The 115,343-nt window shown below is 47.4% G+C and carries 93 protein-coding genes and 6 tRNA genes (2 of these 99 running past the window's edge); 41 read left to right on the top strand and 58 right to left on the bottom strand.

Annotation, left to right across the window (positions count from 1 at the left end; genetic code table 11):
- From gltB to OI18_RS05310, 4 genes are all read left to right on the top strand, one after another.
- Positions 1–958, top strand: the end of a protein-coding gene (gltB, locus tag OI18_RS05325; protein ID WP_039137794.1) for a glutamate synthase large subunit. It extends 3,560 nt beyond the left edge of the window; the window shows 958 of its 4,518 coding nt (coding positions 3,561–4,518); the start codon falls outside the window, past its left edge; the stop codon is at positions 956–958.
- Between the two features lie 63 nt (positions 959–1,021).
- Complete coding sequence (locus OI18_RS05320; RefSeq protein WP_039137793.1) at positions 1,022–2,524, top strand: glutamate synthase subunit beta; 1,503 nt, start codon at positions 1,022–1,024, stop codon at positions 2,522–2,524.
- 379 nt (positions 2,525–2,903) lie between these two features.
- Entirely contained in the window at positions 2,904–4,295 is a 1,392-nt protein-coding gene (locus tag OI18_RS05315) for an ammonium transporter (RefSeq protein WP_039137934.1), read from the top strand.
- Positions 4,296–4,403: 108 nt separating this feature from the next.
- Positions 4,404–5,522: an outer membrane beta-barrel protein gene (locus OI18_RS05310; RefSeq protein WP_052272886.1), complete on the top strand. Its 1,119-nt coding sequence runs from the start codon at positions 4,404–4,406 to the stop codon at positions 5,520–5,522.
- A gap of 66 nt (positions 5,523–5,588) precedes the next feature.
- Here OI18_RS05310 and OI18_RS05305 read toward each other — a convergent pair whose 3' ends face one another.
- Positions 5,589–8,186, bottom strand: a complete 2,598-nt coding sequence (locus OI18_RS05305) for a phosphoenolpyruvate carboxylase (RefSeq protein ID WP_052272909.1) — start codon at positions 8,184–8,186, stop codon at positions 5,589–5,591.
- A 326-nt stretch (positions 8,187–8,512) separates the two neighbouring features.
- Between OI18_RS05305 and thrA the strand changes: the two genes are divergently transcribed.
- The 3 genes from thrA to thrC are packed head-to-tail and all read left to right on the top strand — an operon-like array spanning position 8,513 to position 13,274.
- Positions 8,513–10,957, top strand: a complete 2,445-nt coding sequence (gene thrA / locus OI18_RS05300) for a bifunctional aspartate kinase/homoserine dehydrogenase I (RefSeq protein ID WP_039137792.1) — start codon at positions 8,513–8,515, stop codon at positions 10,955–10,957.
- An 18-nt stretch (positions 10,958–10,975) separates the two neighbouring features.
- Positions 10,976–11,935 (top strand): homoserine kinase, encoded by a 960-nt coding sequence (locus tag OI18_RS05295; RefSeq protein ID WP_052272885.1) that lies wholly within the window; start codon positions 10,976–10,978, stop codon positions 11,933–11,935.
- Between the two features lie 40 nt (positions 11,936–11,975).
- Positions 11,976–13,274 (top strand): threonine synthase, encoded by a 1,299-nt coding sequence (thrC, locus tag OI18_RS05290; RefSeq protein WP_039137791.1) that lies wholly within the window; start codon positions 11,976–11,978, stop codon positions 13,272–13,274.
- Between the two features lie 15 nt (positions 13,275–13,289).
- Here thrC and OI18_RS05285 read toward each other — a convergent pair whose 3' ends face one another.
- Positions 13,290–14,489, bottom strand: coding sequence for an alpha/beta hydrolase (locus tag OI18_RS05285; protein ID WP_152616734.1), 1,200 nt, complete (start codon positions 14,487–14,489; stop codon positions 13,290–13,292).
- A 183-nt stretch (positions 14,490–14,672) separates the two neighbouring features.
- Here OI18_RS05285 and OI18_RS05280 point away from each other — a divergent pair, with 183 nt between their 5' ends.
- Positions 14,673–15,035 carry a response regulator gene (locus OI18_RS05280; protein WP_039137789.1) on the top strand — a complete coding sequence of 121 codons (363 nt, stop codon included), beginning with the start codon at positions 14,673–14,675 and terminating at the stop codon, positions 15,033–15,035.
- A gap of 6 nt (positions 15,036–15,041) precedes the next feature.
- On the opposite strand, the gene OI18_RS05275 is transcribed toward OI18_RS05280, so the two are convergent.
- From OI18_RS05275 to OI18_RS05200, 16 genes are all read right to left on the bottom strand, one after another.
- Positions 15,042–15,449, bottom strand: coding sequence for a response regulator (locus tag OI18_RS05275; RefSeq protein WP_160290196.1), 408 nt, complete (start codon positions 15,447–15,449; stop codon positions 15,042–15,044).
- 405 nt (positions 15,450–15,854) lie between these two features.
- Complete coding sequence (locus OI18_RS05270; RefSeq protein WP_039137787.1) at positions 15,855–17,840, bottom strand: alpha/beta hydrolase family protein; 1,986 nt, start codon at positions 17,838–17,840, stop codon at positions 15,855–15,857.
- 175 nt (positions 17,841–18,015) lie between these two features.
- Complete coding sequence (rpoB, locus tag OI18_RS05265) at positions 18,016–21,819, bottom strand: DNA-directed RNA polymerase subunit beta (RefSeq protein WP_039137786.1); 3,804 nt, start codon at positions 21,817–21,819, stop codon at positions 18,016–18,018.
- Between the two features lie 269 nt (positions 21,820–22,088).
- Positions 22,089–23,432: a vanadium-dependent haloperoxidase gene (locus tag OI18_RS05260; RefSeq protein ID WP_205409985.1), complete on the bottom strand. Its 1,344-nt coding sequence runs from the start codon at positions 23,430–23,432 to the stop codon at positions 22,089–22,091.
- 10 nt (positions 23,433–23,442) lie between these two features.
- Positions 23,443–26,820 carry a VCBS repeat-containing protein gene (locus tag OI18_RS05255; RefSeq protein ID WP_052272883.1) on the bottom strand — a complete coding sequence of 1,126 codons (3,378 nt, stop codon included), beginning with the start codon at positions 26,818–26,820 and terminating at the stop codon, positions 23,443–23,445.
- A gap of 14 nt (positions 26,821–26,834) precedes the next feature.
- Positions 26,835–28,157: a monooxygenase gene (locus OI18_RS05250; protein WP_039137785.1), complete on the bottom strand. Its 1,323-nt coding sequence runs from the start codon at positions 28,155–28,157 to the stop codon at positions 26,835–26,837.
- Between the two features lie 2 nt (positions 28,158–28,159).
- Entirely contained in the window at positions 28,160–28,741 is a 582-nt protein-coding gene (locus OI18_RS05245; RefSeq protein ID WP_039137784.1) for a redoxin domain-containing protein, read from the bottom strand.
- Positions 28,742–28,835: 94 nt separating this feature from the next.
- The gene (locus tag OI18_RS05240; RefSeq protein WP_039137782.1) at positions 28,836–30,434 is read right to left on the bottom strand and encodes a SusD/RagB family nutrient-binding outer membrane lipoprotein; all 1,599 of its coding nucleotides are present in this window, start codon (positions 30,432–30,434) and stop codon (positions 28,836–28,838) included.
- A gap of 28 nt (positions 30,435–30,462) precedes the next feature.
- A complete protein-coding gene (locus OI18_RS05235) occupies positions 30,463–33,843 on the bottom strand; it encodes a SusC/RagA family TonB-linked outer membrane protein (protein ID WP_205409984.1) in 3,381 nt (1,126 codons plus the stop codon).
- A 47-nt stretch (positions 33,844–33,890) separates the two neighbouring features.
- Complete coding sequence (locus tag OI18_RS05230; protein WP_240312725.1) at positions 33,891–34,991, bottom strand: ROK family protein; 1,101 nt, start codon at positions 34,989–34,991, stop codon at positions 33,891–33,893.
- Between the two features lie 234 nt (positions 34,992–35,225).
- A complete protein-coding gene (locus tag OI18_RS05225; RefSeq protein ID WP_039137779.1) occupies positions 35,226–36,524 on the bottom strand; it encodes an ABC transporter permease in 1,299 nt (432 codons plus the stop codon).
- Position 36,525: 1 nt separating this feature from the next.
- Positions 36,526–37,260, bottom strand: a complete 735-nt coding sequence (locus OI18_RS05220) for an ABC transporter ATP-binding protein (protein WP_039137778.1) — start codon at positions 37,258–37,260, stop codon at positions 36,526–36,528.
- A gap of 20 nt (positions 37,261–37,280) precedes the next feature.
- The gene (darH, locus tag OI18_RS05215) at positions 37,281–38,282 is read right to left on the bottom strand and encodes a BtrH-related acyltransferase DarH (protein ID WP_039137924.1); all 1,002 of its coding nucleotides are present in this window, start codon (positions 38,280–38,282) and stop codon (positions 37,281–37,283) included.
- A gap of 23 nt (positions 38,283–38,305) precedes the next feature.
- Positions 38,306–38,713, bottom strand: a complete 408-nt coding sequence (gene DarG / locus OI18_RS05210) for a flexirubin biosynthesis protein DarG (protein ID WP_039137776.1) — start codon at positions 38,711–38,713, stop codon at positions 38,306–38,308.
- Between the two features lie 4 nt (positions 38,714–38,717).
- Positions 38,718–39,854: a dialkylresorcinol biosynthesis protein DarB gene (gene darB / locus OI18_RS05205; RefSeq protein WP_039137774.1), complete on the bottom strand. Its 1,137-nt coding sequence runs from the start codon at positions 39,852–39,854 to the stop codon at positions 38,718–38,720.
- 46 nt (positions 39,855–39,900) lie between these two features.
- Positions 39,901–40,821, bottom strand: a complete 921-nt coding sequence (locus tag OI18_RS05200) for a hypothetical protein (RefSeq protein WP_039137923.1) — start codon at positions 40,819–40,821, stop codon at positions 39,901–39,903.
- 117 nt (positions 40,822–40,938) lie between these two features.
- Here OI18_RS05200 and OI18_RS05195 point away from each other — a divergent pair, with 117 nt between their 5' ends.
- From OI18_RS05195 to OI18_RS05185, 3 genes are read left to right on the top strand one after another with little or no spacing between them, the layout of a single operon-like run.
- Entirely contained in the window at positions 40,939–41,196 is a 258-nt protein-coding gene (locus OI18_RS05195; RefSeq protein ID WP_039137772.1) for a phosphopantetheine-binding protein, read from the top strand.
- A gap of 3 nt (positions 41,197–41,199) precedes the next feature.
- A complete protein-coding gene (locus OI18_RS05190) occupies positions 41,200–42,408 on the top strand; it encodes a beta-ketoacyl-[acyl-carrier-protein] synthase family protein (protein ID WP_039137770.1) in 1,209 nt (402 codons plus the stop codon).
- Positions 42,401–43,468, top strand: a complete 1,068-nt coding sequence (locus OI18_RS05185) for a beta-ketoacyl synthase chain length factor (RefSeq protein ID WP_039137769.1) — start codon at positions 42,401–42,403, stop codon at positions 43,466–43,468. The genes OI18_RS05190 and OI18_RS05185 overlap by 8 nt, the downstream gene beginning before the upstream one ends.
- A 48-nt stretch (positions 43,469–43,516) precedes the next feature.
- Here OI18_RS05185 and rplL read toward each other — a convergent pair whose 3' ends face one another.
- From rplL to rpsU, 15 genes are all read right to left on the bottom strand, one after another.
- Positions 43,517–43,888, bottom strand: a complete 372-nt coding sequence (gene rplL, locus OI18_RS05180) for a 50S ribosomal protein L7/L12 (protein WP_039137767.1) — start codon at positions 43,886–43,888, stop codon at positions 43,517–43,519.
- A 111-nt stretch (positions 43,889–43,999) separates the two neighbouring features.
- Positions 44,000–44,536 carry a 50S ribosomal protein L10 gene (rplJ, locus tag OI18_RS05175; protein WP_052272881.1) on the bottom strand — a complete coding sequence of 179 codons (537 nt, stop codon included), beginning with the start codon at positions 44,534–44,536 and terminating at the stop codon, positions 44,000–44,002.
- Between the two features lie 44 nt (positions 44,537–44,580).
- Positions 44,581–45,273 carry a 50S ribosomal protein L1 gene (rplA, locus tag OI18_RS05170; RefSeq protein ID WP_039137765.1) on the bottom strand — a complete coding sequence of 231 codons (693 nt, stop codon included), beginning with the start codon at positions 45,271–45,273 and terminating at the stop codon, positions 44,581–44,583.
- A 26-nt stretch (positions 45,274–45,299) separates the two neighbouring features.
- On the bottom strand, positions 45,300–45,743 hold the full coding sequence (rplK, locus tag OI18_RS05165; RefSeq protein ID WP_039137764.1) for a 50S ribosomal protein L11: 444 nt from the start codon (positions 45,741–45,743) through the stop codon (positions 45,300–45,302).
- 477 nt (positions 45,744–46,220) lie between these two features.
- Positions 46,221–46,787 (bottom strand): transcription termination/antitermination protein NusG, encoded by a 567-nt coding sequence (gene nusG / locus OI18_RS05160; RefSeq protein ID WP_039137763.1) that lies wholly within the window; start codon positions 46,785–46,787, stop codon positions 46,221–46,223.
- Positions 46,787–46,981, bottom strand: a complete 195-nt coding sequence (gene secE / locus OI18_RS05155) for a preprotein translocase subunit SecE (RefSeq protein ID WP_039137762.1) — start codon at positions 46,979–46,981, stop codon at positions 46,787–46,789. Before secE ends, nusG begins: the two co-directional genes overlap by 1 nt.
- A gap of 10 nt (positions 46,982–46,991) precedes the next feature.
- Positions 46,992–47,065: transfer RNA gene (locus OI18_RS05150), tRNA-Trp, on the bottom strand.
- Between the two features lie 97 nt (positions 47,066–47,162).
- Complete coding sequence (gene tuf, locus OI18_RS05145) at positions 47,163–48,350, bottom strand: elongation factor Tu (protein ID WP_039137760.1); 1,188 nt, start codon at positions 48,348–48,350, stop codon at positions 47,163–47,165.
- A gap of 183 nt (positions 48,351–48,533) precedes the next feature.
- Positions 48,534–48,605, bottom strand: a tRNA-Thr gene (locus tag OI18_RS05140).
- A gap of 52 nt (positions 48,606–48,657) precedes the next feature.
- Positions 48,658–48,730 (bottom strand) — tRNA-Gly (locus OI18_RS05135).
- A 41-nt stretch (positions 48,731–48,771) separates the two neighbouring features.
- Positions 48,772–48,854 (bottom strand) — tRNA-Tyr (locus OI18_RS05130).
- A gap of 52 nt (positions 48,855–48,906) precedes the next feature.
- Positions 48,907–48,979, bottom strand: a tRNA-Thr gene (locus tag OI18_RS05125).
- Between the two features lie 316 nt (positions 48,980–49,295).
- Positions 49,296–49,598 (bottom strand): HPF/RaiA family ribosome-associated protein, encoded by a 303-nt coding sequence (locus tag OI18_RS05120; RefSeq protein ID WP_039137758.1) that lies wholly within the window; start codon positions 49,596–49,598, stop codon positions 49,296–49,298.
- A 187-nt stretch (positions 49,599–49,785) separates the two neighbouring features.
- Entirely contained in the window at positions 49,786–50,694 is a 909-nt protein-coding gene (locus OI18_RS05115; RefSeq protein ID WP_039137756.1) for a tyrosine-type recombinase/integrase, read from the bottom strand.
- Between the two features lie 71 nt (positions 50,695–50,765).
- Complete coding sequence (gene rpsU, locus OI18_RS05110) at positions 50,766–50,963, bottom strand: 30S ribosomal protein S21 (RefSeq protein ID WP_039137754.1); 198 nt, start codon at positions 50,961–50,963, stop codon at positions 50,766–50,768.
- 105 nt (positions 50,964–51,068) lie between these two features.
- On the opposite strand from rpsU, the gene OI18_RS05105 reads away from it, so the two are divergent.
- Both OI18_RS05105 and OI18_RS05100 read left to right on the top strand, forming a co-directional pair.
- Positions 51,069–51,671 carry a riboflavin synthase gene (locus tag OI18_RS05105; protein ID WP_039137753.1) on the top strand — a complete coding sequence of 201 codons (603 nt, stop codon included), beginning with the start codon at positions 51,069–51,071 and terminating at the stop codon, positions 51,669–51,671.
- Positions 51,671–53,731, top strand: coding sequence for a glycosyltransferase family protein (locus tag OI18_RS05100; RefSeq protein ID WP_039137752.1), 2,061 nt, complete (start codon positions 51,671–51,673; stop codon positions 53,729–53,731). The genes OI18_RS05105 and OI18_RS05100 overlap by 1 nt, the downstream gene beginning before the upstream one ends.
- Here OI18_RS05100 and hscA read toward each other — a convergent pair.
- Genes hscA through OI18_RS05085 form a run of 3 tightly spaced genes read right to left on the bottom strand, consistent with a single transcriptional unit; the run spans position 53,697 to position 61,871 of the window.
- Positions 53,697–55,553, bottom strand: a complete 1,857-nt coding sequence (gene hscA / locus OI18_RS05095) for a Fe-S protein assembly chaperone HscA (RefSeq protein WP_039137751.1) — start codon at positions 55,551–55,553, stop codon at positions 53,697–53,699. The two genes, OI18_RS05100 and hscA, sit on opposite strands and share 35 nt — an antisense overlap.
- 57 nt (positions 55,554–55,610) lie before the next feature.
- Positions 55,611–60,746, bottom strand: a complete 5,136-nt coding sequence (gene porU2 / locus OI18_RS05090; protein WP_082037859.1) for a putative type IX secretion system sortase PorU2 — start codon at positions 60,744–60,746, stop codon at positions 55,611–55,613.
- Positions 60,747–60,758: 12 nt separating this feature from the next.
- Positions 60,759–61,871 carry a putative type IX sorting system protein PorV2 gene (locus OI18_RS05085; protein ID WP_039137749.1) on the bottom strand — a complete coding sequence of 371 codons (1,113 nt, stop codon included), beginning with the start codon at positions 61,869–61,871 and terminating at the stop codon, positions 60,759–60,761.
- Positions 61,872–61,991: 120 nt separating this feature from the next.
- Between OI18_RS05085 and tyrS the strand changes: the two genes are divergently transcribed.
- Genes tyrS through OI18_RS05070 form a run of 3 tightly spaced genes read left to right on the top strand, consistent with a single transcriptional unit; the run spans position 61,992 to position 65,554 of the window.
- A complete protein-coding gene (tyrS, locus tag OI18_RS05080; protein WP_039137747.1) occupies positions 61,992–63,275 on the top strand; it encodes a tyrosine--tRNA ligase in 1,284 nt (427 codons plus the stop codon).
- Between the two features lie 42 nt (positions 63,276–63,317).
- A complete protein-coding gene (locus OI18_RS05075; RefSeq protein WP_039137745.1) occupies positions 63,318–64,505 on the top strand; it encodes a parallel beta-helix domain-containing protein in 1,188 nt (395 codons plus the stop codon).
- Positions 64,506–64,510: 5 nt separating this feature from the next.
- Positions 64,511–65,554, top strand: a complete 1,044-nt coding sequence (locus OI18_RS05070; protein ID WP_039137920.1) for an SO2930 family diheme c-type cytochrome — start codon at positions 64,511–64,513, stop codon at positions 65,552–65,554.
- A 9-nt stretch (positions 65,555–65,563) separates the two neighbouring features.
- Here the strand turns inward: OI18_RS05070 and OI18_RS05065 are convergent, their stop codons facing one another.
- A complete protein-coding gene (locus OI18_RS05065; RefSeq protein WP_039137743.1) occupies positions 65,564–66,868 on the bottom strand; it encodes an aminotransferase class V-fold PLP-dependent enzyme in 1,305 nt (434 codons plus the stop codon).
- A 101-nt stretch (positions 66,869–66,969) separates the two neighbouring features.
- Between OI18_RS05065 and OI18_RS05060 the strand changes: the two genes are divergently transcribed.
- Positions 66,970–67,040 (top strand) — tRNA-Gln (locus OI18_RS05060).
- A gap of 68 nt (positions 67,041–67,108) precedes the next feature.
- Here the strand turns inward: OI18_RS05060 and OI18_RS05055 are convergent.
- The 9 genes from OI18_RS05055 to OI18_RS05015 all read right to left on the bottom strand — a co-directional run bounded on the left by OI18_RS05055 (position 67,109) and on the right by OI18_RS05015 (position 76,448).
- Entirely contained in the window at positions 67,109–68,428 is a 1,320-nt protein-coding gene (locus OI18_RS05055; RefSeq protein ID WP_082037858.1) for a serine hydrolase, read from the bottom strand.
- Between the two features lie 35 nt (positions 68,429–68,463).
- Positions 68,464–69,090: a hypothetical protein gene (locus OI18_RS05050; RefSeq protein WP_205409983.1), complete on the bottom strand. Its 627-nt coding sequence runs from the start codon at positions 69,088–69,090 to the stop codon at positions 68,464–68,466.
- 96 nt (positions 69,091–69,186) lie between these two features.
- Entirely contained in the window at positions 69,187–70,071 is an 885-nt protein-coding gene (rfbD, locus tag OI18_RS05045; protein WP_039137739.1) for a dTDP-4-dehydrorhamnose reductase, read from the bottom strand.
- Between the two features lie 2 nt (positions 70,072–70,073).
- Positions 70,074–70,628 carry a dTDP-4-dehydrorhamnose 3,5-epimerase gene (gene rfbC / locus OI18_RS05040; protein WP_039137737.1) on the bottom strand — a complete coding sequence of 185 codons (555 nt, stop codon included), beginning with the start codon at positions 70,626–70,628 and terminating at the stop codon, positions 70,074–70,076.
- Positions 70,629–70,630: 2 nt separating this feature from the next.
- Positions 70,631–71,695, bottom strand: a complete 1,065-nt coding sequence (gene rfbB / locus OI18_RS05035) for a dTDP-glucose 4,6-dehydratase (RefSeq protein ID WP_039137735.1) — start codon at positions 71,693–71,695, stop codon at positions 70,631–70,633.
- Positions 71,696–72,982, bottom strand: a complete 1,287-nt coding sequence (locus OI18_RS05030) for a nucleotide sugar dehydrogenase (protein WP_205409982.1) — start codon at positions 72,980–72,982, stop codon at positions 71,696–71,698.
- Complete coding sequence (locus OI18_RS05025) at positions 72,979–73,965, bottom strand: UDP-glucuronic acid decarboxylase family protein (protein ID WP_039137734.1); 987 nt, start codon at positions 73,963–73,965, stop codon at positions 72,979–72,981. The genes OI18_RS05030 and OI18_RS05025 overlap by 4 nt, the downstream gene beginning before the upstream one ends.
- The gene (locus OI18_RS05020) at positions 73,965–75,296 is read right to left on the bottom strand and encodes a UDP-glucose dehydrogenase family protein (RefSeq protein ID WP_039137733.1); all 1,332 of its coding nucleotides are present in this window, start codon (positions 75,294–75,296) and stop codon (positions 73,965–73,967) included. The genes OI18_RS05025 and OI18_RS05020 overlap by 1 nt, the downstream gene beginning before the upstream one ends.
- Positions 75,297–75,317: 21 nt before the next feature.
- A complete protein-coding gene (locus OI18_RS05015; RefSeq protein ID WP_039137732.1) occupies positions 75,318–76,448 on the bottom strand; it encodes a DegT/DnrJ/EryC1/StrS family aminotransferase in 1,131 nt (376 codons plus the stop codon).
- A 101-nt stretch (positions 76,449–76,549) separates the two neighbouring features.
- Between OI18_RS05015 and OI18_RS05010 the strand changes: the two genes are divergently transcribed.
- A complete protein-coding gene (locus OI18_RS05010; RefSeq protein WP_039137730.1) occupies positions 76,550–77,818 on the top strand; it encodes a 3-deoxy-D-manno-octulosonic acid transferase in 1,269 nt (422 codons plus the stop codon).
- On the opposite strand, the gene OI18_RS05005 is transcribed toward OI18_RS05010, so the two are convergent.
- Positions 77,785–78,489: a hypothetical protein gene (locus tag OI18_RS05005; RefSeq protein ID WP_152616733.1), complete on the bottom strand. Its 705-nt coding sequence runs from the start codon at positions 78,487–78,489 to the stop codon at positions 77,785–77,787. The genes OI18_RS05010 and OI18_RS05005 overlap by 34 nt on opposite strands.
- A gap of 99 nt (positions 78,490–78,588) precedes the next feature.
- On the opposite strand from OI18_RS05005, the gene OI18_RS05000 reads away from it, so the two are divergent.
- From OI18_RS05000 to OI18_RS04980, 5 genes are read left to right on the top strand one after another with little or no spacing between them, the layout of a single operon-like run.
- On the top strand, positions 78,589–79,158 hold the full coding sequence (locus OI18_RS05000; RefSeq protein WP_039137728.1) for a thymidine kinase: 570 nt from the start codon (positions 78,589–78,591) through the stop codon (positions 79,156–79,158).
- A gap of 12 nt (positions 79,159–79,170) precedes the next feature.
- Positions 79,171–79,821: a heme exporter protein CcmB gene (locus tag OI18_RS04995; protein ID WP_039137727.1), complete on the top strand. Its 651-nt coding sequence runs from the start codon at positions 79,171–79,173 to the stop codon at positions 79,819–79,821.
- 54 nt (positions 79,822–79,875) lie between these two features.
- Positions 79,876–80,544: a cytochrome c biogenesis protein CcsA gene (gene ccsA / locus OI18_RS04990; protein ID WP_039137725.1), complete on the top strand. Its 669-nt coding sequence runs from the start codon at positions 79,876–79,878 to the stop codon at positions 80,542–80,544.
- On the top strand, positions 80,537–80,767 hold the full coding sequence (locus tag OI18_RS04985) for a CcmD family protein (protein WP_039137723.1): 231 nt from the start codon (positions 80,537–80,539) through the stop codon (positions 80,765–80,767). The genes ccsA and OI18_RS04985 overlap by 8 nt, the downstream gene beginning before the upstream one ends.
- A gap of 51 nt (positions 80,768–80,818) precedes the next feature.
- Positions 80,819–82,237, top strand: a complete 1,419-nt coding sequence (locus tag OI18_RS04980) for a Glu/Leu/Phe/Val family dehydrogenase (protein WP_039137721.1) — start codon at positions 80,819–80,821, stop codon at positions 82,235–82,237.
- 85 nt (positions 82,238–82,322) lie between these two features.
- Here OI18_RS04980 and OI18_RS04975 read toward each other — a convergent pair whose 3' ends face one another.
- On the bottom strand, positions 82,323–82,757 hold the full coding sequence (locus OI18_RS04975; protein ID WP_039137719.1) for a type I restriction enzyme HsdR N-terminal domain-containing protein: 435 nt from the start codon (positions 82,755–82,757) through the stop codon (positions 82,323–82,325).
- 72 nt (positions 82,758–82,829) lie between these two features.
- On the opposite strand from OI18_RS04975, the gene OI18_RS04970 reads away from it, so the two are divergent.
- The 6 genes from OI18_RS04970 (at position 82,830) to OI18_RS04945 (ending at position 88,756) form a co-directional block, all read left to right on the top strand.
- Positions 82,830–83,600 carry an AMP nucleosidase gene (locus tag OI18_RS04970; protein WP_039137717.1) on the top strand — a complete coding sequence of 257 codons (771 nt, stop codon included), beginning with the start codon at positions 82,830–82,832 and terminating at the stop codon, positions 83,598–83,600.
- A gap of 13 nt (positions 83,601–83,613) precedes the next feature.
- Positions 83,614–84,228, top strand: coding sequence for an HD domain-containing protein (locus tag OI18_RS04965; protein WP_039137715.1), 615 nt, complete (start codon positions 83,614–83,616; stop codon positions 84,226–84,228).
- Between the two features lie 109 nt (positions 84,229–84,337).
- Complete coding sequence (locus OI18_RS04960) at positions 84,338–84,727, top strand: hypothetical protein (RefSeq protein WP_039137713.1); 390 nt, start codon at positions 84,338–84,340, stop codon at positions 84,725–84,727.
- A 10-nt stretch (positions 84,728–84,737) separates the two neighbouring features.
- On the top strand, positions 84,738–86,540 hold the full coding sequence (locus tag OI18_RS04955) for an ABC transporter ATP-binding protein (protein ID WP_039137711.1): 1,803 nt from the start codon (positions 84,738–84,740) through the stop codon (positions 86,538–86,540).
- A gap of 167 nt (positions 86,541–86,707) precedes the next feature.
- Positions 86,708–87,757, top strand: coding sequence for a tRNA preQ1(34) S-adenosylmethionine ribosyltransferase-isomerase QueA (gene queA, locus OI18_RS04950; RefSeq protein ID WP_039137710.1), 1,050 nt, complete (start codon positions 86,708–86,710; stop codon positions 87,755–87,757).
- Positions 87,758–87,832: 75 nt separating this feature from the next.
- Complete coding sequence (locus tag OI18_RS04945) at positions 87,833–88,756, top strand: alpha/beta hydrolase (RefSeq protein WP_039137709.1); 924 nt, start codon at positions 87,833–87,835, stop codon at positions 88,754–88,756.
- Between the two features lie 121 nt (positions 88,757–88,877).
- Here the strand turns inward: OI18_RS04945 and OI18_RS04940 are convergent, their stop codons facing one another.
- The 3 genes from OI18_RS04940 to OI18_RS04930 all read right to left on the bottom strand — a co-directional run bounded on the left by OI18_RS04940 (position 88,878) and on the right by OI18_RS04930 (position 91,806).
- Entirely contained in the window at positions 88,878–90,200 is a 1,323-nt protein-coding gene (locus tag OI18_RS04940; RefSeq protein ID WP_039137707.1) for an aspartate kinase, read from the bottom strand.
- 74 nt (positions 90,201–90,274) lie between these two features.
- A complete protein-coding gene (locus tag OI18_RS04935) occupies positions 90,275–91,354 on the bottom strand; it encodes an Ldh family oxidoreductase (protein ID WP_039137705.1) in 1,080 nt (359 codons plus the stop codon).
- Positions 91,354–91,806 (bottom strand): single-stranded DNA-binding protein, encoded by a 453-nt coding sequence (locus OI18_RS04930; RefSeq protein WP_039137704.1) that lies wholly within the window; start codon positions 91,804–91,806, stop codon positions 91,354–91,356. The genes OI18_RS04935 and OI18_RS04930 overlap by 1 nt, the downstream gene beginning before the upstream one ends.
- Before the next feature lie 226 nt (positions 91,807–92,032).
- On the opposite strand from OI18_RS04930, the gene mnmA reads away from it, so the two are divergent.
- A complete protein-coding gene (gene mnmA, locus OI18_RS04925; RefSeq protein WP_039137702.1) occupies positions 92,033–93,130 on the top strand; it encodes a tRNA 2-thiouridine(34) synthase MnmA in 1,098 nt (365 codons plus the stop codon).
- Positions 93,131–93,152: 22 nt separating this feature from the next.
- A complete protein-coding gene (locus tag OI18_RS04920; protein WP_039137699.1) occupies positions 93,153–93,941 on the top strand; it encodes a hypothetical protein in 789 nt (262 codons plus the stop codon).
- A 144-nt stretch (positions 93,942–94,085) separates the two neighbouring features.
- Here OI18_RS04920 and OI18_RS04915 read toward each other — a convergent pair whose 3' ends face one another.
- The 6 genes from OI18_RS04915 to OI18_RS04890 all read right to left on the bottom strand — a co-directional run bounded on the left by OI18_RS04915 (position 94,086) and on the right by OI18_RS04890 (position 102,487).
- Positions 94,086–94,784, bottom strand: a complete 699-nt coding sequence (locus OI18_RS04915) for a LytR/AlgR family response regulator transcription factor (protein ID WP_039137697.1) — start codon at positions 94,782–94,784, stop codon at positions 94,086–94,088.
- Between the two features lie 10 nt (positions 94,785–94,794).
- Positions 94,795–95,865, bottom strand: a complete 1,071-nt coding sequence (locus tag OI18_RS24375; protein ID WP_052272880.1) for a sensor histidine kinase — start codon at positions 95,863–95,865, stop codon at positions 94,795–94,797.
- Positions 95,852–96,802, bottom strand: a complete 951-nt coding sequence (locus OI18_RS04905) for a histidine kinase (protein WP_152616732.1) — start codon at positions 96,800–96,802, stop codon at positions 95,852–95,854. The genes OI18_RS24375 and OI18_RS04905 overlap by 14 nt, the downstream gene beginning before the upstream one ends.
- A 127-nt stretch (positions 96,803–96,929) precedes the next feature.
- On the bottom strand, positions 96,930–98,096 hold the full coding sequence (locus OI18_RS04900; protein WP_039137693.1) for an RsmB/NOP family class I SAM-dependent RNA methyltransferase: 1,167 nt from the start codon (positions 98,094–98,096) through the stop codon (positions 96,930–96,932).
- Between the two features lie 6 nt (positions 98,097–98,102).
- Positions 98,103–99,677 carry a 2-oxoglutarate dehydrogenase complex dihydrolipoyllysine-residue succinyltransferase gene (gene odhB / locus OI18_RS04895; protein WP_039137691.1) on the bottom strand — a complete coding sequence of 525 codons (1,575 nt, stop codon included), beginning with the start codon at positions 99,675–99,677 and terminating at the stop codon, positions 98,103–98,105.
- Positions 99,678–99,727: 50 nt separating this feature from the next.
- A complete protein-coding gene (locus tag OI18_RS04890) occupies positions 99,728–102,487 on the bottom strand; it encodes a 2-oxoglutarate dehydrogenase E1 component (RefSeq protein ID WP_039137690.1) in 2,760 nt (919 codons plus the stop codon).
- Positions 102,488–102,761: 274 nt separating this feature from the next.
- On the opposite strand from OI18_RS04890, the gene rpsT reads away from it, so the two are divergent.
- From rpsT to OI18_RS04870, 4 genes are all read left to right on the top strand, one after another.
- Positions 102,762–103,025 carry a 30S ribosomal protein S20 gene (rpsT, locus tag OI18_RS04885; protein ID WP_039137687.1) on the top strand — a complete coding sequence of 88 codons (264 nt, stop codon included), beginning with the start codon at positions 102,762–102,764 and terminating at the stop codon, positions 103,023–103,025.
- Positions 103,026–103,166: 141 nt separating this feature from the next.
- Complete coding sequence (locus OI18_RS04880) at positions 103,167–104,969, top strand: M14 family metallopeptidase (protein ID WP_052272879.1); 1,803 nt, start codon at positions 103,167–103,169, stop codon at positions 104,967–104,969.
- A gap of 23 nt (positions 104,970–104,992) precedes the next feature.
- Positions 104,993–105,718 (top strand): toxin-antitoxin system YwqK family antitoxin, encoded by a 726-nt coding sequence (locus OI18_RS23625; RefSeq protein WP_052272878.1) that lies wholly within the window; start codon positions 104,993–104,995, stop codon positions 105,716–105,718.
- A 26-nt stretch (positions 105,719–105,744) separates the two neighbouring features.
- On the top strand, positions 105,745–106,839 hold the full coding sequence (locus OI18_RS04870; RefSeq protein ID WP_039137685.1) for a toxin-antitoxin system YwqK family antitoxin: 1,095 nt from the start codon (positions 105,745–105,747) through the stop codon (positions 106,837–106,839).
- Here OI18_RS04870 and OI18_RS04865 read toward each other — a convergent pair whose 3' ends face one another.
- The gene (locus OI18_RS04865; RefSeq protein ID WP_160290195.1) at positions 106,840–107,565 is read right to left on the bottom strand and encodes a head GIN domain-containing protein; all 726 of its coding nucleotides are present in this window, start codon (positions 107,563–107,565) and stop codon (positions 106,840–106,842) included.
- Positions 107,566–107,615: 50 nt separating this feature from the next.
- On the opposite strand from OI18_RS04865, the gene guaA reads away from it, so the two are divergent.
- The 6 genes from guaA to OI18_RS04835 form a co-directional block, all read left to right on the top strand.
- Complete coding sequence (gene guaA / locus OI18_RS04860; protein WP_039137681.1) at positions 107,616–109,151, top strand: glutamine-hydrolyzing GMP synthase; 1,536 nt, start codon at positions 107,616–107,618, stop codon at positions 109,149–109,151.
- 22 nt (positions 109,152–109,173) lie between these two features.
- Entirely contained in the window at positions 109,174–110,370 is a 1,197-nt protein-coding gene (locus OI18_RS04855; protein WP_039137679.1) for a hypothetical protein, read from the top strand.
- A gap of 7 nt (positions 110,371–110,377) precedes the next feature.
- Positions 110,378–111,397 (top strand): ligase-associated DNA damage response exonuclease, encoded by a 1,020-nt coding sequence (locus OI18_RS04850; protein ID WP_052272877.1) that lies wholly within the window; start codon positions 110,378–110,380, stop codon positions 111,395–111,397.
- Positions 111,378–113,015 (top strand): ATP-dependent DNA ligase, encoded by a 1,638-nt coding sequence (locus OI18_RS04845; RefSeq protein WP_240312724.1) that lies wholly within the window; start codon positions 111,378–111,380, stop codon positions 113,013–113,015. The genes OI18_RS04850 and OI18_RS04845 overlap by 20 nt, the downstream gene beginning before the upstream one ends.
- Positions 113,016–113,031: 16 nt before the next feature.
- Positions 113,032–114,429 carry a c-type cytochrome gene (locus tag OI18_RS04840; RefSeq protein WP_052272876.1) on the top strand — a complete coding sequence of 466 codons (1,398 nt, stop codon included), beginning with the start codon at positions 113,032–113,034 and terminating at the stop codon, positions 114,427–114,429.
- Between the two features lie 62 nt (positions 114,430–114,491).
- Positions 114,492–115,343: the 5' portion of a ligase-associated DNA damage response DEXH box helicase gene (locus OI18_RS04835; RefSeq protein ID WP_039137677.1), read on the top strand. The gene runs 1,599 nt beyond the window's last position; the window shows 852 of its 2,451 coding nt (coding positions 1–852); the start codon lies at positions 114,492–114,494; its stop codon lies beyond the right edge, outside the window.

Raw genomic sequence — 115,343 nt, 5'->3', positions numbered from 1 at the left:
AATGGTTGGCCAGGTAGACTGCCTTGAGGCACGCACTGATGTGAATCACTGGAAATATAAAAATCTTGACCTCTCCCCGATTCTGTATAAAGAGCCGGCATCATTGTATACCGGGCTGTATAATAGGGAAGCGCAGGATCATGGCATGACGGAACTGCTCGACTGGAAACTGCTGGAAGCAGCAAAGCCTGCGCTGGAACAGGAACAAAAAGTATTTGCAACTTTCGCTGTCAAGAATACCGATCGTACGATTGGTACCATCCTCTCGAACGAGATCTCAAAAAAATATGGTTCACTCGGGTTGCGTGAAGACAGCATCCACTTCAAGTTCACAGGTACGGCAGGACAAAGCTTTGGTGCTTTCAATACCAATGGAGTGACACTTGAACTGGAAGGAGATGCAAATGACTATTTCGGGAAAGGATTGAGCGGTGCAAAACTCATCGTTTACCCATCATTGTTAGCAGGCTTTGTTCCGGAAGATAATATCATCATAGGTAACGTTGCCTTTTATGGTGCCACTTCAGGAACGGCATTCATCCGCGGTAAAGCCGGCGAACGTTTCGCAGTTAGAAACTCAGGTGCAACTGCAGTGGTGGAAGGCACCGGTGACCACGGTTGTGAATATATGACCGGCGGTAAAGTAGTGATATTGGGTGACACCGGCCGGAACTTTGCAGCGGGCATGAGTGGTGGCATTGCATATATCTACGATGTCAACAACCGCTTCTCTACCAACTGTAATACTGAAATGGTTGACCTCGATCCGCTTGACCAGGAAGATGCGGCTGATCTGCGCGAAATGATCCGGCAGCATTATGACTATACCGGCAGTACTGTTGCGCAGTTTATCCTCGAGGATTTTGACAACCAGCTGAAAAATTTCATCAAGGTCTTCCCGCGTGATTACAAGAAAGTGATCAGGGAAAAGAAAGCCGTTGTCAAAGGAAACAGCTGACAAAACCCTTAAGAACGCAACTAAATTTTGACTTTTAAATTCTTGATTTTTTAATTTTTGAATATGGGTAAACCAACTGGATTTATGGAGTTTGGGCGGGAATTGCCCGGTAAGCGCCCTGCAGCAGAACGGATAAAAGACTATAATGAATTTGTTGAACGCTATTCAGATGAACAGCTCAATAAACAATCGGCCCGCTGTATGAATTGTGGCATTCCTTTCTGCCACAATGGTTGCCCTCTTGGTAACGTCATTCCCGAATTTAATGATGCGGTATACCGCAAAAACTGGGAAGAAGCATACGAGATACTTAGCTCAACAAATAACTTCCCGGAGTTCACCGGCAGGATCTGCCCTGCGCCATGCGAAACGGCTTGTGTGCTTGGCATCAATCAACCGGCAGTAGCTATCGAAGAGATAGAAAAGCATATTATTGAAATAGGATTTGAAAAAGGATTTGTAAAGGCAAAAAAACCAAACCTGCGCACCGGGAAAAAAGTAGCTGTGATCGGATCAGGTCCAGCCGGACTCGCAGCAGCAGCGCAGCTGAATTATGCAGGCCACCAGGTGACCGTTTACGAACGTGATGAAAAGCCGGGTGGACTTCTTCGTTATGGCATCCCTGACTTTAAGCTTGAAAAATGGGTGATTGACCGCCGGATCGCGCTTCTTGAAGAAGAGGGTGTGGTATTCAGGTGTCATGCAAATGTTGGCGTAAATGTCCGCATTGATGATCTGCTCAGGGAATACCAGGCAGTAGTGCTGGCCGGAGGATCTACTGTTCCACGCAACCTCGACGTTCCTGGCAGGGAACTTAATGGTGTTCATTTTGCCATGGAGTTCCTGAAACAGCAGAATAAAAGGAATGACGGCTCCGATCCGCTTGCAGGCGCCGAAATTGAGAGCAATGTGATCGGGCAGGATGTTTTTGCAACCGGTAAAAATGTGGTGGTGATAGGTGGTGGTGATACAGGCAGCGACTGTGTGGGTACCTCAAACAGGCATGGTGCAGTATCTGTAACCCAGTTCGAACTATTGCCAAAGCCACCGGACGACAGGACAGCTTTTATGCCATGGCCGACTTATCCAATGGTCCTGAAAACATCGTCATCGCATGAAGAAGGTTGTGAACGTCACTGGGCGGTAGCGACGAAAGAGTTTGTTGGTGATGGAAACGGAAACCTCAAGGCACTTAAGATCGTTACTCTGGAATGGACCAGCAGTTCTGATGGCAGACCAGCTCAATTCAAAGAAAAAGCGGGTAGCGAAAAAGAAATCCCCTGCGAACTGGCATTACTGGCCATGGGATTTGTCCATCCCCAGAAAGAAGGAATGCTCAACGAACTGGGAATCGAGCTCGATGAAAGAGGCAATGTCCGCGCAACTGAACGCTCCTACCAGACAAATATTCCCAAGGTCTTCGCTGCCGGCGATATCCGTCGGGGCCAGAGCCTCGTAGTCTGGGCAATCAGTGAAGGCCGCGAGTGCGCCCGAAAGGTCGATGAATTCCTGATGGGGCAATCTCTCCTGGAAAGCAGGGATGAAGTGCTTTCGGTAGCCATTTAATAGCTCCCACAACATATTATATTTTTATTCATATAAATCAAAAAGCGGCTTCGGCCGCTTTTTTTATTCCGTATACCTGGATCTTGTTAATATTTCATTTTATATGACCATGCCACGTTCCTAAAATCCCATTCTTTCAGAACCGCCTGGGGCAAGTTCTCATTTTGGCTACTAACATATTGACATTCAATATCTTTACCGCCTCGCCGCTCCGCACTTCAGACTATTTAAATGTTTATCTATCACCCAGTAAAGCCAAATCACATTATTTTTAATTATATGTGTATATTTGTGACGGTTTAATGTAGTTTTAATAACTATTTTAGTGAAAGAATATAAAATTAGTTTTTTTGTAATGTCTTCACTTAAACCAACTGAAATGAGTAAACTGACAACCAAACAGGTTGCCCCCTTCCTGGTTCTGGCAGCTGTAGCGATCGCGTCACTATTTGTTCCTGCTCTGCCGAATTTTGATGACGGTGGCAAACTGTACAATGCTGCTGATACCGGCTGGATTATTGTTGCCACAGCGCTGGTATTTTTAATGACACCCGGACTTGCGTTTTTTTATGGAGGCATGGTACACCGCAAAAATGTGATCTCAACGATGATCAAAAGCGTAGTTGCTGCCGGTGTAGTGAGTATTATTTGGGTAGTAGTAGGATTTAGTCTCTGCTTTGGAGATTCTATCGGAGGCTTTATTGGTAATCCCGGCACCTTTGCCTTTTTCAAAGGTGTTTCCTCAGGTGCCCCATGGAGCCTGGCACCCACTATTCCGCTGGCACTTTTTGCCCTCTTCCAGCTGATGTTCGCGATTATTACACCCGGACTTGTAGTTGGTGCAGTAGCCGAAAGGATACGTTTCACATCATACATTGTGTTTATTGCACTCTTCAGCCTTTTGGTTTATGCCCCCATAGCACACTGGACATGGCATCCTGAAGGCTTCCTCTTTAAAATGGGAGTGCTTGACTTCGCCGGTGGTACAGTAGTGCACATCTCAGCCGGTTGTGCGGCCCTTGCCGGAGCATTGGTTCTCAAGCGCAGGCAGTCGCACCTTGAGCACAAAGAAATTCCCCCCGCAAATATTCCATATGTTCTTATTGGTACAGGGCTCCTTTGGTTCGGCTGGTTCGGATTCAATGCAGGTTCTGCCCTTGGTGCAAACGCCCTTGCTGTTTCAGCATTCGCCACCACCAATACCGCGGCAGCTGCTGCTGGCCTGAGCTGGATGTTCTTTGATGTTGCCCGTGGCAAAAAACCTTCCGTGCTTGGTTTCTGTATCGGGGCTGTTGTAGGACTCGTAGCCATTACACCTGCAGCCGGATTCGTAACCATTCACCAAAGCATCTTTGTAGGAGCAGTAACAGCAATTGTTTCGAATCTTGCGGTTTATTACAAACAAAAGTCAACACTCGATGACACCCTGGATGTGTTCCCCTGTCACGGTATTGGCGGTATGGTGGGTATGCTGATGACCGGAATTTTCGCAACAAAAGCGGTAAATGGCGCCGGCGCAGACGGACTTTTTTATGGAAATGCTGCCTTTTTCCTCACCCAGCTCAAGGCACTCGCAATAGTTGTTGCCTACAGCTTCGTGGTATCTTACGGCATTTTCAAATTCATCAATTTCATTCTCCCATTGCGTGTGAGCTCAGAAGAAGAAGAACTGGGACTGGATGCTACCCAGCACAACGAAAAATACCTGCAGGGCACACTGCTTGTGCAGAATAATGGAAAAATCCATGAAGAACAACTGTCAGAGATCTGAGCTGACACCGCAGATCACTGATCAATAGAAAAAGGTACAGCGTAATGATGAACTTCTGACACAAGCTCATCGCCGTACCCTTTCCCTTAACACTTAAAATGTTACGCAATGTTACAAAAAATATTTGCAACAGGCATCGCCATTGCATGTACACTAACTGCTTATACCCAGACCAACGAAACGGCCTCTGCAACCACAACCACAACAACTGACCCCGGCGCGCCTGCCCCGGAAGAAAAGAAGCCGCTGATTACATTTTCCGGATCCGCCGATGTGTATTACCGGTACGATTTCAGCAAACAGGCTTCAAACAACAAGACGAGCTTTACAAATAGTCACAATGCTTTCGCCCTTGGTATGGCAAGTATCAAAGCCGAACATAAGGGGGAAAAAGTCGGAGTTGTGATAGATCTCGGCTTTGGTCCACGCGCAAAGGAATTTGCTTATGCAGACGAAGGAATCACGCAGGCCATAAAACAATTGTACATAAGTTACTCACCAACCGACTGGTTAAAGTTTTCTGCGGGAACCTGGGCTACCCACGTCGGTTATGAGCTCGTTGATCCTCAACTCAACCGCAACTACAGCATGTCTTACATGTTTACAAATGGTCCGTTCACACATACCGGTTTGAAAGCAGAACTGACTAAAGGCAAAAGTGGACTGATGGTTGGTGTTTCCAATGCAACTGATTACCGGATTCCACCATCAGATATGATCAACCGGAAATTCCTGATCGCACAATACAGTTTCGCCGCATCGGACAACCTGAAGTTTTACCTGAACTATGTGGGTGGTAAAAATCCCGACACCAGCAAGGTGAATCAATTCGATCTAGTGATCACCGGCAAAGTAAGCGATGTTTTCAGTCTCGGTTACAATGGAACCGTAAACTCATCAAAGGCCTGGGATGGCGAGAAGAATGTTGATTCAAAATCCTGGTGGGGTTCCGCAGTCTATCTTAATGTTGATCCAAAGCCATGGTTTGGCCTTACGCTCCGGGGCGAATATTTCAGCGACAAGAATCAACTTAAATATCCTACTGGTGTAAATGATGGTGCAAACATCTTTGCCACCACACTTTCAGCCAATTTCAAAACAGGCGGGCTGACATTTATTCCAGAGTTCCGTTTCGATAATGCCAGCGAGAACATCTTTACAAATGAAGATGGAACTGGCAAAAAATCTGCCGGCAGTTTTGTGCTGGCAGCAGTATACAGTTTCTGATATCTGTTTCACATATGGCAAGCAATCGTTGAAGGCCACCTGTTTCTACAGGTGGCCTCTATTTTTTTATGCAGAGTTTCTTCCTGCGTTGATGATCCCAAATGATGAACGCATTACCAGCTTCTCGTAGGTGGCACGAATCGCTGCAGCAGGTCCCTGTCCGTTCGCACCTTCCATTTCGCGCACTTTTGAAATAGCATATTGTTGTATGGTTGTAAGTGGCAGAACAATGCGCTCACGCATCTGAACAGACAGTTGCTCCACCGGGTAATCTGCCATCAATTCAGTTTTGCCGGAAAGTTGAAACAGGTATTTACGGGTCAGTTCATATTCGCTGTAGATCATGTGCCAGATCTCTCCAAACGCAGGATGATCTGCCAGGTGGCTGGTGAGCGGGAAATGACATTTGAGCATGGCCATTTCACAATTATCGATAAGCGTCCGGAAAAACAACGAATGCTGATACAGGTCCTTCACCTGCTTCCATTGTCCACGTTGCTCCGCAAGCTGCAATGCAGTGCCCACCCCATAATAACCCGTTACATTTTGTTTCAACTGGCTCCATGCACCCACAAATGGGATGGCGCGAAGATCTTTCAGACTCAGTCTTGTTGCTGAGCCTCTTTTTGCAGGACGCGAACCGATATTTGTCTCGGCATAAAAACGCAGGGGACTGGCATTTGCCAGGTAGTTGACAAATTCCGGATGTTCTTTCAAAGACACATAAGACTTAAATCCATCAGCTGCAAGCCTGGACAGCAATTCCTGTTCTTCGGGCTCCATGGTAGGTTCATCTTTTTCGCGCAGGTAACTGCTGAGGCCCGCATTCAGCAATTGCTCCATATTGAATTGCGCGGCATCGATCGTACCAAAGTTGGAACTGATGGTCTGGCCCTGGATTGTCAATTGAATCTCCTTGCCGGAAACATCATTTCCCATAGAGGCATAAAACTTTTGCGTCTTTCCACCCCCTCTTGCCGGGGGACCGCCACGACCATCAAAAAACAGCACATCGATACCATATTTCTCAGACAGGCTGGTGAGTGATTGTTTGGCTTTCAGGATCGAATAGTTTGCCATGAGATAACCACCATCCTTGGTTCCGTCAGAAAAACCAAGCATGATCGTCTGCCGGTTTTTCCTGCGTTGAAGGTGTTCGCGATATACAGGAAGCCGGTATAATTTTTCCATGATCTCACCCGCGCTTTTCAGGTCATCAATTGTTTCGAACAAAGGAACAATATCAATGGACATCGACTCAGGCTTCCATCCTCCGAGGAGGAAGAGTCCATAAACTTCCATCACACTGGAAGCGGAGTTACACTGGCTGATGATATAGCGGTGGCAACCCCTCTCACCATTCTGTTGTTGAATGGTTGCAATAGCTTTCACGCTGTTCAGTGCATCTTCATGTAAAGGCTCCTGCAATTTCGCTTCAGCAGGAAGCGGTGAAAGTCGGGAGAGAAGTTCAAGCCGCTGGCCCTCTTCAAGCTGGTCATAATCTGCAGGAAACAATTTAAAATACTGTTGCAACGACCTGAACAATGATACATGCACGCTGCTGTCCTGCCTTACATCAAGCGATGCATAATAAAGTCCGAATGCATGCATCTTCTGGATGAGGTTGTCGACCAGGTTGGCAAAGAGACCATTATGCTGGTACACCAGGGTGTCGCGAATCTGCTTGAGTTGCTGAATCATGCCATCCGCCGTTAATTCGAGCTGGGCTCCTTCCGAAAACACCTCATTATATAATTGCTTTTCCAGTTGCGCTATCAGCTGATCTGTTTCCTTGAATGTAAGCCTTCGTTTCAGTCTTCTTACATCCATATAATATGACTTCACTATGCTGCTCCGCAGCGTAGCGGCTACCTGCAAGGTTGTGTCAACGGTAACAAACGGGTTACCATCACGGTCTCCGCCAGGCCAGAACCCCAGCTGCAGCATCGGCTGATCCGCATTGATCCAAGGCTGCAGTTCGTTAGCTGCATATGTCAGGATCCTGCCTACAGCCGGATAAAAGACATTGTCAAGGTACCAGATAAGGCTCATTGCCTCATCGAATGGTGTAGGCTTTTGTTTCTTGAAAAATGGTGTTTTCCCTAATTGCTGCAGGTATGTATTTACGAGGGTCGTGTTGTTCTCCTGCAACGCTTTAGAAAGATCGTTGATGATTCCCAATACTGAACCGGGATAAAACTGTGTCGGGTGAGCGGTAAGCACCAACTTAACACTGAACTGGTCGGCATGTTTTGTATGGTCGTGACCATCTGCTATCGCATCTGTCCTTTCGAGTATGCCCTTCAGTTGCTTAAGGGAACCTGGTCCTGAAAGATCATTGACCTTACTGAATGCCGCATCTTCAAGGGCATCGAACAGCACAACCTGTCTTTCCACATATTGAACAAAGCGAAACAAAAGATCGGTCTGCTCCTGCTCATTCCTGTAAGTGGTGTGCATGGAAAAGAACTCATCCATGATCTGTACAGGGCTCTTCTTCTTTTTATAACCTTCTTCACAAACATTCAACAGCATGGATAGCAGTATTCCGGTCTTTTCAATACGATGAAACGGCAGGGATGTGAACAGGCTGTTATACAATTGAAATTTCAGGGCGACCTCACTCTTGAATTGTTGCAGGGCTGCCGGGTCCATACTTGGCATGATACGTTGATTTTTTGAAACAGTTATGGCAGCAATCGGGCTATGAATATAAGAAATCAGCAAAACATGAAAAAAATCTAAAAACTAACGATTGTTATATGTTGGGTGCTTTGTATTTTCATTCCTCCAAAATTTCAGTGGTACAATTCATTACATACAAGACTTCCATTGGGGTTGCCGCAACAACCTCAACTACCACTATTACCATTATCACAACCCGTTAAGGGTTGTATTTTTCCATATTACCGTTTGGGCCCCCGGCTGTTTTCATTAAGGAACTTCTTTCTTATTCATCTACAATCATAACATTTCCCCCCTTCATAAATATGCAGGTTTTAAAATTCGGCGGTACTTCCGTAGGCACTGCGGAAGCCATACTCAGAGTAATAGATATAGTATCGGAAAAGATTAGTAAAGAACCGGTTATAATTGTTGTTTCCGCTTTTGGGGGCACAACCGATGCGCTGTTACAATGCGGCTCCCTGGCAGCAGGAGGTAATGAGTTATATAAAGAACATGTCGGGCATATAACCACCCGTCATCTTGATGCAGTGAGGCAACTCATCCCGGTTCAGCAGCAAAGCAGCATGCTTAGTGCGGTTAAAAAGCTCTGTAATGAAGTGGAAGACCTGTGTAATGGAATTTTCCTGCTTGGGGAAACTACTGCCAGGACAAAGGACAAGCTAGTGAGCTATGGGGAACTTATCTCGTCCCTCGTCATAACGGCTGCATTCCAGGCCAAAAGCGTTCCGGCAACGTGGTGGGATAGTCGAAAACTGATTCGTACCAATGGTGAATTCGGTAATGCAACTGTAGACTTTGCCCTCACCAACGAGCAGTTCAGCCTTGAGCTGCAGTCGCTGTCAACACCGCTGGTTGTCATGCCTGGCTTTATTGCATCCGATACGGAAGGGATTACGACTACGCTCGGCCGGGGCGGGTCTGATTATACTGCAGCAATTGCCGCAGCTGCGGTGAAAGCGTCCAGTCTCGAGATCTGGACTGATGTCAGTGGCATGATGACGGCTGATCCACGCTGGGTGCTTAATGCCAGGGTAATACCTGCAATCTCCTACCAGGAAGCTATGGAGCTTTCTCATTTCGGCGCGAAAGTGATCTATCCGCCGACCATTCAACCCGTGATGAACCTGCATATCCCGGTCTGGATCAAAAACACGTTTGCACCTGGAGATGCCGGTACCGTTATCCAGAATGAAAGCTATCGCAACGGGAACCCCGTGAGGGGGATTTCCAGCATAAGTAACCTCGCCCTGCTGAGTCTTGAAGGTAGTGGAATGGTGGGAGTACCAGGATTTTCAAGACGCCTTTTCGAAGCACTTGCCGCACACCAGATCAATGTGATCCTTATCACCCAGGGATCATCAGAACATTCCATCTGTGTTGGCGTGGACGCAACTGCAGCTGACAAGGCAAAGATGGCGGTAGACGCTGCTTTTGCACCTGAGATAAGCCTGAGGAAAGTAGAACCGCTGATCGTGGAAAAAGATCTTTCTATAGTTGCACTTGTCGGCGAGCAGATGAAAAGTCACCCCGGGATCAGTGGCAAGATGTTCGGATCACTTGGTCGTAATGGAGTAAACGTACGTGCCATTGCGCAGGGCTCTTCTGAGCGGAATATCTCCGCAGTGATCGCAACCCGCGATGTGCGCAAAGCCATTAACCTGCTACACGAAGAGTTCTTTGAGAAGACATACAAACAAATCAACCTTTTTATAACTGGCGTGGGCAATGTTGGTGGAAGATTGCTGCAGCAGCTTGCGCAGCAGCAACAATTTCTTCTGCAGCATATGAGGCTTCAACTCAGGGTTGTTGGCCTGGCCAACAGCAAACGTTACCTCATCAACGAAGAGGGCATTGACCTGCTTAGCTGGAAGGCTGCAATGGACCATGGCGTGGAAGGCAATATAACTTCGTTTACTGATGATATTATCCAGCGAAACCTGCGCAACACTGTATTTGTTGATGTCACTGCAAGCGAAGAAGTGGCTCGCGCGTATCCAAAGCTGCTCGAGAAAAGTATAGCTGTGGTAGCCTGTAACAAAATCGCCTGCTCTTCGCCATACAGCTATTATCGCGAGTTGAAAAACAAGTCGCACGAGTTCAATACTTCATTCCTCTTTGAAACAAATGTGGGTGCAGGTTTGCCAGTTATCGGCACGTTAAACGATTTGCTGAAAAGCGGTGATCGCATCCATAGCATCGAAGCTGTACTGAGTGGCACTCTGAATTTTGTTTTCAATAATTATGACGGATCACGTCCGTTTGCAGAAGTGGTTCGCCAGGCACAGGATGAAGGATACACTGAGCCCGACCCGCGCCTTGACCTGAGCGGTGTGGATGTAATGCGCAAAATCATGATCCTTGCCCGCGAAACAGGTGAGCACCTGGAAATGGAAAGCATCAGCAACAACAGCTTCCTGCCTGCTTCCTGCATGAATGGTTCAGTTGATGATTTCTATAACGAAATGCTGAAACAGGAAGCACATTTCAGATCCATCTTTGATGCCGCTGCTGCCAACGGGTGCAAATTGAAATTCGTTGCTACATACAATGAAGGAAAAGCATCTGTAGGACTACAGCAGATCGCACCCGGCCATGACCTGTATCACCTGTATGGCAAGGATAACATTGTCCTGTTCAAGACAGATCGTTACCCATTGCAACCGCTCGTGATCAAGGGCGCAGGGGCAGGAGCCGATGTTACGGCCTCAGGCGTATTCGCAGATATACTAAGAGCAACGCTCAATTAAAAAGAATATTAAGTCACTATGACAACAGAGATAAAGCAAGGAATTGATTACGGTAAAAAAGTAACAGCCAGCTGTCCGGCTACTGTTGCCAACCTGGTTTGCGGATTTGATATCCTGGGAATGGCTCTCAATGATCCGCAGGACGAAATTGAAATGACCCTGAGCGATGTACCTGGTATCCGCATTTCCCACACTGACGGATATGCGCTTCCATCTGATCCCGCCCAGAATGTTGCAGGTGCCGCCCTGCTCGACCTGATGAAGGAAGTACAGGAACCTGTCGGTTTTGATATCAGTATCACCAAACACATTAAACCAGGAAGCGGGCTTGGTTCAAGCGCTGCGAGTTCTGCAGGCGCCGTAGTAGCTGCAAACCACTTGCTGGGCAACAGGTTTTCCAGCAAAGATCTTGTCCGTTTTGCAATGGCAGGCGAAAAGGTGGCCAGTGGTGTGAAGCATGCAGACAATATAACTCCATGCATCATGGGCGGTGTCACGTTGATCCGCTCGATCTTCCCCCTTGATATTGTTCAGCTGTCCGCCCCGCCCTTGTTTGTAACGGTAGTACATCCCCAGATCGAAGTGCGGACTTCTGATGCGCGGCAAATCCTCAGGAAAGAAGTGTTGCTTAAGGATGCGATCCGCCAGTGGGGAAACATCGCAGGCCTCGTATCGGGCTTCCTCCAGAAGGATTACGACCTGATCGGCCGCTCACTCGAAGACGTGATTATCGAGCCGGTCAGAAGTATGCTGATCCCCGGCTTTGACGAAGTCAAAAGCCGGAGTAAGGAAGCCGGCGCACTTGGTGGGGGTATCAGCGGCTCAGGGCCTTCCATCTTCATGCTAAGCCGGGAATCCGAAACTGCCATAGCTATCGAAGTGATCATGAAGGAAGTCTTCCAGTCGATTGGAATTGACTACAAAACTTATGTTACTACCCTGAATACGACCGGGGTCAAAGTCAAAAGTGAATATTAAAAATTCAAAAAGTGAGGGGATTCCCTTCGACATATAGTATATGCAGTACTACAGTTTAAACGGACAGTCGCCCAGGGTTGACTTCAGGGAAGCGACAATATTAGGACAGGCTCCGGATGGCGGATTATACTTTCCCGAAACAATCCCGGTGGCCGACAAACAATTCACAAACAATCTGCAACAATTTACCCGCGAAGAAATTGCATTCAGGATCATTCGTCCGTTTGTAGGAACGACGATACCTGAAAACGTTCTGCTGGATATTGTAACTCAGACTATCAACTTTGAAATACCCCTGGTTCAAATAAATGAAAACACGTTTTCACTTGAACTGTTTCACGGACCAACCCTGGCATTCAAGGATATTGGTGCCAGGTTCATGAGCCGGTGCCTGGGTTATTTTTCGGGCGAAACCAATCGCCGTGTTTCCGTGCTTGTCGCAACTTCCGGGGATACGGGAGGCGCAGTGGCAAGTGGCTTTCATAATGTTGAAGGAGTGGATGTAGTGATCCTTTACCCTTCGGGCAAAGTCAGTTCGGTACAGGAAAAACAACTCACCACTTTCGGCGACAACATTCATGCGCTGGAAGTAAGTGGCAATTTTGATGATTGTCAACAGATGGTGAAAGAAGCATTCCGCGACCGGGACCTGGCACAAAAAATATTCCTGACATCCGCCAACTCCATAAATGTAGCGAGGTGGCTTCCGCAACAGTTTTATTACTTTTTTGCCTTACAACAATGGAAGGGGAAACAACCACCGGTCTTCAGTGTCCCAAGTGGCAATTTCGGCAACATCTGTGCAGGCCTCATGGCATGGAAAGCAGGGCTACCGGTTCAGCATTTCATTGCAGCCTGCAATGCCAATGATGTAGTGCCGAGGTTCCTGCAAACGGGGAAATATGAGCCCCGGAAGGCTTTGCCTACCATATCCAATGCCATGGACGTTGGGAACCCCAGCAACTTCATCCGTATCATGAAGATTTTCAACAATGATGCGGAGGCTTTAAAAAAAATGGTCTCGAGTCACACTACCGGTGATCAGCAAACGAAGGATATACTTCTGGACGTTTACCACAAACACAAATACCTCCTGGATCCCCATGGTGCTGTCGGATATGATGGCCTTCAGCATTACCTGGAAACTCATGGCGGTGAACAAGGCATAGTGCTGGAAACAGCTCATCCCATAAAATTTCTAGACGTTGTAGAGCCTGTTATCAATGAGTCCATACCTGTTCCGGCTTCCATTAACGATACCCTAAAAAAGGAAAAAGTGGCACAAAGAATTGGAAACAGTTATGAGGAGTTGAAAGCATACCTGGAAGTCAACAGGTGAACGGGTCAACAATACTTAGTTGCCTATTGACTTCTGATTATTAACCTTCTCCAAAAATTGACTGATCTCTTCGCGGGCGATTTGTGAGGCGATAGAATTCCAGTTAAAGTCAAATGAATGGTCGGTATAAGGCAGGCTGTAAAACTCGTATGGAACGCCTGCTTTTTTTAATGCATTGGCGAGGATCAATGATTGGGTGACGGGAACAATCCGGTCCTTTTCACCATGGATAATGAGTGTCGCCGGAGAAGATGGAGTTACATGGGCAACGGGACTAACCATATCATATCGTTCCCGGAAATCGACCGGCGCTCCCCCGATATAACGCTGCAACCCATAATTTGCCAGTGAAGTACTGCCTGTTGTTGCATATAACATGGCCATATCGGAAGGGCCATAGATATCAACCACAGCCCTGACCCTGGCGTGCGGCACATCGCAGGAAGGTGGCAGCCTGAAATCGTTATAGCTGTAGGCAGCAAGCAGTGCCAGGCTTGCCCCGGCTGAATTTCCCATCATAATGATCCGACCTGTATCGATCCGGAATTGCTGGGCGTTGTTTACCAGCCATCCAATCGCGCTTTTTATATCGCCCGTTTGATCCTGCCACCGCTCCGGAGGTGGAAGGCGGTAGTCCAGGTCAAATACATCATAACCCAGTTCATTGAACCACCTGTTCCACGCAGTCAGTTCTTTCCGGGAACCTGCAACCCACCCCCCACCATGCACCTTGACGATAACAGGCCTAAAACCTGTGTCTTTCTTTATCGAAGGCCAGTAATCCATCAGCAAGTCACTACTGTCGGCCGGGATGCCGTATTTGATGGTCATTATGCCTGCAGCATTTGCCGTATTGAACTGGTAACTTAAAGCCTGGCCAATCGAAACCGGTACGTTCCACGATTTGGCTGCTTTTTTCAAGGTCAGCGACGGCCATAGCATTAAATAAAGGACAAGGATAAGCAGGACCAAATAACCCAGGGTTGCGAGGAACCATTTCCGGATTAATGCGATAATTAGAAAGACAAGACAAATAACCGCGGGGAATATGGTTAAACCGGGCCGCGACAAAACAGTGAATGCATACCTGCCCATTCCATCTGCATCTACCGGAACTGAAATATAGTACAACAATAAGGCCGCAACTCCGATAACCAGGAAAGCCACAAAAGTAAAGATCCATTCAAGTACTCCGGGCGACCTTACTGAATCCATAATGCTGATTTTTGTCCGCACATATAAGTTAAAGGGAAATATTCGTTTTACATGAGATTTAGCCCTTTTTTATTAGCAAATTCGGATGGGCATCGGCGTTGAAACTGTCCCAAACGGTGGACATTTCCGCGTCAGGCAGCTGGCCTCTGATTTGAAGTAACTTATTTGTTTTAGATAGAGAACATGGCAGCTGCACAGAAAATCATAATAGCTGAAGATGATCACGGTATCCAGGAAGTTATAAGGCTAATTCTGGAAGGATGGGGTTATGAAGTAATTATTTACAGGAGCGGACTTGACCTGATTCATAACAAATTTGAAGTCCCTCATTTGTTTATCCTGGACAAACAGCTTGCAGATATTGATGGCCTGGATGTATGCAAGTGGCTGAAAGAAAATCCAGCCACCAGGCATATACCCGTGATCATGGTTTCAACAAGCCCGCACATCTCAAAATTTGCCCTCAAAGCTGGTGCGGACAACTTTCTCGAAAAACCATTCAAAATGCAGGAATTGAAAGAACTTGTTGAAAAGGCGCTTTTATAGTCCGGATCACTTTCTATTCTGCACAAATTCATCGGCATCAGCAACTTGTAAAACTTTGCGTAGTATAGCTTTTAACTGAAGGATACTGTAGGGTTTTTTTATACAATCTTTCGCGCCCATCTCGAGAGCGAGCTTACACACTTTATCGTCAATGAAGTTGGAATAGATAAAAACGTCTACCTGTTCCGGCAGCTTCATGTTCCTCAGCAGGGCAAGGCATTCAATGCCATCGATTTTAGGCATGTTTATATCAATAAATACTACATCAGGTGTAATCTGGTGCAATACTTTCAATGCAGCTTCCGCACCTTTTGCATAAACGCATCGGATGCGCGGAGTAACTCCATTCAAAGCTTCGGTAAGTATATCAAGTTCCTCAGGGTCGTCATCAATCAATAACAAGCACTGTATCATACGCATTGTTTTTAGTTATTGGGGGTAGCTAAAGACTTTCAAACTCAAACTCAGACTCCAAATCGAAATCCAGTTCCTTCAATCTGATAAATCAGCATTGAAAGACGTTAGTGAAATCCAAATATGCTTGCAGAAAACAATCAATAATCAGCAGGATATGGTCCAGATAGTAAAAGAAGAAAACTACGTATAACCAGGTTTCCGAAGAACGAAACCTGTATTATAAATTTAAAACAACATTGATTAATTAACAAATCATTTTGGTGTTGAACCAGTAATGGGTTCACGGGAAAATTATTCTAGCACTACAGAGTAGAATCAAATAAATGTTATAGTAGTTACGTGATTGAAATCCAACCGCAAACGTGGCTATATGCTATTTCCCAACTACTGCCTGATGACGTATTATTTCAGGTATTTATTATACCATGCGATATGTCGCTGGTAACGGTCTTTCAGGTAGCTTGGAACGCTGATGCCATGGTATTGCTTGGGATAAATGATCAGCCCGGTTGGAACATTAAGCGCTTTAAGGGCCTGGTACATCTGCTCCGCCCCTGTTACCGGAACATTGAAATCGCTTTCACTTGCCATAAAAAGAGTAGGCGTTTTTATCCTGTCCGCCTTAAAGAACGGGTATGAAACGGCAATCCATTTTTCCGGGTTCTTCCACGGATAACCGAGCTCTTTTTCATACTGTGTAACGTACTGGTCACTGCCGTACAGGCTTAACTGAAGAGAACTGCCCGCGCCACTCACAGCAGCTTTGAAACGCTGGTCAGTGGCGATGGTATAGTTGGTCGTAATTCCACCATAACTCCAGCCACCCAGCCCCATACGTGCCACGTCTGCAATCCCTTGAGCAACGAGATGGTCTGCTGCGCCGACTATATCCATAACTTCTTTATTTCCCCAATCTCCATAGATCGACTTAATGTGGTTCAAACCCCGGCCGCTGCTGCCCCTGTAGTTCACTGCCGCTACAGCATAGCCCGCGGATGCATATATCATCCGGTCCAGGTCAAAATCAAACTCATCCTGCCCTACTGGTCCACCATGGATGAATATGATCAGGGGAAGCTTAGTTCCTGCCGGCGTACTGGCGGGCCTGTACAGGATCCCGGAAATACTTGTTCCGTCCTTGCTCTTCGAGCGGAATCCTTCCACTTTCGGCAAATGTAACGGAGCAAGGAAGGAGTCCTGCAAGTGAGTCAGCTGGCGGAGTTCACGACCTTCAAAAGCAAATAATTCAGCTGGCACATACACCGTGCTCATCACCGTTACCGCAGAATTCTTATGCCTGTTCCATTCCATTTCGTAAAAACTTCTTTCACCGCTGGTCAGCCTGGTCACTTTGCCGGTGGCCGGATCAATTGATACGATCACTACTTCACGGTCATCTTCCATCAGGCCTGTCAATTGATTACCATCATTGTTCCAGCGAAGATTCCTGATCGGACGGTCTGCTTCCGCAGTTAGTACCTTCTTCTCTCCACCATTTGCCGGGATTACTGTTACCAGTGGCTGCCCATACATTGTGAAGGGTTCATTGCTGCTGCTCTGAAGGTAGGCTATCATTTTGCCATCGGGACTCCAGACCGGTTGCTCATCAGACCCTTCCCAGCTTGTGAGTTTGCGTGGACTGGCGCCTGCACGGGCTTCCATTACAAAAAGGTCTGAGTTGGCATTATTATCCGGCAAGGTTGAACGGTTGCTGACAAAAGCAATCTGTTTGCCGTCGGGCGAAAAGACGGGTTGCTCTTCACTGTAAAAGCCACGCGTAAGCGTATCAAGCTTTTTCGTGGCAAGGGTGAACACGTAAAGGTGACTGGCTGCACTGTCGAGGTATCCCTGCCTGTCCTGCTTGAAATGATACCGGTCGATCACGTATGGCTTCCTTATCTTTGTATTGGCAGTATCGGAAAAATCTTCGTCCTTAATACTCAGAACGAGGCGGTCGCCGGCTGGAGACCAGTTATATTCATCAATGTCACCTTTGAAACTGGTGAGCTTCCTGGCTTCTCCTCCCCTCCTGTCAAGGAGATAAACCTGGCTGTTCTTTTCGTCATCCCGGGTACCCACAAACGAAATGTACTTTCCGTCAGGACTCCATTTCGCAGAAGATGCACTTTTATCGAAAGTCAGCTGCACATTTTCTTTTCCATCCCAGCTGATCATCCAGAGTGAGCTGGAGAATTTATCTTTCGCACTGTCAACCTTGCGCACCGTATAGAGGATCCAGTTGCCATCAGGGGAAATCTCCAATGAAGAAGGTGTTTGCAGACGATAGATATCAGAAGGAAATAGCGGACGCTTTGGAGTTTGGGGTACTTGTGCTGTCACGGAATATGAAAAAGTAAAAAGCAGAAATGCAAGCAGGAAGGCTCTCATTTAGTTGTGTTTTGAAATTGATGAGTCTAATATAAATATTTGCACACAGAAGATCGCGGACATTTCGTCAAACTTACTTTTTGCCCTTCCCATATCTTTTCGCTAAACACTACGATCAATAAAAAAGCCCCCTTGTTACAGGGGGCTTTGCATTATTGCCAATAAATGAATTCGATTAATCAAACTTCAGGTCGAGACCGAGACCACGCAGTTCGTGGATCAATACATTGAAGGATTCAGGAACACCTGCTCTTGGAATGTTGTCACCTTTAACGATTGCTTCGTAAGTCTTCGCACGGCCGATGATATCATCAGACTTGATGGTCAACAGCTCCTGGAGAATGTTGGATGCACCGTATGCTTCAAGTGCCCACACTTCCATTTCACCGAAACGCTGTCCACCGAACTGTGCCTTACCACCAAGCGGCTGCTGGGTAATGAGACTGTATGGTCCGATTGAACGGGCGTGCATCTTATCATCAACCATGTGGTGCAGCTTGATCATGTAGATGATACCTACTGTAGCCTTCTGGTGGAAGCGGTCACCTGTTTCACCATCATAGAGGTGAGTGTGACCCATCATCGGGATGCCTGCCTGTGTACAGTACTGCTCGATCTCGTCAGTTGAAGCACCGTCGAAGATCGGGGTTGCGAACTTCACGCCCAGTTTTTCACCTGCCCATCCGAGCACGGTTTCATAGATCTGGCCGAGGTTCATCCGGCTTGGTACCCCGAGCGGGTTAAGCACGATATCAACTGGTGTACCGTCTTCGAGGAACGGCATGTCTTCCGCACGAACGATCTTGGCAACGATACCCTTGTTACCGTGACGTCCCGCCATCTTATCACCCACTTTAAGCTTACGCTTAACTGCGAGATAAACTTTTGCGAGCTTCAATACACCTGCAGGTAATTCGTCACCTATCGAGATATTGAATTTCTCACGCTTGTAACGGCCGAGTTCTTCGTTGTATTTGATACTGTAGTTGTGCAGCAGGATGTTGATCTGGCTGTCAACTTTCTCGTCGGTTGTCCAGCCCAGCGGGTTGATGTTCAGGTAATCCAGTCCGGCGAGGTTCTTTGCAGTGAATTTTGCGCCCTTACCGATCTGTACTTCACCGAAGTTGTTGCTTACACCTGCAGATGGCCTTTCTTTAACGAGGCTTTGCAGTTTGCTCAGCAATACATCCTGGAGATCCTGTACATTCTTCTCGTGAACCTTTTCTACTTTTTCCAGGGCAGCTTTTTCGCGAACCTTGGCGTTCTTATCCTTTTTGGCGCGCTGGAACAGCTTCTTGTCGATAACCACACCTTCCACACCGTTAGGTGCTTTCAGAGAAGCGTCTTTTGCATCACCGGCTTTGTCACCGAAGATGGCACGAAGAAGTTTCTCTTCCGGCGTAGGATCACTTTCTCCTTTCGGAGTGATCTTACCGATCAGGATATCACCTTCCTTCACATGAGCACCGATCCTGATGATACCGTTTTCGTCGAGGTCTTTGGTAGCCTCTTCAGAAACGTTCGGGATATCCGGGGTCAGTTCTTCTTCACCCAGTTTGGTATCACGAACTTCCAATTCGTATTCAGAAATATGGATTGACGTGAACAGGTCTTCGCGCACCATTTTCTCGTTGATCACGATGGCATCCTCGAAGTTGTATCCTTTCCATGGCATGAAGGCCACTTTCAGGTTACGTCCGAGTGCAACCTCACCACCCTGAACTGCGTATCCTTCTGTGAGGAAGTCGCCTTCCTTAACGCGCTGGCCTTTCTTAACGGCAGGTTTCAGCGTGATGGAAGTTTCCTGGTTGGTTTTCTGGTATTTTGTCAACCTGTAGATCTTGAGGTCTTCCTCAAAACTTACGAGGCGTTGTTCGTCATTGCGTTCGTAACGGATATGGATTTCATTTCCGTCAACGTATTCCACCACACCTTCGCCTTCAGAAATGATCTGAACACGCGCGTCGCGGGCTGCTTTACCTTCAAGGCCGGTACCTACGAAAGGAACCTGCGGCTTGATCAGGGGAACGGCCTGGCGTTGCATGTTCGATCCCATCAGGGCACGGTTGGCATCATCATGCTCCAGGAACGGAATCAGAGATGCGCTCAATCCCACGATCTGGTTCGGAGCCACGTCCATGTATTCCACTTCTGTTTTATCGAGGATCGGGAAGTCACCGGTTTCACGGCTCACAACCTTTTCTTCTACGAATTCACCTTTTTCAGACAGCGGGGTATTCGCCTGGGCGATCTTCGCGGTATCTTCTTCTTCGGCGCTCAGGAAGGTCAGTTCCTTCATGTTCACTTTACCATTTTCTACACGGCGGTAAGGCGTTTCGATGAAGCCCATCTCGTTGATCTTCGCGTGTACACAAAGGGTAGAGATCAGACCGATGTTCGGTCCTTCCGGAGTTTCGATGGTACAGAGACGGCCGTAGTGAGAGTAGTGTACGTCACGAACTTCGAAGCCTGCACGCTCACGGCTAAGACCACCTGGTCCGAGTGCAGAGATACGACGCTTGTGCGTGATCTCAGACAGCGGGTTCGTCTGGTCGAGGAACTGTGACAGCTGGCTGGTTCCGAAGAATGAATTGATAACTGAAGAAAGGGTACGCGCGTTGATCAGGTCAACAGGCGTGAACACTTCGTTATCACGTACGTTCATACGCTCGCGGATGGTACGTGCCATACGGGCAAGTCCCACACCGAACTGGGCGTACAGTTGCTCACCTACAGTACGTACACGACGGTTGCTCAGGTGATCAATATCATCGATCTCCGCTTTTGCGTTGGTCAGGCGTACCAGGTATTTGATGATCTCAATGATATCTTCCTTGGTCAGTACTTTGTGATCAAGGGGATAGTTGAGGTTCAGCTTACGGTTGATTTTGTAACGGCCTACTTCGCCGAGGTCGTAACGTTTATCGGAGAAGAACAGTTTATCAATGATACCACGGGCCGTTTCATCATCGGGAGCGTCAGCACCACGCAATTGGCGGTAGATGTGCTGTACGGCTTCCAACTCACTGTTCGAAGTGTCCTTGTTCAGGGTATTATAAATGATGGCATAATCACCACCAACATCTTCACGCTGCAGGAACACGCTCTTCACATCCATGTCAACGATCATTTCGATCGCTTCTTCATCGAGGATGGTATCACGCTCCAGCACCACTTCATTCCGCTCGATAGACACTACTTCACCTGTATCTTCATCAACGAAATCTTCCACCCAAGTTCTCAGAACGCGGGCAGCGAGTTTCTTACCGAGGTATTTTTCAAGTGCTTTCTTTTCACCTTTCACTTCATCAGCCATACCGAAGAGTTCCAGGATGTCCTTGTCGGTCTCGAAACCGATGGAACGCAGGAGCGTTGTTACCGGGAACTTCTTTTTACGGTCGATGTACGCATACATCACGTTGTTGATATCTGTCGCAAATTCCATCCATGCGCCCTTAAAGGGGATAACACGGGCAGAATAGATCTTGGTTCCGTTGGGGTGGATGGATTGTCCGAAGAACACACCAGGGGAACGGTGAAGCTGGGATACCACTACACGCTCTGCACCGTTAATCACGAATGTACCGCGCGGTGTCATGTAGGGGATGTTACCCAGGAACACATCCTGAACGATGGTCTGGAAATCCACATGTTCCTCGTCGTTACAGCTCAGCCTCAGCTTTGCCTTGAGAGGAACGGCGTAAGTTAGACCACGCTCCATACACTCTTCGATGGTGTAGCGGGGCGGATCAATAAAGTAATCGAGGAACTCCAGCACGAAAATGTTACGCGTGTCGGTGATCGGGAAGTTCTCCTTGAACACCTTGAACAGGCCCTCATTATTACGTTTGTCCGGAGTTGTTTCTAATTGGAAGAAGTCTTTAAACGATTGAATCTGCACTTCCAGCAGGTCAGGAGCTTCAGCGAGGTGTTTGATCTTACCAAAGTTGATCCTGGTGTTCTGTTTAGTTGAAGACATATGTATTTTAAACCGGTTTTAAAGCTTTTAATAATCGTCGACAGATTATAATCCAAGGATTGTTTTACCAATCCAGTGCTCTGAAAATAAGGAGGTTACATATAAATGGCCATTTCGCAGCCTCCCTATAGTATTCGCCGAATATATGAAAACGGAGGGCAAAGTTAGGGATTTTGGGGGAGAAAAAAGTCAAAACTTCGTCGTCAATCGTTAAAATCCCCTCCCCGACCGCGTTTTCACCTTTTTACTCCACGGGTGGCCCCCTATGGTCAACGATTAAGCTTCAGCTTTTGGAGCACGATCTCCCCCACCTGGCGCCCCTGGGTCTGGCCATTCTCGATTGCAGGCCGGTAATGGATGCCGCCGTAGAGCCTGCTGATGGCGGCTTCGTCACATGCTTCCTTAAAGGACCGGAAATGCCTGACAGGCAGTCCATACTCCAGTTCAGTGCTGTCGTCAAAGGCAAAATTGTCACCGAAGATACTGGTCAGCACACCGGCTGCGGCTGTGGAAATGACGCTGTGACCGCTGGGGTATTCCGGGAAAGGCGGGGTTTGCAGCAGCGGTCGCCACGATTCATCAATATTAGAATTGATAAATGTCTCCGGCCTCACCAGGTGGCTGCGGTATTTTTCATCCCAGCAGCTGATAAAGCCATCGAAAATTGCCGCTGATACAATGGTGTAAGCAGCAGCGCTGGTTTTTATATCAGCAAGCTTTTGACGGCAAACTAATGCAGTGATCAGCATCCAGTGTCCGCCCGGCGAGATCTTCTTGGTGGCAAAATTCAGGTGACCCTGCGTATTCAGAAAGAAGGGATTGCAATCCCAGAAACTCGCGATAGCTATTTGTTCCGTCGAAAGCTGCTTGCCTGTCTGCCACACTTCAATCGCTTCTTTATAAAAGGCTGAGCTGCTGTCGGTGGCGAACCTGGTGGGTGGTGCGGGCTTACACTGTGCTGCGCTATCCAGGGCAATAGGCCTGATCTTGTTCCAGTGCGGTTCAATGGCAGCCATATAACCAGGAGGCGTGGGCAGCCAGGTGCCGGGCTGTTTCAACAGGTTGTAGCGCTTCATCCTTCTCGTTTCTTTATAATTATCTGCTGCAACCCATTTCAGGATACTGTCGGACACCAGTTTCCCGTAAGCCTCCGATGCCGCCAGTTGTTTTGGCCCGACTGATTTCGTTTTATACCACTTGAGGACGGCTGCTGCGGAATCCATCAGGCGCTTTTCGGAGAACACCAGCTGTTTGGCAGTATTGAAAAATGCGTGGATGGCTGCAACCGATGAAACCACTTCTTTTCCAGGGGCAGGGATGGCTGGGAATTTACTTAATTGGCCATGCAGGCTGCCCAGGTTGTGGTCACCTGCTGCGAGGCATTCAAAAGCTGCCATGTTCGCATACACGTAAATGCGGCTCGCTACCGGCGGAGAGAATATATCATGCACGATCACGTCAGTCAGTGCTTTCTGTGCCCGGTGCAGGGGATAAGCATCGGTTGTGTAAGATATCCGTTTATTAAGCGGTGCCGATGCCTGTGAAAACAACTCACCGGCGATTGCCAGAAACAAGACTATAACCAGGATCTTTTTCATCAATAAGCTTTTCATCGTTATTCTTTTACCTGGGATTAATTTTCAGGATCTGTGGCTGCTGGTTGTTACCAGCCAGGATCACCATATTACTGTCTTTAGACCGGACCATCGCGATCCGCCTGATATCACCACCTGCGTAATTACCTGCCTGCATCGGGGTAAGGGGGAGAAACCCTTTGTTTTCGTCTATTTTCACCAGTAGTCCAAGACCGGCGTCCGATTGTCCCAATTGAACACGGTATGCTTCAAAATTGCCGGCCAGGAACACCTCATTTTTATGATCATTATCGAAATCATTCACAACAAAGCCGTTCACACAGGAAAGCTGGGCCTCAGACGGAAGACTTTCGAACCTGAAGCCGGATTTCCCTTCATTCCACAACACGCCACTCGACAACTGGTTACAGGTTACCTGTTGCGCTTTGGCAAATGCTGCAGCTGGTACAATGTCGTTTATGGATGCATTCGCGTAGTCGCTGTAATGAATGAACTTCTTCCTGAGCGGAACGATCTGGTCGAGAAGTTCATCCCTTGACGGAGAAGGATACGACTTGCCCTGGATATAATAACTAAAGATCGGATCGGTGGAACCATTGTTGTCAAAGTCACCTGCGACGATGGTCATGGGTTGCGAGGCACTCGCTTTGAACTGGTTGTTGCGGCCGGCATTTCCCAAAAGGAAATCAAGGTCACCATCGTCATCCAGGTCTGCAGCACGAATTGCTGACCAAAGGCCACTCAGGGTGTCGTTCTTACTGATCAGCTGTTTCCTGAATGTACCATTCTCATTCTTCCAGCATTGCAGTGGCATCCAGTCACCTGCCAGGAATAACTCCGGGAAATTATCTCCGTCAGTGTCCGCCCAAAGCGCATCATTGATCATCCCGGGCGACTGCAACGCCGGGGCTGCGTCAGCCATTATTTCAGTAAACAGGACTCTGCCGTTTTTGCTGTCATTCCGAAGCAGGTAACTCCTGGCAGCCTGTGGAAAGAATCCCGGAACCGACATCCCGCCAACAAAAAGATCGAGATCACCATCGTGGTCATAGTCACCCGCGGCTACAGCCTGTTTCGGGCTCAACATTTGGGGAACTGCGGAAGTGCTCTTTTCAAAATTTCCTTTTCCATCATTGAGATAAAGCCTGTCGGCGTATTCAGGCGATTGGTCACCATATTCATTACCACCGCTCACTACATACAGATCCGGATCACCATCATTGTCGGCGTCAAAGAAAATGGCATTCACGTCTTCGGATGATGAATCAGCAATCCATGGTTGTGAAGTACATCGCTGAAAGGTCGACCCGGCGGTTTGGATGTATAATACCCCCGCCTGCCCTATGGCTCCGCCCAGGAATACGTCATCAAGTTTATCTCCGTTCACATCAGCAACAGCCAACGCAGGGCCTTTACGCGATAACATATAGGGCAACAATACTTCATCCTTGAAGTCAACAAAGTCATTTTCCCGGTGAACGAAATCGATGCCGGAAGTCCGGGTAACATCAGTGAAAATTTTTGCTGCTGGCTTCGTCGATTCTCCTTTGGCAGCAACATCTTTTCCATGTTCAAAAACCAGTTGTTGTCCTGCCGCAGCCTCTCCCCTTTCACTCACTGTACCGTCAGGCCAGGTCACTGTTACCCGCTGAACTTGTGCGGTTCCCGGAATTCCAAAGTTAAGTTGGTTGGATACGGTGGACTGGTATCCACGGACCGGGTTTATTTCCTGCATCTGCGTCAATCCACCCGAGGTTATCACTTTGACTTTTGCACCCAACGCCATAGTGTTGCCTGCAGGACCTTTACAGGTAATGCGGATAAAATTATTTGAACCAGCCTGCTCGCGGTTATTCCGGTAAAGCATTGCAGGTTCATTGTTGTTGCAAATAACAAGGTCCAGGTCACCATCATTGTCGAAGTCCGCATACGCTGCTGCGTTAGACACCGCGGGTTTCATCAGGCCCCATTCGCGTGTTTTGTCAGAAAAGCTGAGGTCATGGTTATTCCTGAAAATATAGTTGCTCACTTTGTTCGCGGGCATTTCTTTAACCAGGGCCTGGGTCTGGAAGTTCTGGTGGCCCTGTTGGGCAGCTTTGATCTTCGCATCGGCAACCGTGTACTTCAAAAAATCCATGTTGGTAAAATCGCGGAGATAACCGTTTGTTACGAGCAGGTCTTTCCAGCCGTCGTTGTCGAAATCGGCGAACAATCCTGCCCAGCTCCAGTCAGTATTGGACACTCCTGCAAACTGGCCGATTTCACTGAAACGAAGGTTGCCTTTTTCGTCCTGGCCACGGTTCAGCTGAAGCATGTTGCGCATCTGCTGTTTGTAGTAGCCGCTGTCCCAAAGCAAATGGTATTGGTCATATTCATCCGGCCCGCGCAAAAGCTTCTGCCGGTAATTATTTTCGGGCAGCATGTCGAGCGTAAACAGGTCAGGTAGTCCGTCGTTGTTATAATCAGCCACATCTGCACCCATCGAATATTTAGAAATGTGGGCAAACGAACGTTCCAGTTGTTCCGTGAAAGTGCCGTTACCCATGTTGATGTAAAGACAGTCTTTCTCCGAATAGTCGCTGGTCGTATACATATCAGGCCAGCCATCACCGTTGAAGTCACTAACTGTCACACTAAGGCCAAAATTCAACGCATGGTTCACAATACCTGACTGTAATGTCACATCTTCAAAAACTGCTGCGCCGTTGGAGATTCCATTATTGCGAAAAAGCCTGTTCCCAAATTGCATGTTTGGGGTCGACCTTACTTTCCTTGTATTGAGAAAAGGGTTGTAGGTATGATTCGAATGGTTAACGAGGAACATGTCGAGATCGCCGTCACGATCATAGTCAAGGAAGGCAGCCTGGGTAGATTGTGTACCGGGTGCATCAAGTCCGAATGCAGCTGCCTGTTCCGTAAATTTTACCTGTCCGTTTACAACTCCCTGGTTAATGAAAAGTTCATTCTTCAATTTTGCGGGATCAGAATACTTTCCTGAATGGCAAACATAGATATCAGGCCAGCCGTCACCATTCACGTCTGCAACAGCCACACCGGTTGCCCATGTTCCGTTACCTGCTGTTCCGGAGGACCGGGTAACATCTTCAAACCTGAAACCACCCTTGTTGATGAACAGTTTCCCAGGTGTACTGTTACCCGAGAAATAGATATCATCAAGCCCGTCTTTATTGAAGTCCCCGATACCGACTCCTGCGCCATTGTACAGGTATTCGTAGCGAAGTACATTCAACGAGTCGTCTTCATTAACCTGGTTCAGGAATTGGATACCGGTCTGTTTTTCAGACAACAGTGTAAACAGTGGTGACGCCTGTTGGGCAATCGTTGAAGAGATACAAGCGCAGGCAGTAACCACTGCTATGAAGAAATTTTTTTTATTGGCAATCACGGTCAGGGAATTAATTATTCAAGTGAGATGTTTTCATCGCCGGGTTTATATGGAACGAAGATCATCATGAGGGTCATCATTTCGTCTGTTGATTTCATGTCACCGCGCGAGAAGATAGTTTTCGGCGGAGAATTGGGATTGAAAGGATTGTCTGCAGTATTATCGTACGTGCATTCGAGTTTGATGACCGAACCTTTGCTGATGCGAACAGGTTTTCTGAACCTGTAGATCTCCTGCCACCTGAAATCCCAGTCAGAAATATGAACCAGGCGGGTAGTATCACCGGTTGGTGAAAGGGCGTAGGCCTTAAATTCTTTTCCGAGAAGGTGCATGTGTGGCCATACATAGAGGAGCGACTGATCTTCATTGGGGTTTGTCACTTCAAGCGTGAATTTCTGTTTCTCATTTGCCTTGATATAAAAGATCGGTTCGATCTGCCTTTCACCAATACCGCCTGAGCCGAAGCTCACTACTTTAACCGGTCGTTTTACTTTCGTTTTCTTGAAGAACAGGTTGACACCACCTTTGAATGATTCCTGTTCAGGTATAGGGCTGAAGTGAACGGTCATCAGGATGACACCGCGTTTTGGCAGGACCCAGCCAAAATCCTGTGGGTAAGATTCGTAGCTCGCGCCAGGGATCCAGCCGCCGTAATAGGTGATCGTTTTGCGGTACGGTTGGTACTGGTCGAATTTTCTCCTGTCGTCCTGATTGAGGTTAATGAGTGAAACAGAGTTTTTCAGGTCAATAGCAGGATCAGGAACCGGGTGTATGGCATAGTTCACATGGTGAACCAGTTTTTTATTATTGGCAGTGAACTCGATGGCTTCAATATTGAATGAATCAGCAAGTTCGAATGGCAGTTTGAAGATGACAAACTGTTCTATGTTGCCGCCAGGGACCATGAAACTATCAGGCATCTGCAGAACCAGGTCCGGCGCGCGATGATATGAAGTTCCCGTAACCAGGGACTTTGCAGAACTGCTGCTGCCCTCCTGTTTACCGGCAGGAGTTTTGTTATCGATCCATTTAATGATCTTATCAATATCACCCTGTGCAAGGGAACGATCGTTTGCAAAATGCACGTAGCTGTTATCTGCTTTCCAGGGTGGCATATAACGGCTTTGCACGACATCTTTAATGAATGATGCCCTTTTCGCCACATCCTGGTAGCTGAGAAGGGAAAAAGGTCCTGCTTCACCAGGTTGGTGACAGGGTGCGCAGTTTTTCATGAATATGGGCTGGATGTCTTTATACCAGGTAAGTTCCTGCGCCGCGAGCGGGATACGGCAGACAATAAACAGGAGACAGGTAAGCAGCAGGGAGTTAATTTTCATCGTCAGTAATCATTTATGTAACAGCCTTTCGGAGTTGTTCTTTGAACCATGACCGGCTGGTGGTACAGGAATTGTTGAATAGCAGTTCTTAAGTATTCGTGTTCCGCTTTGAGCTTTTTCTTTCCAAGGTTCACTACCCAGTCATCAATTGCACCGCGGTACACCAGGTTGCCGTTCTGTTCAATCACCAACACTTCGGGAGTAACGGAAGCTTCGAGGAATTTTGATAATTTCTTTTGTTTGTCAACCACCAGGTCAAATAATAATTTGTACCGGTCGCTGTAAGCGGTGATCTCATTTTGCGTATAAGCCGCACCGGGAATAATACCGATAAAATTCACCTGCTGATCAAAGTCTTCTTTCAGTTTGTTCAGGACAGGCGCATAATTTTTACAAAGCGGGCAGTCGGGTGAAAGGAATACAATAACGGTCAGTTGTTTCTGCAGGGTTAAAGAAGCAGGCTGATCGCCGGGAGTTGTAAGGGAAATGCTTTTGATCTGCCGGGGACTGAAATGCGTTGCAGCCTGTTGTGACAGTGCAACAGTACAGGGGAAAAGAAGCAATATAAACAGCAGCAGGCGCATTACTCAAATTACTAAAACAAAATCTACATCTCTTCAATTAAAGGTAAAACCCCGGGCAATTGCCCGGGGTTTTATCTATATGTGTTTCAGGCACTTATTTCTTATCCCACCAAACACGTCCGTAAGGATCGCCGGGACCTGCACCGAAGTCAGGATCAGCAGCCATATCCTGTAACGCCTGCTCCTGGTTAGAGAAGTTGGCATTTGTAGAAGGCAGCGGGGTGAGTGAAGCTCTCCTGGGCAGCTGAAGCAGCGAACCATTTGATCTCAGCTCAGACCATGCCAAAACAGAAGTTGTGTTGGGGTAGCCGGTACGCTTCCACCATGCCCATGCTTCCATCGGGTTGCGGTAGAAGTCGAGGTAAGCCTGGACAGCAATCTGCTCCTGAGCTTTTGCAGGGTCGAATGTAACATCAGGCTTTGCATAATAGGCAGTAATCTCAGCAGGCGTAACTGGTGTATAGCCTGGAACCTTTGCAAGTTGAGCCTGTTTGTCATACTGCTGAATAGAAGCTTCAACTCCTTTTTGATACCACTGTTCTGCATCGCTTCCCGCAATATTACGAGCAGCGAGATCTGCGCGGATAAAGCAGTACTCTGCATAAGTAACTACAGGGAAGAAAGAAGAACCCGTTGGTGTTTCACCTGCGGTGTATACCATATCCGGTGTGAAGATCCTGTGCTGAAGTTCAGACAGTGTATCAGCAACCGAGTACAATGGCTTGTTAGCAGGCTTTTGCGCATCATCCGGGCTTGGGAAGCTACCAACGTACTGACCATTCTTGTTTGGACGGTAATAGATACGAAGGCGTGGATCTGCATTTTCCTGCATGAATTCAACTACAGGTCTTCCAGCTACAAATCCTGCATCAGGATTCCAGTTACCACTTGAGTTTGCGTATGACGGACCAGCCTTCAGCATCCAGGAATCATCGATAGAAGACATCTGGTTGGCATCAGCGAACACTTCATTGGCAATAGCTGCCAGCTTGTTCGGGTCACGCTTCATAAGGCGGAGGGCCACTTTCAGGCGCAGAGCATTACCTGCTTTGATCCATTTAGTGTAGTCTCCATTGTAGAACGGATCATTGTTGCCGAGAGCAGCCTGCTCAACAGAAGGCGTTGATTCCAGGGATGCAACTGCGTCTTTAGTCAGCTGGTCAACTGTTGCGAAAACAGTTTCCTGCTTATCATACACCGGAGTCAGCGTTCCGCCGTAACGGGCCTGGAAAGCTTCGGTGAAAGGAATACTTCCGTTGATGTCGCTGACATAGAAAGCATAGTATGCCATCATGATCTCTGCAACGGCCTTCTGGTAAACGCGGCTGGCTTGTTGCTCCGCAGGCATTTTTTCGATGGTCTGGATGGCATCCATTACTGCCGGTCCCATACGCTCATAGAACGTACCATAACGATAGTTGAACTGTGAACCGGGCAGCGTGAAGTTCTGACCGTTACCAACACTTGGTGTTGAGTATTGCAGCCAGTAGTTCAGTTTGCGGTAAACATCATAGAAATATTCGAAGTCATTCTCAAAGTTAACAGCCGCTTTGAGGATCTGATCTTCCGGGTTTACACTGTAAAGTGTATTAGGTGAAGTATTCGCCTCTACAAAGCTCTCCTTCTTGCAGGATACCTGTGTAAGGCCGACACAGAGCAATAGTCCACAATATATTTTCAAATTCGATTTCATATTAGTTATGATTTTATGGAGAGATAAATTAGAAGGCTGCATTGATATTAAATCCAAGACTTCTTACATAAGGCCAGCCTCCATATTCAGCAAATGCAGCAGACCTGTTGCTGTAAATACCTTCGGGGTTGATACCATCTTTTGCAGTCTTATACAGGTAACCAAGGTTCCTGCCAGTTACACCTACGCGAAGACTGTTCATCTTGAGCTTCTGGGTGAAAGCAGCCGGAAGGTTATAACCGATCGAAACTTCGCGAACAGCTACCCATGAGTTCTCAAATACAGAGTATTCACGGATACCGCTTGACCACTGAGACAGGTTCTCGTAATATGCATAAGCCGGAATTGGCTTCAGCAGCCCCTGCTTAACCGCCTCATCGTATGACATACCACCAAGGTCAACTGTCTGACCACTACCGTTGGTTGCAGTAAGACCGTCCGCAAGAACACCATCCGGAATGATACCATCGTATCTTTCAACACCGTTACCATCTGTATAGGTTTTACCACCTGATGCGAGGTCACGTCCGTAGAGTGAATTCTTCAGAGATCCGTTTGCAGAACCGTACTGGTGTGTTGCAGAAGCAAGCAGACCACCCACTTTCGCATCGATCTGTACATTGAAAGTGAAATTCTTCCAGTTCACAGTCTGAGTTGTGCTCGCGAGGAAGTCTTCCATAATTGATCCGAGGATCTTTTTGGTTCCATCATAGTCCTGCTGACGCATATAAGTATAATAGCCGCCTGTAGTACCATAACCAGTAAAGCCAAGTACATTCTTCCCGTTGTTTGCGTGATCAATCGGGTTACCGCTGGCATCTTTCTTCTGGTATTTAGCGAAAGCAAAACCTGTTTCAACAGTACCATAATCGCCACCTGCAATCGCTTTGGCGATAACGTCGTTACCGAAAGCAAGTTCGAGGTCAATTGAAGTTACGCCAGGAGCAATTTCTATAACCTTATTCCTGTTACGGGTAAAGTTGATGAGGGAAGTCCAGGTAAGATTCTTAGTACGAACCGGAACTGCAGTCAGCAAAATTTCAATACCCTGGTTTTGTACGTCACCACCGTTGATTACCCTTCCTGTTACACCACTTTCAGTTGGAGTTGACAGAGAGAAGATCTGGTTGTACGTATTTCTTTTGTACCAGGAGAAGTCAACTCCAATGCGATTGTTCAGGAAACGCAGGTCAGCACCAAACTCAAGTTCACGTGTCAGCATGTTCTTCAGGTTGTCATTCCTGAGTGTTGCATCGCTGAAACCGTAAACTGATTGGTTGCCATTGCTGGCATTGTTGAACGTACCATTCAGGCTATAGTAACCAGTTTGGTTAGTATACTGAGGCGCTGCATCCAGACCAGTCCATGACAATGCACCTCTCAGTTTACCAAAAGACAGCCATGAAGCGTCTTTCATTGCAGGCAATTCAGAGAACACCCATGCCAGGCCTACGCTCGGATAGAAGTAAGAATAATCACCATGTCCGTCACGATATGTGAGGGTTGAAGACCAGTCATTCCTTGCACTCAGGTTCAGGATCAACATGTCCCTCCAGGTAAGGTCACCGTATGCATAAACCGCATCGGTCCTCTTACCAGGCCAGGGATATCCTTCAGTACCTGCAGGCTGAACAGAGTTTGAAATAGAGAACAGGTCAGGAATTTTCAGACCACCGTTCGTATATGACCTTGTGTACTGTCCACCAATATTTTGGTAAGTTTCACCACCTACAGAGAATGAAGTGCTGAAATCATCATTCAGATCCTTATTACCATTCAACAATCCCTGAACACGGAAAGACTGGTAATTGGTTTGTGCCAGCTCATAGTTACCACCTGAGAACCCGATACCTGCACCGCGGTTTTTCCGCTCATAAAAATCAGTATAGTAGTTGGTGTTACCACGAACCAGGATATCTAACCAGGAGTTGAGTTTTATACTTACATCAACATTCGCAATGATGTTGTTCTCCGTTCTTTTCCTGTTATCTTCATTAAGACTCCAGAAAATAGAGCCAAGAGCGTATGGATCATTAACGTTAGGATTATCTACAGCGATTGAACCACCCAATTCTTTATTGATGTAGTTGTTGGCATAGTAACCAAGGTCAACGTGGCGGGGCATGTAATAAGAGAACGCAAACAGCGGGTTATTACGGCTACCCTGGCGAGCCGGGTTCAGTGATTTTGAATTGGTATAGTTAATGCTCGCGTCGATATTCACAGCGTTTGAAACCTTGTGAGTTGCGCGGAGCGTGAAGCTATTACGTTTCAGGTCATTGTTTGGCTGCACACTGTTGTTAAGCAGGTTACTATATGAGAACCTGAACGTAGTTTTTTCATTTCCACCTTCAACTGCAACGTTAGTATTGATATACTTACCAGTCTCATACTGATCGAGCGGATCGTTCGCAGACCATTTGATCATGCGGCCGTCAGCTTCCTTCACAGTCCTTCCATCGAGTTTCGGACCGAAAGAATAACCACCTTGCCTTGTGATTGCATTGATCGGGTCAACGATCTCAACACCATTGGCATCTTTTTCAAAAGTAGGATAGATACCACCACCATATTCGTCCTGGAAGTCCATCAGCTTGTAAGCTTTGTCGAAAGACTCAGTGTGCGAAACGCTGAGGCCGAGTCCTTTCCTTGCACGACCTTTTTTAGTAGTGATGAGAAGTACACCATTCTGAGCTTTAGAACCATAAAGGGCGCTTGCTGCAGCACCTTTAAGTACAGTTACACTTTCATAGTCATCTGAGTTGAGGTTCTTCATAACGTTACCGAAGTCGGCGTTATCACCCCAGGAATCAGCACCTGTAGTTCCCGGCTCGAGCAGTACACCATCAACCACAACCAGCGGTTGAGAGTTGTTGTTTGAGATGGAAGAGTTACCACGGATCCTGATCCTTGAGCTTGACTGCGGACCGGAAGCACCCTGGTTAACCATCACACCTGCGACTTTACCCTGGAGAGCGTTAACAACGTTGGCGTTGTTGGCCCTGAGGATCTCGTCACCTTTTACTTCAGAAACAGAATAAGCCAGTTTACGGGTTTGCTTTTTAACACCAAACCCTGTAACAACAACTTCGTTCAGGCTTTTTGCATCTGACTCGAGTACCACAGAAATTTCTGTCCGTCCTGAAACAGTAATTTCCTGTGATTTAAATCCAATGTTTGAAAACACCAGCACCGGCTGGTCGGCCGTAGTAGCGATCAGGTAGTTACCTGCGGCATCAGTCGCGCCTGCGACCTTTGTGCCTTTTACCATAACGGAAACGCCGGCCAGGCCGTTCCCCTTATCGTCCTTTACGGACCCGGTAATTGTTTTTTTCTGCTGTGCTACAGCCATAGCTGCGAACACGTTCAGAAAGAATAGCAAAAGCATTCGAACCGTTGTTCTTTTCATTGCAGTTTAGTTTTAATTGTACAAAAAAGTTCAACCCCCTGACAAGCCTAGCTTGAGGTGGTTTGCAGTTGTTGATTTTTTTTCTTTTTGCCTTTGTCAAAGTTTTCCATTACCAATGCGGCTGCTCCAAGCAATTCAGCCTGTAACCCGAGTGTTGAAATTTCGATCTCGGTGTTTTCGGCTAACCTCGGAATGCAGTGCTCATTCAATGCCTGCTGAATCGGCGTACGCCACAGCTTGCCGGCTGTGGTGCCTCTTCCGCTGAGAACGATGAGTTCCGGATTAAGAATATGGATTAGGATCGCTACCCCCTTGCCGATATTGTAGCCCACTTCAGACAGGACCTCGATGCAAAACTTGTCTCCGTTTACAGCCGCCCTGATAATCGCTTCACATGCCTCTTCCTGGTTTTTCGACGCAATATCATGAAATGATGATACCCGTCCTTCCCTGATTCCTTTCAAAGCTTTCTGTACGACTACAAGTAATGATGCCTCAGTTTCAAGGCACCCGGTTTTTCCGCAGCTGCATAATTTGTCGGTGCTGAATACAGGTATGTGACTGAATTCACCCGCAAATCCATTCTGACCACGAAACAACTCGCCATTGAGTAAAAGTCCAAGTCCAACTCCCCAGCTGATGTTGACTACCATTACATTCCGCTTGTTTCTTGCAGCGCCAAACTTCAGTTCCGCAAGTGCGATGAGGCTAGAATCGTTGTCGATATGCACGGGCAGCATTAGCTGCTGTTCCAGGTAATCAACCACATTCGAACCCGGCGTGTCGAGAAAAGAATAGTTAATGCCCTTTTTCACGTCAATGAAACCCGGCATTCCTATTCCAAGGCCTGCAATCTTTGATTTCTCAATCCCCGACCTGGTAATGTAATCTTCAATCAGCTCGGCCAGTTGCCGAAGTGCGCCCGGGTTGTCAGCCAGGGGCAACTCAATTCTTTCAACCGGCGCAACGAATTTGTGTTCCATGTCCATGATGCCGATACGTGTGAACAACTGGTCCATTGCGACCGTCAGGATAAAGTAAACGTCCTTTTGGAGGGTATACAGCATCGGCCGTCTCCCACCTGTCGATGGGGCATAACCGAGCTCTACTACCTCGCCATCCTTAATCAATTCCGTCAGCAGCTTCATGGTGATAGGTAGACTTTTTTCGATACCGGCGCTTAAATCGGCCCCAGAAAGCTGCTTGGCAAAGTACAGTTGCTTTTTAAGGGTGCGCTTTAGTAACTCGTTTTTGTCCATACTTATCGTGAAATCTTCTGATAAACTGTTAAATAAGATGTTAAGATAGAGAAACTTTCATAAATTTTAGAATAAGTTTCACCTTTTTTCTTAAAACTTATCAAGAAATGCCCTGTTTATTTCTTAACCTTTTCTTGATGTTTCTATAAACCCGGCGATAAGAATGAAGAACGCAGCAAAAGACAGAAGAACGGTAAGATTGGGAAATATGGAACTCAAAGTGCCGCCGCGCAGGAAAAGACTGTTGATGGCATCGAGCGACCAGTAAAGCGGGGATACCGTGGCGAGGTGCTGAAGACCGGCAGGAAGAATTTCCACCGGTACCCAGATCCCGCCGATAGCGGAAAGGATAACAATGGATATGGCACCGAAGGGCAGCGCCTGATTGCCCGTTTTGAATAAGGCCCCCACACAGATGCCATAGGCGGTAGCAGTCAAAGCGATTATACCAGTGGTGAGTAAGAGTAATAATGGGGCTTCACCCATATACAATGAGGGCAGGCCGAGAGCAGGAAGTATGGACAGCCCGGCCAGCAGCATTACATAAAACTGCAATATTCCCAGCAGTACATAAAACATCACTTTACCCAGGAGGATGGAAAAGTAAGATCCGGGTACCAGCTTTATCCGGGTCAGGCTACCTTCTTCCCTTTCCCGGATCATATTGCCAGAAATGGGAACGATAATAAAGAACAGGCCGAAGATCGCCCATGCAGGCACGTTATGTTGTACCGAGTTGGTATTGATGTTCACCTTACGGCCGGTTACGGTCTGCATTTCCTTGATCGAAACAGCCTTCATTTTCTCCTGCAGGTTAAACGTGTCGGTTGCGGCCGTTGTGTCACCCCTTTCCCCCTTCATGCGGTCTGACAACCTTCCCATTATTATTTCGGCCTGCACTTTGGTCAGCTGCTTATCCATAGCGTTGAGCAGCGACAACTTCAAAGCCTGTTTGGTAACGGGATCAAAATAGATTTCAATGGCTGAACTCCTGGTAGCCCGTTGGGGCAGCTTACCAGCCGCGCCCAGCGTTTTCCCGAATTCGTTTGCGACCTGGTTGGCACTGTTCACCACTTCCGCACTTGTGCCATCCGGTATGATGATGCAGATCTTATATTTTCCGGATTGAACCAGTTTCAGTGCCTCACCACGCTCAAGCTGACGGCCATTTATTTCGCGCACCAGTCGGAATTGACCGGTTTCCTGGAGACCCTCCCCCATTTTTGATGCCATCCGGCCACCATCGCGGTCTACCCAGAGAATTTCAAAGGTAATATCCTGGTATTCCCGGAAAGGAGCATCCTGGATCAATGCCATTATAATGGTAAGGGCCAATGGCATCAGGAAGAGCAATGTCATCCCGGTAATATCTTTCCGGAATAGCTGGAGTTCGTTGACAAAAGTGGCTAGGATCTTTTTCATATCAATCCCGTACAGAATGACCGGTAAGATTAAGAAATACCTGTTCCAGGCTTGATGCCTCCTGTTCACGCATCAGCTGTAGGGGATCACCCAGGGTAACCAGCCTGCCATGATCAATTATGGCGACTTCGTGGCATAGCTGCTGCGCTTCTTCGAGAAGGTGTGAAGTATAGATTATGGAATGTCCCTCGGCGTTGAACTGCCGGAGAAAATGGAGAATCATGTTCCTCGATTGCACATCTACCCCGGCAGTAGGTTCGTCGAGGATGAGCAGCTTCGGGTCATGCAGCAGCGACGCAATGATGTTGGCCCGGCGTTTCATTCCCCCACTAAAATGTTTGATGGCCTTGTCACCACTTTTCTCAAGTCCGAAGATCTCGAGATAGGTTTCGATCTTTTTCTTCAGGCTCCTGCTTTCCAGGCCGTAAAGGCGGCCAACATACATGAAGTTTTCTTTTGCACTCAGTGTGGGGTACAAAGCGATTGCCTGGGGCACTACTCCAATCATCCTTTTGATCTCTTCGAGCTGGCGGGGAATCTCCATCCCCATCACCTTTACCATTCCCGAGTCTGCTTTAACCAATCCGCAGATAATGGAAATTGTTGTCGTTTTGCCGGCACCGTTAGGGCCGAGCAGGCCTGCAATCCTGTTGTCACCAAAGCTGAATGAAAGGCCGCTAAGCGAAGGCTCAATGGCCTTGCGGTAGGTTTTGTGCAAATTGCTGATGGCTAACATGGATGGTGGCGTGAATAGCTTTATAGCTGTTTTGACAGTCGGGTAAAGAAGTCCTTCTCTTTCGCCGAAAGGGCGATCAGCATATCTCCCAGTTCGCCATAGGTGGCAAGGTTCCCTGACCTGTCTTTCATTACTCTTGCAGCTGAATAAGCGAAGTTGCGCCACTCGTCGCCGATCCGGGTCATCTCATCCGACATTACAACCAACTTTTCATTGTTGAGCAAACGTGCTGATTCCTGGAGAAATGCTGCATACAGGAACCGGAATCCGCCGCCGCCGGTGCCGATCTCTTCCTGCATGCGGATGATGTTACCGATAAAAAGGGAAGCCTTCCTGCTTTCCAGCTTTTCCGGATATTTTTTCACTTTCCTTCCGAGGAAGGCAATACCGTTATGACCAAAAAATGGTGGAGGCGACTTAAGCATAAAAAAACAGGTTTTCTTCATGCCATTTTTTATCGCCACTGGCAGGTCATGCCCGGCAGAAGTCTTTACCGGGAAATACATTTTGCCTTTCGGCGCCGGAAACCCTTTCGCAAAACGCGCCTTCTCCAACTCGCCGGCCGGCAGCCGGGTAACGCCTTCCATTACCGGATCACTGATAATATATTCACCGTTGTCCTTCCCGAACGCAATCAGGTTATGCGCGTTGAAATGGAAACGGAACGCAGGCGGGAAATAACTCAGGTAGTAAACGCTCGACTGCAGTCCAACAGGCTGCCTGCCTGCAAGCGCTTCGTCCAGCGCATTCATGCCTTTTTCCGGGGAAGAGAATGACTGTACTTTCATCTGTACCCCCAGTTGGCTGCATACCCTTTTAAAAATGTAACCCGGCCAGATCCGGAAAGTTGTACCCGGCACTCCATTCACCTTAACAAATGGCAGGTGGCCAAAGAAATAACCTGCACCAATCCCGAATACGAGTGGTTCCGTTAACTCAATACCATAATGACGCAACAGACTTAGTGTTACGCCACTTTCACAATGGGCAGATTGCTGGTGATTAAAATTTTCAATTATCATGCTGGGTAACCGGTGCTTTTGGATCATCCGGGAAAGTGCGTCAGTTCTTCGACAGTGATGTTGAAAACTGATGCATATCGTTGTAATTTTTTTGCAGAGAGCTTTTTAAAAGAAGCCGGCTGAAGATGTTTTTTGACGAAGAATTTCCAGAATCCCGTGTACTGCGCCAGGGTAGAAAGATCCATCAGGCTCTTTTCCATATAATAGGCGACGGGACTTAACTCTCCGTCCAGGACTTTTTGCCTGGTTTGCCCGATGCGCTCATCTATGTCGTCCCAGGCCTGGCTCATTGCCAGGTTTTCTGCATCCCAGCCCTCGTATTTGGTTGTCTCATACTTCCCGTCATTCCCGGTAACGTACAGGACTTTCACCAGGCTGTTGTCTTCGCCGTGGATGATCTTTTTATCCTGGGGAACTTCGTCTTTCTTCATACCATTAAACTACGGTAAAGTGTGCATATATATAGGTAAACCTTGCGCTTTCAGGGATCATAAGCAACAGGGTGTCACCTTTTTTCAGTCTTCCGCTGTTGAAAAGCTCTTCAAGCATCAGGTAAGGCGAAACGCTTCCTACGTTGCCTACGCGGGTCAGGTTGGTGAACCATTTTTCCGCCGGAACCAACAGGCCGATCTTTTCCTGCTCTTCTGCAATCCTTTCACGGAAATATTCCGAAGAAAGGTGAGGCAGGTACCAGGTAAGTCCTTCAACTGTCAGGTTATGCTTTTCGAACACCTCCTTCATCATTAGTCCACCCATGGGAACGATCTTCACTCCCAAGAGACGGGTATCCTGCTTGAAGGAAAATATACTGTTATCGCCCCACTGTTCTGGCTGAAATTCGGGCCAGCCGGTAAGTCTGCCGTCCGGGCTGCGAAGGGCTCCGGAATACATGCATGAGGGCAGTTCATTTGCATATGATTTGATATCGATAAAATCTACGCGAAGCGAGATGCCATCTTTATTGGGCGAATTCTGAAGTAGAGCCGCACCGGCGCCGTCACTCAGCATCCAGCGCATGAAATCCTTTTCAAATGCTATCATCGGATTTACATCGAGCTCACGGAGTTTTTCTGCTTCCTGGTTGAATTTTTCGCCACGCAGCCAGGTAGAAACTTTTTCAGAAGCGCAGGCAACTGCATTGTTGATGTCGCCGTTTTTCACGGAGAGATAGGCATATTTCATCGCCTGGAAGCCGGCCGCACAAGAACTGCTGATGGAAGCTATTTCGATGGGCTTGCATCCTAGTTCGCCGTGTACCATCGCGGTATGGCTGGGAAGCAATTGTTCAGGCGACATTGTACCGCAGGTTAGCAGCCCAATATCTTCTTTTTTCACAGTTTCATCGAGTAATCCTTCAATCGCTTTAGCGGCAAGCTGTGCATTTGAATGCGTGCTTTTCCCTTCTTTATCTATCGCGTAATAGCGTGAAGTGATTTTATTATTACCCAGGATTTTCGTTCTTGCTCTTGAGGGTTTTCCATCCACCATTCCAAGGTACAGTTCGATATCGTCATTGCTAACGGGTTCATTGGGCAAAAATTTCGACATCCTTGTTACAAACACATCTCCCATAATAATATCTGATTTGAATTCAACTGCAATATTAATAAACCCCGGGTTAAATTACTTCGGGCTGATAGTCAGTACCTTTAAAATAAGCGATCTGCTGCCGGAAAGTTTTTTTCCTGAACACGCTGACCAGTTTTGCAGTTAGTCCTGATACCGGCGATAATACAAAAATTCCTGTTAACAATAGTCGTTTGAACAGTTTTACACGCGGCAACCTTTCCGGATCGCCACGTTCACCTTTCTGCCGGATATAAGTTGCGAATTTCCTGAAGTTCGTTATCCCCCTTTTTTCGAGAATAATGAGTGTTGGCTTCAGTTCAACAGCGCCTGCCCCGAGAAGTTTTTCCTGTAGGGTGTCAAGTTTATTCTGCTGCAGTGAATCGAAAATAATCGGGCCAAAGCGGGACGATGCTTCAATATCACGGCTTTGTACACCCGCTTCCGGCAACAGTCCTTTTGCTTCCTTGCGGCCGGTGAATGTCCATCGGATGATAGTAAAAAGTGATATGAGGTTGTGGTTGGTATCAGCGAGTACAATATTCCCCACATGTTTTGCGCCAATCGATTTCAGAGATGCCTTTACTTTTTCCTGCGCATGCAACCACATGTTGCGTGACCCCACCACTGTAATTACCGGTTTACCGGCCAGAACACCTGCCTGTCCGCTTTGCAGAAAGCTGGTTGTGGGGATCGACGGAGATAAAAACCAGGGTTGGTATCCGAGTACAACGAGGTCATAGTCTTTGTCGGGGATCTGGAACTGCTGCAGTTCGACCGGGATTTCTTTAACACATTCGGGCATGCAGTCAAAAAACTGCTCGCTTGTCCACGGAAATGGGAAATCGTTCACGGGCTTATAGGGTACCACGGTAATTTCAGCTTTCTCAGCTACGGGTCCCAGGATATTGTCCAGTATGGATCTAAGTTGCCCGCTCTGTGAATAATAGAGAACAAGAATTCGCAAAGCCATATTCATTTTCAATAACGAATGAAGATAGCTAATTCCGCTCTTTTGAATCAAAGAAACATTTTTTTGCCACCGGCACCCCAATAGCTATTTTTGAAAACTTATAAATAAACGCCTTTCATGGAAGAATTCAAGCGTACGTTAAAGCAGCAGATCATTGATGCACTGAACCTGCAGGGTATGAAACCGGAAGAAATTCAAGATACCGCCCCACTTTTTAATGAAGGGCTTGGACTTGATAGTATAGATTCGCTGGAGTTGATCGTTTTACTGGAACGTAACTATGGAATCAAAATAGAAGATCCACGGGAAGGCCGCAAGGTGTTTGAATCCGTTAATGTAATGGCGGAGTACATCCAGGCCAACCGCAAAAAATAAGGCATGTGCAAGGTGTATGTGACCGGAATGGGTGTTGTTTCGGCTTTGGGGTTAGGGAAAGAAGAAAACCGGTCGGCCCTCCTGGCCCGAAAATCAGGGATCGGGCATGCGAAATACCTTAACAGTTCACTCGTTGACAAGCTGCCGGTAGCCGAGGTACCATTTAATACGACAGCGATGCTGCCCCTGCTGCATCGACAGGAAAACCTGCAGCAAAGCAGGCTGGTTGTTCTCGCCGCGCTGGCGATCCAGGAGGCCCTTTGTGACCGCCTTGGTCCATCAGGAAAGCCCTCACCACTTACCGGCTTTATCAATGCCACCACGGTTGGCGGAATGGGTGACGTGGAAGACGTATATGATTCACTCATCAATCCTGGGATTCGCGATAATTTAGGCGCGGGTGATGCTCTTGATTGTGCGGCCGGCACGGAGCAGCTTGCCCGGCATTTTGGCTTTACACAATTTGTAAGTACCATCAGTACCGCCTGTTCTTCTTCTGCAAATGCGATCATGTATGGCGCGAGGCTGATCAGGCATGGGATTATCGACCGTGCCATCTGCGGCGGCGTAGATACGCTGACCCGGTTTACCCTGAACGGATTCAACAGTCTGAAGAATATTGACAAGCAGCCATGCAGACCATTTGATGCCAACAGGAACGGGCTGAACCTTGGTGAAGGTGCTGCGTACCTGGTACTGGAAAGTGAGAAAAGCATAAATATTACCGGCGCTACCCCGCTTGCCATACTGAGTGGGTACTGCAATTTCAATGAAGCCTTCCACCCTACTGCGCCATCACCCGAAGGAGAAGGAGCCTACCATGCCATGAAGGGAGCAATTGAAGCAGCCGGCCTTGAGACCGGCTCGATTTCATGGATCAATGCACACGGTACTGCCACGATCAACAACGATGAAGCAGAAGGTGCAGCATTGCTACGATTATTCGGAAAGGAGATGCCGGCATTCAGTTCCACAAAATCATTTACCGGCCACACACTGGCCGCAGCGGGAGCGATCGAGGCTGTATTTTCAATCATGAGTATCCGGCATGGCGAAATTTACCCGGTTCTTCATTTCAATGACCCGATGCCGGGGTTAGACCTGGTACCGGTAACCGAAGTAAAAACGGGGATACCCGTAAATCACGTATTGAGCAATTCGTTCGGCTTCGGCGGAAACAATGCAAGTCTGTTATTCAGTAAATATGCTTGACCCGGTATACATAAGAGCATCGCGCGCGGTAACTGCGCAGGATACGTTTGCCGCGAACTCCCTGCCAGCTGTTTTTTCAGATGCGATAAATAATACGCTTTCGTATCTGCAGCCGGCGTACCAGGATTACTTTACGATCATGCAGCTGCGAAGGATGAGCCGGATCACTCGGATCGGAATGGTGGCTGCAATTGAATGTCTCAGGGACGCAAAGCTCACACATCCGCAGGCGATTATAACGGGAACGGGTAAGGGAAGCTTAAGTGATACGGAAAAGTTCATCCATAATATAATGGAGTTCAATGAGGGTACGCTGAACCCTACACCATTCATCCAGTCGACTTACAATGCACTGAATGGAATGATCGGCCTGCATCATGACAGCAGCAGTTACAACACAACTTATGTTCACCGCGGATTTTCGCTGGAGCATGCCATTCTGGATGCCATGATGCATTTACATGATGGCGAAGCGGAGAACGCACTTGTCGGATCATTTGAAGAAATCACTGGCGAACATTTCGTCATCAAGGAAAAGATGGGCTACTGGAAGAAGGAGAATATCTCCCGGACTGAACTTCTGCAGGCTGATACCCCGGGTAGCATTGCAGGTGAAGGCACATTCTTCTTTGTTCTGCAGAAACAGCCAGAAGATGCCATGGTGCGGCTGAATGGAATGAAGCTGTTATTTGAACCACAGGAGCACCAGGTTCGTGAACAGGCGCAGGCGCTGCTCAACGCGAACGGGTTAAGCTGGAATGACCTTGATGTTGTGTTGCTGGGAAATAACGGTGACAACCGCTTTGATCACTATTATTCAAACTTCGCTTCACAATTAAGCGATGAGACGCATCAGCTTGCCTTTAAGCACATCTGCGGCGAGTTCGATACTGCATCGGGGTTCGCATTATGGCTGACGGCGCACCTGGTAAAGGAACAGGAATTCAGTAACGATTTACTATTGAAAAAAGGTAGCCGCATGCGGTTGAGGAATGTCCTCATTTACAACAACTATTATGGTTCACATCATGCTTTATACCTGTTGCAGGAATGCCAATAAAAAAGCCGCAACAAAAAGTTGCGGCCTGTAATATCTGGTAAAACCGGATTACTGAACTTCAACATCAGCACCAGCTTCTTTCAGTTTGTTAGCGATATCTTCAGCTTCTGCTTTAGATACACCTTCTTTAACTGCTTTAGGAGCGCCGTCAACGAGTTCTTTTGCTTCTTTCAGTCCAAGACCAGTCAGGTCTTTAACCACTTTAACTACGTTCAGTTTAGAAGCACCACCGCTCTTCAGAATTACATTGAAAGCAGTTTTCTCTTCTACTGCGGCTGCACCACCACCATCAGCTGCTACTACAACAGCTGCTGCTGCAGGCTCGATACCATATTCAGATTTCAGTACGTCAGCCAGTTCCTGTACTTCTTTTACAGTGAGGCCAACCAGTTGTTCCGCTAATGCTTTAACGTCTGCCATTTTGTTTAAAATTTTTACCGTCTTCACAGCCTGACGCTCCGACGGCGGGATTTAAAAAAATTCTAATTATACCCCCCTTCAGGCAGGGGGAATGATTTTAAGTAAATGAAATTATTCTGCCGGTGCTGCTTCTGCAGGAGCTGCTTCCACGCCACCTTCCTTGTTTGCTTTTTCCAGCAGGGCTGCGATAACGCGCTTTGCAGGAGATTGCAACAGACCGATAACATCGCCGATAAGCTCGTTTTTAGTCTTGATCTTGGTCAGGGCTTTCAGTTGCTCGTCACCAACGTACACATCACCGTTAATGAAAGCGGCCTTCAGGGTCGGGCGGTCACCTTTGCTTTCCGTACGGAAAGAGGAGATGATCAGCGCTGGCTCTTTCGGGTTTTCGCTGAACAGCAGGGCTGTTACATTGTTAAGAGCTGCGTAAACACCAGCATATTTTTCAGCATCCAGGGATTCCAGTGCTTTTTTGATGAGTGTGTTTTTAGCAACCTTCATTTCCACCTGCTTGTTAAAGCAATGGCGGCGAAGTTTTGTAACCTGCTCAACGGACAGGCTTTCTGTATCAGTGATATAGAAGTTATTGTATTGCTCGAACTTGCTTTTCAGCACGTCAATCACTTCTTGTTTTTGTTCTTTAGTCATACCGCTAAATTTGTTTCTGCCTTTACAGGAGAACGGTTTGTGAATTAGTGAATGAATGTTTTGGTGTCGACTGAGATACCCGGGCTCATTGTGCTGGCCATGCTTACACCTTTCAGGTAAGTACCTTTAGCTGTAGCAGGTTTGAGTTTCAGGATCGCATTGATCAGCTCCTGGCTGTTTTCAGCGATTTTGTCGGGACCAAAACTTACACGACCGATAGATGCGTGGATGATACCGGCTTTGTCAACCTTGAAGGCGATCTTACCACCTTTCACTTCGTTTACTGCAGCAGCAACGTCGTTGGTCACGGTACCAGTCTTCGGGTTCGGCATCAGGTTACGGGGACCGAGTACTTTACCCAGTTTACCGATCTTAGGCATTACAGCGGGAGTTGCGATGATTACATCAACATCTGTCCAGCCACCTTCGATCTTCTGGATGAATTCGTCCAGGCCAACGTAATCAGCACCGGCATTTTTTGCATCGTTCTCTTTGTCAGGCGTGCAAAGCACGAGTACGCGCTTAGTTTTACCGGTTCCATGGGGAAGGGTAACGGTACCCCGAACAGCCTGGTCAGCTTTCTTGGGGTCCACACCCAGGCGGATGTGCAGGTCAACTGAAGCGTCGAACTTGGTGATGTTCACTTCTTTCACGAGTGAAGAAGCTTCTTTCAGGGTATATATTTTGTTGGAGTCTACCTTAGCATTAACTGCTTTTCTTTTTTTAGTGATAGCCATTGCTCAAAAGTTTTTGTTGTCAACAATTAATTTTCCCATGGAGCAACACCATCAACAGTGATACCCATGCTACGTGCTGTACCGGCTACCATTTTCATGGCACTTTCCACGGTAAAGCAATTCAGGTCAGGCATTTTATCCTTTGCGATTGCTTCTACCTGGGCCCAGGTAACTTTTCCAACTTTTGAACGGTTAGGCTCTTTAGAACCACCCTGGAGTTTAGCAGCTTCAAGCAGCTGAACAGATGCGGGAGGAGTTTTAATAACGAAGTCGAATGACTTGTCAGAGTACACGGTGATAAGCACCGGGAGTACCTTACCCATCTTGTCCTGGGTTCTGGCATTAAACTGCTTACAGAACTCCATAATGTTCACACCCTTAGAACCGAGTGCGGGACCGATTGGGGGTGCAGGGTTGGCTTGTCCGCCTTTACACTGCAACTTCACGAAACCAGTGATTTCTTTTGCCATTGTTATAGATTTTTTTGGTGATAGCGCCGTCCCGGACCTTGCGACCCGGACAGCTCCCAAATCCAATTCGAAATAAGAACTTCTATTTGGGGATGCAAAATTACAAAGGAAAAATGAAAAATGGAAAACTAAAACGCCCAAAAACCACAAAATTCCAAAAGGTTGAAAACCAGCGAAATGTAAATTCCACGTAGGGTCCAGCTAGGGTCCAGCTTGCGACCAACTTTGGTCTTCTCGGCTTCTTCCCGGCTTAGGCCGGAATACGGACGAATGCGGTCAGAAAAAAGTCGAAATTTTTCAAATTTTGGGTGGTTGATTCATTTTTTAGGCACAGGTTCCACGATGCAAGTCCCCGCCTCTCTTCGAGGACTAGAGTCATGTAATAATAAAAAAGTTACGGTTGTTTCGGCCGCGCTGGACTCCTAAAATGCAAAGAGCCGTCTCAAAGGACGGCTCTTTAAAGTTCTTGATTTATAATCAGGAGAGTTTTTCCACCTGCATATAGTTCAGTTCCACCGGTGTCGATCTTCCGAAGATCTTAACGGTGACTTTGAGCTTTTTCTTTTCGTCGTTTACTTCTTCAATGATACCATTGAAATCGTTGAACGGTCCTTCGATGATCTTGATGGTTTCGCCTACAATGAACGGTTCGCTCATGCTCATACCGCCTGCTTCGCTCATTTCATCCATCTTACCGAGCATCTTGTTCACTTCTGCCTTGCGGAGGGCGATCGGATTATCTTTACCAAGGAAATGAATGACGTTGCTGGTATTCTTTATGGTATCGCGTAGGTCATCACCCAGTTTGCCCTCTACGATCTCGATCATTACATAACCGGGATAGTAGTTGCGTTCGCGCATTACTTTTTTACCATTCTGAACCTTATACACCTTTTCAACCGGAAGAAATACCTGCTTAACCACCTCACTCCATCCGCCGCGGCTGATCTCTTTGTCCAGATATTCCTTAACCTTCCGTTCTTTTCCGCTCACGACACGCAGTACATACCACTTGGTCTCCTGTTGATTGACAATTTCTTCCATTAGGCAAAAAATGAATAGATGAATTTCAATAAAGAGTTAGATGCGAAGTCCATAAGCCAAACGATGAGAGTGATCAGTACAGTTGCCACCAATACGATGATGGTGGATTGCTGCAACTGAACCCAGGTTGGCCAGGTTACTTTTTCGACAAGCTCTTTATAAGACTCGCTGAAGTATGTTGTTATTTTAGTCATGTTTCTCTTCTGGCACGGGCAACAGGATTCGAACCCGTATCAACGGTTTTGGAGACCGCTATTCTACCATTGAACTATGCCCGTAAATGAAAGATCAAAAGTAAAAATTAAAAAGTAAAAATTGGGTATGATCCCGCATTTTACTTTTTAATTTTCATATTTCAATTATCTGAATATCAGATTACTTCAGGATTTCAGTCACCTGTCCGGCACCTACGGTACGGCCACCTTCGCGGATCGCGAATTTCAGACCTTTTTCCATAGCGATCGGCTGGATGAGGGTAACACGCAGGTTGGTGTTATCACCAGGCATCACCATTTCAGTTCCTTCAGCAAGAGTACACTCACCAGTTACGTCCGTAGTACGGAAGTAGAACTGAGGACGGTATTTGTTGAAGAACGGAGTGTGACGGCCACCTTCTTCTTTGCTCAGTACGTATACTTCGCCTCTGAATTCAGTGTGCGGAGTGATGGAACCTGGCTTACAGATTACCATACCACGACGGATATCTTTCTTTTCAATACCACGGAGGAGCAGACCGGCGTTGTCACCAGCTTCACCTTCGTCGAGGAGTTTCTTGAACATTTCCACACCTGTCACGGTAGAAGTCATTGCCGCAGGCATCAGACCTACGATCTCAACACCTTCACCAACCTTGATACGGCCACGCTCGATACGACCTGTAGCAACGGTACCACGACCAGTGATAGAGAATACGTCTTCTACAGACATCAGGAACGGCAGATCAACCGGGCGCGGAGGCAGCGGGATGTAGCTGTCAACAGCATCCATCAGCTCTTCTACTGCTTTAACCCACTTGTCTTCACCAGCGAGGGCACCGGTTGCAGAACCTTTGATGATCGGAGTGTTGTCACCGTCGAAGCCATAAGAGCTAAGCAGGTCACGGATCTCCATTTCAACCAGTTCAAGCAGTTCAGCATCGTCAACCAGGTCAACTTTATTCATGAACACAACGATCTTGGGTACACCAACCTGGCGAGCCAGCAGGATGTGTTCTTTAGTTTGAGGCATTGGACCATCTGTAGCAGCCACAACCAGGATGGCACCGTCCATCTGAGCAGCACCGGTAATCATGTTCTTCACATAGTCAGCGTGACCAGGACAGTCAACGTGAGCATAGTGACGGTTTGCTGTCTGATATTCAACGTGTGCAGTATTGATGGTGATACCACGCTCTTTTTCTTCAGGAGCTCCATCAATTTCATCATACTTCTTAGCCGTCGCCAAACCTTTCTGAGCCAGAATAGATGTGATAGCGGCAGTTAAGGTGGTTTTACCGTGGTCAACGTGGCCAATAGTACCTACGTTAACGTGGGGCTTTTCCCTCTTAAAGGTCTCTTTTGCCATTTTATTTTGTTTTTAAGTTGTGGTTTAAAACTGGAAGACAAATCGTCTTCATATAATTTATGTACCTGCAAAGGTACACGACGTATACCCTTCCCTGCACAATTCAAAACGTTCATTTACAAGAACCACCGGACAATTATCACCATTAATCGGCAAATAACTATCCGGATACAGGCTCGTTAGAGCCGTTGATGAGAATTGAACTCACGACCTCTTCCTTACCAAGGAAGTGCTCTACCACTGAGCTACAACGGCGAAGAGGCTGAAGGGCGCTTTACATCGAACACCCAAACATTTAACACCAGTGAGCGGAAGACGAGTCTCGAACTCGCAACCTATAGCTTGGAAGGCTATCGCTCTACCAATTGAGCTACTTCCGCTTATTACATCATCCCCGATGGCTGACTGCAGCCTGCAATCGTGGGCAGGAGAGGATTCGAACCTCTGAAGTCGAAAGACAGCGGATTTACAGTCCGCCCCATTTGGCCGCTCTGGAACCTGCCCGATTCAATATTGAAACCGGTATTAATACATTCTTCCGTTTCAGTACTGTGGGAGCCACTTGTCGGAATCGAACCAACGACCTACTGATTACAAATCAGTTGCTCTACCAGCTGAGCTAAAGTGGCGATCAAATACTTTAAAGAACTACCCCTTTTTTGTTTCGGGATGGCAAAGGTAACAGAATTTGAGAAATACAAAAATTTTGAAAAGATTTTTTTTAAAAAAAGACGTCGAAGGGGAATAAGAGAATAAATCAATAAGTGAATTGGCATTCCGGGAGCTTCATCAACCTGAAACTAAGGTGCCCGGCAAATGAGCCGCCAGGGAAAGGTTTCACGCTAAACTCAAATAGAAAACTCTTCATGCAGAGGCACAATGACCATATAGAAACCTACCCGGCTTAAGGACAAAAAAAAAGACCTCCGAAGAGGTCTTTTGCCGTTAGCCGGCATATTGTTTTTCTTTTTTTCTTTTTATCTGATTGATGAGTGAACCCAACGCACTGTCAAAAGACTCCTCAAAGGATTTCGAACTTGCTTTTACGAAGAAGTCGTTTCGGGGCACATGTACTCGGATCTCCGCTACTTTGTCTTTAATCGTATGCACTACATTATCCAATTTCAAAAATACATCCACTTTGATGATCCGGTCATGAAATGTCCCAAGCTTGCTCAATTTGTTGGTAACATACTCTATCAATTTTACATCGGCATCAAAGTGAACCGTCTGAATGTTAACGTTCATAGCAATCACGTTTTACGAGTGAACAATAAATAAAGAACTTTCTGTGTAAGGATTCGTCATAGGCTTTGTATTGATATAACAATTGTGTTGCTATGAAGTTAGGATAATGAGACCCATTTTCCAAGAATGCACACCATAATTTTTAATTTTCACAAGCTCTTCACATCCAACATATTACTACATAAATTCATCCCTTCGGATGCGCCTTTTTATGCACTTCCTTAAGCTTGCCTATTGTTGTATGCGTATATACCTGAGTAGCAGCCAGGCTTGAGTGTCCGAGCAGCTCCTTCACCGCATTTAGTGCGGCACCATTGTTCAGCAGATGTGTGGCAAAACTATGTCGCAGGATATGCGGACTCCTCTTACTCAACGTGGTGAATTCTTTAAGGAATGATGTCACAATCTGGTAAACATAATGCGGGTAAAGTCTCTTCCCTTTTTCCGTCAGCAACAGGAACTTCTGGTCATAATCTTCCCAGATCCCCTTCTTCGATTCTTCGTATTTCTGAATTTGCTGCAACAGCTCGGGGTTCATCGGAACAACACGTTCCTTCTTACCCTTACCCAGGATCCGGACTGTATTCGTGAAGAAGTTTATGTGACTATATTTCAACTGTATCAACTCACTGCGACGCATTCCGGTCTGGTAAAAAATCTTTAACATCAATTCTGTAGTCATGGCTTTCCAGCCATCACCGTAATTGCCGCGTGAAAACAATTCTTCCGCCTGGTGCTCTTCCACGTAAACTGGCAATTTCCTCCCAACCTTGGGCGCCGCAATTGCTGCTACGGGCGACACGGTTACCACACCCTTCTTCAGTAAATATTTGTAAAAGGATCTCAGGGTAGACCGTTTCCTGTTGATCGTTCGCGGGGAAACACCATCCGGGCCCTCGCGCTGTGAACTCATCCAGCTGCGGATCATCATGGAGGATGCGGCCTCAGGTGCATTCAACTCATATTCTTTCAAAAGGTACTGCTGGAACTGCAGCAGATCATCCTGGTAGGCGCGGACAGTATGATCGGAATACCGCTTCTCAAACCGGAGGTATTGGATGAAATCGGAAAGATGCCTGTCTTCGATGATTTGCATAAAAAAGGGGATAGCAACAAAACTAATGCTTTGCTGCTATCCCTTCACACTATTATGAACAGAATTAACTGTTAGCTTTCGAACTTGCCGCTGGCGACCTGTTGCTTATAGACTGCTTTCAACACCTGGGCACGACGTCTTACTGACGGCTTGGTGAAGGACTGACGATCTCTCAATTGTACCAGCACTTTTGCTTTTTCAAACTTCTTCTTGTACTTTTTGAGCGCCTTGTCAATGTTTTCGCAATCTTTTGAATCGATGATCAGCATGGTAATATACCTCCTTTGGTAATTTTAGGATGGCAAAGATAAGAAAGAATCCACTTTATCCAAATCCTTTTTCAAAAAAACGGCCGTTCCCTATAAATTGCGTGCATGTTTACCGGAATCATTGAAGCAACCGGCATTATTGCCTCTTCTGAAGCCAGCGGAACCAACCGGGTCCTCTGGATCAGCTCCCCTGTCTCCCATGAACTGAAGATCGACCAGAGTGTGTCTCACGACGGCGTTTGCCTCACCGTGGATGCCGTGGCGGAAGGGATGCACCGGGTAACCGCAATAGCTGAAACCCTGGATAAGACAACCATGCACAACTGGAAGACGGGCGACCAGGTAAATCTTGAAAGGTGCATGATCGCTAACGGAAGGCTCGACGGGCACATTGTGCAAGGACACGTCGATTGCACAGCCACCTGTATCAGTAAAATCAACCGGGAAGGCAGCTGGGAATTCCGGTTCCGCATTCCGGATAACTTTGCCAACCTGATAATTGAAAAGGGATCCATCAGCCTGAATGGAATAAGCCTGACCATTTTTGGGATCAGCAGGAACGAATTTACAGTGGCAATTATTCCCTATACCTATTCTTTTACAACGATGGGAAGACTGGAACCCGGGGCCCTGGTAAATATTGAATTTGACATGATTGGCAAGTATATCAACAGGATCAGCCAGAATGCACTTCAACCTATGGGATAATGAATATCAGCAAGTCCAATGAAAAAATAACTGTCTACCTTTTATTACTGCTGTATGTGGTAGTGGCCTACCTGCCGTTGTCCTCCTTCTGTTTTGCGCTGAAAAACGATGCCCTGACCGACAACTTTCCGCCTAAATTTTTTTTTTCCGCTTCCCTCCTGAACGGTGAACTACCGCTTTGGAATCCCTATATCAACTTCGGGCTCCCACTTTATGCCGATCCGGGATTTGCGTTCTGGCATCCCATCACCTGGTTATTCGGCGCCATTGGCTATAATATGTATACGATGGCAATTGAGAACCTGCTCTACATCTGGCTGGGGGCCATCTTTATGCACGACCTGGGAAGGTGGCTCGGACACCATCACGTGACCTGTTTGCTGATTGCTATCATGTTTGCCAGTTCCGGGTTTTTCGTTGGCAATCTCCAGTTCACCAACTTCCTTACTTCCGCAGCCTTTATCCCGCTTTGCCTGCGATTATTCCTGCAATGGCAGGATGACTATAATATCCGGAACACCCTGTTATGTGCGGGATCATTTTATCTGCTGGTCACCGCGGGGCACCCGGCGATTCCAATAGGAATGTTCTATTTTATTTTCACGTTCATGCTGGTCCGGTATTTCGGAACAAGAAAAAGCCAGCATCCCATCAAACCTTTGCAACTTGCCGGACGATCAGTAGTACTTCTGCTTGTTTCATGCGCTTTTGTCCTGCCGCTGCTTTATTCATTTTCCGAGATCATTCCTTTCCTGAACCGCAGGGAAACGGTGATGCAGGAATACCACATTACAACGGGTTTCACTGTCCCCTCCTATCTGTCTTTTATTTTTCCCTTTGCTACCAACGTTGAACACGGGATTTTCGGGAATACAGGATTAATGCGGAACGGATATTTTTCACTGGCGGGTATTTTATTTTTTGGCATAGCTCTTTTCCAGTCAAAGAATTCATTTCAGAAATCACTTCTTATCACCGGCATCATCTTTTTGGTCCTGAGCCTTGGTGGCGAAATAAAAAGACTGCTTTATTCCAACCTGCCCCTGTTCCAGTTTATCCGGACCAATGGCGAATACCGGGTATTTTCAATTATTGCATTTATCCTGCTTGGCTCCTACCCGCTGAACAATCTCATAATTTCACAGCATCTCCGGGGGCTGCAAAGCTACCTGCGCTATATTTCCTGGTTCGCAGTTTTTATCATGGCGGTCGCATTGATACTCTGGTATCCATTTTCAATGACCCTTCCTTTTGAATTCAGCAGCCTCCCGATAACCACAAGAGGTAAATGGATGTTGGATAACCTGCCATTTTCCGCAAAACTGATGATCAATGCCACCATTATATTGATCATAACCACTCTTGCCCTTGCCTTTTCGCGAATGATTAAACTTCCGGCTCTCCTGATTCTGTTTGTCCTGGCTGATACCATTGCAGCCGCGTGGATAAACCTGCCTTATTCAGGAGTGCAGACGAAAAGTGCGGCGGAAATGCAGGCATTGCTGAAAGATTCTCCGGATGGCATTCCGGTTCCAGCCATGACGCCGTTATATGCCAACACCAGACCGGACCTGTTGAAAGTGGTCGGGTGCTGGTCATATTATTCCAAACAACCCGGCACACCGGAATTATGTGATTATCCCACCCTATTCGTATCTACAGAAAGTTATTTCAACTCAGAAGAGGTTTCCCGCATCAACAACAGGCCTTTTGTGTTTATGGAACGCGGAACGTTTCCAGTAACTCCACTGTCAGATTTCAGCAGCTCCGATATGCGTTTTCAATGTGAATCCGACAGCACGGACAATCTTGTATTATTACAGAACATCTATCCCGGCTGGAAAATCTATAAAGACAACCAACCTGTAAGGATGGAAAAATACCTGGGTAATTTTATGTCCGTAGAACTGGAAAAAGGAAAGCATCTCGTCCGGTTCAGTTTTGAGAACGGCCGGCTACTTGCCATTGTCATTTCATGGCTGGTTTTATTGGCAATTGCAGGTGGATTGTTCTGCAGCAGGAAACTCAGATCTGTTTCCCCTTCATCGCTTTCGCAATAGCTTCGTCCATCAGTCTTTCTGCATATGGCCTTGAAACTTCATTAAGATTTTCTGTCTTTGAACGGATCTCATCTTTATTTCCAGAAGTCATTACAGCTTCAAGCTGTCGGATCGCAGCCTTGGTAGCAGCTACTTCTTCTTCCAGGAGGAATTCCCTGTTCCGCGTTAGAAAGTTTTCGGTGGAGTGGATAAGCTGCGTAGCTTCTGTTGTCGCTTCCACCAACGCCCGCTGGGCCATATCATCTTTTGCGTGGACTATGGAAGCCATCAGCATTTCTTCCACCTGCTCATCTGTAAGTCCGTATTGAGGCCTGATCTCGATCGACTGCTCCACACCGCTTCTGAGCTCTTTTGCAGTTACGACCAGGATTCCATCTGCATTAATCAGAAAAGTGAGTTCCACTTTCGGCAAGCCCGCCGGCATTGCCGGAATGCCTTCAAGGTTAAACTCTCCCAGCTTCCGGTTGTCCTTCACCAGGTCGCGTTCGCCCTGGTATACGGAGATCTTGATACCCGATTGTCCATCTTTCTGGGTTGTATACTGGCGTGAAACACGTGTCGGGATTTTTGAGTTTCGCGGAATGAGCACATCCATCAATCCGCCCATTGTTTCTAGTCCCAGGGACAGTGGTGTTATATCCAACAGCAGGAAGTCCTTGTTCCTTCCTGCAAGTATATCCGCCTGTACAGCTGCCCCAAGGGCCACTACTTCATCCGGATTTAAGCTATCATGTACTTTCTTCCCGAAAAATTCCCCAACCGCCTGTTTCACCTGGGGGGTGCGGGTACTGCCTCCGACCATAACAACCTCATCAATGTCTGCAGTTTTCAGTCCTGCATCAGTCAAAGCAGCCTGGCAGCTGTCAAGTGTACGCTGGATCATTGGTTTGATCAGCCTGTTAAATTCAGCAACTGTTATCTGTAACTGGTAGTTGGCTACCCGGTCAATAAACACATCTTTTTTTCCGAGGTGCTTTTTGGCCAGTTCTGCTTTGAGACGCAGTTGTTGGGTCAGCTGTTTGTCTTCTTTAATCTGATCCTGGGTAATCCGGTGCTCTTTCATCCATTGCTTCACGATTGCCTGGTCAAAGTCATCACCGCCGAGATATGTATCGCCGTTGGTCGACAACACTTCAAAAATCCCGTTGCTGATACGCAGGATGGAGATATCGAATGTGCCGCCGCCCAGGTCATACACAGCAATGACCTGGTCCTGACCATTTTTTACACCCAGTCCGTATGCAAGACTTGCAGCTGTAGGTTCATTGATGATCCGCAACACGTCAAGTCCTGCCAATTTCCCTGCGTCGCGTGTGGCCTGGCGCTGCGTATCGTTGAAGTACGCGGGAACCGTGATCACAGCTTTGTTTACGGGTGTTTTGAGAATATGTTCCGCCCTTTTGCGAAGTTCTTTCAGGATAAATGCGGAAAGTTCCACAGGGGAATAAAACTTATCTCCTGTCCGGACTTTTACAAGACTGTCTGTATTATCATCAATTATCTTATAGGTAAAAAATGAAGCGTCATGACGCACATCGTTGTAAGATTTACCCATCAGTCGTTTCACGGAGAAGATGGTATTAGACGGATCTGTTACCAGGAACTTCTTAGCTTCCTCACCTACCACAACGTTACCAGACAAATCAAAATGAACCACGGAAGGTACAAGGGTAAGTCCGTCAACTTCCCGGAGTGCTACCGGTTCATTACTATCCGGATGTATAACAGCAACAAGGCTGTTAGTTGTACCGAGGTCTATTCCAACGATCATTTCCTGTTGCTGCAAACTTCCCGTGGCGATATTTATCCCGATCTTGGCCATAATACATCAGTCTTTTGTTCAGATGCAAATGTAACATAAAAGCCCTCGGGAAAATGATCAGCGTATCAGGTACATCTTACCATATCCCTTATTGAAATATTTATCAGTATTGTCGCCAGCACCTTTGAATTTATCCATTTTCTTTCCGTGAAGCCTGGTGACCACGCGGTACAGGTAAACTCCGTTTGCCAACCGCTGACCAAACTGATCTGTTCCATCCCACTTATATTCAGTGATATTTCTTCCGATATGAAGCGGACCGAGCTCATCGCCTGTTATTTCCCGTACAATTTTGCCGGTAACAGTCATGATCTGGATCTTGAAATTGCTCGGGATCTCGCTTCCGGTCAGCGTGAATACAAATGCCGTTGACGTAGAGAACGGGTTAGGATAGTTCAGCAGGTTGGAGATCATCGGTTTATTAATAACCGTAAATACTACCGTGTATGCCTGGTTGCCGGCTGAATTATTACTCGCATCCTTACCTGTTACAATAAGTTCATAATCGTCAACGCCGGTTTCTTCATTATAGGTGGTCGTAAATGCGGGAGTAAACTCGATGGTTGCGGTATTGTCTGAAGTTGTCTGGGCCGGAATGAACCGAACCGTATCACTGTCAAACTTATAATTCCGCAGGGTTCCATCCGGATACCTTACCTGTACTTTCATCAGTGATGTGTCCTTCAGGAGGAGAAACTTCGATTCATCCTTTAGCTTGATTATGATTTTCGGCTTCGCGGATACGATGTCCCCGTTCAGGATATGTACGCCGTCGAACGTCACATCAAGCACCGGTTTGGTATTGTCTCCGGCTACATAAATGGTTTTATAAAGGAAATTATTGAAATGATATTGCTCTGCCTGGTGGTTATTGGGGTTGAACTCAATGAAGAGTGTGTTTACGCCAGCATAGTTCCGCGTATCGATCGTATAACGGAACATGATGGTATCACCTGCCGCTAATACTTTGAGATCCGCAACCGGCAACTGGTGGGTCACATTGTTCTGATCAGTAAGCGTCACCTTCACCTTCATCATGCTGTCAAATGGAATCTCACTGATATTTTTAAATGCAATACCAAATTCCAGTTGTTGCCCGAACCCGATCGTGTCCTTGCTGATGAGGAAGAGATTAGGTGCAAGCACACCTTCCGGAACAGGTTCATAAACCACGCGCCAATAGTCCAGCTGGTAGGGAGTATAATGAATCGAATCGCTGTTCCTCATTTGCAGCATAAGCCGGGGAAATTCGGCTGCACTGATATCTGAAATATCGACATCCTGTTCTGTCATGGAGAAATCCTTCAACAATACTGTGCTGTTATCGTTCCTTACACCAAGTACAGAAACCATCACGTTATCGCCCGGTGCAGTTTCACTGCTTTTGCCTTTCCAGTGAAGTTCTTTCCATTTTTTTGCAGGACCGAAGGCCGGAGATTTAATGGTGCCGACTGAATCAGGAGTTGGTGTGGTTACAGCCAGGGAGATCCGGTCATAAATTCCTTCTGATACCCTTGACTGCGGATTAAAGCTGTTGTTTCCTTTCCTGTATACAAACACCCAGCTTTTGGGCGCGGTAAGTTCGCTGACACCTGTCATTCCCGCCTCCAGCAATTTATGGTAAAGTGATTTATTCTTTCCATACAGGGTTGTATCGTTCTGCCAGGTTGTAGAGAACGAGTTAGGTACATGATAGTCGGTCGATCTCACCACAACATAATAGCCTGTTGGAATGGAATCCATGAAGTCCATGATCTTCTTCCGCGATGCGGCGGTCAGGTACGAGAATTCGAAGTTCCAGTTACGCGCGGGCTTACAGTTAGCCGATCCGCTTCCCCATTTAAGCAGGTTCGCTCCATTTGCATCTACGTTTTTCCATGGCACAAAAGTCAGCGGATCAATAATATGGAAGATGAGTGACCTGCCCACGCAGGCACTCTGGATAAATTCTTCGTCATTCAGAATCACGGCAAAATCACCGTCCTGCGTACCGGAAGTTGGATACATTGCCTGGCGCATCACGATAGTATTATGGTTAACATCAAATGCCCAGCGCCGGTCATCCTGCAGCAGCAGGTTGGAAAGCGTTGAATTGGTATGCTGGAAGTAATGAGATTGGTTGGCACCAGTCTGACTGTTGTTCCTGAAAAGGAAAGATGACTGGTTCCAGATGGTCTGTTCTCCTTCCGCGGGCACTAAGGCTGTGCGCCAGTAATACACCACACTGTCGAGAAAGGTGATCTGCGGATCAAATTCCAGCAATCCGCCTTTTGAAGAAATCGTTGCCGTTTTCAACAACGATGAATTGAACATCGCAGTTGTATCAATCTCCATGATATATTGCTTCATGGGACTGAACGGATTTGCAGTAGATGCGTAAAATTTCTGCGATGCGTTGGAAACGATTGAATAATTATATGGATATGCAGGGGTGGCACCATCTTCATAAATGAAGAAGGTTTTATTGATGCTGTTATTAAACTCGTCCATCTCAGGAATGAGTTCATTGCCATCGAGGATAACGCTGATCCGGTTCTCACCTTTGTCGGTAGTTGCCACTACCGGCACGTCCAGTTCCAGGGAGTCTGCGTAATAAGGGGCGAGACGTTTGCCACTGTAAAGGACCACACTGCTGCCGTCAGGTTTAGTGCGACGGATTTCCACCTGAATGGAATCCTTCACCGCCATTCCCAGGTTGTAATATTTCATTTTCATTTTCACTGACTGTGTGGAAACAGAAATGAAGGAAGGCGAAAGTTCAAGTAAAGATTCCTCAACAATATAGTCCGGTTTCGGTGAGAAGTTCATCACAATTGCCGGGTCACCGTGAAGGTTTATCTGTTCAGAATGGGAACGGGCGAGAAAATCAAGCGGTGTATATGAATCCACCATGTAACTAAGGGCGTCGGCAGTAAGTCTACCGAGACTTGCACCATAATCCGTATTGCCCATCTTTTTATAAAATCCTTCGAGGTATTGCTCGAGGTAATTCAAAACCCCAAAGTGCGTGCTTGCCAGGAAGGCTATGCCACCACGTTGTTTGGCAAGCGTGAATTTTTCCGACAGGGATTCGAGATCGGAAAACCTCGCAATATTGTACCGGAAGAAATCTCCCGCATAACATCCGTTGACTGAAAACACGGGGTATTTGCCCGCGTTGTTGTAATCCTGCGGATCCTCAATGTTAAATTCGAGTGTACTTGCAGAAGAGTGCCCGAAATATGTAAGGAGGCTCATGCCTTTATCAAACATGCCGCGCAGGATCTGGGTACCTGTCTGGTCCTGTTGTGTAGATGCTGATTTGCACAACACTACTACATTGGCACCTACCAGCGTATCCTTGATAACATCCTTATAAGTATTCATATAATTGCACAGCTGCGAGCCCAGCAGGGCGTTGCTTGCGCCGGTTACATGTGAAATATTTTTCATCCACAGCCTGTCCTGCAACGTGAATGGCGCAGTCTTTTGTGTCAGCTCATATTCTTTGATCTTTTCGAGATAGTTTTCGATTTCAACGGCACGGATAACTGACAGCCTGCCGATTTCCGTTACTGCCCGACTGTTATCGACCCCGTTTGCACTCAGCATATTGTCAGAGCCCGGGTAACCGAAAGTGGGTACGAGGTTCAGTTCATCGAGCCGAAGCTGGTCCGCAAACACCGGCCCGGTCGCGCTTACCTGGTAACGAAATTCCGTATAGTTCACTCCCTTGCCAATAAGGAACGCCTTCGATGGTGGCTGGCTGAAATTGGTCCTGGCATAACGCAGGAAATTCTTAACTGAAAGCGGGTGTCCCTTAATACCAAATGCAAACTGGTCTACAAGGTCTTCGGTTTCATAAATCTTTGCATTATACGATCCGCCGGCAACGCTGCTTCGGTATTGACGGTAGTCTTCAACAGGATTGTTACCTGCTGTGCCGGAATATAGACGGGGGTTGGAAATAATGATGTAGCTCGCCTGGTTATCAGGATTCCTGTAGTCCCTGAATTTGCGTTCAGCCATTGTGGTAACCATTGGGATTCCCTGTTGCCGCACGAGTATAAGTTTGCGGGCCTGTGCGTTCGGCCCAAGTGCAAACCGGTAAGCGCCGGCGACCTGGGTGTTTGCAACAAATCTCTCGCGTGTAGCAAGATCATATAAAACTGGTGTTGCAGCACCGGCATTAAAATTCCTGATCTCGAGAAGATATCCTGAAGAACGAGGTTCGAGCTCGAACTGGAACTGGGCCTGGTTACCAAAATCAAACTGGCGCGGGTAAGTGATATTGAAGAAGGAAACGACAAACCTGTCCGTATAAGGATCTGTTCCTGTCGGTGGTTTGGGTGGCTGAACGTTTGTAAAGGCAACGCTTGCAGAACCGGATGCAAGTGAAGCTGCGGGAAAGCTAACAGTAGACACCAGGTCCGAAAAGAAGTTTACCGCAGTATCCTGTAGTGGTGCGCCATTGAGGTCGAGTCTTATCCTGCGGGTTTTTGTGGTGTTGCCAAAAACACCGTATCGCAATACAGCTTCCGGACCGGACGTTGCAGCAAACAGGTTTGGAATTACGTCAGTACGTGTGGTCCTTTGGGCAATATCGCGGCTTGCCCAGAACTCCCCCCTATCGTACGCAGAAGAATACACATATTGTTCGAGATCGGCGGCAAAGCCCTTATTGAGTATCTCCCTGTAATATTTTCCGGTTGTGTACATGAAGTAAGATTCAACAGGAAGCGTGCTTGTGGCAGCATCGTTGGATACATCCGCAAACCGGAGGTTGGGCTGCGACCTTTCAACAGTGAGAAAATATATGGAAGTGTCTGAATGCAGGCTGTATTTCGTGGTATGCTGGTGGCCGGGAACCCGGTAAAGTGGCCGGTCCGCTTCGCCATCGTTGGCAAGTCCCCAGAATTCGATATACCCGTCGGCTGGTAAAGTGCCCGTTGCAACAGAAGTATAAATTGGAACTTCCTGGCCGTTCCTGAACATTTTCAGGAACTGAACGGGTACGGTATCGAGTCCTCTTTGTGCAAGAGTAGTTACAGGGATGCGGTAAAGACTGTCTTTACCGATCTTGAATTTGTAATAAGTATTGTTGTAGTTGATCCATTCATTGTTGAAAGCCTGGCCGAAGGAACTAAGTCCTGATACCAGCATCAAAATGAGCAGCATTACAATTCCGGTGCTATATCTACGGTTCTTGTGCATAAACCTGGGCTATTACTTTTTTTTATTTTTTCTTACAAGGTCAAGCTTGAGAGAAAACACGTGGGTATAAAGGGGGTTGGACTGGTTGGCAAGGTTGGTGAAGGCATAATCAACCATTACGTTCTGCAGCCTGAATCCGGCGCCAAGGGAAGGTTGGTAGATCCATACTTTTTTCGTGTAAGTGCTGTCTTCATCTTCAAGAGCTTTCTGGAAGTTGTTGATACCAGCCCTTACAAAAAATACATTCTTCACAGATGCTTCCAACCCGATCTTAGGATCAATGCTCACTACGCTTGAGCTGATCACGGTGTTGCGGCGTCCGTCGAAAGTGAAATCAAGATTGGCTTCAGCAAGCAGGTTAACCGATTTTCCAAGCCGGAAATTATACGCGCCACCGGCAACCAGTTTGGGTGCCGTGAGTTCTGTTGATTTAACGGGTATGTCATTCTGTGTTACATAAAACACTTCCCGCATTTTATCATTGATGCTGTACGACCATGCATTGAACGTAGTAGTAACGTCGCGGGCCATCAGTGCCAGTTGCAATCGCTTATTGATGTATTGAACACCGGCATCAAATCCGAAGCCCCAGGCAGTTGCGAAATCACCAGCTTTCCTGTGGATCACTTTGGCATTAAAACCAAGATTCAGCTTTTTATCCTCACTGTTCATTTTCAGCTGTTGCGCATAAGAGAACAGGAAAGCATAATCTGCTGATGAAAATGTAGTGATATTATCGAAGTTGATGCTACCGTCAGGTTCTACAAGGAAAACAGTATTGGGAATATCATCAACGGCAAACCGCAATACGGAAAGTCCTATAGTTCTTTTCCCATCGCTGAGAGGAATAGCCACATTGGCAAAATCATATTTTCCGATTCCGGCGAAATATTCCGCATGCATTATGTTCACTTGTGCCTGGTCCTTCACATGAACCAGGGCTGCAGGGTTCCAGTAACCAGCGGTGCCATCGGAAACCGAGGCTACCTGGGCAGATCCCATGGCCAGGCCACGGGCACCAGCGCCGATGTTCAGGAACTCATTCGAATACTTACGAAATTGCGCCACCAATAGTGTGGGTGCAAGGGTGCAGAGAAGGATAAGACATCTGGTCTTGATAGTCATTAGGTCAGCTTTCAGATAAGCAAATGTTGGCCAATGAACACTAACGCCCGTCGAGAGCTAATATTGCCCTTCGGGCGAGAGGTTTATTACGTTAGTTTTGCTGCAAATTGCAGTGTTTTTATGAATTTAATCGAAGAATTACGATGGAGAGGCATGTTGCAGGATATTATGCCCGGTACAGAGGAGCAGCTGACCAAAGAAATGACATCTGCCTATATCGGGTTTGATCCGACGGCAGACAGTCTGCACATAGGAAGCCTCGTACCCATTTTACTCCTCGTTCACCTGCAAAAGGCAGGTCATAAACCCTTTGCACTGATTGGCGGGGCTACAGGAATGGTGGGTGATCCATCCTTTAAGGCAGAAGAAAGGAAAATGCTTGATGAAGCAACACTTCAGCATAACCTCGCGGGGATCCGAAAACAACTCGAAAAATTTCTTGATTTCGAACCGGGAAAGGCTAATGCAGCCGAGATCGTCAACAACTATGACTGGTTCCGTGAATTTAGTTTCCTCGACTTCATCAGGGAAGTCGGCAAACATATTACAGTAAATTATATGATGGCGAAAGACTCTGTTCGCAAGCGTATTGAAGGCGACAGTGGTATCAGTTTCACCGAATTTACCTACCAGCTCATCCAGGGATATGATTTCTACTGGTTGTACAAGAATAAGAATTGCAAACTCCAGATGGGTGGCAGTGACCAGTGGGGAAATATTACCACGGGTACAGAACTTGTCCGCCGGATGGGTGGCGGGGAAGCATTTGCGTTCACCTGTCCCCTGCTGACAAAATCTGACGGCGGAAAATTCGGGAAAACTGAACGCGGGAATATCTGGCTCGATCCTCAAAAGACTTCCCCTTACCAGTTCTACCAGTTCTGGCTGAATGCTTCGGATGATGATGCAGAAAAATGGATCCGCATCTTCACGTTCCTGGGAAAAGAAGAAACAGATTCTCTCACCACTGAACACAAGCAGGCGCCGCACTTAAGGCTGATCCAGAAAAAACTGGCCGAAGAAATAACAACACTCGTTCATGGACGTGAGGAATACGACTTCGCTGTAAAGGCGTCCGAAATCCTTTTCGGAAACGCAACTACCGAAGTGTTGCTGAGCCTGAACGAAGAGCAGCTGTTGCAGGTAATGGAAGGCGTTCCTACCCACGAGTATGCCCGCACAGCATTCGAAGCCGGAGCTGACATTGTAGGCTTCCTTGCTGAATCCGGGATCTTCCCCAGTAAGGGAGAAGCCCGAAAAATGGTTCAGAGTGGAGGAATTAGCATCAACAAAAGCAAAGTGGAAGGTGTAGAGGCAAAACTCAGCACTACCAATCTCCTGAACAACCGTTACCTGCTGGTGCAGAAAGGCAAAAAAAATTATTACCTAGTTAAAGCAGTATGATAGCTGGAAGGCGTTTCGTAAATTGGTATAAGAACCTTTAATATGAAACGACTGCTTTCCACCATCTGTGTGCTGGCACTTGCTTTCAATGCCTCAGCACAAAAGGACATCCAAAGGTCCCTTCAGACTAAATTCATCGACGCGGAACACAATTCCGTGATTGAATTGCCTGAAGGGACTTTTCAGCTTACAGCCTCACTGTCGCTTGACGGGAAAAAAGGAATTGTGATCCGGGGAAAGGGAATGGACAGGACAATCCTGAATTTCGCCAGCCAGGTAACCGGTGCAGAAGGGATCAAGATCACCAATGGTGCAGATATTACTATTGAGGGCCTGACGGTGCAGGACACAAAAGGAGATGGTATTAAAACACAGCTGGTGGACGGTATCACATTCCGGAATGTAAAAGCGGAATGGACCCGTGGGGCGAATGAAAAGAATGGTGGATATGGACTATACCCGGTACAATGCAGCCGGGTTATTATCGACAGTTGCGCTGCACGGGGAGCAAGTGATGCAGGCATTTATGTCGGGCAATCAAAAAACATCATCGTAAAGAATTCTAAGGCAACTGAAAATGTTGCGGGGATAGAAATCGAAAACTCGATGTATGCGGAAGTGTTTGATAACGAGGTTACCAACAACACAGGTGGAATTCTGATCTTCGACCTGCCTGACCTGGTCGTAAAAAAAGGCGGGTATACCAAAGTTTACCGCAACCATGTTCACCACAACAATCACGTAAATTTCGCACCAAAAGGAAACATCGTGGGTAAAGTGCCTCAGGGCACCGGCATCATAGTGCTGGCAACAAACAACGTTGACATCTTTCAGAACCGGATCATCAATAATATAACGACGGGAACGGCAATCGTAAGTTATTACATAACGGAAAAGCCAATCGCCGACAGCACATACTATCCATATCCCGGGAATATTTACATCTATGACAATGTATATGAAAGGGAGCGTAAGCGTGCAACAATGAAAGGCCGGATGGGAAAAATGTACCGCTTTAAGCTGAAGTTCGGGAAGGATGTACCGCATATAATATTCGATGGTATCATTGATGAAAAACAGGCCGCAGCAAACCGGATCTGTATCCGGAATAACAAGGATGCCAGCTTCGCCAATATTGACGCAGCAAACAAATTCAAAAATATTTCCCGCGATATGAAGCCTTACGATTGTGGTAAAGATGTGGCGGACAGGAAAGTCGCAGGTGAATGATCAGCATGAAAACAATATCAACAATATTTGCGCTTGTCATTTTTGTCATCCTCGGGGTTGCATTCACAGCAAAACAGCCCTCAGTATCCGGCAAAAAGGAAAAGCTGTCGGAATATGGATTCTTTACCGGAAACCTGGCAGAACTCAATCCTGCCGAAGATGTGGTTCCTTATCAGCTTAACAGTTCCCTGTTCAGTAATTACGCGGAGAAAGCACGGTTCATAAAGTTGCCGGCCGGACTAACGGCTCAGTATAACCGCGACAGTGTTTTCGGGATGCCTGTCGGTACTATCCTGATCAAGAATTTCTATTACCCGGCCGATTTCCGCAATCCTTCAAAGGGGAGAAAGATCCTGGAGACAAGATTGCTTGTGCATGAACAGGATGGGTGGAACGCGTTGCCTTATATCTGGAACGATGAACAAACAGAAGCGTTTTACGATGTTGCAGGCGATGTCAGGAAAATAAGCTATATAGATGCAGGAGGTAAAAAGGTAAGCACCAGTTATGCAATCCCGAATAAGAACCAGTGCAGGGGATGTCATTCCAACCGCGACCAACTCATTCCGATTGGCATTGCGGCACGTCACCTGAATAGGGAATATACCTTTGCGGATGGAACAAAGAACCAACTGGAATACTGGCAGCAAAAGGGAATGCTGACCGGATTGCCATCATCAGGACTTCCTGCGAACAGCAAATGGGATGAAGCGGGCTCCGGTTCAGTGGAAAGCCGGGCAAGGGCCTACCTGGATATCAATTGCGGGCATTGTCACCAACCGAATGGTGCGGCAAACACATCAGGATTGATGCTTGACATGCACACCAGCAATCCTACTGCACTCGGAATCATGAAAACGCCGGTTGCTGCGGGTCGCGGTTCCGGAAATCTTGACTATGATATTTACCCTGGGCATCCCGATAAAAGCATCCTTGTATTCCGGATGAATACCACAGATCCCGGGATTGCAATGCCCGAGATCGGCCGTGAGCAGATACATAAAGAGGGGGTTGAATTGGTGAGGCAGTGGATCAAAGGTATGAAGTAGGTGAATCCTTTAATATGGTTTCGCCGTAACAAATTTCGTGATTGCTTCTACGAGAAGATCAAGCTGGGCTTTTGTAGTATACACATGCGGGGTAACGCGAACGCCCCTGATATTTTCCCACTCGATAGAGACCGCATGGATCTTATACTGGTTGAATAGATACTGGTCCAGTTCTGCAGGTTTCCGGTCCTTAACATTCACTAACCCGATGGCACAACCGAATCCGGTCTTCGATGATGTGCCAAGCTCTATGCCAGGCAGTTCACGCACTTTATCCATCCAGTAGTTCTTCAGGTAGTGGAGCCGTTGTTCTTTCCTTGCTCCGCCGATCATCTGGTGAAACTCAATAGCCTTGCCAATGGCTTGTTCAATAAAAAACGGTCTCGTTCCCAGGTTCTCGAATTTCCTGATATCAGCACTGACCGGATCACCAGCTGCAAAAAGCGGGAAGATCCTTGCGATCTTTTCTTTCTTAATATACAGCATACCGCTTCCGATACATGCGCTAAGCCACTTGTGCAGACTTGTACCAAAATAATCCGCTCCAAGCGAAGGGATAGTAAATTCGAAATGTGCGAAGCTATGTGCACCGTCGACAAGCACTTCAATCTGTTTTGCATGTGCAGCATCAGCAATTTTCCTTACCGGCAGGATCTGTCCGTTCCAGTTGATGATATGGGTCAGGTGCACCACTTTCGTTTTGGCGGTGAACAACTTTGTGTACTGCGAAACGAGATAGTCTGTGTCTTCGGATGGCAGCTGCAGGTCTGCCCATACCAGTTTGATACCATCACGCAGGGCGCGTTGTTTCCATGCGTTGATCATATTGGGATAATCCTGTTTACTGAGAACAACTTCATCGCCTGGTTTAAGCGGTAATCCGAAAATTACCGTTTCGAGAGCTTCCGATGCATTACGTTGAATGGCGATCTCTTCGGTATCGCATCCGGCAAGTGCAGCCAGGTTCCTGCGCAATGGCTCGCGACCCTGGTCAAGGATGCGCCACATATAGTAACTGGGACCTTCATTACTGAGGTCGTGGTATTTTTTCATGGCTTCCTGTACGACCCGGGGAGATGGACTCACCCCGCCGTTATTCAGGTTGATCAAAGAAGGAGAAACTGTATATGCCTGCTGCACGGCGGTCCAGAAGTCCTCCTCCCCTGCCAGAGCAGCCGCATCTGCATGCTCGAACCGTTGTAGCTGTTGTTGCAATTGCCTGCTCCAGGCGGGCATGGTAATATTCGTAAGAACGGCGCCCAGGCCAAGTTTGCCCATTCCTGAAAGGAAATTCCGTCTCCCGGTGTTGTTCATGCAGCTAATTTTGAATTAAATATAGGGAATCAACAATTTTCCATTTTTATTTGGCAGAAAAGGATGCGGCCATTATTTTTGCACTCCCATTTGGGACGGATTGCCCGATAGTATAATGGTAGTACGACAGATTTTGGTTCTGTTTGTCTAGGTTCGAATCCTGGTCGGGCAACAAAAAAGGAAAAACAATAATACGTTTTTCCTTTTTTATTTCTCTCAACCTGTTAAATACCAGTGAATTCAATCCTGCTTCCTGGAAAGTTTCATTCCACCCTGCATATCTACAAAAAGATGACTGACTTTTCCTGACTCTTCAAGGAACTCAACTGTAGTCTGAGGTCCGCGTAGGAAAAATTTATGGTCGCTTTCGGGGATCAGTTCAATCTTCATGTTATCGCCTTTTGCGAGCGCAAAAAGTTTGTTGTTTTCCAGCGTTACAGTAACATTGAAATGTTCATTCAATTCATAAGTACCGGCAAAGCGACGCAGGATATCATCTGGCAGGGCGATGGCTACTTTCTGACGGGGCAGTTCATATGGTTCATTGAATACTATTGCTCTCAGGTCACCTGACAATCTGCGTCCATCTGTATCACCATAATTTGAAAGCAGGATAATGGTGATACCCTCTTCTGGATAGCTGATAAAATTAGCGACATAACCTTCGATGGCACCTGAATGGCTAACCTCCTTATGACCGTTGTGATCATTGATGATCCAGCCCAGTCCATAGTTGCCTTGCACGGGTTTTGTTGCCAGGTCGTAAGTAGCAACGGAATAGATCTTTCCCGAGCCGGCAAGCTGCGACCATTTGAAGAGGTCTGAAAGGGTTGAATACATTGCTCCTGCCCCTGACGCAGTTTCGACGGGTTTACCGGTAACAGCTTCCCAGTCGCCGGACGCGGGATTAGTCTGGTATCCAATAGCCTGGCGCAAATCATTTCGATCGTTCCGGTCGAGCCCTGAATGCTCCATGCCGGCAACTGTAAACACTTCGTTTGCCAACAGTTTTTCAAAAGGCCTGCCCGATATTTTTTGTGCGATGTATGACAGTAATATATAGTTGAAATTGTTGTATTCGAAAGTAGTACCGGGCATATTTGCAGGCGTATCAAACTGGTATAATTTTACCTGTTCTTCAAGCGTCGGTAACGCCTTGCCTGTGCCCCTTCCCCGGATACCGGAAGTATGGCTCAGCAAGTGAATAATTTTGATGGAATCGCTTCCGGGAAAAGCCGGGATAAATTTACTCAGCGGATCCTGCAGGGACAGTTTTTTTGCTTCCACAAGTTTTAAAACAACTGCAGAAGTAAACATCTTGGTCAGCGATCCAACGCGGAAAGTAGTTTCGAGCGTATTTGCAGTGTTGTGCCGGCGGTCTGCATATCCATATGACTGCTGAAAGATAATTTGCCCCTGTTTCGCGATCAGCACATTTCCACTGAACTTGCTTTGTGCAGTATATGCCTTCAGCAATTCTGCTGCTTTGCCTGGAATGTCCTGCGCTCCGGCATTCATTATCACCAACGATAACACGAGGATAAGGTATAGTCTCTTCATTTTTTACAGATGAGACTACAGTTGCGGGAAATCGGTTACACGGGTACTGCAGGTACTTCTTTCGTAACAGCATAAACCCACTCGCTGTAGAGCTTTGCTTCCTCAGAGCAGGCAATTTCACAAAGTTCCTTCCACCTGTCCGAAAGTTTCTGTAGCTGCGCTTCCATAGAAGCGAGGTGTTGCTGCTCTTCCGTGATAATGTTATGCACGCTGATTGAGCTTTTGTTGCGGCGAAGTACATCCTGGTAGATGGGATATAATTCGTCGGCCCTCACTTCAATAGCGTAGGTCACCAGCAGGTAAGCGGCATATTTCAGGTCATGATTGCGAAATCCGAAAGTTTCCCTGAGGTAGCGGCTGATGGTAATGTCCAGGCGGTGAAGATATCTTGAACTCACAATTGGAGCCATCAGATAAGGTGATTCGTAGGTAGGACACAATCCCGAACCTATCTTCTTTAACTGCTTTTTGAGGTACCAGGCATGTCGCGCTTCTTCTGCAGCGTGTTTAAGAATTTCCTCCGGTACAAATACAGGATGTTCGCACTGCTTGATCTTTTTTGCGCCTGCATTCTCAAGCATGGAGAGCGTGTTCAGCCAGCGGGAATGAAGTGCCGGATCTGCGACTATCTTTTCGAGGGATGATGCGATATTCAAAGTCAAAATTGAAAATTAAAAATTCAAAATCCACAACCTGCTACCAGGTGTGGGCAAAGATAGTTGATTGCAGGAACCAAAGTGGTCCCGGCTTGCCGGCTACTACGCCAGGTAGCGCTGCAGTTGAAGGAGGCAGGATTGCAGGCTGTATTTCCAGGGTATGGTATTAATGCCGAAGACTAAGCGGATCTTCTCCTTATTGAATACGCTGTATGCGGGTCGTTGGGCAGGCGTAGGATAAGCAGATGTAGGTATCGGATTTACGGTACACTTACTGCCGCTGAATTCCTTTATAGCGGACGCAAACTCATACCAGGTTGTAGCACCATCGTTTGAGTAGTGATAAATACCACCGAATGAACCTGGGTTTCCGGACTGTTCGGCGAAACTGATGATATCCAGAATGACTTTGGCGAGATCGGCAGCGAAGGTTGGGGTGCCTTCCTGGTCATTCACTACATTGATCTCCGTGCGTTCAGCCATAAGGCGTAACATGGTCTTCACAAAATTGTGGCCATAGGAAGAATATACCCAGGAAGTCCTGATGATAATAGACGACGGGTTATACAACTGTGCCAGTTCCTCACCTTTTCTTTTCGATAGGCCATACACACCCAATGGATTTACCGGATCGTCTTCTTTTAATGGCCGTAAGGCTGTTCCGTCGAAAACATAATCGGAAGAAATATGGATCAGCACTGCACCAACTGTTTCCGCTTCCTGCGCCAGTAAGCCAACCGCGGTACCATTCACCAACATGGCGCGCGCAGGCTCTGATTCGGCCTTGTCAACTGCCGTGTAAGCTGCGCAATTAATACAGTAAGCTGGCTGGTGTAAAGCAAAGGCTTCACGAACCTTTTCTTCCTGGTCGATCGGCAAGGTCTTGCTGTCGGTGAAGATGAAACGGAAATCAGGATAAAGGGCGGCGATCTGTTGCAGTTCGGCACCCAACTGGCCATTGGCACCTGTAACCAGGATCTTTTTCATGTTCAGAAATTGAAGGGCTGTTCGGTATCGGCAAACCTGGAATATATCCGGTCTTTATCAGACAGGATCATTTGGTGTTCGGGGACTTTCCAATCGATCGCGAGTGCAGGATCATTGAACAACACACCACCTTCGCTCTCCTTGTTATAAAATGCATCACACTTATACATTACCTCGGCAGTTTCGCTGAGTACGGAATAACCATGTGCAAATCCTTTAGGTACCAGCAGTTGTTTCTTATTGGAAGCGGACAACTCAATGGAGAACACTTTACCGAATGTAGGTGAACCCTTCCTGCAATCCACTACTACGTCCAGGATAGTGCCTTCCAGCGTCCTGATGAGCTTTGTCTGCGCATAAGGCTCCCGCTGGTAATGCAGACCGCGTACAACACCGTAAACGGATCTCGCCTGGTTGTCCTGCACGAACTGGTAGTCCAGTCCATGTGCCCTGAACCAGGCATCGTTATAAGATTCAAAAAAATATCCACGGTCATCGCCGAAGACTTTGGGTTCAAAAACCACCAATCCGGGGAAGCCGGTTTCAGTAAATGCCATCGTTATCTGCTGTGATATTGCTCTTCGTAATAATTTTTGTAGTCGCCGCTGGTCACATGGTCGATCCATTCTGTATTTGACAGGTACCAGTCAACAGTCTTTTCCAATCCTTCTTCGAACTGCAGCGAAGGCTGCCATCCGAGTTCGCGGTTGATCTTCGTGGCGTCGATAGCATAACGGAGATCATGTCCCGGGCGGTCAGTAACATAGGTGATCAGTTTCGCCGAAGCGCCTGGTTCACGGCCGAGTTTCTTGTCCATGATGGAACAAAGCAGGTGCACCAGGTCTATGTTTTTCCATTCGTTGAACCCGCCGACATTATACTTTTCACCTGTTACGCCTTTGTGATAGATCACATCGATCGCGCGTGCGTGGTCTTCCACATAGAGCCAGTCACGAACATTCTCTCCCTTTCCGTAAACCGGCAGCGGCCTACTGTTGCGGATATTATTGATCATCAGCGGAATCAATTTTTCCGGGAAGTGGTGCGAACCATAATTGTTTGAACAGTTGCTCATCACAACGGGCAGATGGTATGTATGGAAATAAGCCATTACGAAATGGTCGGAAGACGCTTTGGATGCAGAGTACGGGGACCTTGGATCATAAGCTGTTTCTTCAGTAAAGAACCCTTCCTCTCCCAGCGATCCATAAACTTCATCAGTAGAAACATGGTAGAATCGCTTTCCTTCATAGTTCCCCGCCCAGTGTTTTTTCGCCACATTCAGCAGGTTAGCTGTACCTAACACATTGGTCCGTACGAATTGTAACGGATCCAGGATGCTTCTGTCGACATGGCTTTCCGCTGCAAGGTGAATAACACCGTCGAAATTAAATTCCGCAAACAGGTTGTTGAGCGCAGATTCGTCGGTGATATCTGCCCTTACGAAAAGATAGTTATCAGCCTGCTCAATGTCCTTCAGGTTTTCAAGGTTACCTGCGTAGGTAAGGGCGTCAAGATTTACTATCCTGTATCCGGGATACTTGTTGACAAACAACCTTACTACATGCGAACCGATAAAGCCCGCACCGCCGGTTACAAGGATGGATTTAGAAAATGTTTTCATTTAAAGACTCCAGTATAATCTTGATTTAATTTTATTCTTATAAATGCCCTTAAGGTCAACGACAACGCCATTCTCCTTTGTTATAGAACCGAAATAAGCATCGTCATGCTGGCGGTATTCGTCATGTGGAACGGTGATAATTACCGCATCATAGTCTTTTCCGCCGTGGCGTGTAAGATTGAGGCCATATTCCTCTTTCACCTCTGCATGTTCAGCATACGGATCTTCTACGTCAACATGAATATTGAATGCCAGTAACTCCTGAACCGTGTCAACGATCTTTGAATTCCGGATATCGCTTACATTTTCTTTAAAAGTTACGCCTTTCACCAATACCCTTGGGTTATCAGAATTGCGCAGCACATACTTGATGATCTTACGGGCCAGGTATTTAGCCATATCATCATTGATATACCGGCTTGCTGCAATTACCCTTGACTGGTAGCCAAGTGACGCAGCTTTATGCGTCAGGTAATAAGGATCCACACCGATGCAGTGACCACCTACCAGTCCAGGTTGAAACTTCAGGAAGTTCCACTTTGTGCCGGCCGCTTCGATCACATCATAGGTATTGATTCCCATACGGTCGAAGATGAGCGATAATTCGTTCATCAAAGCAATGTTCATGTCACGCTGCGTATTTTCAACGATCTTGCTCGCCTCCGCAACTTTGATGGAAGGAGCACGATGCACACCTGCATCCACCACCAGTTCATATGTCTGCGCGATCTCCTCAAGTGCTTCCTCGTCGCTGCCCGAAGCTACTTTTACTACTGTGCGAAGGGTATTCTTTTTATCACCCGGGTTGATCCTTTCGGGAGAATATCCCAGTTTGAAATCAGTTCCCAGCTTGAGCCCGGACACCTTTTCCAGGATTGGCAGGCAATCTTCTTCGGTACAGCCGGGATAAGTAGTGGATTCATACACTACATAATCACCGGTCTTCAATACTTTTCCTACTGTTGTTGATGCACCTACCAATGGTTTCAGGTCAGGTACATTGTATTTATCAACCGGCGTAGGAACGGCAACAATGAAGAATTTTGCCGTCCTCAGCACATCAAGATCATCGGTAAAAATGATATCTCTTCCGTTGAACTCTTCAGGAGCAACTTCTTTACTCGGGTCGATGCCATTGCGCATCATTTCCACCCTGCGTCCATTGATATCAAATCCAATGACTGACAATTTCCTGCCAAATTCAAGGGCAAGAGGCAAGCCCACATAACCCAGACCTATAACCGCAATTTTTTCTTTCTTATCCAGCAGCTCCTGATAAATTTTCATTGGTGTAAACTTTTAAATTCTTTTGGTTGTTTAAAAAGTTCTTCGTGCGGAAGGGATTTAAAGTATTCATAGGTTATGCGGACTCCTTCAGACCGGCTGACTTTCGGCTCCCAGTTAAGTAAGGCCCTGGCTTTCGAAATATCCGGTTTCCGTTGCTTGGGATCATCGAGCGGCAACGGCTTATAAATGACCTTCTGGGATGTACCTGTAAGTTTAATAATTTCTTCTGCAAAATCACGCAGGGAAATTTCATCGGGGTTTCCAACATTTACCGGCTGGCTGTAATCACTCATCAACAAGCGGTAGATGCCCTCTATCAGGTCGTCGACATAACAGAAGGAACGGGTCTGTGAACCGTCACCGAATACGGTCAGGTCTTCTCCCCTTAGTGCCTGCCCGATAAATGCGGGTAATGCACGGCCGTCGTTCAGTCGCATCCGCGGACCGTAAGTATTGAAAATCCGGACAATCCTTGTTTCCACTTTGTGGAAAGTGTGATAGGCCATGGTGATTGATTCCATAAACCGCTTAGCCTCGTCGTAAACACCACGCGGGCCCACAGGATTTACGTTTCCCCAATAGTCTTCCGTCTGCGGGTGAATAAGCGGGTCTCCATATACTTCCGAAGTGGAAGCCACCAGGATCCGGGCATTTTTTGCTTTTGCCAGTCCCAGGCAATTGTGTGTTCCCAATGCTCCGACCTTAAGTGTCTGGATCGGGATCTTGAGATAATCGATTGGGCTTGCCGGAGAAGCGAAATGAAGAATATAATCGAGTTCGCCGGGCACATGGATGAACTTGCTCACATCGTGGTGATAGAATTCAAACTGTTCCAGGCTGAAAAGGTGTTCAATATTGCGAAGATCGCCGGTGATCAGGTTATCCATAGCGATCACATGAAATCCTTCAGCAATGAACCTGTCACATAAATGGGATCCAAGGAAACCTGCGGCTCCTGTAATCAAAACTCGTTTCCTGCTCATTAGTTCTTATGGTTTGAATTCGGAGATATGGACCTGCGGCCGACGCTTTCATAATGAAATCCGAGTTCTGAGATCGCACTTACATCGAACAGGTTCCTGCCGTCAAAAATGGTTTTATTTTTCATGCTGGTAACGATTTTGAGGAAGTCCGGGGTACGGAACTCATTCCATTCCGTTGCGATGATCAGCGCATCTGCGCCTTTCAATGCCTCATACTGGTTTTCAGCAAAATGGATCTGGTCGCCAAGCAATTGCTGCACGTTCTTCATTGCTTCCGGATCGAAAGCACTTACCGTGGCACCCGCTGCCAGCAATTCTTCAATAATATATAAAGCGGGAGCTTCGCGAATATCATCTGTGTTTGGTTTGAATGCGAGTCCCCACAATGCAAAATGCTTGCCTTTCAGGTCGTCATTGAAGTATTTTTTGATCTTGGGGATCAGGTGCAGTTTTTGTTTTTCGTTGACTTCCATTACTGCATTGAGGATGCGGAATTGGTAATCCGCTTCACATGATGATTTTACCAATGCCTGTACATCCTTGGGAAAACAGCTGCCACCATACCCGATTCCAGGAAAAAGGAAACGCTTGCCAATACGATCATCGCTGCCAATGCCGAGACGGACCATATCCACATCGGCACCAACGCGCTCACACAACTGGGCTATTTCGTTCATGAATGAGATCTTAGTTGCCAGGAAAGAGTTTGCTGCGTATTTGGTAAGTTCAGCACTACGCTCATCCATGTAGATAACGGGGTTGCCTGAACGAACAAACGGAGCATAAAGGTCGCCCATCACTTTCCTTCCGCGTTCGGAAGTAGTTCCGATTACAACACGGTCTGGCTTCATGAAGTCGTCCACGGCTACACCTTCCCGCAAGAATTCGGGGTTGGATACCACATCAAACTCGCCGGAATAGTTTTTACGTACTGCTGCCTTTACCTTCTCAGCTGTTCCTACCGGAACAGTGCTTTTATCTACCAGTACTTTATAGTCTTTCAGCAGTTTGCCGATTTCTTCTGAAACCCCGAGAATATATTTAAGGTCTGCTGAACCATCTTCGCCGGGAGGCGTAGGAAGTGCGAGAAAAACAATTTTTGCATCACGGATACCATCTTCGAGGCTGGTAGTAAACTGCAACCTGTTTTCTTTCAGGTTCCGCAGGAAAAGTTTTTCCAGGCCTGGTTCATAAATGGTTATTTCACCGTTTGACAGCCTTTCAACTTTTTTACTGTCGATATCCACGCAGGTGACTTCGTTTCCTGTTTCAGCAAAGCAGGTTCCTGTCACCAATCCGACATAACCTGTGCCAACTACTGCAATTTTCATTTAGATAAGCTCTTGGTTGATTTATTTATTGACGTACGATAAGACTTTTGAACTGATGTATTCCAGTTGCTCCTGGTCCAGCTCAGTATGCATGGGCAGGGAGATAACCCTTTCGGTTAACCAGTCCGTTACAGGCAAATTACATGCCGCCGAACCGAAGCTCGCAAACATTTGCTGCCTGTGCGCGGGAACCGGGTAGTAAATCATCGACGGTATTTGGTTGTCTGAAAGGAACTGGTTCAACCCGTCACGGTCAACGCCTTCCAGCTGCAACGTATATTGATGGAATACGTGTTTGCTTTCAGCAGAGCGGAAAGGGACAGTGATTTTTAGATTGCCGGCGAAGGCATTGTCGTAAAAATCAGCTGCCGACCGGCGTGCATCAATATATTTATCCAGCAGGGGCAGCTTCACATTCAGGATAGCGGCCTGGATAGAATCCAGCCTGCTGTTACAGCCTACGAGGTCGTGGTAATATCTTTTGCTCTGGCCATGATTGGCGATCATGCGCATTTTCGAAGCAAGAGCATCATCGTTTGTGTTGATAGCACCGCCATCTCCATAGCAACCCAGGTTTTTGGAAGGGAAAAACGAAGTACAGCCGATGGTTCCGATAGAGCCGGTCTTTTTCGTCTGGCCATTACTGAAACGATAGTCGCTGCCTATGGCCTGTGCGTTATCTTCAATAACAGGAATGTTGTGTTTTTCCGCAATCTTCATGATTGCTTCCATATTTGCCGACTGGCCGTACAGGTGTACCGGAACTATTGCTTTAGTGCGGGGGGTAATTGCTTTTTCGATCGCTACAGGGTCGATATTAAATGTCTTTGGATCAGCGTCCACAAATACCGGTGTCAGTTTCAGCAATGCTATTACTTCGGTTGTGGCAATATAGGTATAGGATGGCGTGATTACTTCATCACCCGGCTGCAGGTCTAAAGCCATCATAGCGATCTGCAGGGCATCGGTACCGTTAGCACAGGGGATCACATGTTTAACCCCCAGGTAATCCGCAAGAGAATTACCGAAATCAACAACTGCCTTTCCATTAATAAAGGCCACCGTATCTATCACTTCATGAATCGCCGCATCAATATCCTGTTTGATATGCAGGTATTGTTGTTTCAGATCAACCATATGAATTGGCCGCATAAGTCTGTCCCCCTCTTTTTTTAAATGCGCACAAAAATAGCAAAATATAGGTAGGGTGAAAGTTTGAATTTAGTTTTGCAGCACATTAACCATTTGATTACGTGAGTCTTTTATTATATAACATATTTCTAATACTATACCGGCTCGGGATTGGCATTGCAGCAAACTTTAATGAGAAGGCAAGACTCTGGCTCAGGGGACGGAAAGACTGGAAAGACAGGCTAACGGCGGCATTAGGCGAAAAAAAGGCTCCGGTTGTTTGGATGCACTGCGCTTCTCTGGGGGAATTTGAGCAGGGAAGGCCGGTACTGGAATATATCCGTAAAACAAAGCCCGGGTATACGCTGGTGGTTACTTTCTTCTCCCCTTCCGGCTATGAGGTCCGCAAAAATTACACCGGGGCGGATCATATCTGTTACCTGCCCCTGGACGGATACAGGGTTGCCAAAGACTTCATCGGCATCGTTCAGCCAGACCTGGTGATTTGGGTGCGGTACGAGTTCTGGTATCATTTTCTACACCAGCTCATGAAAAAAGAGGTGCCGGTGTTGCTGGTTTCGGGGTTGTTCCGCTCGTCGCAGCCCTTTTTCCGTTGGTATGGTAAGTTGCACAGGCATATGTTAAGCTGCTTCCGTCACATCTTTGTCCAGGATGAAGATTCAAAGGATTTGCTGAATTCAGTGGGATTCAGCCGGGTGAGTGTAAGCGGCGACACCCGTTACGACAGGGTTTCTGCGATCGCTGAAAACTTTCAGCCCCTGCCTTTGATCGAAGCTTTTGTGAACGGGAGCAAAACGGTGGTTGCCGGCAGTACCTGGCCGGAGGATGAAGAGGAGCTGGACCATTTTGCCAATTCGGAGCCACAGGTCAGGTTTATTATTGCGCCTCATGAAATTGGCGAGACACACCTGAAAGAAATGGAGAAGCTCTTTAATAATACGGTGCGATACGGGGAGTGGGAAAAGCGATGGAAGGAATTACAGGCAACTGCCAATCCGCCCAACGTCCTGATCATCGACAATATAGGGATGTTGAGCAGGTTATACCATTATGCGACCGTGGCTTATGTCGGGGGTGGGTTTGGGGAGGACGGGCTTCATAATATCCTGGAGGCAGCTGTATATGGGGTACCGGTGATCCATGGACCGGTGTATGACAGGTTCCCCGAAGCGATAGCCATGCTAGATGCAGGCGCGTCATTTGCCGTAAACAATGCTTTGGAGCTGGAATCCACGCTAAGGCGGATGCTGGAGGAAAATGCAGCTTATCACGAGGCCTCCGCGGCAGCAGAAACTTTCGTCCGCACCAGGAAAGGCGCTACAAACACCATTATAAATTACTTGGAAGAGAATCGCCTTCTTACCAATTGACAGAAGTGCCTGACAACTTCTTTGGAATCGTCCCAGCCGAGTTTCAGTTTTAATTCCCGTTGGATCCAGAATTCGGCTTCCTGCAGAATATTGAAGGAATTGATGGTTTTGATACTCCTTTCATACATCACTTCGTCACCCCTGAAGAGCTCATTGACGAATACAAAGCGGTCATTTACACCGATTGCTTTTTTCAGGTCGCGGACCGGTTCGCGGGTCAGGACTTCCGCCACTTCAACAGACTGCTGCCTGAGCCTGTCATTAAGGGAAGCACCATTCTGCTGGCTCATCACTTCGTTAAGTTCGCGGATCTCCTTCTGGTGGGCCAGGGTCGGAATTTCCTGCATCAGGTTATGCAACCAGTCGGTCTGGGCCGGAGCCTGTACCGGGAGTGGTTCGGGGACCGGATGTGCCTGGCTGGTTTCCATCGGGACGGCCTCCTCAGTTTTTTGCGGCTGCGAATAAGACGGAACTGTGCTTTCTGCCTGCCGGCGGGAGTTGGCGGGCATTACTACCGCAACTTTGCCGGAACCGGAACGGGAAGCCTCAGGTTTTGAAGCACCCTGCAATTCAGCCTGTAACAGCTGTACAGTTACCAGTAGTGAGTGGGTATCGGCCTGCTGATCCAGTTGTTCCTGCAACTTATTTATCAGCGCTCTTACTCTTTCCATTTGATATGGTACTTTTGGGTCAGTATTGGATTTCATAAAGTTATAACAAATATGTCTGAAGTTCGAGGTAGCTCAAACCTTTAACTTTTTTCCCTGAATATGTTTATTGAACCAAATCTTAGTGGCGTACGGCGGGGTTGGATCGAAGTGATCTGCGGATCGATGTTCTCAGGTAAGACCGAAGAACTCATCCGTCGTTTAAAAAGAGCGAGGATAGCAAATCTGAAGGTGGAAATATTCAAACCCTCCATAGATGTACGTTATGATCCACTAAATATTGTGTCACACGACGAAAAAGCTATCCCATCCACTCCTATTGATAACTCCCAGACCATCCTGCTGCTTGCCAGTGATGTCGATGTCGTCGGGATCGACGAGGCCCAGTTCTTTGATGACCAGCTCCCCGAAGTGTGCGATCAGCTCGCCAGAAGGGGGACCAGGGTGATCGTTGCGGGCCTGGACATGGACTTCCTTGGCAAGCCGTTCGGGCAGATTCCCTACCTGCTGGCCAAAGCTGATTACATCACCAAGTTGCATGCCATTTGTGTAAAATGTGGAAATATAGCGAGTTATAGTTACCGAAAAGTTCCGGGAGCAAACCAGGTATTACTTGGCGAACAGGAATCATATGAGCCACGGTGCAGGGTTTGCTTCCATGAAAAAGACTAAAATCCATTCAAGTTGAAGAATATAATTTCTCTTTTCAAAAAGGACCTTTTGCTGGAGTTCCGGCAACAATATACCTTCTATGGAATCCTGTTGTATGTCGCCAGCACCATCTTTGTCCTGTATCTCGCGATGGGTCAACCGGAGGACCTGGTATGGAATGGCCTGTTCTGGATGATCCAGTTGTTCGTTTGTGTGAATGCGGTTGCAAAAAGCTTTCTGCAGGAGAGCCGCGGCCGCCTGTTATATTTTTACTCCATTGCCGGTGCCCGCGATTTCATTTTGTCCAAGCTTCTGTTCAATTCCTTGCTGATGGCGTTGCTGAGCCTGGTAACATGGGCATTGTTCAGCCTGTTGCTGGGAAACCCGGTGATTAATGGCCTGAGGTTTATAGGGATCTCGATCCTGGGCGGCTTAGGATTGAGCCTGGTTTTCACTTTCCTGTCGGCAATTGCTGCAAAGGCACAACAGAATGCGGCCCTGATGGCCATCCTCGGTTTCCCGCTAATTGTAACGCAACTGCTGCTGATGATGAAACTTGCCAACACCGCTTTCAGCCAGGTGATACAGGACAGCCTGCTGATGATCGTAGTTTTACTAATTGTAATGGATGTGCTGGTAATCACCCTTTCCATAATCCTGTTTCCCTTTCTCTGGAAAGACTGAGTTTTGCGGAAATGTGAGAATGTCCCCCTAATTTTGCCCCACTTATAACAACATATGCGCCTATCTTGGTGGAAAATACTCTGCATCTTTCTCCTGTTATTCATCTCCATAGCAGGCTTCCTGGGCGGAGTGCCGGCAAAGCCGATCCTGAACGAGACAATCCGTAACCTCTATTTCCATGTTGCCATGTGGTTTGGCATGATGATCTTTTTCATCGTATCGGTGGTGAACTCGGTTCGCTACCTGCGAACGGGCAAGATCAGGTATGATGCCTATTCGGTTGAATACGCCAACACGGGGATCCTGTTTGGGATCCTGGGGCTGGTTACCGGTATGATATGGGCAAACTTTACCTGGGGAAAAGCCTGGAGCAATGACCCAAAACAGATCGGGGCTGCCATTGCACTACTGATCTATTTTGCATACCTGGTCCTGAGGAATTCGATGGTTGACCTTGATAAACGGGCACGGATAAGCGCTGTATACAACATTTTCGCTTTTGCCATGTTGTTCCCTACCATATGGATCATTCCACGACTCGTTGAAAGCCTGCATCCGGGTGGTATGGGAAACCCCGCATTAAATACGGATGATATCGATAGCCGGATGAGATTATTATTCTGGCCGGTTGCAGTTCCGGCATGGACACTGCTCGGCGTATGGATCACTACCCTGCGCATCAGGCTCAAATTACTGGAAGACCAAAAACTGAATCATGCATAAGATCATTGCCTCTATCTGTACCCTGACATTTCTTCTCCTGATCGGATGCAGTCTCGCCGCCCAGGATACCATGCCCAATGAACCTGTTCAGATGGCAGAAGGATTACGCTCAAGTGGAAAGATCTATGTCGTTGTTGCCGTAGTAGTTACCATCCTCGCTGGTGTGGTGGTATACCTGGTTAACCTCGACAAAAAGATCAGCAGGCTTGAGAAGGGTGAATAAATCGTCGACAGCTTAACACCATATAAAAAACAAATTACAAAAACGAAAATCATGTCTGGACATCAAGAGTACAGTTTTTTCGGAGCAGTAGAGCAGAGTTTTGACAAGGCAGCCAGGTTTACGAATTGGGATCCGGGAATTCTGGAACAGATCAAACAGTGCAACTCAGTTTACAGGATGCACTTCCCTGTTAAGATCGGGGACAAGATCGAAGTGATAAAAGCATACCGGGTACAGCATTCACATCACAAAACACCATGTAAGGGCGGAATCCGTTTCGCGACCACGGTAAACCTCGATGAAGTGATGGCCCTTGCCGCACTCATGACCTACAAATGCGCGATCGTGAACGTACCGTTCGGTGGTGCAAAAGGTGGGATAACCATCGACCCGAAAAAATATACTCCATACGAACTTGAAAAGATCACGCGTCGTTACACCCATGAGCTCATCAAAAAGAACTTCATCGGACCTGGTACCGACGTACCTGCTCCTGACTACGGAACAGGTGAACGTGAAATGGCCTGGATCCTCGACACCTATCTCAGTATGAACCCGGGAGAAGTGGATGCACTCGGTTGTGTAACCGGTAAACCGGTAGCTCAGGGTGGTGTTCGCGGTCGTCGCGAAGCAACCGGTCTTGGTGTGTTCTTCGGTATCCGTGAAGTGTGCAACATGGATGATATAATGAAGAAGCTGGGACTCAGCACCGGTATTGAAGGAAAGACAGTAGTGGTACAGGGACTCGGAAACGTAGGGTACCATGCAGCCAAATATTTCCGCGAAGGCGGTGCCAAGGTGATTGCCATTTCCGAATTCGAAGGTGCTATCACAAATCCTGACGGACTGAATGAAGAAGAAGTATTCCAGCATCGTAAGAAAACAGGTTCCATCCTGAATTTCCCCGGTGCCACTAATATCACCAACTCATCAGATGCACTTGAACTGGATTGCGAGATCCTGATTCCTGCTGCCCTGGAAAACGTGATCAATGGTGACAACGCACCACGGGTAAAAGCAAAGATCATCGGTGAAGCTGCGAACGGCCCGCTTACTCCGGAGGCAGATGAAGTGTTTGCTTCCAAAGGTGTACTGGTCGTTCCGGATATGTACCTGAACGCAGGTGGTGTAACAGTTTCTTATTTCGAGTGGCTGAAAAATCTTAGCCACGTACGTTATGGAAGACTGGAAAAACGCTTTACTGAGAACCAGAACAAGAACATCCTCAACCAGATTGAAGGACTGACAGGTAAAAAAGTAAACGATCGGGAGAAGACAATGATCGAGCATGGTCCCGATGAAGTTGACCTGGTATATTCCGGTCTTGAAGAAACCATGATCTCTGCAACCCGTGAAATCATGGAGATCTGGCAAAAGAACCCTTCAATTCCCGACATGCGGACTGCTGCATATGTTGTTGCGATCAACAAGGTAGCAACGAGTTATGCTGAGCTTGGGATTTTCCCATAGGTCGAATTAAAAAGTAAAAATTTAAAAAGGGTCTCCGCGAGGTTGACCCTTTTTTAATTCTTCATTATAAGTTTTGAATTTTCAATCAATGACCCGGGAGGCTGGGAATCTCTGTCAGTTTCCCATCCAGGCGTTGAAAGAAATAGGCTTTACTTCCGTTGGTAATGATGAGGTAAGGCACGGGAATAGCGATATTATAACGAAGCAACTGGTGCAGCACTTCGTCATTCAGCGGCACTTCCATGGCTTTGCATTCAACCATCATCCACGGCTGGTGATTCCTGTCATAAACGAGGATATCGAACCTTTTCGTAAGCTCACCAAGTTGCAGCACTTTTTCAACTGCGATGAGTGCGGGAGGATATTGTTTCACCTGGATCAGGTATTGAAGGAAGTTCTGCCGTACCCACTCTTCCGGGGTGAACAACACCCACCTTTTCCGTGCAACATCAAAGATCTGGCGCTTGCCTTCGTTGGTTCGTATCCGAAACGGGTAGTCGGGGTACTCCAGTGTTTCCATTTGCCAAAGCTATGATTCGAAAATCGTATATTGCCAAAATTCAGTTTTGAAAGGACCCACAACTCAAAGCGCATGAAAACCAAGGAAGAAATTGTTCAGAACTGGCTACCGCGTTATACCGGGCAATCCATAGAAAACTTCGGGAAGTATATATTGCTTACCAACTTCAGCAATTACGTGGATTGGTTTGCAAAGTGGAACAACACCGAGATCATCGGTGTGGGAAAACCAATGCAATGTGCAACCGCCGACGACATCACGATCATCAATTTTGGGATGGGTAGTCCAACCGCTGCAACAGTCATGGACCTGCTTACCGCAATTGAGCCAAAGGCAGTGTTATTCCTGGGCAAGTGCGGCGGATTGAAAAAAAGAAACAAGGTCGGCGACCTTATACTTCCTATTGCGGCGATCCGGGGGGAAGGTACTTCCAATGACTACTTCCCTCCTGAAGTGCCGGCGCTACCGGCGTTTGCCTTACAAAAAGCGGTATCGACCACCATCCGTGACCACGGTGTCGATTACTGGACAGGAACGGTCTACACTACTAACCGCAGGGTGTGGGAACACGATGAACACTTCAAGGAATACCTGCAGAAGATCCGCGCCTATGCGATCGATATGGAAACTGCCACAATCTTCTCTGTTGGCTTTTACAATAAAATTCCTACAGGTGCCCTTTTACTCGTAAGTGATTCGCCGATGATTCCCGAAGGAGTGAAAACGGAAGAAAGCGATAAGAAGGTAACAGGTGAATTTGTTGAGCGCCATATCAGGATCGGAATCGATTCATTGAAACAGCTGATCAATAATGGGCTTACGGTAAGGCATTTGAGATTTTGAAATCATTTTCCGTATGCTAAGAGAAACATTCATAGCGCTTGTGGCGAAGTATACGGATGATGACCGTCTGCCAAATGAACTGTGGACTGAAATTGAAAAACAGTATACAAGTAAAAAAAGGCATTACCATACTTTACAGCACCTCGATAATTTGTTGGCCCAATTGACTGAATTAAAACATAAAATTCAAAACTGGGAAACTCTTTTGTTCACGCTTTACTACCACGACATAATTTACAATCCGTTAAAATCGGACAATGAAGAGAAGAGTGGTGATCTTGCTGAAAAAAGACTACAACAAATTTCAGTCTCCAGTGATACAATAGAGCTTTGCAAAAAGCAGATTTTAGCAACGAAGTCACACCTGGAATCCGCTGACAACGACACCAATTATTTTACGGATGCTGACCTTTCCATATTAGGACAAGGCTGGGAAACTTATTCTTCCTATTACAAAAGCGTAAGGATGGAATATTCTATGTACCCAGACTTTTTGTACCATCCGGGACGTAAAAAAGTTTTGCATCACTTTTTGACAATGGACAGGATATTCAAAACAGACTTTTTTTATAAGAAGTTTGAAACACAGGCAAAACAGAACTTACAAAAAGAATTAGAACTGCTTTGATGACTATAACTTTGACCGGCGACTAACTACGTAAAGAAATAAAGACTTCAAAGCAACCATTTAAGCAATACCAGTATCAATAGGTGAATCAGAACAAAAATTTACTAAGATGAAAAAAGTATTGAGTGTTGTCCTCGCGGCAGGTTTTATGATCGCCTGCAAGAGTTCAAAAAGCCCGGGTGAGCAAGGGGTATTAACAGGAAAACTGGTGATCAGCGAACTTTGCAATCATTACGTCGTGGGCCTGGAATCGGGAAGCCTGGATACAGCGAAAATTGCGGCGTCGTGGGCGGACGAAAAACGGAACGCTACATTTTCAAATGTGTTTAGTGTGGCTAGCAAGTGCAGTTTTGCGCAGGCAGGATTAAAAGAAGGCGATGTGTTTACATTTGAGGTGTCGCCGCAACCGACGGAGGAGAACTGCATGCAATGCATGGCGTATTACCCGATACCGGAACGGTCATTGTATATCCGGAACATCAAAAAAATCAACAAATAATTTTCTATAGGTGTCGCCTTTACTCGAGATCAGGGACCTTGGTGTGGCATTCCGTTCCGGGAAGGAACAGGTAACAGCCACAGAGCATGTTTCGTTTACGGTAAACCGTGGCGAGATCGTTGCCGTGGTTGGTGAATCCGGTTCAGGCAAATCAGTAACCGCGTTATCCTTGTTGAGACTGCTTCCCGCGGACAAAGCCGTGTACCCGTCGGGCGAGTTGCTGTTCAGCGCAAATGGCGACACTCCGGTTGACCTGCTGAAAATGGGCGACAGGGATTTACGAAAGGTCCGGGGTAGTGAGATTGCCATGATCTTCCAGGAACCGATGACTTCCCTCAATCCCGTATTTACCTGCGGCGACCAGGTTGCCGAGGCGATAATGCAGCACACGGAATTAACCCGGAAGGAAGCCAAACAACTTACCATTGAACTATTCGCAAAGGTGCAGCTGCCAGACCCGGTGTCCCTTTTCAAACGTTATCCCCACGAAGTAAGCGGCGGCCAGAAACAGCGGGTGATGATCGCAATGGCCATCTGTTGCCAGCCAAGGTTGCTCATAGCTGATGAGCCCACGACCGCTCTTGACGTAACGGTCCAGAAGGGGGTGCTGGAACTACTGGCCTCGTTACAGGCACAGACGCAGATGGGAATGATCTTCATTACACACGACCTTGGCGTGGTCCGCGATATTGCTCATCGCGTGGTAGTCATGTACCGCGGAACCATCGTGGAAGAAAATACTACCGATGGACTGTTTAATGCCCCCAAACATCCATATACGAAAGCCCTTCTCGCCTGCCGGCCCATTCTTCATCACAAGGGAAGCCGGCTGCCGGTAGTAAGCGATTTCTGGCAACCGGATCCGGAAGGCAAAATAAGCCAGGCAAGCCCCAATGAAGTTTTACAACCCATTCATACTGACAGTTCAAAGTCGACTTTGCCGGTTGCGGGTGATGTCGGTGACTTCGTTGGAGGCGACCGCATACAAAAGGCCGGCGGTAAGATCACGGGCAATCCCCTGTTGCGTGTAACCGACCTGAGCGTGTGGTTCCCCGCCGAAAAGAAATTCTTCGGAAAGCCGGAAAAGTTCATCAAAGCAGTGGACGGCCTCAGCTTCGATATTTTTGAAAATGAGACCCTGGGGGTGGTGGGTGAATCGGGGTGTGGTAAAACAACGTTGGGACGGACCCTGCTTTGCCTGCAGTCCGCGACTAATGGAAGCATCCTTCACCGCGGAAAAGACCTGCTGACCATGGAAAAAAAAGAGTTGCAGGCGCTAAGGAAGGAGATCCAGGTGGTTTTCCAGGATCCCTATGCGTCGCTTAACCCGCGGTTAACTATTGGCGAAGCAATCCGGGAGGCGATGCAAGTGCACGAAGTACTCGATTCAGGAAGGGCCAGGAAGGAAAGGGTTGTCGAATTGCTTGAGAAGGTTAATCTTAAAGCTGACCACTTTAACCGTTATCCGCATGCTTTCAGCGGCGGACAGCGGCAGCGCATAGGCATAGCCAGGGCACTCGCCCTGAACCCGGGATTTATCGTATTTGATGAGAGTGTTTCCGCGCTGGACGTGAGCGTGCAGGCGCAGGTCCTGAACCTGGTCAACGACCTGAAAGCCGAATTCGGTTTTACGGCCATGTTCATTTCCCATGACTTGGGTGTGGTACGGTATATAAGTGACCGTATACTCGTGATGAACAAGGGAGTGATCGAGGAAATCGGGCAGGCGGAGACGGTTTTCAGCCAACCGGCTTCAGCCTATACCAGGAAATTGCTGGAAGCAATCCCCGGAAATAAGCGCCAGTCGGGCTAATCCTGAAAGATCAAAGTTTTTCCATACCTTCGCAGCCTTTGAACATCATGCCGTAACATGATAACAAACCCGGTGCCGTAAGACCGGGCTTGAAAGACACTCAAAGAAGGACCCTTCTTTACCCGGTTTGTGTCGTGTGGCTGATGGTTGTAAAAACCATTTAATACATGAAGCTATCACAGTTTAAGTTCGACCTCCCTTTAAACCTTATTGCCCAGCACCCTGCAAAGAAAAGAGAAGACAGCCGGATGATGGTTGTGCACCGCAAGACCGGAAATATCGAGAACAAAAATTTCCGTGATATCCTTGAATATTTCGACGACAAGGATGTCTTCGTTGTGAACAATACCAAAGTGTTCCCCGCAAGAATGTATGGCCGAAAAGAGAAGACAGGCGCCAAGATCGAAGTGTTCCTGCTTCGTGAACTCAACAAACCAAACCGCCTTTGGGATGTAATCGTTGACCCGGCCCGTAAGATCCGTGTCGGCAACAAACTCTATTTTGGCGACAATGATGAACTGGTTGCAGAAGTAATTGACAATACAACGAGCCGCGGCCGTACGATCCGTTTCCTGTGGGATGGTACCGACGAAGAATTCCGCCAGATGCTCGAATTCCTGGGTGAAACCCCACTTCCCAAATACATCAAGAGAAAACCCGACGAGGAAGACAAAGAGCGTTTTCAGACAGTTTATGCAAAACATGAAGGTGCTGTTGCTGCTCCAACTGCAGGACTTCACTTTTCGCGCGAGCTGATCAAGCGCCTGGAGATCAAGGGTGTCCGCTTCGCCGAAGTAACGCTTCATACCGGGCTTGGAACTTTCCGTCCGATCGAAGTGGAAGACCTCAGCAAGCACAAGATGGACGCTGAATATTACCGTATTGAAGACAATGCCTGCCAGATAGTGAACAAGGCAAAGACTACAGGTCACCGCCTCTGCTCAATTGGAACTACTACCATGCGGGCTATTGAATCTTCATTTACTGCGGAAAAACTGCTGAAGCCTTCCGAAGGATGGACTAACCACTTCATCCATCCCCCTTACGAGTTTTCCATTGCAGACGCGCTTGTTACGAATTTCCATCTTCCCAAGACAAGCCTGCTGATCATGACCTGCGCTTTTGCCGGTTATGACCTGGCGATGGAAGCCTACAGGAAAGCAATCAAGGACAAGTATCGTTTCTTCAGTTATGGAGATGCCATGCTGGTTATTTAACAAACTTCTTTTCGATAAGACCGCCTGTTTTGCAGGCGGTTTTTTATTTTCATCCTGGTTTGTAATGAATACACTATGAAAAAGATCCTCTTCACCGTTATGTCCGCTGCAATTTCCTTCGCTGCTGTGTCCCAGGAAACAATCCCCTTGTATGAAGGCGCAATTCCCAACAGCAAGCCTTCACAACTTCAGGAAAAATCGGAGGTAGCCGGTAACGGCCGCTTCCTCATTTCCAATGTAACCACTCCTACCCTGACGGTATTTCTTCCACCGGCTGACAAAGCCAACGGAACAGCCGTGATCGTGGTACCGGGTGGCGGTTATCGTTTTATTGCCGCAGAACATGAAGGTACTGCTGTTGCGAAAGCACTTAACGAATGGGGTGTAACTGCATTCGTTCTGAAATACCGGCTGCCATCTGATGAAACGATGACGGACAAGACCATCGGCCCGCTGCAGGATGCGCAGCGAGCCATCCAGATCGTAAGGGAGAAAGCCAAGCTATGGCAAATCAACCCGAAGCAGGTTGGAATAATGGGATTCAGCGCAGGTGGACATCTTGCCGGATCAGCAACTGTTCATTTTGACCAGGCTTTTATCCCGAACCCCTTAAAAACATCCCTGCGTCCCGATTTCGCGATCCTCGCCTACCCTGTCATCAGCTTTACCGATGAATTTGCACATAAGGGAAGCCGTGAGCAGCTGCTTGGTAAGGAACCAGCGCCGGACAAACTAAAATTCTTTTCGCTGGAGTTGCAGGTAACCAAACATACCCCGCCGGTTTTCCTGATGCATGCGCGCGATGATAAGGCAGTAAAAGTGCAGAACAGTGAGGTATTTGCGGAAGCCCTGGAAAAAAACAGGGTGAAGCACGATATGTACCTCTACGAAAAAGGTGGTCACGGTTTCGGCCTCATTAATACGCAAAGCGATGTAGACTGGATGAAATATGTTTACCAGTGGCTGTTCAACCAGGATCTGATACTGAAGAAGAGGTAATTGGCCCTGCGATGAAATAATTGCAGTTAATAAGTAAATAGGTCAATAAGTGAATAAACCGGGTCGCACCGCGACCTATTCACTTATTGACCTGTTCAGTTATCGACTACTCGCCAACTCGTTAATCCAATCCGAACAGTCCTTTATTCAAAAGCTGGAGTGTTTGTGTCTTGTATGGTGACGCAATCAGCAGCGAAACGTTGTGCCTGCTTCCACCATAACTTACCATTCGTACCGGCACAGGTTTCAAGGATTCGAACAGCTTGCTGAGAATATCCTGCGTTTGTGCAATATTGTTTCCTACAACAGAAACGATGGACTGGTCACTATCAACTTCCACACTGCCGAATGGTTCGAGCTCCTTCACGATTGCGTCCAGGAATGCTGGGTTGTCGATCGTAACAGATACGGCCACTTCGGACGTCGTGATCATGTCGATGGGTGTGCGGTATTTCTCGAAAACTTCGAAGATCTTGCGGAGGAAACCATAAGCCAGCAACATGCGGCTGCTCTTGATGTTGATGGCGATAATGCCATCTTTTGCCGCGATGGCTTTTACACCTACGGAGCCGGCTTCCTTTGTAATTACTGTACCAGCAGCTTCCGGTTGCATTGTATTCAGCAGCTTAACCGGAACCTTCTCCTGTTGGGCAGGCCAGATACATGTCGGATGCAGGATCTTTGCTCCAAAATAGGCGAGCTCGGCAGCTTCCTCAAAGCTCAGTTGCTCAACCGGAACGGTCTTGCCTACGACACGCGGGTCATTATTGTGCATCCCATCGATGTCGGTCCAGATCTCACACACGGTACCATTGATGGCCGCAGCTATCAGTGAGGCAGTATAATCGCTTCCGCCGCGTTTGAGGTTATCTACTTCTCCTTTTGCGTTCCGGCAGATATAACCCTGGGTAATGAACAGGTCTGTTCCCTTGTTTGCGGCCAGAATACCGGTCAGTTTCTGCCTGATGGCACTGACCTGGGGTTCGTCGTTCGCATCGATGCTCATGAATTCAAGCGCAGGCAACAAAGCGTGCTTAATACCGGCTTCTCCGAGAAAAACGGAAAACAGTTTGGTGCTCATCAATTCGCCCTGTGCCAGAATATCCTTGTTCAGCGCTTCATTGAATGAAATGCGGGTTATGATGTTCAGGAATTCAAAGTGCTCTGAGATGATGGCATGCGCTTTTTGCCTGGAGCTTTCCTGTTTGACCAGATCATTGATGAAAGTGTGGTAATGCGCTTCAAGTTTATCGATGATGGCTTTGGCTTCCTGCTTGTCGCCTTTGGCCAATGCTTCACCTATGGAAACCAGCGTATTGGTCGTTCCGCTAAGGGCGCTCAATACTACAATTTTCGGTTCTTCATCCCTGGTAATCAGGTCTGCAACCTGGTGCATACGCTCCGGTTTTCCCACGGAGGTGCCCCCGAACTTCATTACTTTCATAAAAGGTCAATAAATCAATAAGTCAATAAATGAAAAGGTAAACCCCAATTCAAACGGGTGCAAATTTACAGGATTCAGAATGGAATAGAGAACCTTTTGGCAATCGATTGAAGATCCTCTACTACTGCGGGCAATAATGGGATACCATTCTCCGCCCTTTCCTTTTCCAGGAATCGTTCCGGGTCGCCCGGAATGATCACGGGAACATCCTCTTTGATGCTTTTTGCGGACCGGAATCTGCGGATCCAGTTATCCATGTGGTGTTTAAAGTCAGATGCCGGGCGGAATGCATCGATACGCATGGCGCCAAAGAAATGTCCTATTCCTTTACCGGGCATACCTGTTGGCATCGGAACATAGGCAGGAAATGGAGGAACCCAGGGGCCGTAGTTCGCCCCGCTCAAAACTGCAGAGAAGATATCTACGATGGCACCCAGGGCATAACCCTTATGACTTCCATGCTCACGGTCACCCCCAAGCGGAAGCAATGCTCCGCCATTCTTCAACGCATGAGCATCGGTTGTTCCTGTCCCCGATGCGTCCTGGATCCAGCCTTCGGGAGCCGCTTCTTTTTTACGCTGGAGGATCTCCAGCTTTCCATTGGCAGCTGTAGTAGTAGCCATATCGGCAACAAAAGCGGGCTCTTCGCCTGCGGGAATAGCCACACAGATGGGATTGGTACCCAGCAGTCGCTCAACCGAGAATGTCGGGGCTACCAGGGCGCTTGCATTGGTCATGCTGATCCCGATCATATCATGCTCAAGGGCCATCATTGCATGCCTGGCAGCAATGCCGTAGTGGTTGCTGTTCTGCACACTGACCCACCCGGTTCCCACCTGCCGGGCCTTTTCGATGGCAATCTTCATGGCGTTTGGAGCAACTACCAGACCGAGTCCGCTGTCGCCATCCACCACCGCGGTGGAAGGAGTTTCATGTACAATGCTGATTTCCGGGTCAGCATTTACCCGGCCCGCTTCCCAGAGCCGGACGTAGCCGCTGAGACGGGCAATTCCGTGCGAGTCGACGCCCCGCAGATCAGCACTCAACAGTACATCCGCCGCCAGGGCTGCATCCTCATCGGAACAGCCAATAGCGCGGAACATTTTTATTGTGAACTCATTAAGCTGCCCGTAAGTGAAAATTTGTGACTCCATCAGAAGGGCAGATCATCATTAGCAGAATCCATATTGATCGGAGCGGCCTGGGTCGACTGGTTCCCATACTGGTTACCACCGTATGACTGGCCTGACTGTTGTCCACCATAGGACTGTCCGCCACCCTGGTTATCAGGCCTGGTGCCCAGTAACTGTACACTTTGCACGCGAAGTGACAGTGAAGCGCCCGTTGTGCCGTCATTCTTTGGATATGTCCTTACCTCGGGAGCACCTTCAACATACACCTGCGTTCCCTTTTTCAGGTAAGGAGCAATAGCGGTACGATCGGACCAGTATGCGCAATCCACCCAAATCGTCTTCTCCTGCTGGTTACCCTGAGCATCACGGAACTTCTCCGTATGCGCTACCGTAAAATTCATTACTGACTTGCCGTTCACATTATTCGTCACACAATCCCTTCCCAGATTTCCAATTACCTGAAGTTTGATCATACAGATTATTTAGCTACGTGTTTTAAATTATCCTGCAATTTAGGGTGAAGGGCAATTCAGAAAAACCGTTAAATCACCTAAAATGAATTTACTATCGTAACACGTTGTTTATCAATCAACTGGTTATTCACCATTTACTAACGATTCCCTAAAACGGCCCCAGTCGTTTGCATATACAAACCACGCCCAAATCATTCGTATATTTGCACCCTTAAACTGAACAGAAATGAGCCGAAAGGGGAAAGTGCTGGTAGCTATGAGCGGGGGTATTGACAGTACCGTTACCGCCCTGATGCTGCACAATGAAGGCTACGAAGTGGTGGGAATCACCATGAAGACATGGGATTACGCTACTTCCGGCGCAAGCAAGAAGGAGACGGGTTGCTGCAACCTGGATTCTTTCAATGACGCGCGTATGGCCGCAGTCCAGCATGGCTTCCCGCATTTCGTTCTCGATATCCGCGATGAGTTCGGTGATTTCGTGATTGATAATTTTGTCGAAGAATACCTGGCAGGACGTACCCCAAATCCCTGCGTAATGTGCAATACCCATATCAAATGGCGGGCATTGCTGAAGCGTGCCGATGCCATGGAATGCGAGTTCATTGCGACAGGTCACTACGGCAATATCGGCCAGCATTCCAACGGCCGGTATTATGTGAGCAAGGGACTGGATGAAACAAAAGACCAGAGTTATGTGCTTTGGGGACTGCAGCAGGACCTGCTGAGCCGGACCCTCCTGCCCCTGGGCAAATACCGCAAGACTGAGATCCGCCAGATGGCCCACGATTACGGCTACCCGGAACTGGCAAAGAAGGCAGAGAGCTATGAAATCTGTTTTGTTCCCGATAATGACTACCGTGGATTCCTGAAAAAGAAGGTCGATGGACTTGAAGAGCGGGTAATGGGCGGGGCATTCGTTGACAAACATGGCAAGATCCTCGGTAAACACAAGGGCTACCCATTCTATACGATCGGGCAAAGGAAAGGACTTGATATTGCCCTCGGACGGCCGGTATTCGTAACCGCGATTGACCCAGACACCAATACAGTTATGTTGGGTGACGAGGAAGACCTGAACCGGTCAGAAGCGATTGTAAGCAGGATCAACTGGATGAAATATGATAGTGTTACCGAAGGCATGGAAGCGACCACAAAGATCAGGTATAAGGATAAGGGAAGTTTATCTACCTTGCACGCGCACGATAACGGCGTTCAGGTGAAGTTTTACGATGATGTAAAGGGGATTGCACCAGGACAAAGCGCCGTTTTTTACGAGGGTGATGACGTAATCGGAGGCGGTATCATCCAACGCAATATTTGAGGCTGATAATCGTTACAACGCTATGACAAAACTGACTGGTTTTCTATTGACCATTTGTTCCCTGGTATTGGTTAGTTCCTGCAGTAAAGACCCCGTAAAGCTGGAAGAGGAAAACCTGGCAGACTATTTCAACCTTGAACCTGGTAAGTACACCATTTACCAACTTGACTCACTTGTCAAGGTTCCCTTTAACGATACTGCTTTCACTACAGTAAGTTACCAGGCAAAGGACCTGGTGGATACCATCATTACCGATGGCCTGGGTCAGAAAAGCTGGCGGATCTTCCGTTACCTGCGCCCGGTGAACAGTACTGATGAATCAGACTGGCGATCAGATATCACGTATTTCATCACCCCCACCCGCAATGATGTACAGGTTGTTGAAAATAACCTGCGTTTCCAGAAACTTGTATTACCGATAACACAGGATAAGGTATGGAGGGGAAATTCGCACATAGCCACTACACCAGGTAGTTCGCTTGACTACCTCGATGCCTGGGAATATTCCTACCAGGCCATTAATGAGCCCTTTATGCCCTGGGATGTCGAAATAGACAGCACCGTCACCGTTTTGCAGGCCGATATAGCAGAGAGTGCATATGAGTATAGCCCGGTCGATATTGACCAGGATGGTTACCGTACCCATAGCTATGAAGTGTATGCGAAGAACGTTGGTCTTATTTACAAGTATCTCGTTCACTGGAAATATGAGGCACGCACCCTGAATGGGAACGGAACTCCGGTGCCCCCCTACCCAAGTGGAAACAAACTGGGGTTTGGGATTACGATGAGAATGCTTTCCCACAACTAGGTCAGCGTCCACAGAGACCTTCTGATACCGGGATGACACCGGGATGACTCCGGGATGCCTTCACTGAATCGCTATGCTTTCCCGGTGAAACAGTGAACAGACAGTATACGAACAGTGGACCCATAGCGGACCCACAGGGGAGTTTTAGCGGGGATTAAGGGCTGCTTCTACCTGCTGGCGATACATCCGGCCAACCGGCAGTTCAGTTTTGGCAATCCATACTAGTTCATGGTTGAACGATTCTATTTTATCCAGCGACACTATAAATGAACGGTGGATCCTGAGGAACTGCTCTTTGGGGAGATTGGCTTCAATGGCAGAAATTGAAACTTTTGTAACGACCGAAGCGTTTTGGGTAACCACTTTGATGTAATCTTTCAGGCTTTCGATATACAGGATATCGCTGAGCTGGACTTTAACCATTTTGCGTTCTGTCCGCAACTGGATGAATTGGGGGGAAGATTTAGCAACAGAATCCGAGTTGGCGGGTTCGATCTTGCCAACCGCTTTCAGGAAACGTTCAAACGAAACAGGTTTTAGCAAGTAATCCACAGCGTCAAGATCAAACCCTTCTACGGCATATTTCCGGTAAGCCGTAGTGAAGATGACAGCAGGCGCCCGTTTGAGCGTCCTGACCAGGTCTGTACCCAGCAGTTCCGGCATTTTTATATCCAGGAAGATCAGTTCAACAGGATGTTGCTGTAGGAAATTGAACGCGTCTATGGCATCTGTAAAAGTGGCTTCCAGTTTTAATGACTGCACCTGTGCAATATACTTCCTGAGGATTTCCAATGCAGGTGGCTCATCATCCACAACTATACAGGTAATACTTTTTTCAGGCATAGGAATCAGTTTATGCTGTCAGCGCGAGCTGAAGCTTCACATTAAAGACGGTATCTGTTGATTCAATTGCTAGTGAGTGCCGGCCGGGATAAAGCAGCTGCAATCTTTTCTTCACATTCTTAAGACCAATACCGGAATTACCATTTGAATGAATGTCTGAGGCAGGCTTGCTATTTGCCAGTCTGAAAGAAACCATGTCACCGGCAACATCGAGTACCATCCTGACCCACTGGTTACCGCGCATGATACTTGCACCATGCTTGAAACTGTTTTCCACGAAGGGAATCAGCAACAATGGTGCAATAAATTTTTGTGACACATCACCATTCACTTCGATCCGGAAATCAAGCCTGTCGCCATACCTAACTTTTTCCAGTTCAACATAGTCAACGACCATCCTGATCTCTTTATCAAGCGGTACAAGAGGTTCGCGGCAATCGTTCACCATATAGCCGATCGTATCGGAAAGTTTGTCAACAAGTTCACCTGCAACAGGTGAGCGATCAAGCGCAAAGGAATAAATATTATTCAGAGTATTGAACAGGAAGTGAGGATGGATCTGGGCTTTCAACAGTTGCAATTCGGCCTTTGAATTCTCCCGGATGAGTTGCTTTTTCTCTTCCATCTTAAAGTGATAATTCTTGAATAATTTCAGGGTAAGGAACATGGCACATGATACAGGGGGCCCGTTAATAATATAATTCATGGAAAAATACCATGCAATCATCTTCCGCTCATCCGGCGGGAGTTGTAAAATATCGAACGCTAAGATCTGGTTGGTCATAAACAGCAGGTACGCCAATAAAAGTGCAGCAAACATCCACGCGGCAAAAAGGCGGTATTTTTTTGTCATAAAGTACTTTGGAATGATAAAGTACGTCACCGAATAGGTTAAAGCAATCGCAATGAAGACCTGGAATTGGAACTGCGATTTCAGGCTCCATTGAATAAATGATTTGAAATCAAAGAAAAAAACAGTTGCCCATATTAGCCAGAACGCAGAATGGAGCAGCCAGAAGCACAGGTGCCTGTAATACTTTGCCGGTTTTCGTTCCGTGAATATGAATTCATGCATGCTCATATGCTTCGGTTTGCCGCACAAGTTCAATAGTTGTTTCACCAAGAACCGATTTCACCCGTAACTGGTCAGCTTCAACAGTAACAGCAATGATTGATGAGCCTGTATGCTGTAAATTTTCCTCCACCAGTTTCAGCAGTGACATGGGGATGATCTGTCTGCCCTGTGGATCACCAAATATGTCCATCGATAAACTATCGCTTCTATTTTTTTTGTGTTGAAGTTGAAGAAGGTTTTCACATTCAGCAAGTTCCTTTTCCAATGGAATATTTGCTTTATCGTTTTCATAAACACTATAACTGAGAAGGTCTGCCATTTTCAGGATCATTGATGGAGCTGCATCAGAAGATGTATTGATAAGCGACCGGATATGACCGAGTGAGTCCAGGAGGAATTCGGGATGAAAAGCAGATTTCTGCAGTTGCCATTCTGCCTGTAAAGTATTCCGAAGAATCTTCACATTTTCCTGTTGTTGCAGGTAATAGAATTTTTCCAACCTGATGCCCATTGCCACAACCGAGATCACCATTGCCCACCGGGTATTGTAATTTCCAAACTCGAGCCGGTGGCGGAAGTTGTTTTCTTTTGGTGTGGAATAATGAACATGGCTGAGGAAGATATCTGCCGTGAAATAATTCACTACGGTTCCCGCCAGGTACAGCAACAAGAAACCGGCAATGAAAACAGCATATCTTTTTGGGATCAGGAAGCGCGGCAAAAGGAAAAAAATGGAGACATAGACCATTGTGATAAGCACCGGGCCGAAGCAACATACGTTCAGGAAGGCAAAATACCAGGTGTCAGCAATAAAGAATTCGCTGTACTTGCGCGGCGCTACACTCTGGATATAAAAATAACTGAGGTATACCAGCCAGAACACTAAATGCCTGGCAATACAATGGCGGGATTCGCCTGATAAAAAGAAAGCTGAAGTACTCACTGGCAGCTATTCTGACCTAAAGGTAGACATTAACAGGTAGCCCGGTATCTGCTGAAAATGGATAGTAGACAAACAATAAGGTAGGGTCGACAAATGGTTTATATCGCCAATAACCGGCTGCTGGTACCTAGATGTGTTTCATAATAGCTGCGAACATATTGTCAGCCTTCTCTGAATAGCCACTGATGAATTGCTGTGAAACTAATTCGAGCGGGTAATTGCTTAAGAAGTGATTTACATTTTCTTCATTCTCATCCCTGTAAACGGAACAGGTGATATACAATAGCAAGCCACCGGGCTGGAGCTTTCGCATGGCGTTGCCTATGATCTTCCGCTGGAGTTCCGCATACCTGGTAATCTCTGCCTTGTCGAATGTAGCCAGGTTTTCCGGGTTCCTGCTCCAGGTGCCACTGCCGGAACAGGGTACATCGGCGATGATCAGATCCTGTCGCGGGATTAATGGAGTGGCAACCGACAGGTCTACAACAAGGCTTTCAAATTCAAAGATCCTGGCTTCCTTGAAACGACGCCGGAGATTTTCCAGGATCGAAGATCGGATATCGCTGACCGTTAGCAGTGCAGACGGGAACATGTCTTTCGCCATAATAGCTTTTCCACCACTTGCTGCGCAGCAGTCCCAGATCCTGAATTCTTCAGCCATCTGGTAGTAATCATGTGCCGCCCTCATGATCCTTCCGACGCGCTGCGAACTCAGGTCCTGAATTACAACCTGCTGGTTCAGGGTGAAATGCTCTTCAACGGAAAAGCCGTTTGGAAGCCGGACAGACCCGGGTTCCGGGATGGAGTAGCTGATACCAAGCTTGTCGAGTTTCTTAATAACATACTCTTCAAAACCAGGGCGAATGCGAATAAAAAGATCCGGTTGCACCAGGTGTGAAACTGCAAATGCCAGTTGATCAGGTTCATCACTCATTTGCCCGGGAAAGGGGAATATGGTAAGATCGGTGATTTTGCAGCCCGCAAGTTCACACTTCATTTCCAGTGGCATCGAAGCCTGCTCATTCCATACCGGTTCCAGGGCCTGCAGCAGCGCATTGGGTTCTGTTGAACAGAAAAACAGCCCGGTCAGAATGCGCTTTTCGGCTGGCCATTCAGGTAAGGCCTGTCCCATCCGGAAATAGGCATAGCATAGTTGAAGGATCTGCCTGCGATCCCGGGACCCATGCTTTTTGTGGGACGAGAAATACTGTTTTGCGTAATGGACAAAAGGCATCTCTCCCTTATATGCCTGTACCAGCAGAAGGGCTGTCTGTAAATGTGCTTTTGCAAACATGAAGACTTAAACTTCGAGCAGTGTCTTAACGGGATCCTTACCGAACAAAAGGAGTTCGGGGTTTTCCAGCAGTTCCTTCACCCTTACGAGGAAGCTAACCGATTCGCGGCCATCGATAATGCGGTGATCATAGCTGAGCGCGAGGTACATCATCGACTTCACCACAACCTGGCCTTTTTCCACCATCGGGCGTTCCTGGATCTTGTGCATTCCGAGGATAGCAGATTGCGGGATATTAATGATCGGCGTGCTCATCAATGAACCGAACACACCACCATTGGTGATGGTAAAGGTACCACCCTGCATTTCTTCCATGGTCAGCTTGTTGTCGCGCGCTTTCGTCGCCAGCTCAACCACTTTCTTTTCGATGTCAGCCATTCCCAGGCTTTCGGCGTTCCGGATTACAGGAACTACAAGTCCTTTCGGTGCGGATACTGCGATTGAGATATCACAGAAGTCGTGATACACTATTGAGTCGCCATCAATGTATGCATTAACAGCAGGCCACTCCTGCAGGGCAAAACATACAGCTTTGGTGAAGAAGCTCATGAAGCCGAGGTTTACACCATGGCTTTCCTTGAATTTATCTTTGTATTTAGTTCGGATCGCCATGATCGGCCCCATGTCTACCTCGTTGAAAGTAGTAAGCATTGCCGTAGTGTTCTTGGCTTCCACAAGCCTGCGGCTTACTGTCTTCCGCAGGTTGCTCATTTTTTCGCGTTTTTCGCTGCGGGTAAAGAGTTCCGCCCCGGGTTTACGTCCGGGATTATTGAGTGCATCCAGCACATCCAATTTCATGATCTTGCCGCCGGTACCGCTTGGGGTCACAGTTTTAGGATCTACTTTTTTATCGGCGATAATGGCTGCCGCAACTGGGCTTGCCTTGAGATCGTTAGGTGCGGCAGTAACGGGTGCGTTCACGGCAGCAGGGCGGGCATCAGCAGCAGGTTTTGCCTGTTCAGCAGCTGCAGCTTTACCCGAGCTGACAGGAACAGCTATGTCAGTATTGATCTTCGCCACAATATCACCGATCTTCAGCACATCACCTTCTTTTGCAATTGGTGAAAGCTGGCCGGCTTCTTCAGCGTTCAGTTCGAAAGTAGCTTTCTCGCTTTCCAGTTCACACAGTACTTCGTCGCGCTGAACGAGATCACCTTCTTTCTTCAGCCATTTGATGAGCGTAACTTCTGAGATCGATTCGCCAACAGTCGGCACTTTCATTTCGATAATGCCCTTACCTGCAGCTTTCGCTTCCGCAACCGGAGCCGGTGCGGGTGCAGATGCAGCAGGTGCAGCTGGTGATCCGTTGGTTGGAGCAGTAGCTGCCGAAGCGCCGGCAGGCGCAGCAGCTGTTTCATCAATAGAAGCTACCACATCACCTATTTTAAGTGTGTCGCCTTCGCCGGCGCGGGTATTCAACACACCGGCCTGCTCGGCATTCAATTCAAATGTCGCCTTTTCACTTTCCAATTCTGCAATTACTTCATCGCGCTGAACGTAAGCACCATTCGGTTTTAACCATTTTACCAGGGTTACCTCTGTAATAGATTCCCCAACTGTCGGAACTTTTATATCGATCATAGTTTCAAATTCAAAAGTGAAAATTCAAAATTCAAAAGGGAGCCCCCGGATCAGATTCCAAAGGCAGTGTCAATAATCTCTGCCTGCTCCTGGCCATGCACTTTCGCATAACCGGTTGCGGTAGATGCACTTGGCTGCCGGCTGATCACGCCAAAGTTAATATTGGAAAGGTTCATTTTAAGGTAGGATGCTGCGCCCATGTTGAGCGGTTCTTCCTGAACCCAGAACCAGGTTGCCTTATCATACTTCGCGTACAGGGCATCGAGCTGCTTCTGAGGCAGCGGGTACAATTGCTCCACGCGGATGATGGCCACATCTTTCTGCTGCTCTTTCTGCTGGCGTGCGGCAAGGTCAAAATAGATCTTACCACTGCAGAACAGCACTTTCGTCACATCGTTCTCGTTGCTGATATACGGATCGTCAATCACTTCCCTGAATCCGCCATGCAGGAATTCATCTTTAATCGAATAGGATTCCGGCAACCTCAGGTTAGCCTTCGGCGCGAAATTGATCATCGGCTTACGGAAAGGCCAGGTAAGCTGCCTGCGCAATGCATGGAAGAAGTTGCCTGCTGTAGTGATATTGGTTACCACCATATTCTGTTCAGCACAGAGTTGCAGGAATCTTTCCAACCTCGCAGAGCTGTGTTCAGGTCCCTGTCCTTCGTATCCATGCGGAAGCAGCATAACAACACCGTTCATGCGATTCCATTTCTGCTCACCGGCGGCGATGAACTGATCGATCATGGTCTGCGCGCCGTTACAGAAATCACCGAATTGCGCTTCCCACAGCACGAGGCTGTCCGGGTTGGCCATGGCATAGCCATATTCAAAGCCAAGCACCCCGTATTCGCTCAAAAGCGAGTTGTAGATCATAAACTTACCGGTAGCGCCATCGATACGGCTCAACCTGTTGTATGATTTATTGTTTTCTTCGTCGCGAAGTACGGCATGGCGATGACTGAAGGTACCGCGGCGAACATCCTGTCCGCTCATTCGCACATCCTTGCCGTCAAGCAACAGGCTTGCATACGCGAGCAATTCACCTGTGGCCCAGTCGATCTTGCCTTCTTCCCGGAATAATTTTATTTTATCCTGGATGATCTTTTCCACTTTTTTGAGCGGTTTGAAATCATCCGGCCATTTCATGATGCTTTCAAAAAGCTTATCGAAATCTGCAGCGCTGATGCCGGTTACTGGCGATTGCAAAAAGTCTTCCTCAGTTGCCTTACGCAGGCTTTTCCAGGCAAGCTCAGGTTGCTGGTATTTATAGGGAAGCGGGTTCTGTTTTACTTCGTCAAGGCGTTCCTGCAGGTCGCCCCAGAACTTCTTTTCCATTTCCTGCGCCATCTGGCGTGCATCCGACTTACCATTTTCGAGCAGGAAGGTCGTATATACTTCACGGGGATTCTGGTGCTTGTCGATCAGGTTGTACAGTCCTGGTTGAGTAAATTTCGGATCATCGCCTTCGTTATGTCCATGGCGACGGTAACAAACCATATCGATAAAGATATCCGAGTTGAACTCCTGGCGGTAACGGGTTGCGATCTCCGCACACTTCACCACAGCTTCCGGATCGTCGCCGTTCACGTGTAACACCGGCGCCTGTACAGTCGCTGCAATGGACGTACAGTAATCTGAGCTCCTGGCTTCTTCAAAATCCGTTGTAAAACCGATCTGGTTATTGATCACAAAGTGGATGGTTCCACCGGTATAGTAACCTTCGAGGTTGCTCATCTGGAGTACTTCATAAACAATCCCCTGGCCGGCTATCGATGCATCGCCATGGATAAGGATCGGGAGGATCTTATCGTAGTTACGATCGTACATGACGTCTGCTTTCGCCCGGGCGAAACCGACAACAACGGGGTCAACAGCTTCGAGGTGAGAAGGGTTGGGACACAGTTTCAGGTGAACTGTCTTCCCTTCTGGCGTCTGCACATCACTGCCGTAGCCCATGTGGTATTTCACATCACCGCTTCCCATGGTCTGGTCCATGACCGCGGTACCCTCGAATTCGCTGAAAATATGTTCGTAGGTCTTGCCGAGGATATTGGCAAGAATGTTCAATCGGCCGCGGTGAGCCATTCCGATAACCACTTCCTGCACATCATGCGTACCCCCTGTGTTGATCATGGCATCAAGGGCGGGAATGGTTGTTTCACCCCCTTCGAGTGAAAACCTTTTCTGGCCGATATATTTGGTGTGGAGGAACTTTTCAAAGATCACTCCCTGGTTCAGTTTTTCGAGTATGCGGCGTTTTTTTTCGATCGGCATCGCCTTACCGAACTCCTTTTCCATTTCAGTGGTAAGGAAATCCACCTTCTTCTGGTTGCTGATGTATTTAAACTCGATACCCACGTGATGGGCATAGGTCTGCTGTAGAAACGCCAGGATATTACGAAGGCTGGTTACACCCAGTCCAATGATATTTCCGGCATAAAAGTTACGGTCCAGATCAGCATCAGTGAAGCCGAAGAATGCAAGGTCAAGGTTTGCACCCCTGTCCTTCCGTTCCCGGATGGGATTGGTTTTTGCTATCAGGTGACCTTTATTGCGGTACCCGAGAATGAGGCGGTAGGCACTGATCTCTTTTTTTATGTCCACATCTGCAGGTGCAGCGGTTGTTACACCTGCTTTTTCTGTGGCGGCAGCCAGGCCGTTGGAGCCATACTGGCCGATAGCAAAATCGAATCCTTCAAAAAATCTCCGGAATTCCGGGTCAATACTGTTAGGGTCTTTCACAAAATCCTGGTACAGAGACTCAATAAATGCCGGGGAGGCGTTGGTGATATACGAAAAATCCTTCATATGGATAGCCCTTTTGATAACCCTTGAACTAGGTCGGGAATTGGGTATGCAAATATCGGGAAAAGTCAAAACTCAAAAGTCAAAATTCCAAATTAGCGCCTGCAGGTGTCGCAGTTCAATATTCGGTGAGCGTAAAGCCGTAACTGGCTTGAGTTTTAGCGAGAGCGATCAGGGGTGGCGCCGCCTGCCCATAAAAATTTACCCGCAAGATTTTTTTATTTTTACTTTTTACTTCTCAATTTTTAATTACCTTTGCCGTCCTAAATTTTGAAGAATGGCAAATCATAAGGCTACCAAAAAAGATGTGCGTCAGGCTGCAAAGCGCCGTGATAGAAACCGTTACTACGGTAAAACCACCCGTAATGCAATCCGTGATCTGAAGGCGACTTCAGAAAAGAAAGCCGTTGATGAGAGCCTGCCCAACGTTATCGCTATGATCGATAAGCTGGCTAAGCGTGGAATCATCCATAAGAACAAAGCTTCCAACCTGAAGAGCAAGCTCGCTAAGCGCGCCAACAACCTGGCAGTAGCTCAGTAATCTGCGTGCTGCTCCGGTAAATGAATATGGTCCTGTCTGCTGACAGGGCCTTTTTTGTTTGTACCTGTAATTCAGGGAGTTCTAATATAGAATTGGCGGAATATTCCCCTAAATTGCCGCCTTACAGGAAAATTACCCCATATGAGGCTCATAGCATCGCTCGTTCTTGCCCTGATCTCCAGCTCTCACCTGGCCGGCCAGACCTTACCCATCAGGAAAAAACCCGCATCTCCTGGCAAACCCGTTATTTCCCGGGGGACAATAGTAACACCCCTACCGAAAACTGTATATGAACTGTCGGGCGGAGTTAAAACCGCCACCTACCAGGAAGTGATCAGTTATTATGAGCTGCTCGACAAACGGTCGGCCCAGCTCAGCCTGGTGACCATGGGCCCATCAGATGCCGGTTTTCCCCTGCACCTGGCACTTTTCAGTAATGACGGGAAAAACGACCCGGCGCTTTGGCACCGCAGCCAAAAGGTAGTGATCCTGGTCAACAATGGAATCCACCCCGGTGAACCCGACGGCATTGATGCCAGCATGCTGCTGCTGCGTGACCTGGTGGAAGGAAAGAAGAAGCTTCCCGACAACGTAGCACTTGCCTTTATCCCGGTGTACAATATCGGCGGAGCGCTTAACCGGAGCAATTTTTATCGGGTTGACCAGGACGGCCCCGAGGCCTTTGGTTCCCGCGGCAACAGCCAGAATTATGACCTGAATCGCGACTTCATCAAATGCGATACCCGTGAAGCCAGGAGTTTCGCGTCGCTCTACCGTTTCCTGGACCCCGACATTTTTGTAGATAACCATGTCAGTAACGGGGCTGACTACCAGCATATTATGACTCTGATTGCGTCACAGCACAATAAACTTGGCGGGGAAATGGGGCAATTTATGAACCGCGAATTTGAGCCGGGGCTTTACCGCCTCATGAAGGAAAAGGGGTATGACCTGGTGCCCTATGTGAATGCCTTCAGTGATACCCCCGAATCCGGCTGGCCTGAGTTCCTGGAAGGACCAAGGTACAGCAGCGGGTATGCTTCTTTGTGGAATAGTTTTGCGTTCGTTCCGGAAACCCACATGCTGAAGCCATATATAAAGAGGGTGGATGCCACTTATGCGCTGATGGAATGTTTTGTGCGCTTCGCGACTGAAAACGCCACCCAGATCAAGCAGTTACGGAAGGCTGCCTTCAACGGGCAGCAGACTGCGGAATCGCTGCCCCTTCAATGGGAACACGACAAAAACAGTTTCACTGAGCTGACTTTTAAAGGATTTGAAGCAGGTAGAAAACCAAGCGGGGTATCCGGCCAGCCACGCCTCTATTATGACAGGAGTAAACCATTCGAAAAGAAAGTAAAATTCTATAACACCTATAAGGCATCCGTATACGCAAACCGGCCGGAAGCTTACGTCATCCCGCAGGGTTGGTGGAAGGTGATCGACCTGCTGGCAGCCAATAAGATTCACATGAGCCAGTTATCGAGGGATACGACGATCGAAGTAGAGTCTTACCGCATCGAAGATTATAAGACCAGTCCACGCGCCTTTGAAGGCCATCACCTGAACAGCGCTGTAAAAATCAGCAAGCACATTCAACAAAGGCAGTTCCGCAAGGGCGACTGGCTGATCCCTATGAACCAACCGGGAAACAGGTTCCTCATGGAAGTGCTTGAACCGGAGGCGATGGATGCTTATTTCTGCTGGAATTTTTTCGATCCCATACTGGGACAAAAAGAAGGCTACAGTTCATATGTCTTTGAGGATACGGCCGAGAAGTACCTTGCCGACCACCCGGATCTTAAAGAAAAATTAAAAAATAAAGTAGCTGCAGACACCGCCTTCGCTAAAAGCGGCGCGCAACAGCTGGATTTTATCTATCGCAACTCGCCATACTACGAACCGGATCACATGCAGTACCCGGTATACAGGATTGTTAAGTAAATTTGTGGTAATTGCTTGCAGACATGAAACGTACCATTATCATATCGATGATGGCGGCATTGTGCATGGGTAACATTAGCCTGTATGCGCAATCCGGCATCGCATCATCCAGCGAAATGGAAAATAGTGCTGAATCTACTCCATACTTAACTGATGAGAAAGTGGTGAGCACAAGATCGAACAGTGCATATGAAGGCCGGTATGAGGATATGCGCATAAAAGACAAAGGGAGGTTCCGTTACGGTTTACCGGATGGAGAATGGAAAGGATGGTTCAGCAACGGAAGCCCGATGTTCATCAGGAACTACAACGCCGATAAATATCTGCGCATCAGGCAGGAAGTCAAAAAACATCCCCGCCAGGTCTTTACTCCATTGGCAAAAGCGGCCCAGTCAGATCCTGCAGAAATAAAAAGGGCTACATCCTCAGTTGGTTCTTTCCGTGACTTACACGAAAGCACCGCCGACACCAGAATTTATCAACCACCTTTCAATACCTGTCTCCATCATGGGCTGTATATGAACTTTTATCCAAATGGTTCGGTTAAGGATTCGGGATATTACAAAAATGGCCTGCGTGAAGGACATTGGGAAGAATGGACCGAAAACGGGAGCACGAGGATGTCAGGAGGTTATCATCACGGGAAAAGGTCCGGCACCTGGGCATATTATGATGCCGGTGGAAAACTCAGATCTCTCACGAGCTATAACAGGAAAGGCGAGATATATCATCAAAAATTTTACGAGTGATAGCTTTCAGTTTGTATGTTTGACGCATGCGCCTGTTACTTATCCTTATCACACTTTTTATTGCCGCACCAGCCTTAGCACAGAAATCCGATACCAGCTGGCTTTCATTGAATGAACACCTGGCACCGCAAAAAAAAGGCGGCATCTACCCTGCTATCGTGATACAACAAAACAACCGTTGGGTGCTTTATGCCCTTCAACCGGATACATCCTTCGTTTTGGTGATGTCTTTCCTTGACCGGAAGCTCCGTACAAGGGACGGTGCCTTTGCTGCTTACCAGGCCGGCAAAAAACCACTGGTAACCGGCAGCTACCGCAACAACCTGCCAGACAGCACCTGGAGTTTTTACGACGAGAAGGGAAACCTGCTGCAGAAAGGACAGATGAGCCTTGGCCAGATGACCGGCGATTGGACCTTTTATACTGGTGGCCGGAAGCGATCAGTCCTGCACCATGAGTCGCAGCAGGACACCAGGCTGCCACAGGTTACAGAGCCGGCAAACGGGTCATTGCTTGCCCTGAATAATATCCGTCAAAGGATGCATGGACCCGCCATTTTTTACTACCCGGACGGGGCAGTAAAAGACTCGGGAGCTTATTTCAACAACTGGATGCACGGCGAATGGATCCACCGGTATGAAAATGGAAGATTACAAGGCTCAGGCAATTATACCAATGACAGCTTAACCGGAACCTGGAGCTGGTTCCGTAAGGATGGAAGCCAGGCTACGATTGAACAGTACCGGCGAAACAAACTGGTGTCGATCGAATGTTTCAATACTGAAGGAAAACCATCGGGAAATTCATGCCCTGTTTTACAACGCCCTTACCCGATTGGCTCATTCACCAATTTTTCGCTGTATGCAGAAAACAACCTGTTTATCCCCGATACACTGAAAGGAGTGATCGCACATGGGGAAGTGAAAATGCGTGTCAGCATTTCTTCCACGGGAAAACTCGTTTCCATAAAAACGCTTTCGTCAACCCATCCGCTGCTTACAAGCGAAGCAGAAGCGTTTTTCCATTCTTTCACAGAATGGTCACCTGCAATAATTCACAATATGTATGCTGATTACGATGTGGAATACGAGCTGTACTTCACCCGGTTTAAACAGGAATGATCAATCGATCTTCCTGATATTACCGCTGCCTTTGATATCGCTGCGGATCACGGGATTGCCTTTATAGCTGACATCACCGCTTCCTTTCACATCCACATTCAATTCTTTGCTGGCAAAGGCGCTGGCGTTGCCGCTTCCCTTGATGTCAATAGATGCAGTTTCTGATTTCAGGTCAGCCGCACGGAGATCACCGCTGCCTGCACTTTCGAGTAAAACCTGCCTGGTTTCGCCGGTCAGTTCGATATTGCCGCTACCGTACGTATGGGCTTTGATCTCAGGTGCATTTACACTCAGGTTCACGTTTCCGCTTCCTTTTGTTCCCACTTCGAGTGCTTCATCATTTGTGATCACAGATTGGCCGGTAATATTTCCGGAACCGTTTGACCAGATCCGCTGGTAAGATGGTGCAGATACGACAATTTTTATGTCGCGTGAAGGGTCAAGATTAAACCCTTCTTTGGTGCGGATAATAAGTGTACTGCCATCAACATAGGTTTCGATATGCGGTAAGATGTTATCTTCTGCTTCAATCAATACTTCATTGGAGGGTGCGGTTTTGATCTCAATATCGAATGATCCCTTCTGTTCAACGCTGTTGAAAGTACCGGGAGTTTTGGTGGTAGACACGACATTTCCGTTGCCTTTTACCCTTTTTCCGAATCCATATTTACATGAAACAAGTGAAAGGCAGAACAATGCTGCGAAGACGGTCAATAGAATTCTCATGTTGTATGTGTTTGTTGCAGTTTTTATAAACATCTTACCTTTGCGCCACCATGACAGAAAAAATCCTCATTTTAGACTTCGGCTCGCAATATACACAATTGATTGCCAGGGCCGTGCGCGAAGCCAATGTTTATTGCGAAATAACCCCATATCATAAGGCAGTGGTGTTTGAACCAGGCCTGAAAGGGATCATCCTTTCCGGGTCCCCCTTTTCTGTGAATGATGTGAATGCACCGGAAGTGGAGATCAGGGAGCTGATCGGGAAGGTACCGGTACTTGGCGTTTGCTATGGTGCCCAACTCACGGCAAAGCAGTTTGGCGGAAAAGTGGAAAAGAGTAACAAGCGCGAATATGGCCGTGCTTATATGCAGAAAATTAAAGAGAATGTTCTGCTCAATGGTATGTCAGAGAATTCACAGGTTTGGATGAGTCATGGTGACTCAATCAAGGAACTTCCCGAAGGCTTTGAATTGCTTGCTGTTACCGAAAGCATTCCGGTAGCTGCATTCCGCAAAAATGAAGGAGACGGAGTATTATACGCAGTCCAGTTCCACCCCGAAGTATATCATTCTATCGAGGGAAAAAAACTGATAAAGAATTTCCTGGTAGAAGTTTGTGGTTGCGCACAGGACTGGACCCCCGCACACTTTATTACTGATACAGTGGCTGCACTGAAAGAACAGATCGGCGACCGCAAAGTGATCATGGCACTCAGCGGCGGTGTGGACAGTACAGTAGCAGCAACACTGATACATAAAGCTATTGGTGATAACCTGTATGGCATTTTTGTAGACAACGGCGTTCTACGGAAAGGGGAATTTGAACAAGTCCTGAAGACATATAAGGATAACCTTCACCTGAACGTCAAAGGGATTGATGCGAAAGCGCGTTTTTACGGCGAGCTTGCAGGTAAAACCGACCCGGAAGACAAGCGTAAGGTGATCGGTCGCCTTTTCATAGATATTTTCCAGGAAGAAGCAGCTAACATCGAAGGCATAGAAATGCTGGGTCAGGGTACTATTTACCCCGACGTGATTGAAAGTGTTTCGGTACATGGTCCATCGGTGACCATCAAATCGCACCATAATGTTGGCGGCCTGCCGGAAAAAATGCATCTTGGCCTGGTGGAACCACTTCGTTACCTGTTCAAGGACGAGGTAAGGCGTGTAGGAAGGGAATTAGGAATTCCGGACGAGTTGCTGGACAGGCACCCGTTCCCCGGCCCGGGACTTGCTATCCGTATTCTTGGAGAAATAACTGAAGAAAAGGTTAAACTGCTGCAGGAAGCCGATTACAGGTACACCACCGGATTGAAAGAGCACAACTTATATAAAACAGTTTGGCAGGCCGGCGCAATCCTGCTTCCCGTAAAGAGTGTGGGGGTTATGGGCGATGAGCGTACTTACGAATATACGGTGGCGTTACGTGCCGTAACTTCGGTGGACGGGATGACAGCTGACTGGGCGCACCTTCCGTATGATTTTCTGGCATACATTTCGAATGAGATCATTAATAATGTCAGGGGAATTAACAGGGTGGTGTACGATATCAGCAGTAAGCCCCCTGCCACGATTGAATGGGAATAAAGACCAAACCGTAAGATCATATATGGGTAAAATGAGGCTTCTCTTTGTAGCAGTAGTCCTGTTACTGGGTTTTAGGCAATCCGCATCCGCACAGGAAAATATACCAGTTCAGTCAGGTATAAAGAAACCGGTATTGACTGTTTTGATTCCTTTATATCTTGATTCAGCTTTTGATGCTTCCGGCCAGTACAGGTATGGCAAACAGTTTCCCCGTTTCATGCTGCCCGGCCTCGAATTTTATGAAGGTGTGCAGTTCGCAATTGACTCTCTCAAAAAGGAGAATGTTTCACTTGAACTGAATATTGTTGACACGCGTTCGGTCAAGACGATTTACGACGTCCTCAAGCTGCCTGCCGTAACTGATGCTTCCCTCCTGCTGTCTTATGTGAGCAACAACGAGATCAGGCCACTGGCGGAGTATGCAAACAGGAAGCAGGTTCCCTTCATTAACGTAAACCTGCCTAACGACGGAGGGGTCACCAACAATCCGTATATGGTGATCCTGAACAGTACGCTCGCTACTCACTGCGAGGGTATGTACCGTTTCCTGCAACTTAAAAACCGCACTTCCACTATTATTGTATTCCGGAAAACCGGTCCGCAGGAAGACAGGTTGAAGAATTATTTTACCGAGATAGAAAAGTCAACATCAGGCGCGCAATTAAAGCTTAAGTACGTTAACCTGCCATCTAATTTTACAGCTGCCAACCTTACTCCCTATCTCGACAGTACGGAAACCACGATGTGTGTGGCGGGCAGCCTTGATGAAAGTTTCGGCCGTAACATCTGCATGCAGCTGGCTGAGCTGAATAAAACCTACCCTGTCCAGATCCTGGGTATGCCGACCTGGGACAATATCCGCGATTTTGAGAAACCGGAGTTCAAGGACCTGGAGATATTCTATTCAACACCATTTAACCCGCAACGGAATGATCCGGTAAGTGAGCAGGTAAATACTCACTTCAAAGACAACCTGTATGCAAGGCCAAGCGATATGGTGTTCAGGGGATTTGAAACGACGTACCGTTTCAGCAAACTGCTTGTAGAACTTGGTCCCAATATTGCAACTGGTCTTGGTATAAAAAAGTACAGGATCTTCACCGACTTCGATATTCAGCCGGTACTGCTCGACAAGAAAACACAACAGCTGGATTATTTTGAGAACAAGAAATTGTACATAGTTAAAAAAGTGAACGGAGCGGTGGTGACTGTATTTTGAGTCAACCTTGCAACCACTTATTACATTTACCGAATATGGACTTTTTTGTCAACCAGGGAATTTCTATATCGATCCCTGGCTTCCGGTTGACAAAGCAATTATCACCCATGCACACAGCGATCATGCCAGGTGGGGTTCGAAGGAATACCTGTGCCATCGTGGTTGCAAACCGCTACTTGAATTAAGGCTGGGTGCCGGAACCTACCAGCCTGTTGAATGGGGTGACATCATTTACGTAAACGGTGTCCGGGTAAGCCTTCATCCTGCGGGACATATAATTGGCTCATCGCAGGTGCGCCTGGAATACCAGGGCGAAACCTGGGTTGTCAGCGGCGATTACAAAACAGAGGATGACGGGATCAGTGGTGCATTCGAACCCATTCGTTGTCACAGTTTCATCACCGAATCAACATTCGGGCTTCCCATATACGACTGGGAGCCACAGGAAAAGATCTATGATGACATGCGATCATGGGTACAGGGAAACCGTGAATCCGGTTTTGCATCCATACTTATTGCTTACAGTCTTGGTAAAGCACAGCGCGTCAGTGTCTGCCTGTCAGCCATAACCGAAAAGATTTATGCTCATGGCGCAATTGCAAATGCGCAGGAGATCCTGAGGCAGTCTGGATTCAATTTACCATCATTAACGAGGATTACACCGGAAACGCCCCGTGAAGAGCTGAAGGGAGCAATCATACTGGCACCGCCATCAGCGGACGGCAGTAGCTGGATGCGGAAGTTCCAGCCTTACCGGACCGGAATTTGCAGCGGTTGGATGCAGGTGCGCGGAAACCGCCGCAGGCGAAATGCAGATGCCGGATTCGCATTGAGTGATCATGCAGACTGGAAAGGACTGTTGAAGGCAGTGCACGAAACGGGAGCGGAAAAAATATTTGCCACCCACGGGTTCCAGTCGGCATTCAGTCGCTACCTGAATGAACAGGGGGTGAAGGCATATGAAGTAAAAACCGATTACGGCGATATGGAGGAAGAAAATGACAGTGTTGGAGACAGTACCATATGACCAGGAGGAAATATCCGGTGGCATGCACCGGTTTTCTGTATTGGTAAACACCCTTGGCACATCCACAAAGACAAATGAAAAGCTGGATGCGCTTACCAGCTACTTCCAGCAGGCACCTGGAAAGGACAAAGTATGGGTGATCGCCTTATTCAGTGGAAGGCGACCGAAACGTGTCGTCAACAGCAGGCTGCTGGCAGAATGGAGTCGCGAACAGGCTGGCCTTCCGCCATGGCTTTTTGAGGAATGCTATCACACAGTAGGCGATCTTGCCGAAACCATTGCACTTGTTCTGCCGTCGCCGGAATCTGACAGTCCGGAACACAATCTTTCCTGGTATATCGAGCGGCTGGCGGAGCTTGGACCGTTGCCCGAAGTGGAAAAAAAAGCGTTTATGCTCGAGTGTTGGCGGGAACTGGGAAAGGATGGCAGGTTCGTATTCAATAAACTCATTACGGGAGGATTCCGGATAGGCGTTTCGCAGCAACTGATGGTACAGTCGCTCGCCCGCGTCACCGGACTGGAAGCGAGCATTGTTGCACACCGGATAAGTGGTAACTGGGAACCGGCATTGGTCAGCTTCGCCGAATTGCTGAGCGGAGAAGGCATGTCAGAAGATCATTCGAAGCCCTATCCTTTCTACCTCGCATATGCGCTGGAAGGAGGACCAGATTCATTAGGTGATCCGGTTGAGTGGCAGGCAGAATGGAAATGGGACGGAATACGGGGGCAGCTGATCAGGAGAAACGGCCAGCTTTTCGTCTGGAGTCGTGGCGAGGAACTGATGACAGATAAATTTCCTGAGTTTAATCCACTGCTTCAACTGTTACCGGAAGGAACAGTGTTGGACGGTGAGATCATGCCCGCGAGGGAAGGAAAGCCACTTCCATTCGCACTGCTGCAGACAAGGATTGGCAGGAAGAACGTGACCAAAAAGCAGCTTACTGAAGCACCTGTTGCTTTTTTTGCCTACGATCTCCTCGAATATGCAGGGAACGATTTCCGTGACATTGCATTGGAAGAAAGACGCGGGCAGCTCGAGCAATTGCTTACATCCCTTCATCACCCTGTGCTGCTGTTGTCACCTGTAATAACGTTCGGGGAATGGCGGGAACTCGAACGGATAAGGGAGCAATCCCGTGACAAGGTCGCAGAGGGCATTATGCTGAAACGGAGATCGTCGGTTTACCAGGTGGGGAGAAAGCGGGGTGACTGGTGGAAATGGAAGATCGATCCGCTGACCATTGACGCAGTAATGGTGTATGCACAGAAGGGACATGGCAGAAGGAGTAATCTTTATACTGACTACACATTTGCCGTACGCGATGGTGAGATCCTGGTAACTTTTGCCAAAGCATATTCGGGGCTCACAGATAAGGAAATTGGCCAGGTGGATCATTTCGTCAGGCAGAATTCGCTCGAAAAGTTCGGGCCGGTACGTACCGTAAAACCTGAGCTAGTATTTGAAATTGCTTTTGAAGGAATTGCCGCGTCGGGCAGGCATAAAAGCGGAGTCGCGTTGCGGTTCCCCCGCATCAGCCGCTGGCGGCATGATAAAGGGCCGGAAGATATCAATACACTGGACGATCTTAAAAAAATGCTAGAGATGTATGGGAAGTGATGGCTTAATTTCATATATGCAAAAAACCTATCGCGCAGGAATTATCCTGTTTGCCTGCATTGTTGCAGCTGTGAGTCTTCTGGCAGTTGATGCCGGTTACATCGATCCTGAAAAACCGGTGCCGGTTCCTCCATCGCCACAACGAAGTGGTGATGCCGTAAAGGGTTTCAGTTACCTGACAACCGGCGACTACGTGAAGAGCGGAATTCCATATGACTTATTTGTGCTTGGTAAAGGGAAAACGCCGGTAAATCATCTCAATCGCACGGGAATGAATGCAACTGTGAGTCATGAGTTCACCGTAATACAGGCAACCAACGGTGAGAACCTGGTAGCGCCGAATTGCCTGCAATGCCATGCCCAGGTTTTCAACGATTCACTGGTAATGGGGCTGGGTAACAGTTTCATTGATTTCAGCGGTGGACAGGTCCTTAATTCAAAGAATGTGAATATGCTGGCCAATATGCTCAAATCATCGGCGCCGGCAAAATACGAGGCTGCAAAGAATTTTATTACAGTTACCGGCACCGTTGGTCCGTACCTGAAAACAGCAGTACGGGGAGTAAACGCGGCTGACCGTCTCGCTGCCGTTCTTGTAGCCCACCGTGACCCGGTAACATTAAGATGGACCGACAGTGCAGCGATGCGAATTCCGGATGATGTTATTCCTACCGATGTACCTGCATGGTGGCTGCTGAAAAAAAAGAACGCGATGTTCTATACTGGATTTGGAAGGGGTGACTTCGGACGCTTCCTGATGGCCAGTAACCTGCTGACCGTAACTGACAGCAGTGAAGCTGCCGGGGTGGACAAAAAGATCAGTGATGTGCTTGCTTACCTGTATTCACTCGAACCGCCCGCATACCCTAAACCGGTAGATAAACAGCTTGCTGAAAAAGGTAAGGAAGTCTTTATGGAGAGTTGTAAAAAATGCCACGGCACTTATGGAGAGGACGAACAATATCCCAACCTGCTTGTGCCCGCGAAGATTATCAAAACCGACTCTGCATTATATAGCAGTAATTACCAGCAACCACAATTCATCAGCTGGTTCAACAACAGTTGGTTCGGAATGGGTGATCACCCGGCAAAGCTTGTTCCTTTCAGTGGATACATCGCTCCGCCGCTGGACGGCATCTGGTGCACTTCACCGTATCTTCATAACGGATCGGTGCCGACACTGGAAGCGTTGCTGAACAGCAGTGAAAGGCCGAAGTACTGGTCGCGCAGTTACCAACAGAACGATTACAACTACGAAGAGGTCGGCTGGAATTATACCCGGCATGAAATGGCGGGCGGGTCCACTGTCTATAATACAACACTGAAAGGTTACGGAAATTATGGACATACATTCGGTGATAAACTGTCAGCTGCTGACAGGAAAGCAGTGATTGAATATCTCAAAACTTTGTGATTGGGTTTCAATAATTCAATAAGTGAATAAGTCAATAAGTGAATAGGTGAATAGGGCTAAAGATGAAGGACACCAGAGGATATAGAATCATACAGGCATGGCTGGAAGAAAAAAAATTCGCCCCCTTTACATTCCAGGAAGCGACGTGGGCTGCCATTGCAAAAGGAGAGAGCGGTCTTGTGAATGCCCCGACCGGTTATGGAAAAACATTTTCGGTCTTCCTTGGCGCATTGATCCGTTTCATCAATGAAAATCCTGACAATTACAAAACGCGTAAGAAAAACGGGTTACGGTTATTGTGGATCTCACCACTTCGGGCGCTGGCAAAAGATATCGGACGGGCTATGGAAGAAGTGATCAGTGAACTGGGAATGAACTGGTCGGTTGGCATCCGCAATGGCGATACGACACCGGCAGAACGACAACGGCAGAAGACCCACATGCCGGAGGTGCTGATCATTACTCCTGAAAGCCTGCATTTATTGTTAGCACAAAAAGGATATCCGTCAACACTCAGTAACCTTCAGATACTTGCGGTAGACGAATGGCATGAACTGATCGGCAGCAAAAGAGGTGTCCAGGTAGAACTGGCAGTGTCCAGACTCGCAGCTTTACATCCATCGATATGCGTATTTGGTATTTCTGCGACAATTGGCAACCTCGAACAGGCGAAAGAAGTATTGTTGTCTCCTTTGAAAAAAAGCGGTGTTACTATTTCAGCAAACCTTGATAAGAAGATGGAGGTTTTGTCCATCTTTCCCGATGAAATAGAAAAATACCCCTGGGCGGGACACCTGGGAATAAAGCTCGCTGCGAAAACACTTCCCGTAATTGAGAATAGTACCACTACCCTGCTCTTCATCAATACAAGGGGAATGAGTGAGCGCTGGTACCAGGTGCTGTTAAACGAGGCC

Origin of the sequence: Flavihumibacter solisilvae (genome assembly GCF_000814475.1) — a bacterium.
In the GTDB taxonomy this organism is placed as follows: Bacteria; Bacteroidota; Bacteroidia; order Chitinophagales; family Chitinophagaceae; genus Flavihumibacter; species Flavihumibacter solisilvae.
This window is presented reverse-complemented; position numbering and strand designations above follow the sequence as displayed.

Excerpts from the sequence above, each read along its gene's own strand:
- queA (WP_039137710.1), top strand. The coding sequence starts at position 86,708 with ATGAAGCTATCACAGTTTAAGTTCGACCTCCCTTTAAACCTTATTGCC.
- OI18_RS04865 (WP_160290195.1), bottom strand. The coding sequence starts at position 107,565 with ATGAGAATTCTATTGACCGTCTTCGCAGCATTGTTCTGCCTTTCACTT.
- nusG (WP_039137763.1), bottom strand. The coding sequence starts at position 46,787 with ATGGAAGAAATTGTCAATCAACAGGAGACCAAGTGGTATGTACTGCGT.
- OI18_RS05295 (WP_052272885.1), top strand. The coding sequence starts at position 10,976 with ATGACAACAGAGATAAAGCAAGGAATTGATTACGGTAAAAAAGTAACA.
- OI18_RS05195 (WP_039137772.1), top strand. The coding sequence starts at position 40,939 with ATGGAAGAATTCAAGCGTACGTTAAAGCAGCAGATCATTGATGCACTG.
- rpoB (WP_039137786.1), bottom strand. The coding sequence starts at position 21,819 with ATGTCTTCAACTAAACAGAACACCAGGATCAACTTTGGTAAGATCAAA.
- rplK (WP_039137764.1), bottom strand. The coding sequence starts at position 45,743 with ATGGCAAAAGAAATCACTGGTTTCGTGAAGTTGCAGTGTAAAGGCGGA.
- rpsT (WP_039137687.1), top strand. The coding sequence starts at position 102,762 with ATGGCAAATCATAAGGCTACCAAAAAAGATGTGCGTCAGGCTGCAAAG.
- OI18_RS05105 (WP_039137753.1), top strand. The coding sequence starts at position 51,069 with ATGTTTACCGGAATCATTGAAGCAACCGGCATTATTGCCTCTTCTGAA.
- rfbC (WP_039137737.1), bottom strand. The coding sequence starts at position 70,628 with ATGGCATTTACTGAAACCGGCTTCCCCGGATTGGTGGTTTTTGAACCC.
- OI18_RS04855 (WP_039137679.1), top strand. The coding sequence starts at position 109,174 with ATGGGTAAAATGAGGCTTCTCTTTGTAGCAGTAGTCCTGTTACTGGGT.
- OI18_RS05240 (WP_039137782.1), bottom strand. The coding sequence starts at position 30,434 with ATGAAATCGAATTTGAAAATATATTGTGGACTATTGCTCTGTGTCGGC.
- OI18_RS05285 (WP_152616734.1), bottom strand. The coding sequence starts at position 14,489 with ATGGATTCAGTAAGGTCGCCCGGAGTACTTGAATGGATCTTTACTTTT.
- tuf (WP_039137760.1), bottom strand. The coding sequence starts at position 48,350 with ATGGCAAAAGAGACCTTTAAGAGGGAAAAGCCCCACGTTAACGTAGGT.
- rplL (WP_039137767.1), bottom strand. The coding sequence starts at position 43,888 with ATGGCAGACGTTAAAGCATTAGCGGAACAACTGGTTGGCCTCACTGTA.
- OI18_RS05270 (WP_039137787.1), bottom strand. The coding sequence starts at position 17,840 with ATGAGAGCCTTCCTGCTTGCATTTCTGCTTTTTACTTTTTCATATTCC.
- OI18_RS04945 (WP_039137709.1), top strand. The coding sequence starts at position 87,833 with ATGAAAAAGATCCTCTTCACCGTTATGTCCGCTGCAATTTCCTTCGCT.
- OI18_RS05115 (WP_039137756.1), bottom strand. The coding sequence starts at position 50,694 with ATGCAAATCATCGAAGACAGGCATCTTTCCGATTTCATCCAATACCTC.
- OI18_RS05025 (WP_039137734.1), bottom strand. The coding sequence starts at position 73,965 with ATGAGCAGGAAACGAGTTTTGATTACAGGAGCCGCAGGTTTCCTTGGA.
- OI18_RS05005 (WP_152616733.1), bottom strand. The coding sequence starts at position 78,489 with ATGGAAAGAGTAAGAGCGCTGATAAATAAGTTGCAGGAACAACTGGAT.
- OI18_RS04870 (WP_039137685.1), top strand. The coding sequence starts at position 105,745 with ATGCGCCTGTTACTTATCCTTATCACACTTTTTATTGCCGCACCAGCC.
- hscA (WP_039137751.1), bottom strand. The coding sequence starts at position 55,553 with ATGGCCAAGATCGGGATAAATATCGCCACGGGAAGTTTGCAGCAACAG.
- OI18_RS04930 (WP_039137704.1), bottom strand. The coding sequence starts at position 91,806 with ATGATCAAACTTCAGGTAATTGGAAATCTGGGAAGGGATTGTGTGACG.
- rpsU (WP_039137754.1), bottom strand. The coding sequence starts at position 50,963 with ATGCTGATCATCGATTCAAAAGATTGCGAAAACATTGACAAGGCGCTC.
- OI18_RS05200 (WP_039137923.1), bottom strand. The coding sequence starts at position 40,821 with ATGGCTTTGCGAATTCTTGTTCTCTATTATTCACAGAGCGGGCAACTT.
- OI18_RS04920 (WP_039137699.1), top strand. The coding sequence starts at position 93,153 with ATGACAAAACTGACTGGTTTTCTATTGACCATTTGTTCCCTGGTATTG.
- OI18_RS05055 (WP_082037858.1), bottom strand. The coding sequence starts at position 68,428 with ATGAAGAGACTATACCTTATCCTCGTGTTATCGTTGGTGATAATGAAT.
- OI18_RS05260 (WP_205409985.1), bottom strand. The coding sequence starts at position 23,432 with ATGAAAAGCTTATTGATGAAAAAGATCCTGGTTATAGTCTTGTTTCTG.
- OI18_RS05185 (WP_039137769.1), top strand. The coding sequence starts at position 42,401 with ATGCTTGACCCGGTATACATAAGAGCATCGCGCGCGGTAACTGCGCAG.
- thrA (WP_039137792.1), top strand. The coding sequence starts at position 8,513 with ATGCAGGTTTTAAAATTCGGCGGTACTTCCGTAGGCACTGCGGAAGCC.
- OI18_RS04970 (WP_039137717.1), top strand. The coding sequence starts at position 82,830 with ATGAAAACCAAGGAAGAAATTGTTCAGAACTGGCTACCGCGTTATACC.
- OI18_RS04965 (WP_039137715.1), top strand. The coding sequence starts at position 83,614 with ATGCTAAGAGAAACATTCATAGCGCTTGTGGCGAAGTATACGGATGAT.
- OI18_RS04880 (WP_052272879.1), top strand. The coding sequence starts at position 103,167 with ATGAGGCTCATAGCATCGCTCGTTCTTGCCCTGATCTCCAGCTCTCAC.
- OI18_RS05305 (WP_052272909.1), bottom strand. The coding sequence starts at position 8,186 with ATGCCAAGTATGGACCCGGCAGCCCTGCAACAATTCAAGAGTGAGGTC.
- OI18_RS05225 (WP_039137779.1), bottom strand. The coding sequence starts at position 36,524 with ATGAAAAAGATCCTAGCCACTTTTGTCAACGAACTCCAGCTATTCCGG.
- OI18_RS04915 (WP_039137697.1), bottom strand. The coding sequence starts at position 94,784 with ATGCCTGAAAAAAGTATTACCTGTATAGTTGTGGATGATGAGCCACCT.
- OI18_RS04840 (WP_052272876.1), top strand. The coding sequence starts at position 113,032 with ATGCAAAAAACCTATCGCGCAGGAATTATCCTGTTTGCCTGCATTGTT.
- OI18_RS05030 (WP_205409982.1), bottom strand. The coding sequence starts at position 72,982 with ATGAAAATTTATCAGGAGCTGCTGGATAAGAAAGAAAAAATTGCGGTT.
- odhB (WP_039137691.1), bottom strand. The coding sequence starts at position 99,677 with ATGATCGATATAAAAGTTCCGACAGTTGGGGAATCTATTACAGAGGTA.
- OI18_RS05120 (WP_039137758.1), bottom strand. The coding sequence starts at position 49,598 with ATGAACGTTAACATTCAGACGGTTCACTTTGATGCCGATGTAAAATTG.
- ccsA (WP_039137725.1), top strand. The coding sequence starts at position 79,876 with ATGCGCCTATCTTGGTGGAAAATACTCTGCATCTTTCTCCTGTTATTC.
- darB (WP_039137774.1), bottom strand. The coding sequence starts at position 39,854 with ATGGGAGATGTGTTTGTAACAAGGATGTCGAAATTTTTGCCCAATGAA.
- OI18_RS05000 (WP_039137728.1), top strand. The coding sequence starts at position 78,589 with ATGTTTATTGAACCAAATCTTAGTGGCGTACGGCGGGGTTGGATCGAA.
- OI18_RS05020 (WP_039137733.1), bottom strand. The coding sequence starts at position 75,296 with ATGAAAATTGCAGTAGTTGGCACAGGTTATGTCGGATTGGTGACAGGA.
- OI18_RS05315 (WP_039137934.1), top strand. The coding sequence starts at position 2,904 with ATGAGTAAACTGACAACCAAACAGGTTGCCCCCTTCCTGGTTCTGGCA.
- OI18_RS04890 (WP_039137690.1), bottom strand. The coding sequence starts at position 102,487 with ATGAAGGATTTTTCGTATATCACCAACGCCTCCCCGGCATTTATTGAG.
- porU2 (WP_082037859.1), bottom strand. The coding sequence starts at position 60,746 with ATGCACAAGAACCGTAGATATAGCACCGGAATTGTAATGCTGCTCATT.
- OI18_RS05250 (WP_039137785.1), bottom strand. The coding sequence starts at position 28,157 with ATGAAAATTAACTCCCTGCTGCTTACCTGTCTCCTGTTTATTGTCTGC.
- mnmA (WP_039137702.1), top strand. The coding sequence starts at position 92,033 with ATGAGCCGAAAGGGGAAAGTGCTGGTAGCTATGAGCGGGGGTATTGAC.
- darH (WP_039137924.1), bottom strand. The coding sequence starts at position 38,282 with ATGATAATTGAAAATTTTAATCACCAGCAATCTGCCCATTGTGAAAGT.
- secE (WP_039137762.1), bottom strand. The coding sequence starts at position 46,981 with ATGACTAAAATAACAACATACTTCAGCGAGTCTTATAAAGAGCTTGTC.
- thrC (WP_039137791.1), top strand. The coding sequence starts at position 11,976 with ATGCAGTACTACAGTTTAAACGGACAGTCGCCCAGGGTTGACTTCAGG.
- OI18_RS05085 (WP_039137749.1), bottom strand. The coding sequence starts at position 61,871 with ATGACTATCAAGACCAGATGTCTTATCCTTCTCTGCACCCTTGCACCC.
- OI18_RS05190 (WP_039137770.1), top strand. The coding sequence starts at position 41,200 with ATGTGCAAGGTGTATGTGACCGGAATGGGTGTTGTTTCGGCTTTGGGG.
- OI18_RS05235 (WP_205409984.1), bottom strand. The coding sequence starts at position 33,843 with ATGAAAAGAACAACGGTTCGAATGCTTTTGCTATTCTTTCTGAACGTG.
- rplJ (WP_052272881.1), bottom strand. The coding sequence starts at position 44,536 with ATGACTAAAGAACAAAAACAAGAAGTGATTGACGTGCTGAAAAGCAAG.
- OI18_RS04960 (WP_039137713.1), top strand. The coding sequence starts at position 84,338 with ATGAAAAAAGTATTGAGTGTTGTCCTCGCGGCAGGTTTTATGATCGCC.
- OI18_RS24375 (WP_052272880.1), bottom strand. The coding sequence starts at position 95,865 with ATGAGCATGCATGAATTCATATTCACGGAACGAAAACCGGCAAAGTAT.
- OI18_RS04940 (WP_039137707.1), bottom strand. The coding sequence starts at position 90,200 with ATGAAAGTAATGAAGTTCGGGGGCACCTCCGTGGGAAAACCGGAGCGT.
- OI18_RS04935 (WP_039137705.1), bottom strand. The coding sequence starts at position 91,354 with ATGGAGTCACAAATTTTCACTTACGGGCAGCTTAATGAGTTCACAATA.
- OI18_RS05280 (WP_039137789.1), top strand. The coding sequence starts at position 14,673 with ATGGCAGCTGCACAGAAAATCATAATAGCTGAAGATGATCACGGTATC.
- OI18_RS04900 (WP_039137693.1), bottom strand. The coding sequence starts at position 98,096 with ATGTTTGCAAAAGCACATTTACAGACAGCCCTTCTGCTGGTACAGGCA.
- OI18_RS04980 (WP_039137721.1), top strand. The coding sequence starts at position 80,819 with ATGTCTGGACATCAAGAGTACAGTTTTTTCGGAGCAGTAGAGCAGAGT.
- OI18_RS04985 (WP_039137723.1), top strand. The coding sequence starts at position 80,537 with ATGCATAAGATCATTGCCTCTATCTGTACCCTGACATTTCTTCTCCTG.
- OI18_RS05015 (WP_039137732.1), bottom strand. The coding sequence starts at position 76,448 with ATGCGGCCAATTCATATGGTTGATCTGAAACAACAATACCTGCATATC.
- OI18_RS05070 (WP_039137920.1), top strand. The coding sequence starts at position 64,511 with ATGAAAACAATATCAACAATATTTGCGCTTGTCATTTTTGTCATCCTC.
- OI18_RS05275 (WP_160290196.1), bottom strand. The coding sequence starts at position 15,449 with ATGATACAGTGCTTGTTATTGATTGATGACGACCCTGAGGAACTTGAT.
- OI18_RS05320 (WP_039137793.1), top strand. The coding sequence starts at position 1,022 with ATGGGTAAACCAACTGGATTTATGGAGTTTGGGCGGGAATTGCCCGGT.
- OI18_RS05100 (WP_039137752.1), top strand. The coding sequence starts at position 51,671 with ATGAATATCAGCAAGTCCAATGAAAAAATAACTGTCTACCTTTTATTA.
- OI18_RS23625 (WP_052272878.1), top strand. The coding sequence starts at position 104,993 with ATGAAACGTACCATTATCATATCGATGATGGCGGCATTGTGCATGGGT.
- OI18_RS04975 (WP_039137719.1), bottom strand. The coding sequence starts at position 82,757 with ATGGAAACACTGGAGTACCCCGACTACCCGTTTCGGATACGAACCAAC.
- rfbD (WP_039137739.1), bottom strand. The coding sequence starts at position 70,071 with ATGAAAAAGATCCTGGTTACAGGTGCCAATGGCCAGTTGGGTGCCGAA.
- guaA (WP_039137681.1), top strand. The coding sequence starts at position 107,616 with ATGACAGAAAAAATCCTCATTTTAGACTTCGGCTCGCAATATACACAA.
- OI18_RS05310 (WP_052272886.1), top strand. The coding sequence starts at position 4,404 with ATGTTACAAAAAATATTTGCAACAGGCATCGCCATTGCATGTACACTA.
- rfbB (WP_039137735.1), bottom strand. The coding sequence starts at position 71,695 with ATGAAAACATTTTCTAAATCCATCCTTGTAACCGGCGGTGCGGGCTTT.
- tyrS (WP_039137747.1), top strand. The coding sequence starts at position 61,992 with ATGAATTTAATCGAAGAATTACGATGGAGAGGCATGTTGCAGGATATT.
- OI18_RS05075 (WP_039137745.1), top strand. The coding sequence starts at position 63,318 with ATGAAACGACTGCTTTCCACCATCTGTGTGCTGGCACTTGCTTTCAAT.
- rplA (WP_039137765.1), bottom strand. The coding sequence starts at position 45,273 with ATGGCTATCACTAAAAAAAGAAAAGCAGTTAATGCTAAGGTAGACTCC.
- OI18_RS05230 (WP_240312725.1), bottom strand. The coding sequence starts at position 34,991 with ATGAAGCTGCTGACGGAATTGATTAAGGATGGCGAGGTAGTAGAGCTC.
- OI18_RS05220 (WP_039137778.1), bottom strand. The coding sequence starts at position 37,260 with ATGTTAGCCATCAGCAATTTGCACAAAACCTACCGCAAGGCCATTGAG.
- OI18_RS05065 (WP_039137743.1), bottom strand. The coding sequence starts at position 66,868 with ATGAACAACACCGGGAGACGGAATTTCCTTTCAGGAATGGGCAAACTT.
- OI18_RS05245 (WP_039137784.1), bottom strand. The coding sequence starts at position 28,741 with ATGCGCCTGCTGCTGTTTATATTGCTTCTTTTCCCCTGTACTGTTGCA.
- DarG (WP_039137776.1), bottom strand. The coding sequence starts at position 38,713 with ATGAAGAAAGACGAAGTTCCCCAGGATAAAAAGATCATCCACGGCGAA.